The sequence below is a fragment of the Enterococcus sp. OL5 genome, assembly GCF_006491895.1.
GTDB lineage: Bacteria > Bacillota > Bacilli > Lactobacillales > Enterococcaceae > Enterococcus_D > Enterococcus_D innesii.
In genome coordinates, this window is record NZ_VHIL01000004.1 from 230,686 (window position 1) to 326,560 (window position 95,875).

Annotated in this window: 97 protein-coding genes, 1 riboswitch and 2 other annotated features (1 of these 100 cut by a window edge); of the genes, 64 read left to right on the forward strand and 33 right to left on the reverse strand. The window is 41.8% G+C overall.

Going from position 1 to position 95,875, the window contains the following annotated elements; all coding sequences use genetic code 11:
• A protein-coding gene (locus tag FJU10_RS06925) for a DEAD/DEAH box helicase (RefSeq protein ID WP_140965484.1) crosses the window boundary here: on the forward strand, positions 1 to 1,440 show its end. The gene continues 1,725 nt to the left of window position 1, outside the view; 1,440 of the gene's 3,165 nt are visible here — the last part of the coding sequence; its start codon lies beyond the left edge, outside the window; it ends in the stop codon at positions 1,438 to 1,440.
• A gap of 45 nt (positions 1,441 to 1,485) precedes the next feature.
• Here FJU10_RS06925 and FJU10_RS06930 read toward each other — a convergent pair whose 3' ends face one another.
• The gene (locus FJU10_RS06930; protein WP_096742514.1) at positions 1,486 to 2,220 is read right to left on the reverse strand and encodes an HAD family hydrolase; all 735 of its coding nucleotides are present in this window, start codon (positions 2,218 to 2,220) and stop codon (positions 1,486 to 1,488) included.
• Between the two features lie 244 nt (positions 2,221 to 2,464).
• Here FJU10_RS06930 and FJU10_RS06940 point away from each other — a divergent pair, with 244 nt between their 5' ends.
• From FJU10_RS06940 to FJU10_RS19675, 6 genes are all read left to right on the forward strand, one after another.
• Positions 2,465 to 4,201: an ABC transporter ATP-binding protein gene (locus FJU10_RS06940; protein ID WP_096742515.1), complete on the forward strand. Its 1,737-nt coding sequence runs from the start codon at positions 2,465 to 2,467 to the stop codon at positions 4,199 to 4,201.
• Between the two features lie 701 nt (positions 4,202 to 4,902).
• Positions 4,903 to 5,301: a transcriptional regulator SpxA gene (gene spxA / locus FJU10_RS06950; RefSeq protein WP_003127030.1), complete on the forward strand. Its 399-nt coding sequence runs from the start codon at positions 4,903 to 4,905 to the stop codon at positions 5,299 to 5,301.
• A 152-nt stretch (positions 5,302 to 5,453) separates the two neighbouring features.
• The gene (locus FJU10_RS06955) at positions 5,454 to 6,104 is read left to right on the forward strand and encodes an adaptor protein MecA (protein ID WP_077452520.1); all 651 of its coding nucleotides are present in this window, start codon (positions 5,454 to 5,456) and stop codon (positions 6,102 to 6,104) included.
• Positions 6,105 to 6,204: 100 nt separating this feature from the next.
• Positions 6,205 to 7,203 (forward strand): competence protein CoiA, encoded by a 999-nt coding sequence (locus tag FJU10_RS06960; RefSeq protein WP_223272985.1) that lies wholly within the window; start codon positions 6,205 to 6,207, stop codon positions 7,201 to 7,203.
• Between the two features lie 60 nt (positions 7,204 to 7,263).
• Complete coding sequence (pepF, locus tag FJU10_RS06965; RefSeq protein WP_140965488.1) at positions 7,264 to 9,081, forward strand: oligoendopeptidase F; 1,818 nt, start codon at positions 7,264 to 7,266, stop codon at positions 9,079 to 9,081.
• Positions 9,082 to 9,204 carry a hypothetical protein gene (locus FJU10_RS19675; protein WP_262984554.1) on the forward strand — a complete coding sequence of 41 codons (123 nt, stop codon included), beginning with the start codon at positions 9,082 to 9,084 and terminating at the stop codon, positions 9,202 to 9,204.
• 8 nt (positions 9,205 to 9,212) lie between these two features.
• On the opposite strand, the gene FJU10_RS06970 is transcribed toward FJU10_RS19675, so the two are convergent.
• Complete coding sequence (locus tag FJU10_RS06970) at positions 9,213 to 9,869, reverse strand: DsbA family protein (protein ID WP_096742518.1); 657 nt, start codon at positions 9,867 to 9,869, stop codon at positions 9,213 to 9,215.
• A 108-nt stretch (positions 9,870 to 9,977) separates the two neighbouring features.
• Entirely contained in the window at positions 9,978 to 10,553 is a 576-nt protein-coding gene (locus tag FJU10_RS06975; protein ID WP_081118447.1) for a CYTH domain-containing protein, read from the reverse strand.
• Positions 10,554 to 10,748: 195 nt separating this feature from the next.
• On the opposite strand from FJU10_RS06975, the gene FJU10_RS06980 reads away from it, so the two are divergent.
• From FJU10_RS06980 to mgtE, 4 genes are read left to right on the forward strand one after another with little or no spacing between them, the layout of a single operon-like run.
• Positions 10,749 to 11,417: a GTP pyrophosphokinase family protein gene (locus FJU10_RS06980; RefSeq protein WP_140965490.1), complete on the forward strand. Its 669-nt coding sequence runs from the start codon at positions 10,749 to 10,751 to the stop codon at positions 11,415 to 11,417.
• A gap of 5 nt (positions 11,418 to 11,422) precedes the next feature.
• Positions 11,423 to 12,220 (forward strand): NAD kinase, encoded by a 798-nt coding sequence (locus tag FJU10_RS06985; protein ID WP_189372256.1) that lies wholly within the window; start codon positions 11,423 to 11,425, stop codon positions 12,218 to 12,220.
• A gap of 4 nt (positions 12,221 to 12,224) precedes the next feature.
• A complete protein-coding gene (locus FJU10_RS06990; protein ID WP_074932946.1) occupies positions 12,225 to 13,124 on the forward strand; it encodes an RluA family pseudouridine synthase in 900 nt (299 codons plus the stop codon).
• Positions 13,125 to 13,141: 17 nt separating this feature from the next.
• Entirely contained in the window at positions 13,142 to 14,506 is a 1,365-nt protein-coding gene (gene mgtE / locus FJU10_RS06995) for a magnesium transporter (protein ID WP_010749430.1), read from the forward strand.
• A gap of 53 nt (positions 14,507 to 14,559) precedes the next feature.
• Here the strand turns inward: mgtE and FJU10_RS07000 are convergent, their stop codons facing one another.
• The gene (locus FJU10_RS07000) at positions 14,560 to 15,396 is read right to left on the reverse strand and encodes an AraC family transcriptional regulator (RefSeq protein WP_010749431.1); all 837 of its coding nucleotides are present in this window, start codon (positions 15,394 to 15,396) and stop codon (positions 14,560 to 14,562) included.
• Positions 15,397 to 15,540: 144 nt separating this feature from the next.
• On the opposite strand from FJU10_RS07000, the gene FJU10_RS07005 reads away from it, so the two are divergent.
• Positions 15,541 to 17,292, forward strand: a complete 1,752-nt coding sequence (locus FJU10_RS07005; RefSeq protein ID WP_140965493.1) for an ABC transporter ATP-binding protein — start codon at positions 15,541 to 15,543, stop codon at positions 17,290 to 17,292.
• Positions 17,279 to 19,060, forward strand: coding sequence for an ABC transporter ATP-binding protein (locus tag FJU10_RS07010; protein ID WP_077452509.1), 1,782 nt, complete (start codon positions 17,279 to 17,281; stop codon positions 19,058 to 19,060). The genes FJU10_RS07005 and FJU10_RS07010 overlap by 14 nt, the downstream gene beginning before the upstream one ends.
• A gap of 75 nt (positions 19,061 to 19,135) precedes the next feature.
• On the opposite strand, the gene FJU10_RS07015 is transcribed toward FJU10_RS07010, so the two are convergent.
• Positions 19,136 to 19,777 carry a copper homeostasis protein CutC gene (locus FJU10_RS07015; RefSeq protein WP_016621321.1) on the reverse strand — a complete coding sequence of 214 codons (642 nt, stop codon included), beginning with the start codon at positions 19,775 to 19,777 and terminating at the stop codon, positions 19,136 to 19,138.
• A 102-nt stretch (positions 19,778 to 19,879) separates the two neighbouring features.
• Here FJU10_RS07015 and FJU10_RS07020 point away from each other — a divergent pair, with 102 nt between their 5' ends.
• From FJU10_RS07020 to FJU10_RS07045, 5 genes are all read left to right on the forward strand, one after another.
• Entirely contained in the window at positions 19,880 to 20,722 is an 843-nt protein-coding gene (locus FJU10_RS07020) for a methyltransferase domain-containing protein (protein WP_077452507.1), read from the forward strand.
• A 353-nt stretch (positions 20,723 to 21,075) separates the two neighbouring features.
• Complete coding sequence (gene trmL, locus FJU10_RS07030) at positions 21,076 to 21,579, forward strand: tRNA (uridine(34)/cytosine(34)/5-carboxymethylaminomethyluridine(34)-2'-O)-methyltransferase TrmL (RefSeq protein WP_077452506.1); 504 nt, start codon at positions 21,076 to 21,078, stop codon at positions 21,577 to 21,579.
• Between the two features lie 17 nt (positions 21,580 to 21,596).
• Positions 21,597 to 22,250, forward strand: coding sequence for a histidine phosphatase family protein (locus tag FJU10_RS07035; protein ID WP_005229730.1), 654 nt, complete (start codon positions 21,597 to 21,599; stop codon positions 22,248 to 22,250).
• Between the two features lie 20 nt (positions 22,251 to 22,270).
• Entirely contained in the window at positions 22,271 to 24,925 is a 2,655-nt protein-coding gene (locus FJU10_RS07040) for an ATP-dependent RecD-like DNA helicase (protein ID WP_140965494.1), read from the forward strand.
• A gap of 101 nt (positions 24,926 to 25,026) precedes the next feature.
• Positions 25,027 to 25,254, forward strand: coding sequence for a cold-shock protein (locus FJU10_RS07045; protein WP_081118454.1), 228 nt, complete (start codon positions 25,027 to 25,029; stop codon positions 25,252 to 25,254).
• Positions 25,255 to 25,358: 104 nt separating this feature from the next.
• Here the strand turns inward: FJU10_RS07045 and FJU10_RS07050 are convergent, their stop codons facing one another.
• Together FJU10_RS07050 and FJU10_RS07055 are read right to left on the reverse strand one after the other, a co-directional pair.
• Positions 25,359 to 25,982 (reverse strand): response regulator transcription factor, encoded by a 624-nt coding sequence (locus tag FJU10_RS07050; protein ID WP_140965496.1) that lies wholly within the window; start codon positions 25,980 to 25,982, stop codon positions 25,359 to 25,361.
• Complete coding sequence (locus tag FJU10_RS07055; protein WP_411268835.1) at positions 25,979 to 27,088, reverse strand: sensor histidine kinase; 1,110 nt, start codon at positions 27,086 to 27,088, stop codon at positions 25,979 to 25,981. The genes FJU10_RS07050 and FJU10_RS07055 overlap by 4 nt, the downstream gene beginning before the upstream one ends.
• Positions 27,089 to 27,174: 86 nt before the next feature.
• Here FJU10_RS07055 and FJU10_RS07060 point away from each other — a divergent pair, with 86 nt between their 5' ends.
• From FJU10_RS07060 to FJU10_RS07070, 3 genes are read left to right on the forward strand one after another with little or no spacing between them, the layout of a single operon-like run.
• Entirely contained in the window at positions 27,175 to 28,107 is a 933-nt protein-coding gene (locus FJU10_RS07060) for an ABC transporter ATP-binding protein (protein WP_140965497.1), read from the forward strand.
• A 13-nt stretch (positions 28,108 to 28,120) separates the two neighbouring features.
• Positions 28,121 to 29,266 carry an ABC transporter permease gene (locus FJU10_RS07065; RefSeq protein WP_140965499.1) on the forward strand — a complete coding sequence of 382 codons (1,146 nt, stop codon included), beginning with the start codon at positions 28,121 to 28,123 and terminating at the stop codon, positions 29,264 to 29,266.
• Positions 29,253 to 30,425, forward strand: a complete 1,173-nt coding sequence (locus tag FJU10_RS07070) for an ABC transporter permease (RefSeq protein ID WP_140965501.1) — start codon at positions 29,253 to 29,255, stop codon at positions 30,423 to 30,425. Before FJU10_RS07065 ends, FJU10_RS07070 begins: the two co-directional genes overlap by 14 nt.
• Before the next feature lie 54 nt (positions 30,426 to 30,479).
• Here the strand turns inward: FJU10_RS07070 and FJU10_RS07075 are convergent, their stop codons facing one another.
• Positions 30,480 to 31,451 (reverse strand): diacylglycerol/lipid kinase family protein, encoded by a 972-nt coding sequence (locus tag FJU10_RS07075; protein WP_077452497.1) that lies wholly within the window; start codon positions 31,449 to 31,451, stop codon positions 30,480 to 30,482.
• 652 nt (positions 31,452 to 32,103) lie between these two features.
• Between FJU10_RS07075 and bsh the strand changes: the two genes are divergently transcribed.
• A complete protein-coding gene (bsh, locus tag FJU10_RS07080; RefSeq protein ID WP_140965503.1) occupies positions 32,104 to 33,078 on the forward strand; it encodes a choloylglycine hydrolase in 975 nt (324 codons plus the stop codon).
• A 59-nt stretch (positions 33,079 to 33,137) separates the two neighbouring features.
• Here bsh and FJU10_RS07085 read toward each other — a convergent pair whose 3' ends face one another.
• Positions 33,138 to 33,665, reverse strand: coding sequence for an FUSC family protein (locus FJU10_RS07085; RefSeq protein ID WP_140965504.1), 528 nt, complete (start codon positions 33,663 to 33,665; stop codon positions 33,138 to 33,140).
• 340 nt (positions 33,666 to 34,005) lie between these two features.
• Here FJU10_RS07085 and FJU10_RS19810 point away from each other — a divergent pair, with 340 nt between their 5' ends.
• The gene (locus FJU10_RS19810) at positions 34,006 to 34,704 is read left to right on the forward strand and encodes an Ig domain-containing protein (protein ID WP_140965505.1); all 699 of its coding nucleotides are present in this window, start codon (positions 34,006 to 34,008) and stop codon (positions 34,702 to 34,704) included.
• 674 nt (positions 34,705 to 35,378) lie between these two features.
• Here FJU10_RS19810 and FJU10_RS07095 read toward each other — a convergent pair.
• Positions 35,379 to 36,329 (reverse strand): tyrosine-type recombinase/integrase, encoded by a 951-nt coding sequence (locus tag FJU10_RS07095; RefSeq protein ID WP_140965506.1) that lies wholly within the window; start codon positions 36,327 to 36,329, stop codon positions 35,379 to 35,381.
• Here FJU10_RS07095 and FJU10_RS07100 point away from each other — a divergent pair.
• From FJU10_RS07100 to FJU10_RS19310, 5 genes are read left to right on the forward strand one after another with little or no spacing between them, the layout of a single operon-like run.
• Positions 36,328 to 36,597 carry a phage holin family protein gene (locus FJU10_RS07100; RefSeq protein WP_140965507.1) on the forward strand — a complete coding sequence of 90 codons (270 nt, stop codon included), beginning with the start codon at positions 36,328 to 36,330 and terminating at the stop codon, positions 36,595 to 36,597. The genes FJU10_RS07095 and FJU10_RS07100 overlap by 2 nt on opposite strands.
• Positions 36,598 to 36,633: 36 nt before the next feature.
• Complete coding sequence (locus tag FJU10_RS07105; protein ID WP_140965508.1) at positions 36,634 to 36,885, forward strand: hypothetical protein; 252 nt, start codon at positions 36,634 to 36,636, stop codon at positions 36,883 to 36,885.
• A gap of 2 nt (positions 36,886 to 36,887) precedes the next feature.
• A complete protein-coding gene (locus FJU10_RS19300; RefSeq protein ID WP_223272986.1) occupies positions 36,888 to 37,115 on the forward strand; it encodes a hypothetical protein in 228 nt (75 codons plus the stop codon).
• Positions 37,084 to 37,335, forward strand: a complete 252-nt coding sequence (locus FJU10_RS19305) for an N-acetylmuramoyl-L-alanine amidase (RefSeq protein WP_223272987.1) — start codon at positions 37,084 to 37,086, stop codon at positions 37,333 to 37,335. Before FJU10_RS19300 ends, FJU10_RS19305 begins: the two co-directional genes overlap by 32 nt.
• 6 nt (positions 37,336 to 37,341) lie before the next feature.
• On the forward strand, positions 37,342 to 37,668 hold the full coding sequence (locus FJU10_RS19310) for a DUF5776 domain-containing protein (protein WP_223272988.1): 327 nt from the start codon (positions 37,342 to 37,344) through the stop codon (positions 37,666 to 37,668).
• A gap of 381 nt (positions 37,669 to 38,049) precedes the next feature.
• Here the strand turns inward: FJU10_RS19310 and FJU10_RS07115 are convergent, their stop codons facing one another.
• The 4 genes from FJU10_RS07115 to FJU10_RS07130 all read right to left on the reverse strand — a co-directional run bounded on the left by FJU10_RS07115 (position 38,050) and on the right by FJU10_RS07130 (position 40,326).
• Positions 38,050 to 38,646 (reverse strand): hypothetical protein, encoded by a 597-nt coding sequence (locus FJU10_RS07115; protein WP_008377778.1) that lies wholly within the window; start codon positions 38,644 to 38,646, stop codon positions 38,050 to 38,052.
• A gap of 349 nt (positions 38,647 to 38,995) precedes the next feature.
• Positions 38,996 to 39,175, reverse strand: a complete 180-nt coding sequence (locus FJU10_RS19015) for a hypothetical protein (RefSeq protein ID WP_189372254.1) — start codon at positions 39,173 to 39,175, stop codon at positions 38,996 to 38,998.
• A 298-nt stretch (positions 39,176 to 39,473) separates the two neighbouring features.
• Complete coding sequence (locus tag FJU10_RS07125; RefSeq protein WP_140965512.1) at positions 39,474 to 39,764, reverse strand: DUF5960 family protein; 291 nt, start codon at positions 39,762 to 39,764, stop codon at positions 39,474 to 39,476.
• Between the two features lie 127 nt (positions 39,765 to 39,891).
• Positions 39,892 to 40,326 carry a DUF4352 domain-containing protein gene (locus FJU10_RS07130; RefSeq protein ID WP_223272989.1) on the reverse strand — a complete coding sequence of 145 codons (435 nt, stop codon included), beginning with the start codon at positions 40,324 to 40,326 and terminating at the stop codon, positions 39,892 to 39,894.
• Positions 40,327 to 40,820: 494 nt separating this feature from the next.
• Here FJU10_RS07130 and FJU10_RS07135 point away from each other — a divergent pair, with 494 nt between their 5' ends.
• Positions 40,821 to 41,330 (forward strand): QueT transporter family protein, encoded by a 510-nt coding sequence (locus FJU10_RS07135; protein ID WP_077452494.1) that lies wholly within the window; start codon positions 40,821 to 40,823, stop codon positions 41,328 to 41,330.
• Positions 41,331 to 41,412: 82 nt separating this feature from the next.
• Here the strand turns inward: FJU10_RS07135 and cbpA are convergent, their stop codons facing one another.
• Positions 41,413 to 42,051 carry a cyclic di-AMP binding protein CbpA gene (gene cbpA, locus FJU10_RS07140; RefSeq protein ID WP_077452493.1) on the reverse strand — a complete coding sequence of 213 codons (639 nt, stop codon included), beginning with the start codon at positions 42,049 to 42,051 and terminating at the stop codon, positions 41,413 to 41,415.
• Between the two features lie 155 nt (positions 42,052 to 42,206).
• Here cbpA and rpmG point away from each other — a divergent pair, with 155 nt between their 5' ends.
• The 4 genes from rpmG (at position 42,207) to FJU10_RS07160 (ending at position 44,822) form a co-directional block, all read left to right on the forward strand.
• Positions 42,207 to 42,359, forward strand: a complete 153-nt coding sequence (rpmG, locus tag FJU10_RS07145; RefSeq protein ID WP_005229764.1) for a 50S ribosomal protein L33 — start codon at positions 42,207 to 42,209, stop codon at positions 42,357 to 42,359.
• 12 nt (positions 42,360 to 42,371) lie between these two features.
• Positions 42,372 to 42,542, forward strand: coding sequence for a preprotein translocase subunit SecE (gene secE, locus FJU10_RS07150; protein WP_005229766.1), 171 nt, complete (start codon positions 42,372 to 42,374; stop codon positions 42,540 to 42,542).
• A gap of 118 nt (positions 42,543 to 42,660) precedes the next feature.
• Positions 42,661 to 43,203, forward strand: coding sequence for a transcription termination/antitermination protein NusG (nusG, locus tag FJU10_RS07155; protein WP_005229769.1), 543 nt, complete (start codon positions 42,661 to 42,663; stop codon positions 43,201 to 43,203).
• Between the two features lie 128 nt (positions 43,204 to 43,331).
• Positions 43,332 to 44,822 (forward strand): DUF1576 domain-containing protein, encoded by a 1,491-nt coding sequence (locus FJU10_RS07160; RefSeq protein ID WP_140965514.1) that lies wholly within the window; start codon positions 43,332 to 43,334, stop codon positions 44,820 to 44,822.
• A 148-nt stretch (positions 44,823 to 44,970) separates the two neighbouring features.
• Here the strand turns inward: FJU10_RS07160 and sdaAA are convergent, their stop codons facing one another.
• Together sdaAA and sdaAB are read right to left on the reverse strand one after the other, a co-directional pair.
• A complete protein-coding gene (sdaAA, locus tag FJU10_RS07165; protein ID WP_010749448.1) occupies positions 44,971 to 45,843 on the reverse strand; it encodes an L-serine ammonia-lyase, iron-sulfur-dependent, subunit alpha in 873 nt (290 codons plus the stop codon).
• A gap of 14 nt (positions 45,844 to 45,857) precedes the next feature.
• A complete protein-coding gene (sdaAB, locus tag FJU10_RS07170) occupies positions 45,858 to 46,523 on the reverse strand; it encodes an L-serine ammonia-lyase, iron-sulfur-dependent subunit beta (protein ID WP_005229781.1) in 666 nt (221 codons plus the stop codon).
• A 319-nt stretch (positions 46,524 to 46,842) separates the two neighbouring features.
• Between sdaAB and rplK the strand changes: the two genes are divergently transcribed.
• From rplK to rplL, 4 genes are all read left to right on the forward strand, one after another.
• A complete protein-coding gene (gene rplK / locus FJU10_RS07180) occupies positions 46,843 to 47,265 on the forward strand; it encodes a 50S ribosomal protein L11 (protein ID WP_005229787.1) in 423 nt (140 codons plus the stop codon).
• A 100-nt stretch (positions 47,266 to 47,365) separates the two neighbouring features.
• Positions 47,366 to 48,055 carry a 50S ribosomal protein L1 gene (rplA, locus tag FJU10_RS07185; protein ID WP_005229790.1) on the forward strand — a complete coding sequence of 230 codons (690 nt, stop codon included), beginning with the start codon at positions 47,366 to 47,368 and terminating at the stop codon, positions 48,053 to 48,055.
• A gap of 63 nt (positions 48,056 to 48,118) precedes the next feature.
• Positions 48,119 to 48,245 (forward strand) — a sequence feature (ribosomal protein L10 leader region).
• A gap of 65 nt (positions 48,246 to 48,310) precedes the next feature.
• The gene (gene rplJ / locus FJU10_RS07190) at positions 48,311 to 48,811 is read left to right on the forward strand and encodes a 50S ribosomal protein L10 (protein ID WP_016610861.1); all 501 of its coding nucleotides are present in this window, start codon (positions 48,311 to 48,313) and stop codon (positions 48,809 to 48,811) included.
• A gap of 61 nt (positions 48,812 to 48,872) precedes the next feature.
• Positions 48,873 to 49,244, forward strand: coding sequence for a 50S ribosomal protein L7/L12 (rplL, locus tag FJU10_RS07195; protein ID WP_003127081.1), 372 nt, complete (start codon positions 48,873 to 48,875; stop codon positions 49,242 to 49,244).
• A 116-nt stretch (positions 49,245 to 49,360) separates the two neighbouring features.
• On the opposite strand, the gene FJU10_RS19020 is transcribed toward rplL, so the two are convergent.
• Together FJU10_RS19020 and FJU10_RS07205 are read right to left on the reverse strand one after the other, a co-directional pair.
• On the reverse strand, positions 49,361 to 49,534 hold the full coding sequence (locus tag FJU10_RS19020) for a hypothetical protein (RefSeq protein ID WP_005231922.1): 174 nt from the start codon (positions 49,532 to 49,534) through the stop codon (positions 49,361 to 49,363).
• A 148-nt stretch (positions 49,535 to 49,682) separates the two neighbouring features.
• Positions 49,683 to 50,702, reverse strand: a complete 1,020-nt coding sequence (locus FJU10_RS07205) for a branched-chain amino acid aminotransferase (RefSeq protein ID WP_140965515.1) — start codon at positions 50,700 to 50,702, stop codon at positions 49,683 to 49,685.
• 210 nt (positions 50,703 to 50,912) lie between these two features.
• Here FJU10_RS07205 and FJU10_RS07210 point away from each other — a divergent pair, with 210 nt between their 5' ends.
• Complete coding sequence (locus tag FJU10_RS07210; RefSeq protein WP_086292668.1) at positions 50,913 to 51,881, forward strand: pyridoxal-phosphate dependent enzyme; 969 nt, start codon at positions 50,913 to 50,915, stop codon at positions 51,879 to 51,881.
• A 95-nt stretch (positions 51,882 to 51,976) separates the two neighbouring features.
• On the opposite strand, the gene FJU10_RS07215 is transcribed toward FJU10_RS07210, so the two are convergent.
• The 5 genes from FJU10_RS07215 to FJU10_RS07235 all read right to left on the reverse strand — a co-directional run bounded on the left by FJU10_RS07215 (position 51,977) and on the right by FJU10_RS07235 (position 57,251).
• A complete protein-coding gene (locus tag FJU10_RS07215) occupies positions 51,977 to 52,414 on the reverse strand; it encodes a helix-turn-helix domain-containing protein (RefSeq protein WP_140965516.1) in 438 nt (145 codons plus the stop codon).
• Positions 52,415 to 52,423: 9 nt separating this feature from the next.
• Positions 52,424 to 53,974, reverse strand: a complete 1,551-nt coding sequence (locus tag FJU10_RS07220) for an ABC transporter ATP-binding protein (protein ID WP_140965518.1) — start codon at positions 53,972 to 53,974, stop codon at positions 52,424 to 52,426.
• A 97-nt stretch (positions 53,975 to 54,071) separates the two neighbouring features.
• The gene (locus FJU10_RS07225) at positions 54,072 to 54,890 is read right to left on the reverse strand and encodes a TPM domain-containing protein (RefSeq protein ID WP_077452486.1); all 819 of its coding nucleotides are present in this window, start codon (positions 54,888 to 54,890) and stop codon (positions 54,072 to 54,074) included.
• On the reverse strand, positions 54,887 to 56,008 hold the full coding sequence (locus tag FJU10_RS07230) for an ATP-binding protein (RefSeq protein ID WP_077452485.1): 1,122 nt from the start codon (positions 56,006 to 56,008) through the stop codon (positions 54,887 to 54,889). The genes FJU10_RS07225 and FJU10_RS07230 overlap by 4 nt, the downstream gene beginning before the upstream one ends.
• A 16-nt stretch (positions 56,009 to 56,024) precedes the next feature.
• Positions 56,025 to 57,251 carry an SPFH domain-containing protein gene (locus FJU10_RS07235; RefSeq protein ID WP_077452484.1) on the reverse strand — a complete coding sequence of 409 codons (1,227 nt, stop codon included), beginning with the start codon at positions 57,249 to 57,251 and terminating at the stop codon, positions 56,025 to 56,027.
• Positions 57,252 to 57,534: 283 nt separating this feature from the next.
• On the opposite strand from FJU10_RS07235, the gene dnaX reads away from it, so the two are divergent.
• The 13 genes from dnaX to FJU10_RS07300 all read left to right on the forward strand — a co-directional run bounded on the left by dnaX (position 57,535) and on the right by FJU10_RS07300 (position 68,009).
• Entirely contained in the window at positions 57,535 to 59,256 is a 1,722-nt protein-coding gene (dnaX, locus tag FJU10_RS07240) for a DNA polymerase III subunit gamma/tau (protein ID WP_140965520.1), read from the forward strand.
• A gap of 20 nt (positions 59,257 to 59,276) precedes the next feature.
• Positions 59,277 to 59,591 (forward strand): YbaB/EbfC family nucleoid-associated protein, encoded by a 315-nt coding sequence (locus FJU10_RS07245; RefSeq protein WP_081118470.1) that lies wholly within the window; start codon positions 59,277 to 59,279, stop codon positions 59,589 to 59,591.
• Positions 59,592 to 59,605: 14 nt separating this feature from the next.
• A complete protein-coding gene (recR, locus tag FJU10_RS07250) occupies positions 59,606 to 60,202 on the forward strand; it encodes a recombination mediator RecR (RefSeq protein ID WP_005229813.1) in 597 nt (198 codons plus the stop codon).
• 21 nt (positions 60,203 to 60,223) lie between these two features.
• Positions 60,224 to 60,871 carry a dTMP kinase gene (gene tmk, locus FJU10_RS07255; RefSeq protein WP_005229815.1) on the forward strand — a complete coding sequence of 216 codons (648 nt, stop codon included), beginning with the start codon at positions 60,224 to 60,226 and terminating at the stop codon, positions 60,869 to 60,871.
• 32 nt (positions 60,872 to 60,903) lie between these two features.
• On the forward strand, positions 60,904 to 61,233 hold the full coding sequence (locus FJU10_RS07260; protein ID WP_005229817.1) for a cyclic-di-AMP receptor: 330 nt from the start codon (positions 60,904 to 60,906) through the stop codon (positions 61,231 to 61,233).
• Positions 61,234 to 61,247: 14 nt separating this feature from the next.
• The gene (holB, locus tag FJU10_RS07265) at positions 61,248 to 62,180 is read left to right on the forward strand and encodes a DNA polymerase III subunit delta' (RefSeq protein WP_140965521.1); all 933 of its coding nucleotides are present in this window, start codon (positions 61,248 to 61,250) and stop codon (positions 62,178 to 62,180) included.
• Positions 62,181 to 62,209: 29 nt separating this feature from the next.
• A complete protein-coding gene (locus FJU10_RS07270; RefSeq protein ID WP_086292659.1) occupies positions 62,210 to 63,010 on the forward strand; it encodes a stage 0 sporulation family protein in 801 nt (266 codons plus the stop codon).
• A gap of 19 nt (positions 63,011 to 63,029) precedes the next feature.
• Entirely contained in the window at positions 63,030 to 63,377 is a 348-nt protein-coding gene (locus tag FJU10_RS07275) for a DNA replication initiation control protein YabA (protein ID WP_077452675.1), read from the forward strand.
• A 72-nt stretch (positions 63,378 to 63,449) separates the two neighbouring features.
• Positions 63,450 to 64,310 carry a 16S rRNA (cytidine(1402)-2'-O)-methyltransferase gene (rsmI, locus tag FJU10_RS07280; protein WP_140965523.1) on the forward strand — a complete coding sequence of 287 codons (861 nt, stop codon included), beginning with the start codon at positions 63,450 to 63,452 and terminating at the stop codon, positions 64,308 to 64,310.
• A gap of 172 nt (positions 64,311 to 64,482) precedes the next feature.
• Positions 64,483 to 65,700 (forward strand): ammonium transporter, encoded by a 1,218-nt coding sequence (locus tag FJU10_RS07285; RefSeq protein ID WP_081118474.1) that lies wholly within the window; start codon positions 64,483 to 64,485, stop codon positions 65,698 to 65,700.
• 16 nt (positions 65,701 to 65,716) lie between these two features.
• Positions 65,717 to 66,058: a P-II family nitrogen regulator gene (locus FJU10_RS07290; RefSeq protein ID WP_086292653.1), complete on the forward strand. Its 342-nt coding sequence runs from the start codon at positions 65,717 to 65,719 to the stop codon at positions 66,056 to 66,058.
• Positions 66,059 to 66,208: 150 nt separating this feature from the next.
• Complete coding sequence (dinB, locus tag FJU10_RS07295) at positions 66,209 to 67,333, forward strand: DNA polymerase IV (protein ID WP_086292651.1); 1,125 nt, start codon at positions 66,209 to 66,211, stop codon at positions 67,331 to 67,333.
• Between the two features lie 19 nt (positions 67,334 to 67,352).
• Entirely contained in the window at positions 67,353 to 68,009 is a 657-nt protein-coding gene (locus FJU10_RS07300) for a DNA alkylation repair protein (protein WP_140965524.1), read from the forward strand.
• Between the two features lie 80 nt (positions 68,010 to 68,089).
• Here the strand turns inward: FJU10_RS07300 and nrdG are convergent, their stop codons facing one another.
• Both nrdG and nrdD read right to left on the reverse strand, forming a co-directional pair.
• Positions 68,090 to 68,686 carry an anaerobic ribonucleoside-triphosphate reductase activating protein gene (gene nrdG, locus FJU10_RS07305; protein WP_140965525.1) on the reverse strand — a complete coding sequence of 199 codons (597 nt, stop codon included), beginning with the start codon at positions 68,684 to 68,686 and terminating at the stop codon, positions 68,090 to 68,092.
• Between the two features lie 83 nt (positions 68,687 to 68,769).
• On the reverse strand, positions 68,770 to 70,965 hold the full coding sequence (nrdD, locus tag FJU10_RS07310) for an anaerobic ribonucleoside-triphosphate reductase (protein ID WP_140965527.1): 2,196 nt from the start codon (positions 70,963 to 70,965) through the stop codon (positions 68,770 to 68,772).
• 286 nt (positions 70,966 to 71,251) lie between these two features.
• On the opposite strand from nrdD, the gene FJU10_RS07320 reads away from it, so the two are divergent.
• From FJU10_RS07320 to FJU10_RS07345, 6 genes are all read left to right on the forward strand, one after another.
• Positions 71,252 to 72,016 (forward strand): ABC transporter ATP-binding protein, encoded by a 765-nt coding sequence (locus FJU10_RS07320; protein WP_005236606.1) that lies wholly within the window; start codon positions 71,252 to 71,254, stop codon positions 72,014 to 72,016.
• Complete coding sequence (locus FJU10_RS07325; protein ID WP_081118479.1) at positions 72,006 to 74,060, forward strand: FtsX-like permease family protein; 2,055 nt, start codon at positions 72,006 to 72,008, stop codon at positions 74,058 to 74,060. Before FJU10_RS07320 ends, FJU10_RS07325 begins: the two co-directional genes overlap by 11 nt.
• A gap of 134 nt (positions 74,061 to 74,194) precedes the next feature.
• Complete coding sequence (locus FJU10_RS07330) at positions 74,195 to 75,277, forward strand: M42 family metallopeptidase (protein WP_077452472.1); 1,083 nt, start codon at positions 74,195 to 74,197, stop codon at positions 75,275 to 75,277.
• Positions 75,278 to 75,286: 9 nt separating this feature from the next.
• Positions 75,287 to 76,072, forward strand: coding sequence for a DUF975 family protein (locus FJU10_RS07335; protein WP_223272990.1), 786 nt, complete (start codon positions 75,287 to 75,289; stop codon positions 76,070 to 76,072).
• A 206-nt stretch (positions 76,073 to 76,278) separates the two neighbouring features.
• Entirely contained in the window at positions 76,279 to 77,019 is a 741-nt protein-coding gene (locus FJU10_RS07340) for an MBL fold metallo-hydrolase (protein ID WP_140965528.1), read from the forward strand.
• Between the two features lie 18 nt (positions 77,020 to 77,037).
• Entirely contained in the window at positions 77,038 to 78,042 is a 1,005-nt protein-coding gene (locus FJU10_RS07345) for a lipoate--protein ligase (protein WP_077452469.1), read from the forward strand.
• A 47-nt stretch (positions 78,043 to 78,089) separates the two neighbouring features.
• Here FJU10_RS07345 and proS read toward each other — a convergent pair whose 3' ends face one another.
• Together proS and FJU10_RS07360 are read right to left on the reverse strand one after the other, a co-directional pair.
• Positions 78,090 to 79,523, reverse strand: a complete 1,434-nt coding sequence (gene proS / locus FJU10_RS07350; protein WP_086292643.1) for a proline--tRNA ligase — start codon at positions 79,521 to 79,523, stop codon at positions 78,090 to 78,092.
• 41 nt (positions 79,524 to 79,564) lie between these two features.
• Positions 79,565 to 79,769, reverse strand: a binding site (T-box leader).
• 96 nt (positions 79,770 to 79,865) lie between these two features.
• Complete coding sequence (locus tag FJU10_RS07360; protein ID WP_223272991.1) at positions 79,866 to 81,707, reverse strand: hypothetical protein; 1,842 nt, start codon at positions 81,705 to 81,707, stop codon at positions 79,866 to 79,868.
• A 177-nt stretch (positions 81,708 to 81,884) separates the two neighbouring features.
• On the opposite strand from FJU10_RS07360, the gene FJU10_RS07365 reads away from it, so the two are divergent.
• Entirely contained in the window at positions 81,885 to 82,403 is a 519-nt protein-coding gene (locus FJU10_RS07365; RefSeq protein ID WP_077453859.1) for a signal peptidase I, read from the forward strand.
• A gap of 58 nt (positions 82,404 to 82,461) precedes the next feature.
• Here FJU10_RS07365 and FJU10_RS07370 read toward each other — a convergent pair whose 3' ends face one another.
• Genes FJU10_RS07370 through FJU10_RS07385 form a run of 4 tightly spaced genes read right to left on the reverse strand, consistent with a single transcriptional unit; the run spans position 82,462 to position 85,696 of the window.
• Positions 82,462 to 83,142, reverse strand: a complete 681-nt coding sequence (locus tag FJU10_RS07370; protein WP_140965533.1) for an energy-coupling factor transporter transmembrane component T — start codon at positions 83,140 to 83,142, stop codon at positions 82,462 to 82,464.
• Positions 83,069 to 84,481 (reverse strand): ABC transporter ATP-binding protein, encoded by a 1,413-nt coding sequence (locus FJU10_RS07375; RefSeq protein WP_140965535.1) that lies wholly within the window; start codon positions 84,479 to 84,481, stop codon positions 83,069 to 83,071. Before FJU10_RS07375 ends, FJU10_RS07370 begins: the two co-directional genes overlap by 74 nt.
• Positions 84,478 to 85,080 (reverse strand): ECF transporter S component, encoded by a 603-nt coding sequence (locus FJU10_RS07380; protein ID WP_077453856.1) that lies wholly within the window; start codon positions 85,078 to 85,080, stop codon positions 84,478 to 84,480. Before FJU10_RS07380 ends, FJU10_RS07375 begins: the two co-directional genes overlap by 4 nt.
• Positions 85,073 to 85,696, reverse strand: coding sequence for a YkoF family thiamine/hydroxymethylpyrimidine-binding protein (locus FJU10_RS07385; protein WP_140965537.1), 624 nt, complete (start codon positions 85,694 to 85,696; stop codon positions 85,073 to 85,075). Before FJU10_RS07385 ends, FJU10_RS07380 begins: the two co-directional genes overlap by 8 nt.
• Positions 85,697 to 85,790: 94 nt before the next feature.
• Positions 85,791 to 85,890: riboswitch (TPP riboswitch) on the reverse strand.
• Between the two features lie 323 nt (positions 85,891 to 86,213).
• Between FJU10_RS07385 and FJU10_RS07390 the strand changes: the two genes are divergently transcribed.
• Together FJU10_RS07390 and FJU10_RS07395 are read left to right on the forward strand one after the other, a co-directional pair.
• A complete protein-coding gene (locus FJU10_RS07390; protein ID WP_140965539.1) occupies positions 86,214 to 87,758 on the forward strand; it encodes a metal ABC transporter solute-binding protein, Zn/Mn family in 1,545 nt (514 codons plus the stop codon).
• A 66-nt stretch (positions 87,759 to 87,824) separates the two neighbouring features.
• Positions 87,825 to 88,835, forward strand: a complete 1,011-nt coding sequence (locus FJU10_RS07395; protein ID WP_081118489.1) for a plasmid pRiA4b ORF-3 family protein — start codon at positions 87,825 to 87,827, stop codon at positions 88,833 to 88,835.
• Between the two features lie 92 nt (positions 88,836 to 88,927).
• Here the strand turns inward: FJU10_RS07395 and FJU10_RS07400 are convergent, their stop codons facing one another.
• Positions 88,928 to 90,043, reverse strand: a complete 1,116-nt coding sequence (locus FJU10_RS07400; RefSeq protein ID WP_140965540.1) for an NAD(P)/FAD-dependent oxidoreductase — start codon at positions 90,041 to 90,043, stop codon at positions 88,928 to 88,930.
• A gap of 118 nt (positions 90,044 to 90,161) precedes the next feature.
• Between FJU10_RS07400 and recQ the strand changes: the two genes are divergently transcribed.
• From recQ to FJU10_RS07420, 4 genes are all read left to right on the forward strand, one after another.
• Complete coding sequence (gene recQ, locus FJU10_RS07405) at positions 90,162 to 91,928, forward strand: DNA helicase RecQ (protein WP_140965542.1); 1,767 nt, start codon at positions 90,162 to 90,164, stop codon at positions 91,926 to 91,928.
• Between the two features lie 57 nt (positions 91,929 to 91,985).
• The gene (locus FJU10_RS07410; protein WP_140965544.1) at positions 91,986 to 92,405 is read left to right on the forward strand and encodes a GNAT family N-acetyltransferase; all 420 of its coding nucleotides are present in this window, start codon (positions 91,986 to 91,988) and stop codon (positions 92,403 to 92,405) included.
• A gap of 57 nt (positions 92,406 to 92,462) precedes the next feature.
• Positions 92,463 to 93,203, forward strand: a complete 741-nt coding sequence (locus FJU10_RS07415) for a MurR/RpiR family transcriptional regulator (RefSeq protein WP_140965546.1) — start codon at positions 92,463 to 92,465, stop codon at positions 93,201 to 93,203.
• A 360-nt stretch (positions 93,204 to 93,563) separates the two neighbouring features.
• On the forward strand, positions 93,564 to 95,708 hold the full coding sequence (locus FJU10_RS07420; RefSeq protein ID WP_140965548.1) for a glycoside hydrolase family 3 N-terminal domain-containing protein: 2,145 nt from the start codon (positions 93,564 to 93,566) through the stop codon (positions 95,706 to 95,708).
• Positions 95,709 to 95,875: the final 167 nt, after the last annotated feature.

Sequence of the window (95,875 nt, forward strand, 5' to 3'; positions counted from 1 at the left end):
GCGGGCTTTCAGCAAATGACGGAAGACTTAATTCACCCAGAAAACTTTGAGGCGCAGCTGCCAGAAAACTTGCAAGCTGAGTTGCGGCAGTACCAAGAAGTTGGCTTTCGTTGGCTAAAAATGTTGAGTCATTATCAATTTGGCGGCATTCTTGCTGATGAAATGGGGTTAGGGAAGACCGTTCAGACGATTAGCTACTTACTTTCAGAAAAACAAGAGAAACAAAAATTGAATGCATTGATCGTGGCACCTGCCAGTCTAACGTTCAACTGGCAACAAGAGATCAAACGTTTTGCGCCGACGATTTCAGCGACTGTCATCAGCGGAACGAAAGAAGAGCGCGAAGGGCAGATGGCGCAGCCAGCGGACGTCCGCATCACTTCTTATGCAAGTTTGCGGCAAGATATTGATGCCTATCAAGCACTAGATCTGACTTGTTTGATTTTAGATGAAGCGCAAATGGTCAAAAACAGTGCGACCAAAACGGCACAGGCCTTGCGATCCTTGGAAGTTCCACAGCGGTTCGCCCTCAGTGGCACACCAATCGAGAACAATCTAGAAGAATTGTGGTCCTTGTTCCAAATGATTATGCCAGGCTTTTTCCCGAACAAACAGAAATTTAAAGAACTGTCCACACAAGAAATTGCGAAAATGATCAAACCTTTTATTTTGCGAAGAGACAAAAAATCCGTGCTGCATGATTTGCCGCAAAAATTGGAGACAAATTATTACAGTGTCCTTACAGAAGAACAAAAGAAAATCTATTTGGCGTACTTGCGGCAAGTGCGGGAAGAAATCGCGCAAATGGATTCTACGTCTTTCCGTAAAAATCGAATCAGTATCTTAGCTGGTTTGACTCGACTGCGGCAAATCTGTTGCGACCCACGATTATTCGTGGAGGATTATGAAGGTTCTTCTGGGAAACTTGAACAGGTAAAAGATTTACTCTTAGCAGCCAAAGAAAATGGTCGTCGGGTACTGCTATTTTCTCAATTCACTAGCATGCTTTCGATCATTGAAGAAGAGCTAGCACAAGAAGGATTTGAATCCTTTTATTTGCGCGGCAGTACCCCGCCACAAGATCGTTTGACGATGGTCGATGCCTTCAATAGTGGTGAAAAAGATGTCTTCTTGATCTCATTAAAAGCAGGAGGAACAGGACTGAATCTGACCGGTGCAGACACCGTAATCTTATACGATTTGTGGTGGAACCCGGCGGTGGAGGAACAAGCCGCTGGACGAGCCCATCGGATCGGTCAAAAAAATGTTGTCGAAGTCTGGCGAATGATTGCTGAAGGAACCATTGAAGAACGAATGGATGCACTGCAACAAGAAAAACGAGAACTTTTTCAAAAAGTGATCCAAGGCAACGAAACACAGCTGCAACAAATGACCGAAGAAGATATTCGTCTGATTTTGAGTATCGGTGAAGAAAATTAAGCATTAAAAAAACATGGACCCGCTTGAAGCGAAGGTCCATGTTTTTTAGCTATAGGCGTATGCAGGAAGCTGCAAGAGCGTGTCAATACTTCCTTGGAGTTGCGAGAAAGCGGTGATAGACACATCTGGCAAATCTTCCAATCCATTAGGGGCCTGACGGAGACGATGATTGAACCACAAGGCTTGCCAACCGGCTTTTTTGCAGCCGACCACGTCATTATCAAAATTGTCACCAACGTACAGTGTCGTTTCTGGATCAAGAGCAAAGTCGGTTTCTGCCAATTGGAAAATTTCTAGTTGCGGCTTTTGATAGCCAGTTGCTTGGGAAATGATCATATGCTCTGGTTTGATCCATCGAGTCAATTGCAACTGATCCAATTTCTTTTGTTGATGGTCGGTGGGACCGTTAGTAATAATCCCTAACTTGATTGGTAATTTAGACAAATAGTTTAAGGTTGACTCAACTTCAGGATGTAGCGTAATGGCATCTAGTTCTTGTTCATAACACAGCTGGAATTTACAGCTTTCTTCCATTTTAATAGGTAAGTATCCTAAATCCGTTAATGAATGCGTCAGTCGGTGATAGCGAAAATGATCTAGTGTCCATTCATTGGCCAATACCCGTCCAAACTGCTCATCACTGTGCACCCGAAACCGTAAGTAAAGAGCGGTTAGATCTTTGGGGGCAATTTGTGGGAAGCATGAGGTTACGGCATTACGAAATGGTTGCTGCTGGTCATATAAGGTATCATCGACATCAAAAAGAATACTAGTGATCAAAAGAGACACGCCTTTCAGAGTTAGTGAAAATTTTCAGTTTGTTTTCGAATCAATCATAAGCTATTATGACTCTAAAAAAAAGAGGAAAAACCTTGTGAAATAAAGGTTTTATTTACTATTTTTAGAAATCCGCGTCTTGATAGGTTTTCAAAATTATAGTGAATTTTACCCATTTTCACATGTTTCTCATTTTGCATTTCTTCAAAGAGTTGCTTATAATGAAAGCTATTGAGGAGGGGGAAATGTGTTAAAAAGGTTTTTCCGTTATTATCGACCGTATCGGTCACTATTTATGTTGGATTTTACTTGTGCGGTATTTGCTGGTTTATTAGAACTGGCCTTTCCCGTAGCCGTCAACCAAGTAATCGATAAGATCATGCCCCAGAACAACTTTCGCCTGATACTATTGGCTTGCTTAGGCTTGTTCTTGTTTTATGTGATCAATACTGTGTTGCAATATATCGTAGTTTTTTATGGTCATAAACTTGGGGTCAATATTGAAACAGATATGCGTCAAGAACTGTTTCGACATCTGCAAACGCAATCTTTTGAATATTATGACAATCAAAAGACTGGCAAGCTGATCAGTCGTTTGACTACGGATCTCTTTGAAATTTCTGAAGTCGCTCACCATGGGCCAGAAGATGTTTTTATTACCATCATGACTTTAGTCGGTTCATTCCTATTGATGTTAAATATGCATGTTCAATTAGCGGTAGCGACATTTGCGTTGATTCCATTGATTACGATTGCCTTAGTTTTTTTCAACAAGAAAATGACCAAAGTCAACACACAGATCTATGACAACCTCGGTGAGTTCAACGCCGGAGTGGAAGCATCTGTCAGCGGCATTCGGGTGACTCAATCGTTTGCCAATGAAACGTTCGAACACAAACGCTTTGATGGATTGAGCGAAATCTATCGTCAATCAAAGATCCTTTTTTATAAGGTAATGGCGATCAGTTCAGCGTACAATTACTTCCTGATTCGCTTGATCAACTTGTTTGCTCTAATTTTTGGTGCTTACTACGTGATTCGCGGTGAACTGACGAATGGCCAGTTTGTAGGGTTTATTTTATTGTCGAATGTCTTTGTTAGACCAATTGAGAAGGTCAATACGATGATCGAGAGTTATCCCAAAGGAATCGCCGGCTTCAAACGATTGACGGAAGAATTGGATAAAGAACCGACGATCAAAGACAAACCAGGGGCACGGGCCGTTCAATCATTAAAAGGAGATATCGTCTACCATGATGTTTCTTTTTCTTATGCGGATGCGACAAAAGTCTTGAATCACATCAATTTGTCGATCAAAGCCGGCGAGACGATCGCCTTCGTAGGACAAAGTGGTTCAGGGAAAACCACGTTATGCAATCTCTTGCCACGTTTTTATGAAGTCACGGAAGGTGCTATTACGATCGATGGCATCAATATTCAGGAGATGACCTTGGCTTCTTTACGTCAGCAGATTGGGACTGTCCAGCAAGATGTCTTTCTTTTCCCAGGAACGATTCGAGAAAATATTGCATATGGCAAACTCGATGCAACAGAAGAAGAGATTCTAAAGGCAGTCAAGTTAGCACACTTGGAAAAAGTCATCGATCAAATGACAGATGGGTTGGATACAGTCATTGGTGAACGAGGAGTCAAATTATCCGGTGGCCAAAAGCAGCGGGTAGCGATTGCTCGGATGTTCTTGAAAAATCCGCCGATTTTGATATTAGATGAAGCAACATCAGCGTTAGATACGGAAACCGAGCAAGTGATTCAAGAATCCTTGAATTCATTGGCAGATGGTCGCACAACCTTGATCATTGCTCATCGTCTTGCGACGATCAAACATGCAACACGAATCATTGTCGTTAGTGAAAAAGGCATCTTGGAAGAAGGAACCCATGAAGAATTGATGGCGAAAAGGGGACATTATCGCGCATTGCATGATGCGCAATTCGCTCGTGATGGGGAACCGTCTCTCTCTTAGAAAAAAGGAACGATCCATTCAAGAAAGCCCTAGCCTTTTTATGTTTTGTCAGGAAAAAGCATAAAAAGACGGGCTTCTTGGGTTGATCGTTTTTCACTAAATTTTTGTGAGAAACCCTTTTCATTTATAAGCAGATATTCATTTCTCCTGCTGTTTTAATGTCGATTATGACAGAAATGCTTGTATGGTTTTCTGATTAAAAAGGAATGTGATACAATTGAATCAAGATTGAAGGGATGAGCTGAAAATCTTCTCTGAAAAAAATAACATATATTTTTATTGTAGCCCTATCGGTTTGAAGGCAACAATGGTTCGTGAAATTTTTCCTTTGAAAACGATTGAGCCATGGACTTGGTTTTTCTCCTTGTATTTTGATTACACATGTAATTACAGATAGGAAATTAAAAAACGCGCGATTCAACTAAAAGAGTATTTTAATATTCTGACATCTTTTTGATACACCTTTGACACACTGTTGTATAAAAGAAGTAATATTAAAAAAAAATTTGAGTTTTCTCATTTAAAAACAAAGTTTTTGTGTGAAACCTTTTGCCTAAGAGGTTTCGCTTTTAATATAACTTTCGAGTTTTATTAAAAAATATGAGATTTAGACTAGATTTTTTTTAGTTAAACCTGTATAATTGAAATCAAGCGAGGGCACAGGACTTGCTTGATTGAAAATTAAAAAGGAGAGATGCACGTTGTTGACACTATACACTTCCCCAAGTTGCACATCTTGTCGCAAAGCTCGTGCGTGGTTACAAGAGCACGAAATCCCTTTTGTTGAAAGAAATATTTTTTCAGAACCGTTAAATATTTCTGAGCTTAAGGCAATTCTACAGATGACAGAAGATGGCACAGAAGAAATTATTTCCACCAGATCCAAAGTATTCCAAAAGTTGAATATGGATCTAGATGACCTGCCCCTAAAAGATTTATTGACACTTGTTCAAGAAAATCCAGGATTATTGCGTCGGCCAATCATGATTGATGAAAAACGATTGCAAGTTGGGTTTAACGAAGATGAAATTCGTCGGTTTTTACCAAGGGATGTTCGCCAACTGGAACTAAGACAAGCGCAATTAATGGCAGGCTTATAAATTTGACTTCATCGACTCGCTTTCTCGTAGAAAGTGAGTCTTTTTTTGAGTTTTTACGTTTTTCTTAAGAGGATATTCGTTTTCTCTTTACTTTTTATCAGGTTTCGATACAATGAACCTATAGTGAGTAGCAAAAGTGAGGTGTAGCTAATATGGAAATGGAACATATCAATGAAAACACCATTCGTGTATTGATCAAAAGTGAAGACTTAGCTGCGAGAGGCATCACTTTTCTTGACCTTCTAGGAAATCACAATGAAATTGAAAACTTCTTTTATAGTATTCTTGAAGAAGTTGATATTGACGAAGAATTTAAAGGCAGTGAAGCTGTAACTTTCCAAGTCTTGCCTAAAGGCGATGGGTTAGAATTGTTTATTAGCAAAAATCTTCCACCAGAAGGAATGGAAAATTTTGATGAGATGAACGATGAAGCGAATGAAGACATTACCGATATGTTGAAAAAGCATGTGGCGGCTCAATTACAAGAGTCAGAGCAAGCAGAAGATATCGGCAATCGTTTTGTATTCGAGTTGTTGCGATTCGAAGATATGATTCAATTGGCATCCGAAGTATATTTGGATTCTGTTGCAACCAATCTTTACCAAATGGGCAACCATTATTATATTGAAATTCGATTCATGGATGCAGATGTTACTGATATTGAAGTAGAAAATGCACTTTCTTATTTGATGGAGTTTGCTCAACGGACGTCAGTGACGCCAGAGGTTTTATCTGAATACGGTGAGTTGATTATGGAAAACGATGCACTTGAATTGACTCGTTTCTACTTCAAGAATGATTAATGAATGAAAATCATTTCCAGCCAAGGACATTTTGACAATGTTCTTGGCTTTTTCAATTGTGATTAAAGAAAATGGCGTATCTTTTATTGAGGTGAGCCAGATGCTGAAAGCGTTGAACCAAAGAAAAGAAGTTATTGCAGCGAAAGGGAGAAAGAAATCATCGGGCCCTTTTTATTGCCCAGGATGTCAGAAAGAAGTGATTTTGAGGCAGGGACCAAAGCGACAGCCCCACTTTGCCCATCAAACCAGTACTGATTGTCAGACGTACAGTGAAAGGGAGACGAAGGAACATTTGGAAGCAAAACAACTTTTGTTTGAGTGGTTTCAAGATACAGGGATTGAAATCGAAGCCTTTTTGCCTAAACTCCAACAGTGTCCTGACCTTTGTTACAAGAATATCGCCATTGAAGTCCAGTGTTCTTCCCTCAAGTTTTCACGATTTCTGGAACGAACCACCACTTATTTAGCAAACGGCTATCAGCCTTGGTGGATCCTCGGGACCAAATTGTATCCGAAACGCCAGTGGTCGTTTTTGGTAAAAGCTTGCTGTACTTATCAGTCTACTGGCTTTTGCTTGTGGCTCATTGATACGCGAAATCAGGCATTAGTGAGGCTGCACCAAATCAAATGGCATTATCAAGAAGGGGTAAGCAGTCGACGAATTGCTACACAAAAAGGGGAGCCTTACAGGAAAGAGACACTTCGACCTTTGTGCGAAACAGAAGGATCGAAGACCCACAATTTTTCTGAATGGGTAGCGACCGATTATCGGTTGTGGGTGATTCGAAAACTACGAAATAAACTGCCCAAAATCAGAGAGATTCAAGAAATAGTATACCCGTTGAATGGGAATGTCTCACAGCTGCCTTTGTGGTGCTACTGTGAAAGTCGGTTTGGCATTTTATTTGAACACCGCATACTGATTTTTCGCTTTCTCTATTTAAGTGATTGTCCCATTAGTTTTGAGCAGTGGTTGATCCGGCTGAGGCAGTTGCATTGGCAATGGCACTTTCCTTTGCTTGATCAAAGAGAAATATTGCGAGAAATCTTTCAAGAATGCCAATATTTAGAAAATTCGGTTTCTTTTTCAAGCCAATGATTTGGTTTCGTTGAAAAGTGTGATAAGATATTTTTAACCAATGAACAAGGAGTGAAGGGAATGTCAGAAACAAAACAATTACCAGCACGTGAATCGATCCCAGTCGAAAAAACGTGGGACTTAACGAAAATCTATGCCGATGATGCGGCTTTTGACATAGAATTTCAAGAAATTCAAGCACAGGTCAAAGAAGCCAGCCGTTACCAAGGCACTTTAGCAGACGGTCCGCAAGCCTTTTTAGCCGCTTTAGAATTTGTCTTAGATCTTTCTCGCCGCTTGGAGAAACTGTATGTGTACAGCCATCTAAAAAACGACCAAGACACCGCTAATACGACTTATCAAGGCTTATATGCGAAAGCCAGCAGTTTAGTTGCGCAAGTAAGTGAAGCCGTTGCTTGGTTTGATCCCGAGTTATTGACGATGTCCGATGAAACGATTTGGGGCTATTTCGATCAAGAACCTAAGTTAGCAGTTTATCGTCATATGATCGAAAAAACCATCAACGAGCGGCCCCATGTTTTGCCTGCCGATCAAGAAGCGTTATTGGCCGGTGCTGGCGAAATTTTTGGTGCCCCTGGCAATATTTTCTCTGTTTTAAACAATGCTGACTTGGATTTTCCAGTCGTTGAAGACGAAAATGGGGAAAAAGTGCAGCTGTCACATGGTGTCTACGGTGAGTTGATGGAAAGTACAGATCGCTCTGTTCGAGAAGCGGCCTTTAAAGGTCTCTATGGCGTCTATGAGCAATTCCGTAATACCTTTGCCCAAACCTTAGGTACGAATATCAAAGCCCACAACTTTAAAGCCAAAGCCCGTAAATACGATTCCGCACGCCAAGCCGCTTTGAGTGCCAATCATATTCCTGAAAGTGTCTATGATACGTTAGTGGACGTCGTTAATCAACATTTGCCGTTACTACACCGTTATATGGCATTAAGAAAACGCCTGTTGGCTGTCGACACACTTCATATGTATGATGTGTACACGCCGATTTTAGGGGAAGCACCGATTCGCTACACCTATGAAGAAGCAGTCGAAAAAGCGAAAGAAGCGCTAAAACCATTAGGGGAAGAGTATCTCGCTGTAGTTGAAGAAGCCTTCAGCAATCGGTGGATCGATGTCGTTGAAAACAAAGGCAAACGCAGTGGTGCCTATTCGTCAGGTGCTTATGACACGCTGCCTTATATCTTAATGAACTGGAATGATCGATTGGATCAACTCTTCACCCTTGTTCATGAGATGGGGCACAGTGTGCATAGTTATTTCACAAGGAATAACCAGCCTTATGCCTATGGCGATTATTCGATTTTCTTAGCAGAAATCGCTTCGACGACGAACGAAAATATATTAACGGAATACATGCTTCAGACTGAGACTGATCCACGGGTCAAAGCCTATGTCTTGAATCATTTTCTTGATGGTTTCAAAGGCACGATTTTCCGTCAAACGCAATTTGCCGAGTTCGAGCATTTCATGCACGCAGAAGATGCGAAAGGAACACCGTTGACCAGTGAATTCTTAAGCGAGAATTATGCCGAGTTAAATGCGAAATACTACGGACCATCAGTTGAAAAAGATCCTGAGATTCGTCTCGAATGGTCACGAATCCCTCATTTCTATTACAATTACTATGTCTACCAATATTCAACTGGTTTTTCCGCAGCTTCTGCTTTGGCGAAGAAAATCTTAGCTGGCGAACCGGATGCCTTAACCAACTATTTGAACTATTTGAAAGCCGGACGTAGTGATTATCCAATCGAAGTCATGAAAAAAGCAGGCGTCGATATGACGAAAGCAGATTATATTGAAGATGCGATGAAAGTATTTGAGCAACGTTTGAATGAATTGGAAGCACTCGTTAAAGAAATCGAAGCATAAATGAAACAGTACAAACCAATCCACAATGGATTGGTTTGTTTTTTGTTCGCGCACAATGAAAACGCTGCGCAACGAGCCAAACGTAAAGTCATCGTTTGGCTCATTGCGCAGCATTGCTATTGAATAGGGTTTCATAAAAGAATCAACCCGCGATCAATTTCATGAATCGTGGAAAGTTTTGGTGCTTGTAAGGATTGTGCACTTTGTAAAAATGTATCAAGCTCTGTCGCTGTGCCAAAGATAAGTGGAAGACTTTTTAGCTCTTCTGATCCTTCCAAGAGGACACCATATTCTTCTTCACTTGAAAAATCATACACCACAGCAGAAGGTGTGATCGTGATGCCCATGTCTTTCGCTACCCTTTGGTCGGTGGCAAAGTTCTTTTTCACTAGCTCAGATGTACGGTCTTCTAAGAACATCTCTAAATCACCGTTCGTTTCTGAAAATAGCTCTTTTACTAAGGTGTCACAATATTCCTGTTTTTCGATCCCTATTCGTTGTTGCAGTTTCAATAAGAAATCCCGAGCAATTTTTTTTCCTTGCAACTGGGCTGCTTTATAGTCCAGTGACGCAGCGTAGATTTGGTTTGTCTGTTCATTACGCAAGACCAAATCCGCCTTGTTCATGGACAAATAGTCCATCGAGACGCCTACTGAAAATAAATTAACGAAAGGTAGGATCTGCAAATGGATTTTTTTGCGATTTGTATTTAATCTGTTGATAATCTCTTTTTCGATATCATAACAAATAGGCCCAATCGGATTAATAAATAAAAATAGTTCGATCATTTGAATCTCTCCCCAATTAAGATTCTTTCGTATCTTGAAAAACAAAATAAGTATGTTTTATTAAATATAGCAAAAAAACGCGGAAAAAGTAAGCAAAAGGGCAGCCTACTATGATTTTTCTTCTACAGCACGAATGATCTTGTTTTTTGCTGGTCGGTAAGGAATATCAAAGGTGTGCAACAACGATTGAAAGGCAAGCTTTCCTTGGAGCGGCTCGCTTACTTCTAGCTCCAATTCATAATCATGTTGCTGACCATACCAGCTTTCATCCAAAGCGAGTAATCCTTCTTTGATCGGGAATTCCGCCCGTCTCGTTTTTAATGCTGCAATCATGCGTAATGAATCAGGTTCGATATTCGCTGCTCTTAAGCGTTGAGCAACTACACCCGTAGATAGAATTTTTTCTGAATCAATTAATGACGCAGCGATTTCCTTCGGTAAAGGATCAGTCGTTTCTAGTAGACCATGTTCAATGGGGGTCTTTAGTGTTAACTCCGCATGGGTAGTCGTCGTGCGAATACGCAAACCAAATTGCTTTTCCCGCAATTTATGGTCTGCTGTATCAAAGTAATAATTGGTCTGTGTCTTGAAGGCTGTTTCTGATAAATTGTAATAAGTAAGCAACTGGTGGTATTCTTTTTCCGTCAGCATCGTTTTATATTCAATCTCTACTTGTTCGACCATCGATTTTCACTCTCTTTCTATTGCAACCATAGTGTACGCTGTTTCAACTATTCCGTCAAAGAAACTATACAAAGAAAAGCAGCAACGATTGGATCAGACAAAAAATCTTTTGTTTCTGCACTTCTGTCCATTCAGTTTTATTCCAAGAGTATGGTAGAATAAGGGGTATGTTATGAACAGAATCGAGGGAGAAGAATGATTCGAGATTGGGAAGAATTCTTAGCGCCTTATGAACAGGCGGTTTCAGAATTAAAAGTAAAATTAAGAGGCATAAGAAAACAATATCGGGAACAAAACAAACATGTTCCCATTGAATTTGTCACGGGTCGTGTCAAGCCAGTGGATAGTATTTTAACGAAAAGCAAATTACGAGGGATTGCAATGGATCGGCTTGAAGAAGAGATGTCTGATATCGCCGGTTTGCGAATCATGTGTCAATTTGTGGAAGACATTCACCAAGTCGTTGAATTGTTGCGAACACGCAAAGACATGAAAGTCATCATTGAACGGGACTATATCACCAATAAAAAAGCCAGCGGCTATCGTTCGTACCATCTAGTGATCGAGTATCCCGTTCAATTGATCGATGGAGAAAAAATTATTTTAGCGGAGATTCAAATTCGGACACTAGCGATGAATTTTTGGGCAACGATCGAACATTCACTAAACTACAAATACCAAGGGGAGTTTCCCGCTGAAATCAGTGAACGGCTGCGTCGGTCGGCAGAAGCCGCCTATCAGCTAGATGAAGAAATGTCCAATATCCGTGAAGAGATCCAAGAGGCACAACGGTTATTTTCACATGGGAAAGGCAAGCGAGGCGGACATGATCAGAACCCGTTGCCAAAGGGGGAAACGGAATGAAAGGTATCCGCGTGGCAATCGTCCATAATCAAGAAAGCAAGTCGGTAGAAGTGACAAAGCGTTTAACTACGCTTTTAGAACAGTCAGAAAATAAGATCGATCAAGACAATCCTGAATTAGTGATTTCTGTTGGGGGAGATGGCACGCTCCTTTCTGCTTTTCACTTGTACAATCATAAGTTGGACCAAGTGCAGTTTTTAGGGGTTCACACGGGTCACCTCGGCTTTTATACGGACTGGCGAGATTATGAATTGGAAGAATTAGTCGAGTCTTTGTGCAATGACCATCAAAAAAGCGTCAGCTATCCATTATTAGATGTTCGTATTACTTATGCGAATGGCAAACCAGATAAGCATTTCCTAGCATTGAATGAATCAACGATCAAGCGCGGCAATCGAACGATGGTTGCCGATATTTCTATTAAAGAAGACCTCTTTGAAAAGTTTCGCGGCGATGGCTTATCGATCTCAACGCCCACCGGCTCCACTGCTTATAACAAGAGTGTTGGTGGGGCAGTCTTGCACCCAAGTATCAATGCCTTTCAATTGGCAGAGATTGCTTCGTTGAACAATCGTGTCTTTCGGACCCTTGGTTCGCCGATCGTCGTGGGTCACCATGAATGGGTCAAAGTACAACTGCAGCAAAGCACCGACTATTTAGTGACGATCGATCAGTTTACCATCGAACAAGAAGAAATCGATGCTATCTATTACCGTATTGCCGATGAACGGATTCATTTTGCGTCTTATCGGCATATGCATTTTTGGAATCGGGTCAAAGATTCCTTTATTGGAGAAGAATAAACCCATGGAATTTACGTATCACTATACTGGACAAGGACAGCAAGTCAAATACTTTTTGAAGGAACAAGGGGTGTCCAAAGGACTATTAGCAAAAATCAAATTTCAAGGCGGAAAGATATTTGTCAACGATCACGAGCAAAACGTCTTGTTTTCTTTGGCGCAAAATGATAGGGTAACTATTGTAATTCCTCCCGAAGGGGAACATGAGACGATGCTGGCTGACCCGACACCGATTGAGATCGTGTATGAAGATGCCCATCTGTTAGTCGTGAATAAGCCAGCAGGAATCTCATCGATCCCTGCGCAATATCATCCGACTGGCACGATGGCCAATCGCGTCAAGGCCTACTATCAAGCGCAGCACTATGAAGATCAAGTGATTCATGTAGTCACGCGGTTAGACCGTGACACATCAGGATTGATGCTTTTTGCAAAACATGGGTTTGCCCATGCGAAGCTGGATAGCCAGTTGCGAAAGAAGCAGGTCGTAAAAAAATATCAAGCCCTCGTTGCTGGTGAACTGCCCGCACTTTCTGCCCATGGTGAGATTGAGCTGCCGATTGCTAGGGACCTGACGTCACTATTGAAACGCAAGGTCAGTGACGAAGGAAAAGAAGCACGGACGGAGTATTGGCTAAAACAACGCAATTCAGATTGCGCTTTAGTTGATATTCAGTTACACACAGGCAGGACACATCAAATAAGGGTCCATTTTTCTGCAATCGGTTGTCCCTTATTAGGAGACGAGATGTATGGCGGTACAATGGCTCTTGGGATCAAACGACAAGCATTACACTGCTGTCAGCTGCAATTTCAGCATCCCTTTACGAATGAACCGTTGGCTTTTAAGCTGCCCTTACCAGCAGACATGGCCGCTGTTTGCTCAGCCATGGATAGGCAATAACAAATGAGGTGAAGAGATTGGATGAAAATCAAGAATTAACTGAACGGTTTGATCAACTGAATCAAGCATTAAAAGACAATGATATCCAGGGATTTCGTGAGGCGTTCTTGGATCTGCATATCTACGAGCAGGGTCAGTTCTACCAATCTCTAGAAGCAGCCGATCGACAAATCGTCTATACGTATCTTTCCCCGAAAGAATTGGCAGACATGTTTGACGTCATTGAAGAAGATGATGAACACATGGTGGACTATCTTTCAGAGATGCGCCCTGCCTATGCGGCTGATATGTTGGCGCAAATGTATACCGATAATGCGGTTGACCTGCTGAATACTCTGGATAAAAAACAAACAGCGAAATATTTGAGTTTGATGACCGCTGAAGCTGCTAGCGAAATCAAAGAGCTGCTGCACTATGAAGATGAAACTGCTGGATCGTTGATGACTACCGAGTTTGTTTCCATTGTGGCCAACCAAACGGTTCGTTCAGCGATGTATGTCTTAAAAAATGCCGCAGATGTTGCCGAGACGATTTACTATATTTACGTCGTGGATACTGATAATAAGCTTGTGGGCGTTATTTCTTTAAGAGACTTGATCATCAATGATGAAGATACCATGATCGCTGATATTTTGAACGAGCGGGTCATGTCGGTTCATGTTGGAGATGACCAAGAGGATGTCGCTCAGACCTTCCGAGATTATGACTTTCTCGCATTGCCAGTCACCGATTATGACGATCACCTATTAGGGATCGTGACCGTCGATGATATCATCGACGTTATCGATGATGAAGCAGCCAGTGACTACTCTGGCTTGGCAGGGGTCAATGTGGAAGAAGTCAGTGAGAACCCGATCAAAGCGTCTTCGAGACGCTTGCCTTGGCTTATCACCTTACTCTTTCTCGGAATGGCCACCGCCAGTCTTATCAGTCATTATGAAGAGTTGGTCAGCGAAGCAAGTATTCTCGCTGTTTTTATCTCACTGATCACTGGGACCGCCGGTAATGCTGGTACCCAATCCTTAGCCGTAGCCGTTCGTCGTCTGGCGATCAATGACGACAAAGAAAACAGCTTTATGAAGACGGTGGTCGGTGAAGTGCTGACAGGACTGTTCACAGGTGCCATCACGGGGTTGACGATCTTTGCTATCGTAGCTGTCTGGAAACAAAATCCGATTCTAGGGTTTGTGATTGGGATGGCGATGATGTGTGCCATCACAGTAGCCAACTTAGCGGGAAGTTTGATCCCGATGCTGATGGACAAGCTGGGTTTTGATCCAGCAGTGGCAAGTGGTCCGTTTATCACGACCCTTAGCGATTTGACCAGTGTTTTGATCTACTTCAACATTGCCAGTCTTTTTATGAACTATTTTATTCAATGAACAAAGAGCAAGCCGATGATTCTTCATTCGAAGGAAGGTCATCGACTTGCTCTTTAATTTTTTGGTTTTGGCAATACCCCAGAAGGAGAGACACCATAAAGTTTTTTAAAAGACTTGCTAAAGTGATAAGCATCCTGATAGCCCACAGCAGAGGCGACTTCTTTGATCGTGAGGTTTTCATTTTTTAACATGTCTTTGGCACGCTTTAAGCGAATCTCAATCAAGTAGTTGATGGGACTGACACCCGTCGCCTCTTTAAAAATCTTTGAAAGGTATGTCGGGCTGAGAAATTGATCCTGTGCGAGCTTCTCTAATGTGATTTCTTCTTTGTAATGATTTTCCAAGTAATAGACCGTATAGTTGACGATCTGTTGTTGTCGTCGTTGGCTTTTGGAAAGGTAAGGCACGACATTGATATGGTCTTCATTTAGTCCACGTAAAATGTAGACGAGCATCTCCATCAAAACAGCCTTTTGCATCAATTGAAACTCATCCCGCTCTTCACTGCTTTCTCTCACCAACTGCCAGGCTTTTTCCAAAACTTGATGATGGTATTTGCCTAGCTCCAACAAGGGGTGTTTGTTCGGGAAAAAATTCCGTTTAAACCCTTCCAAAGAAATATTTTTTAAACCAATATGCAGCTGATGGGAGCGAGTGCCCTTAGGCTGCAATTCGCAGTGATCGACGCCAGGATTGAAAAGCATGACGCTGCCAGCACGGATTTTTTTCGCTGGTTCTTTTTCAAAATAATAGGTACTTTCTCCTTCTAATAAGACGCTGATTTCTAAAAAGTCATGATGGTGCATTTCTCCATGACTTTCTGATTGCGTCCATGGGTCAAAGAGATAGATGATTTCTGGATTAAACGTACGAGGGTTAACTAAATTCATGGCTGATTCACTCCAATTGGGTGCTTATTTCCTGTAAAAAAAGGGAATGGTACTTCTTACTAATATTTTACATCAAAATGAGTAAGAAAAACCATTCAAATCGCTTTTCAAAACGCTAAGCTTAACAACGAGAGGGGGAATTAGATGAGTAATACACAATGGATCTGGCGCTATGCCAAAAAGAACCGCGGAAAAATCATATTGGCGATCCTATTTTTAGTGATCAATGCAGCGCTGATCATTGTTAATCCGTACTTGGGAGGAATGGTGATCGACGATGTCATCAATCAGCAAAAAACGCACTTATTGATTCCATTACTGTTGATCATGATTGCGACGACCGTCATTCGCACCATTGTCCGCTATAGTTATCAGATTTTATTTGAACGGGTCGGACAAAATACGCTATACGATTTACGGGAAGATTTGTATCAGAAACTGCAAGAATTGGATTTCGACTTTTTCAATCACACTCGTGTGGGAGATATTATGGCACGAATGACAGGGGATACCGATGCCATTCGCCACTTTGTTTCTTGGGTGACCTATAATATCGCTGAATGTATCTTATGGTTCTTTTCAGCGGTGGTGGTGATGAGCTTTATTGACTGGAAATTGATGCTGGCACTGGTGGCTGTCACACCGATCATTTTTCTGTTGACCAACCGCATGTCTAAAAAGGCACACCCATTGTTTTTTGACATTCGTGAGAGCTTTTCTCGCTTGAACTCAATGGTAGAAGAAAATATTGGCGGCAATCGGGTCGTAAAAGCCTTCGCTCGTGAAAATTTTGAGATCGAAAAATTTCGCTCCTACAACGAAGATTTTAAGACCCGCAACATGGCATCTGCCAAAGTTTCCCGTAGCTATCTGCCCTGGCTTGATGGCTTAGCAGGAAGTTTGTCAGTCATTGCCTTAGTTTTAGGCGGAATTTTCGTAATCAATGAGGACATGACCTTAGGAGATCTTGTTGCGTTTAATGGTTATCTATGGATGTTGAACAACCCCATGCGTATGAGTGGCTGGTTGATCAACGATGTTCAGCGATTTTCTGCGGCCTGTATCAAAATTCGACAAATGCTGGCACAAGAATCGAAAATACCGGTTCACCAACAAGAAAAATTAGAACCGATCAAAGGATTTGTGGAATTTAAAGATGTCTCTTTCCATTTTTCAGATGATCCAGAGCAAAATGTACTGGAAAACATCAACTTCAAGATTGGGCCGGGACAAACGTTAGGGATCTTAGGCGAAACCGGCTCTGGAAAAACGACGTTAGTAAATTTAGTTGGACGTTTTTATGATCCGACTGAAGGGGAAGTATTGATTGATGGAAAAAATGCCAAAGAGTATCCTGTGCGTCAAATGCGGGAAAATATTTCGATGGTGATGCAAGATGTCTTCTTGTTTTCTAATACTATCTCTGACAATATTGCTTTTGGAAATCCTTTAGCAGATGAAGGCTTTATTCGCCAAATGGCCGTAGTCGCCGATGCAGATACCTTTATTTCTCGAATGCCTCAAGGCTACGAGACGATTGTCGGTGAACGAGGCGTCGGACTTTCTGGTGGACAAAAACAACGGATCTCCCTTGCGCGGGCCTTAGCCAAAGATCCATCGATCTTGATTTTGGATGACACGACGTCTGCCGTCGATATGGAGACAGAATCGAAGATCCAACAAGAGCTGACAAAATTAACCGGAGAGAAAACGACGTTTATCATTGCCCATCGGATCTCCTCTGTTCGAGAAGCCGATCAGATTTTGATGATGGAAAAAGGTCGGGTTGTTGAACAAGGCACCCACGAAGAACTCGTCAAACTGCGAGGGAAGTACTATGAAGTGTATCAAAAACAATTAGGCTTGTCAGGAGGTGAAGACGATGGCGAGAAATAAATTTGATGTGGATGAGGAATTAGACCAGGAATTTAGCTGGAAGGATTTCAAGCGTTTGTCCCAATACGTCGTACCGTATAAAAAAAGCATTGGGAAAGTACTATTTACGATCATCCTGGCAAACTTAGCAGGAATGCTGGCGCCTGTTTTCACGAAGATCGCCATCGACTCATCGATTCCTGAGAAAAATGTCAATCAATTGCTGCTTTTAGGAGCTGCCTTTCTAGTGACCTTGATCGTTATCGGTGTCTGCATGCGTTATCGTATCTACCATATCACGAATATTGGGCAAGACGTATTGAAGGATATGCGCTTTGATATTTTTGAACATCTGCAGCGGCTGCCGTTTTCTTATTTCGATACAAGGCCCCATGGCAAGATCTTGATCCGCATCGTAAATTACATCAATACACTGAGTGACCTGTTGAGTAATGGACTAATCAATTTGATTTCCGATGTTTTCAACGTCATCATCACCTTGATTTTTATGTTTGCGATCGACTTCAAATTGACCCTGTATTCCCTTGCGTTGCTGCCAATCTTGTTCATCATGGTGATGGTAATCAAAAATAACCAGCGCAAAGCTTATCAGGTGTTGAGTAATAAACAGTCCAATTTAAATGCCTACATTCATGAAAGTATTGCCGGCATCAAGATCACCCAATCCTTCGCACGGGAAGAAGAAAATGCAGAGATTTTCCAAGAAGTCAGCAATGATTATCGGACTTCCTGGATGAAAGCTGTCAAAATTCAGTTTCTCATGTGGCCTGGGGTGCAAAACATTTCAGTCATTACAACTTGTTTGATTTATTTTGTCGGCATTCGCCAAATCGGTGTCGATGTCAGCACAGGTACTCTGATCGCTTTTATCAGTTATATCAATAATTTCTGGAATCCAGTCATCAATATCGGGAATTTTTATAATTCTTTGATTACAGCAACAGCCTATCTTGAACGGATTTTTGAAACGATGGATGAAGTCCCAGATATCGAAGACAAACCAGATGCAAAAGTATTGCCGACAATGAAAGGGACCGTTGATTTTGAACACGTGACCTTCCGATACGAAGAAGGCAAAAACATTCTTTCTGATGTCAATTTCCACATCGAACCCGGGGAAAGCATTGCCTTGGTTGGCCCTACTGGTGCAGGGAAGACCACGATCATCAATTTGCTGAGCCGCTTTTATGATGTCAATGAAGGCAGTGTTAAAGTAGATGGGATGGACGTTCGTGACGTGACGCTGGAATCCCTGCGCTCACAGATGGGGGTCATGCTGCAAGATACCTTTATTTTCTCAGGAACGATCATAGAAAATATTCGCTATGGAAAATTAGACGCGACAGAAGAAGAGATCATTGAAGCAGCGAAGATCGTCCGTGCTCACGACTTTATCACGGAGTTGAAAGACGGCTATCAAACCGTCGTCGAAGAACGAGGAAGTACTTTATCTGCGGGGCAACGGCAACTGATTTCCTTTGCCCGAGCGTTGTTGGCTGATCCAAAAATCTTGATCTTAGATGAGGCTACTTCTAGTATTGATACGAAGACAGAAGAATTGCTGCAAGAAGGACTGTTGAAGCTGTTAGAAGGCAGAACTTCATTCATCATCGCTCACCGGCTGTCCACAATCAAAAATTCTGATCGAATCTTTTACGTGGCAGGGGGCACGATTGCTGAATCTGGTAACCATGATCAGCTAATGGCACAAAAAGGCTTGTACCATCATTTGTATCAATCACAATACGACTTATTGCAAGCAATATAAAAAGAATTCCCACAAACGATGCGTTCTCATCGTTTGTGGGGATTTCTTTGCGTGATTCTTTTGTGTCACGCAAGCTCAATCATTAAGGTCGACGATTCTGGTTCCATGAACTTCTTTTACACCTAATGTATCAGCAACATGTTGGGCATTTTCAAAGGAAATGCCACCGCCAGGTAAAATCGTTAAACGCTCACCAGCATAGGCGATCAATTCTTTCAGATGATCGAAGTTGTCTTCAATCGGAGTCCCTGCAGCACCACCATGGGTCAAAATCCGCTGTACGCCATGCTCAGCTAACCAATCGATCGCTTTAAATTGGCGCGCTGCAGGAATCGCGTCGAAGGCCATGTGAAAAGTAACCTGCAAGCCTTCTGCGGTTTCTAACAATAGCTCCAATGCTTCTTCGTCTAACCAGCCGCTAGGAGTTAAGCAACCTAGAACAACGCCGTCTGTTCCTAGCTTTTTTGCTTCGATCAAGTCGGTGTGCATGATTTTCAACTCAGTGTCATTGTAAACAAAATCACCGCCTCGAGGTCGGATGATCGTCATAACGGGAATTCCTTTTTCGCCAGCATATTGCAAAACTTCTTCTTGCACACCGGTACTTGGTGTTGTTCCGCCGACCGCTAAGTTATCACAGAGTTCAATCCGCTGTGCGCCTCGGGCGATTGCTAAGGGAATATTGGTATAATTTTCTGCACAAAATTCTTTTAACATGATTTACCTCCAATAGTTGGTTGTTCAGTTGATTTGTTATTCTATCCACTAGCATTCTACCACAAGAATATGCTAAAGTAGAGCAGAGATGAGGGAAGTTGAATGTTAAAAAAAATCGATCGCGGGCGCCTTTTTTTAAACGCCCATTATCACTTATTTGAATGTCCATTGTGCCGCCAAGCATTTTTCCCGACCGAAAATGGCTTGGTTTGTCCAAATCGTCATCGATTTGACTTATCAAAGAAAGGCACACTTTTCTTTTTGGATCATCAAGTCAAAGCAGATTATGATCAAGCACTGTTTCTGCCGCGTCAACGTATGATCGCTAGCGGCATGTATGCACCAGTCATTGAATGCATCAAAGCAGTTTTGGGGGATGCTAAGCATCTTTTAGATGTCGGCTGCGGCGAAGGCAGTTTTCTGGCTCAGTTGGTCAATGAAAAGACCCAGGCGGCTGTCGGCTTTGATATCGCCAAAGACGGAGTTTATCTAGCAACCAATCAAAACGTACCGGCTTTTTGGTGTGTGGCGGATCTGACCAACTTGCCGTTTGCTGAAGCGAGCTTTGATACGATTTTCAATCTATTTTCGCCGTCAAATTATGGGGAGTTCAATCGTATTTTGAAAAAGGGTGGACAGTTGATCAAAGTCGTCCCTGCGGCGGATTATTTAAAAGAATTGCGGGCTGCTTTTTATCCGAATGATGAAGCGAAACAGCAATACTCAAATGAACGGGTCGTCACTAAATTTCTTGAACATTACCCCGACGCCTCCCGTCAAAGAGTGACACATGTTTTTACGATCCCTGAAGAAAATCGCCAAGATTTACTTGCCATGTCCCCGTTAGAGTGGGGGGCTTCGGAGGAACGCAAAGAAAAGCTCCGGCAAGCTCCTTTGAGACAGATCACTGTTGATGTTGAGGTGTTGATTGCGAAAATTTCCTGAAAATATTTTGAACTTTTTTGTTATTTACTCTTGCAATCATGCCATGGGAGTGATATATTGTTCTCAAGTCATTTTTCATTGGTTTTTATCAGGTTCCTGTTCTGATAAAAGTTAGTGAAAAGAGCTTCACTAACGTAACGACTCGCAGTGATCGACACCGAGTTGGTACGTTTTTTTTTATGCCCAAAATTCTACACAAAAAATGTCGTTTCTAAAAAACAAGCGTGCCAAAATATGGTACTATAGAAGTTATTGAAGAAGCTATTGAGAATCAATTGTAAAACGCAAGATACAGAGATACAAAGGAAAGCGAGAACCGATCGGTAGTATCCGAGCGAAAGGAGTTTTTATCTATGAATCACATCGTTCTTTTTGAACCTCAGATCCCGGCCAATACGGGAAATATTGCACGGACGTGCGCAGCAACAAATACTCATTTACACTTAATCGAGCCTTTAGGCTTTTCAACGGATGACAAGCAATTAAAACGAGCTGGGCTTGATTATTGGCATGATGTCAATATTACCTATCATAAAGATTTAGCTGCTTTTATGGACTTTTTAGGGGAGCGTCCGTTGTATCTGATCTCGAAATTTGCCAATCGCGTGTATTCTGACGTCGATTACACCGCAGATGACGATCAGTTCTTCATTTTTGGGAAGGAAACGACGGGGCTTCCAGAAAGTTTTATGCGTGAGCATGCCGAAAAATGTTTGCGGATCCCAATGAATGATGAGCATGTTCGTTCCCTGAATCTATCAAATACGGCTGCTTTGATCATTTATGAAGTTTTGCGGCAGCAAGGCTTCCCAGAGTTGGAATTGACGCATCATTATGAGAACGACAAATTAGACTAAGAAGCGAGGCTTTTTCGATGCAATTATACTTTACCCGTCACGGAAAAACAGAGTGGAACCAAGCACGTCGCTTTCAAGGAATGCTGGGGGATTCGCCGTTATTGCCAGAAAGTTATGACGAAATCAAATTACTCGGTGATTATCTGGCAGCTATTCCTTTTGAGAAGATTTACTCAAGTACATCTTTGCGAGCAAAAGTGACTGCCCAAGAGATCCAAGCAAGACTCCAACACCCAGTTGAAATCATTTATAATGAGAATCTGCGAGAAATCGGACTCGGTGAATTGGAAGGTCGCTCCATCGATGAAATGCATGAGAAGTATCCCCAACAATTGACGGATCTGCGTAATCACTTGGATCGTTACGATCCAAGTGCCTTTAAAGGTGAGCCGATCCAAGAAACATTGAGTCGAATCGAGACCGTCGTCATGGATGCGGTGATGCAGCATGAAGGCCCATTATTGTTCGTCGGTCATGGGGCATCCTTTACGGCTGCTATCCAGTGGCTTGCAGGCAAACCATTAGCCGAATTAAGAGAGCAAGGTGGATTAGTCAATAACAGCGTTAGCTTATTAGAGACGAATGAACAAAAAGTATTGCCTTTTGAACTAAAACTTTGGAATGAAGCAAGCTTTTTAAGCAATCAAGCAGGATTAGACGCTTTGTTGTAAACCATGAAAGGAGCGGCACCATGATTCCAGAAAGAACGTTTTTTGTCGGCCATGTTGCCGCCATCTTTTTCCAGAATCCCAGCAATTTTTATAAAGTACTATTAGTTAAAGTCACTGAGAATAATGCCGACTACAAAGACTCGGAGATCGTCGTTACTGGTAGTTTCGGCGAAATCCAAGAAGAGGAAAAGTATCGGTTTTTTGGTGAGCTGGTCAATCATCCCAAGTATGGTGTCCAGTTGAAGGCCGAAAGCTACCAACAAGAACAACCGACCTCTGAACAAGGGTTGATCGCCTATCTTTCTGGAGAAAAATTTCCGGGGATCGGCAAGAAGACCGCTGAAAAAATCGTTGACCTTTTAGGAGAAGAAGCGATCGACCGGATGCTGGAAGAACCAACATTGTTGGAGCAGATTCCAGGATTGAATGAAAGTAAGCAAAAAATGATCTTAGATACTGTACGGCAAAATCATGGGATGGATCAAGTGATCGTTGGCTTGAGCCGCTATGGTTTTGGTAGTCAGCTTTCTTTTGCAATCTATCAAGCCTACAAAAATGAAGCATTATCAATTATCGAAGAAAATCCTTACCAGTTGGTGGAAGACATTGAAGGCATTGGCTTTAAACGCGCAGATGGCATCGCTGAGCAGCTAGGGATCGAAGCTTCGTCGCCGCAACGGTTTCGAGCAGCGGTCTTGCATCAGATCTTTGCGCAATCCTTACAGACAGGCAATACCTTTATCCATGCCCAAGACTTGTTAGAGCAGACACTGCGTTTATTAGAAACGAGTCGTCCTATTGAGATTGCGCCAGACGACCTGGCATCAACGATCATTCAATTAGTGGAAGAAGGAAAAATCCAGCAAGAAGAAACTCGTTTGTACGAAAACAGTCTGTACTTTTCTGAATGGGGAATCGCTAGTTCCATCGAACGCTTGCTTTCCCGCAAAAAAGAAATCGTCTATCCTGAGAAAACAATCAGCAAAACGCTGCGAAAAATTGAGAAGCATTTAGGTATCACCTATGGGTCTTCGCAAGAAGAAGCAATCAAAGAAGCCATTCGTTCGCCATTGTTTATTTTGACAGGTGGTCCGGGTACCGGGAAAACGACGGTGATCAATGGGATCGTACAATTGTTTGCTGAGTTGAACGATCTGGACTTAGAGACATCAAAATACAGTGAAGAAACCTTTCCGATTCTCTTGGCAGCACCGACTGGTCGAGCCGCCAAACGGATGAATGAAACGACAGGTTTGCCAAGCGGGACGATCCATCGTTTGTTAGGCTTGAACGGACGTGAAAAAGCGCCATCGATTAGTCCGAAAGAATTAGAAGGCGGCTTATTGATCGTCGATGAGATGTCTATGGTCGATACATGGTTGGCGAATACGCTCTTTAAGTCGATCCCTACAAACATGCAAGTGATTTTTGTGGGGGATAAAGATCAGCTTCCTTCTGTGGGACCAGGACAAGTCCTTCATGATTTGCTAGCGATCGATGCGATCCCGAAACAAGAATTGACAGAAATCTATCGCCAAGGAGATGGATCAAGCATCATTCCACTGGCTCATGCCATCAAAAACGGGCAGCTGCCTGCTGATTTTACACAAAACCAAAAAGATCGCTCCTTCTTTGCGTGTGATGCGTACAAAATCGAACCGTTGATCGCTCAGATAGTGAAACGGGCAAAAGACAAAGGCTACACGCCGCAAGATATTCAAGTGTTGGCACCGATGTATCGTGGGGCAGCCGGGATCGATGCTCTGAATAAAATGATGCAAGAGATTTTTAACCCCAATGATGGGACAAAAAAAGAGGTGACTTTCAATGATACGGTGTATCGTATCGGTGATAAGGTTTTGCAGTTGGTAAACTCACCAGAAGATAACGTGTTTAATGGCGATATGGGCCAAATCGTTGGGATTACTCTAGCCAAACAGTCGGAAGACAAGGTTGACGAACTGGTCATTCAGTTTGATGCCAATGAAGTGACCTATAAGCGGAATGAATGGAATAAGATCACATTATCCTACTGTTGTTCGATCCATAAATCTCAAGGTAGTGAATTTCAAATGGTTATTTTGCCGATGGTTCATCAATACCAACGTATGCTGCAACGCAATCTGCTATATACTGCTGTAACCCGCAGCAAAGAAATGCTGATTTTACTTGGTGAACCGCAAGCCTATCAAACTTGTGTCAGTCACGAATCTGCTACTCGCTTAACGACATTAAAAGAACGTATCAATGGTACGGAAAAAATGACGCCGCTGCAACGAGCAAAATTGGCCCAATTTGAAGAAGCGGATGATCCGTTTTATGATGATTCCTCTGAAAACACGAAGGCAAAAATGGTAGCTTCGAAGCCAAAGGAAAATCCCAGCACTGAAGCTGCTGCTAACCAGCAAGCGACAGAAAAGTCACCAGATAGTGGGTTGGACTTGTTTGCTTTTGCCGAGCCTGAGCCGTCGACATCAAATCAGACAGAAATTGCAAAGCCTCTGTCAGGGGGAAAAGACCTAAGTGAAGGGACTATGGGGGAAGAAGCACTCATCGAAGAAACGTCGAACGATGGTGTATTGACCTTAACGATGGTCAAAAAGCATTTAGTGGATCCAATGATTGGCATGAAGGACTGTTCTCCATACGACTTTATGCCCGCAAAAAACGGCTGATTGAAAGATGAGAAAATACTAAAAAAGGTACCTTAGTGAGCGCTTTCTTTTGGTTTTTTAGCTTCTTATGCTAAGCTAAAATCAAAAGGAGGCGTTACGTTATGGCGAAAGAAACCGAAGATAAATTAGCAAAATTAGCAAAAGAATCTGGCAACGACTTTAAGAAATTAGATGAGATGGAAAAAGAATTTAAACTAGATGAAAGTCCCGATGCAGAACGAGGCGAGCGGGATGAATCAGGGTTAGAAAAAACGTTAGAAAAGGCGCCGATTTTCCCGCCTAACACACCGAACAATCCAACGAATCCCGGCAGTCCCGGAAATCCATAGCTTGTCCACTAAAAACTACGACAGTCGGATAATCGAGTAGAAAACAAAAAACCTGAAGAATGCAGCTTCGCATTCTTCAGGCTTTTTTTTGCAATCGATGAGACTTACTGTAAATGCTGATAAAAATAGATTGCTAATTGCGTGCGATCCCGCAATTCCAGTTTTTCCAGTAATTGACTGATGTAATTACGGACAGTACCATCACTCAAGTACAAAGCATCGGCAATTTCTTTATTGTTTTTTCCAGCGGCTACTTCTTTGATGATCGCAAATTCACGTTCGCTAAAAGAAGATTGATTGTTAATTGATGGTTCGTTCTTCATTAGCTGCGTGAAGGTCTCAACGATTTCATTCCCGAAGACAACTTGGCCATTATAAGCGGCTTTGACAGAAGGGATGATCGCTTGTAAATTCTGCTTGATCAAATAACCTTTCACACCGATGGAAAAGGCTTCGCGAATGTATTCTTCATCTTTGAAGGTAGTCAATAGCAAAAGGATCGCTTGGGGAAATTTAGCCAATATTTCTTTGGCAGCATCGATCCCCGTTTGTTCCGGCATGCGGATGTCCGTCAGCAAAACGTCAGGATGATAGGTTTCATATAATTCCAGTGCGTCTTTGGCACAATGGCCGATGCCCAGCACCTGAATCTCTTCTGTGCTTTCAAGAATGGTTTGCAAAGATGTGGTCACAAACGGATCATCGTCAATAATAACTACAGTAATCATTGGTGTTCCTCCTTTGGTAAAATGATCGTCAACTGAAAGCGTTGGTTTTCTTGTAAAATATGAACTTGACCTTGTTGTTCTTGGACCCGTTGACGCATCGTTTTCAGACCGATTCCAGTGTCTGGATTTTGAGGTGTGCGGACGCCATCATTCGTGATTTGCAAGCGAAAAAATGCAGGCAGCGTTCGAAAATGCAACACGAGGGTTTTCGCATAACTATGTTTGATACTGTTGGTTAAGGCTTCTTTGATGACCATTAGGAAACAGTTTTGCTGTGCTTCATTCAACCCTTCAAATAGGTTTCCTTCAATCGTGACAGGTGATGGAAAATCAGCAATTAGAAACTCTAAGGATTGCTGGAAAGAAATCGATGTCTCGTGGAGATCGTGAACACTTTGTCGAATGCGATCCATCCCTGTATGAACGGTAGCACTTAAATTTGCTAGGGGGTCATTTAGTTTTGGCTCTTGATTGATCATTTCAAGCGCGCCAATCTGTAAAATGGCACTCGACAGTAGATGGCCGACATTGTCATGGATATCGCGAGCAATTCGATTTCGTTCTTCGGCAATTTGCAAGGCTAACTTTGTTTCTTGTGATAGGGCTAGCGCTTTGTTTTGCTGCGATAACTGTTGCTGCTTTTCCCAATGGGTATCTTTTGAAGCGATGTACTTTTTCTCAAGATCAGACATTCGCTGATCTTTTTTGCGTAAGTAAAAAGCAAAGAGCAACAAAAGGATGACAAAAGCGAGCTCCGTGAGAGAATGATGGACAACCGTTGCGATCAATAAAAATCCTAATAAAAATAGAACATCATCTTTACTATCTTCCGGAGCGATCACCCGCATCAATGCAGGCAGAAAGAGGGCAAGCTCTGGCCAAAACGTACATAGAAGCAACAGAATAACTTGAAAAAACCAGTTTGCTATTCTAGGCAGTAAATAACTGACGCCAGTAAATATAACGGCGATCAGTAGATAGATGACCTGCACAGCAACAAAACCTTGATTTACCAATAAAAGTAATGAGACGGCGAGTAGGAAGCCAGCTTCGCTGAGTAGTCGAGATTTAGACATGATAAACTCCTTCATTGTGACAAATGTCATGCTTAGTTTAGCCAATCGTCACTAGTTTCTTTCCTTGAAGTTTATTATAGTCAGATTAACAAGAAATTTGGAAGGAGTTTTTCATCGTGATTATCGAAATTGATAAATTAGTTAAACGCTATGGTGATTTTGTGGCATTGAATCATTTTGATCTGCAAGTACAAGAAGGAGAGGTTTTAGGATTATTGGGACCAAACGGCAGCGGGAAATCGACCGCCATCAACTGTATGCTCTCTTTGTTAAACTATGACAAAGGCACCATCAAACTTTTTGGATCAATCATGACGCCTGAAAATTATGCCGTTAAAGCAATGATCGGGGTCGTTCCTCAAGAGGTTGCCGTCTTTGAAGAACTTAGTGTGCAAGAAAATATCGATTATTTTTGCGGGTTATATGTTGCTGACAAAGAGAAACGACAAGGATTGATCGAAGAAGTGATTCAATTAGTGGGTTTGGAAAATTTCGTGACTTTTCATCCAGGAGAGCTGAGCGGTGGCTTGAAACGGCGGTTGAATATCGCCTGCGGGATCGCACATAAACCACGTTTGATTTTTTTAGATGAACCAACAGTAGCTGTCGATCCCCAAAGTCGTAATAAAATTTTGGAAAGCATCAAAGAGCTAAATCGCCAAGGAGCAACGATCGTTTACACGACCCATTACATGGAAGAAGTGGAAATTCTGTGTGACCAGATCGTGATTATGGATCAGGGACAGGTGATTGCCAAAGGGACTAAGGAATCTCTGAAAGACATGGTACGCACGGCAGATCGTTTGACCATCGACATCCCCTTATTGCCTGACCACGTGTTGGTAGCGATTCAGAACACCAATACTGCTAACGGAATCGTTTACAAAGACGGACAGCTCCAAGTAACAACAACGGAACTCAATACGGTCTTGTTACCTATTTTGACACTCTTACAAGCAGAGAAAATCAGTTACGGAAAAATTGCAACCAAAGAAGCGACCTTAAATGATGTCTTTTTAGAGATCACGGGCAAGGAATTGAGAGACTGAGGAGGGGGAAACCATGTTTTGGCATTTTTACAAATACCGCACAAAGGTGTTGTTGCGAAATAAATCGATGCTGTTTTGGACGTTGGCGTTTCCCATTCTCTTAGGCCTAATGTTTATGGCGGCCTTTGGGGAGATCGATCAAGCGGGAAATTTAGAGACAATCACGACGGGGATCGTAAAAACCGGGGACCAAATAGCGCTTACGGAAAATTTTTCCACCGTCCTTGAACAAGTGGAAATCAATGAAAAACCATTATTTGCACTCGAGGAATTACAAGAAACAGAGGCAGTTGAAAAGCTGACTGCCGGTGAATTAGCTGGATATTTCCTGATTGACGACAAAACCATTTCTCTGCATGTGGGCCAAGCGGGCATGAGTCAGACGTTGATGAAAAATGTAATGGATCAATTTTTACAACGTACAGCGATCATTTCTAGTAAAGCAGCAGAACTTGAAACGCTTGATCTTGCACCTATTATGGCCGCATTTGAACAGGAGGCGACTTTTCAAGAAGTGAATGCAGATCGTGACATGAGTGTCAAAAGTTTTTATTTCTTTACCTTGATCGGGATGGCGATCCTCTATGGGACGATGTGGGGTGTCCGTAATGTCCAGGATCAGCAAGCCAATCAATCCGCGAATGGTATTCGGCTTTCCTTGATACCAAGAAAACGGACATTGGTTTCAAGTGCGAATTTAGCGGCGAGTTTTACGATTGTGTTAGTAGAAGTCTACATTATTTTAGCGGTGTTTCGTTTTGTCTATCAAGTAGACTTTGGCGATCGTTGGCAATGGTTACTACTGGTTGCCGCATTAGGATCATTGTGTGCGATTTTGCTAGGGACATTGATTGGAAATCTGACGCCAAAAATGAATTTGGTGCAAAAAGATGGCATTTTGGTCTCCGTTACAATGGCAATGAGCTTTTTTGCTGGGATGATGGGCTCGGAACAAATCAAGTATTGGCTTGATCTACATGTGCCGATACTGGGGCAAGTAAATCCCGTCAATTTGATCAGTGAAAGTCTTTATCAATTGTATTACTATACAGATTTGAGTAGCTTTTATACCAATCTTTTCTGGTTGACTGGCTTTATCGTCCTTTTGTCAATTGGAAATGCTTGGATCGAAAGAGGGGTGCGCTATGACGCTTTATAAAACGATTTGGACTTTGCTGAAGGCAAATAAGTCGAACTTACTAATTGGAGTATTGATCACAGTTGGTGTCACGTTCTTTTATGCGCAAAGCATCGACGTCGAAAACACCTCTTTACAAGAAGCCAACATTGCTTTGATCAGTGAGGAGGAGTCGCCAGTCGTTGATGGTCTTCGGGAGTACTTGAAGGAAAAGCAAACCTTGGTTGCTTTAGAGGGGACCTCACAAAAAGAAATTGACGATGCCCTTTATTTTAATCGTGTAAACATTGTCTTGCATTTGCCAGCTGATTTCTCCAAACAAGTGGAGGCTGGCCAGATGCCAACGATCGAGATTCAAAGCCGGCCAGATGCTTTTTCTAAAACCATTGTCACCCAGCAAGTGAACACGTTCTTACAGACGCTTTTACTTTTTCAAGAAGAAGGCAAAACAGTCAGTGAGGCGATAGAAGAAACACAAACAGCGCTAGCCGTCACAGGGCAAGTTGAGCTCAGTACAGAATATAGTCAACGAATGAAAAAAATGTTAACAGGCATGACCTTTAACTTATTGTCATATGGCCTCTTTCTATCAATATTTAGCGGGTTTGGTGTGATCAATCTGGCCTTTAACCGCCAAGAAATCAGCAAGCGAAACCAGAGTGCGCCTCTTCCAAAGCGGATGCTACAGCGGAAAATCCTGTTAAGCTTAATCAGTTACTCGCTGCTTTTAACCTTCGGCTTTTTATTACTGATGGTGTTACTAGTGATTCGCACATCCTGGGATACAGCAGCTTGGTACCACATTTTGAACACGTTTTTGTTTTTACTACCTGTCATCAGCTTCTCGGCTTGTGTCACCTCTCTTGTGAAAAATTCAGAAGCGATCGGCGGTATCAGCAATATCTTTATAACCGGAAGCTGTTTTATCGGTGGGGTCTTTGTGTCCGCGAACTTTCTGCCGGATATCGTCAATAAAATCGCGGCATTCACGCCAACCTATTGGTTTGTTCAAAACAATACCTTGATCAGTGAGACCCTCACGTATAATCAAAGGTTCACTGAATCCTTCTGGTTCAATGGCTTTGTCTTGGTAACATTTGCAGCAGTATTTTCAATGATCCACTTTATTTTGGGAAGAGAAAAAAGCCGTCGTTGGCAGTACAACTCGGCGAAAAATTAATAATCTAACGTATAGAAAAACGATACAAATCAGCAGCGATTTGTATCGTTTTCTTTATGGGCACCAAAATAATTGACTAGCTGTTGTAAAAGTAATATCAAAGGGACGTTGGCCCATTTCCTCACCGTCTTCTTGTCCATGTTGGGGCACGGTAGAGATAATTCTCAGCTTCGACGTGGAAAGATGGTGAAAGTAACGTGAATTCATGTGTTTCTTTCGCATCAGTAAACCGATCAGCCAGAAAATCTTAAAAATCGATACACGCTCGACAAGAACAAAATCAAACTTTTTCTCTTTGACCGAAGCGGTTGGGGCGATCGCAACACCGCCGCCAAAGTAAGGATGGTTGGTCGTAGTGCATAGAAAAGCTTTCTTATAACTGAATTGTTGCCCATTACACTCAACTAAGATCGGGAAGCCTTTTTGGCGAAACAAAACCCGAATAATTGCAGCGATATAGGAAAAGGAGCCGAGGTTAAACTTATTCAGACTACTTTTTGCCACAGAGTGATTGGTGGTGTAGACGATTGCCGCATCAAGGCCAATACCGACATTGTTAAGCGCAATGCCGCTTTCCTCCTGGATCTGCTCATCATAGTGGATAATGGCCAATTCTTGGGGCTTAGTAGTACCCGCAATTTTCCAAAATGCTTTTTCCGGTTCCCGCGGCAACTCGATACTTCGCGCAAAATCGTTTCCTGAGCCAGCGGGGATGTAAGCAACGGGGATTTGTTGTTGTTCAAGTTGTAACTCTGATACTACTTGGTGCAGCGTTCCATCTCCCCCGATAACGACCAGCAATGGATATAGCATTTCGCCATTTTCTAAATAAACATCGTCCCAAGGCAAAAGGCGTTCTTTTAAGAGTTTTCGGGTGATGTTTCGTTCGTCGCCGGGCGATTTTGTTAAATAGAGTTGATGGGGGAAACGATGCTTGTTTACGATTTTTTGCACACGCTCCGCCGCTTTTTTCCCCCTTCCACTGCCTGAGGCAGGGTTTACGAGGAAGTGATAATAATAGTTCATTTTATGAATAGCTCCATATCGTTTTTTCGTTCAATGCGTTTAATTATAGCATGTTTCGAAAGAAGGCGGGGAGACGATGCCTGAAAAAAGAGCAAAAAAATAGATTCGACGATTGTGCTTTCTGGGTTTTCAAAGGTTCTTATGTCCACTTTGATCCTCAGGTAACGATGCCCATCGCCGAATCCTATTCAATTAGTAAGGAGTAACTCAAATTCCCACATCCTTTGTCTTTTATTCTAAGTTGACAACAATTCTTTTCTTGCAGAACCTGCTTCGTCTGCTTTACTGGGAATCCTTGCTCCTTACACTTATAGTATAGCACATTTTTTATATTGGGCAATCGCTTACATTGTTTTGTTGTTGCCTTTTAGAGAAATTTAAATAGTTTAATGAAAGGTAAAGGAAAAAGGGTGGAGATTATGATCATCGCCGCTTTTGAACGGCTCTTCTAAAGGATTTGTAATCAAAGTGAATTTGCGAGAAGGTAGGCTAACTAAAGAATACTAGATTGAAATTGCCTTATATACAGTACATTAAAATGATTTTAAATCATTTAATTGTATTTTCATTATTATTTATTGCTTTTTCCTTGTTAAAAAAAGCGATAGGAGTAAATTAGTAGTGTAAAAAACTTATTTTAGGAGGAAGTATTATGTGTACTGCGTTAACTTATGTAACGAAAGATCATTATTTGGGCAGAAATTTTGATTATGATGTTTCTTATAAAGAAGTAGTGACCATTACTCCGAGAAATTATTCATTCAAATTTCGCAAAGTAAGTGAAATAGATCACCATTACGCAATGATTGGGATTGCTGCTGGTGTCGCTGAGTATCCACTGTATTATGATGCGGTCAATGAAAAAGGTTTAGGTATCGCTGGATTGAATTTTCCAGAAAATGCTTTCTACAATGAATTTCAAGAAGGAAAAGAGAATGTTACGCCTTTTGAGTTCATTCCATGGCTTTTAGGACAATGCGCTACTGTTGAAGAGGTAAAAGGGTTATTAGCCAATGTCAATCTCGTTCGGATCAATTTTAGTGAAGATTTGCCTCTATCGCCTTTGCATTGGATGATTGCTGATAAAAAAAGTGCCATCGTTGTGGAAAGTATGAGTGATGGCCTTCATATTCATGAAAATCCGGTGGGAGTTTTGACAAATAATCCGCCATTTGACTATCAATTGTTCAATTTGAATAACTACCGTGTGTTATCATCGAAAACTCCGGAAACTCATTTTTCTGACAAGCTGGATTTTGATGAATATAGTCGTGGAATGGGAGGCTTAGGGCTGCCAGGAGATCTTTCTTCGATGTCTCGCTTTGTCAAAGTAGCTTTTACCCGATTGAATTCCGTTTCTGGAGAATCTGAATCCGAAAGCATTAGTCAGTTCTTCCATATTTTAGGTTCGGTTGAGCAACAAAAAGGACTTTGTGACATAGGCAATGAGCGCTATGAGTACACGATTTATACTTCTTGCTGCAATACAGATAAAGGAATCTATTACTATCGTACGTATGAAAATAGTCAAATCGTTGCAGTTGATATGAATAAAGAAGATTTGGAAGGTAATGCACCGATTTCTTATCCATTAATTGAAGACCAACAAGTTCTTTTCAGTAACTGATCCAATCTTAAAAAAACCATCTCAAAGCTGTTTTGAGATGGTTTTTTTCTTTTCCATTTTTAAAATAAATCACTCTCATTTGTTGTCGTCTTCGTCCCTGCGGTACTTTTATTCGGAAATGGAAAAAAGCGATTCACCAATATCGCAATCGTCATGCCGATAAAACTATCAACAATCCGATTAAAAGCATACAAGTAAGATTCAGTTTGAGGAATCATAAATAAAATCGTCAATAGTGTGGCACAAGCACCAACTGTTCCCTCGGAATAATCAAATTTGACCAGTAAAGCGATCATCAACATGATCACTAAAGGGATCGCAATCATTTGTATAAAGGACGAATGTCCGAAAAAGTTAAAAATTGCTATACAAAACACGGAGGCAATTGCGCCAAAGCTATTACCTGCAATCCGATGTTTCCCGTATTTGACGGTGTTTTCATGATCTTCTCTTAATGTGAAAACAGCTGTGATCGTCGATACGACGTAGGTTTCTCGATTCAAAAGAAAACTGATCAAAATACAGAGGAATACACTGATTCCCGTTTTTACATTTCTTAAGCCAAAGGTCAATCCAAATAAGTTCAATCATGTCATCCTTCCAAAATAAATTTCAACGAATTAGATTATACCACATTGCAGGCGGTCATTCGTTTCGATTCTCAGAAAAACGAACACTGACTTTTCTTCGTAAGTCAAGATGCACCTTCTATCAGTAGTTGAATAGCTAGTTTGATGCTAAGCATTTTTCAACTTCGAGTTTGAAGTAATACAATAATTGGAACGCCCTCTAGAAGTGTTGATTTTACGCTTTACCCAGCAGTTCATTTTCTAAGTGAGTTGAAATGATGAAAAATTATTTATTGCTTATAAATAGATTGTTTTTTAACAATATTATTGGCATAATCAAAAATAAGGAGGGGTTAAAATGAAAAAAGTTTCTATACTATTGGTGCTATTGCTTGGCTTCGTTGTTTTTCCGATGACAGTTTTTGCTGCATCTTCACCAAGTGTGAGCTATCAAACAAATGTCCAGTCTCAAGGGTGGCAATCATGGAAAACAAATGGTCAGACGTCAGGGACCATAGGGAAAGCAAAGCGACTTGAAGCAATCAAGATAAAAATTACTAATGAAAAATACAAAGGGAATATTGAATATAAAACCTCCATTCAGAAACAAGGATGGGAAAAATCGTATAGAAAAAATGGGACTCTGTCTGGTACAAGTGGAAAAGGGCAACGGTTGGAGGCGATCCAAATCAAACTCACCGGTGAGATCGCTAAGTATTACGATGTCTATTATCGAGTCAATGCACAACAATTTGGCTGGATGGGGTGGGCGAAAAACGGGCAGTCTTCAGGAACGTCCGGCTTTGGCTTTCAACTGGAAGCAATCCAGGTCAAACTGGTGAAAAAAGGTGGGAAAGCACCTGGAACGACGAATGATGCATTTCGAGATGGATTAAAAAAGTACGTAGACAAACAAGGCAAAGGGTTGATCAAAGGGTCCAAGCAAAAGATTTACCACATACCGGGTAGTCAATACTATAAAAAAACGACAAGTCCGATTCGTATGTTCAAGACGGAAGTGGAAGCGTACAAAGCGGGCTTTCGACCAGCTAAATAGAGGTGTGGCAGGCATTCGCTGAGTAAACATCTATGAGAAATTGCTTTACCAAAAAAGTTACGAGGCAACGAGAAGAAAGCTATTTTTGATCAAAAAGTAACTGAATCGTCTGATTCATTCTAAACATCCCTTTCCATTAATGAAAAGGGATGTTTTACGTATTCAAGATGATTACTGTGCGTAGATCAGGCGGATCTTATTAACCTTCCATCACGAGATCCGTCTTCATTTAGCGAGGTTCCAACATAAAGCCACCATCTTCATCGTTTATTTCTTCGGTAGGCGTAAAAATAATATTTTTGCCATCTCTTTCAAGGGTAAAGATTGAATCACAAGCCATTAGGAAATCTGACGATGGATGACTCATTGATCGTCGAATAGGGCTAGAAAATGAAAGCTGCGAAGTGTTTCTTTGAATCAACGAATGAAGGAATAGAGGGAGCAATTCCATCTGCATAAATTTTTGTCAGGTGAATTCGAGATGATTTGATGATTTAATGCCCAGTTTAACATTGATATATGGCTATTAATGTGTATAATAAGTACTTGTGCGAAGCGCACCGCGGTTCATCAACTAAAACGTTTAAATTCGATTAAAACCCTTCAAACCAACATAACAATCACCTTTTTATCATTTTCATCCACAAAACATCCACATGGAAATAAAATATATTTTAGAAATAACGTTCATACATAGATATAGCTTCAGTTTCCATTTTCTTAGAAATAGGAAGATACACGTTTGCGATCATATTTATCGAAGAGTGTCCTAAACGTTCCGATACATATTTAATGTTTGACCCACTTTCAAGTAAATGTACTGCATGAGAATGTCTTAGTGCATGAGGCGAGAGACGAGGTAGCTCGGCTAAATCGCACATTTTATAAAAGTAGGTTCTATAATTCGACTGCTTGATAAAGTTCCCGCGTTCATCTGCAAAAATATACTCTTGATTAGCTATGTTTCTGGATGAAGCGAGGGCTAGCTCGTTTTTCTTGATTTTGAAATTCTTCAATAATTCGATTAAGTATCTGTCAATTACAATTGTTCTATAGCTTGATTGAGTTTTTGGAGGGTTTATATAGTCAGTTTTTCCCTCGCGATACAAAGTTTTGTTTATTTCTATTTTATTTCTGTTCCAATCATCCCATTTTAATGCAGAAGCTTCTCCCAGTCTCAAACCAGTTCGCGATAATAGTATAGATAATACAAAATACAGGTAGTCCATGAAATCATTTTCTTCCGCGTGACTTTTGCTGATGTCTAAAAAATAGACTAAATCATCTTTTTCAAAGAATTTTATCTCTTTTTTATATTTGTGTAATTTAGGATACTTTATGCTTTTCATCGGATTGGATTCTAAGAGCTGATATTCTACAACAGCATCTTCGAGCGCGCTATTGAATGGGGCAACATAGGATTTGACAGAGTCTACATTTAAGTGATCACAAAGTTCGTTAATCCATGTTATACATTCAAGTCTTTTGATTTCAGTAAGTTTGTAAAACTCGAATCGTGGAAGAATGTATAAGCGAATAGATTTTTTTATTCTATATAAAGTTGACTGTTTGACAGTCCGTGCTTTTAGATCGATCCACATCTTTAAATAGTCGCCCACAAGCATGGATTTATCAGTAGTAACAGAAAACTTTGTACCAGTGATTGTGATTGCGTGTTTAGTAGTTGGTTATATTATCAAGACTACACCTGTTTTAACCAATAAGGTGAATGATTACATTCCATTGATTGTCGGCTTACTAGGAGCAATTCTAGGGCTTGTCATGAATGGTTTTGCGGTTGAATCAATCGTTTACGGCGCTGTTAGTGGATTAGCATCTACAGGCTTGCATCAATCATTTACCAGAATTATTAGTCAAGGAGCAGCTGAATAAGCTGTTTTTTTTTATAAAAAATTTGGAGGGATAACCATGAGAAACAAAGCAAAATTTATTGAAGACTTTGAATCAGTAGCCCAGCCAGAAATTATCGAAGCTGTACATCCGATACAAGACGCGGCACACACGATGAATCAGCTCGAGGAATCAGAATATCATTTGACTGTTAAGTTTACGAGAGATAGCCAAGATAAGACCTTTCAATTTGAAGTAAAGAAACGTGAAAAAACGGATGACTCTTCTGAAGAAATTGATGATTACTTTTACATCGGAAAGGGGGAGTAAACATGGTCAAATATAATAATTCAACCTCTCATAGAGGGCATAATGCGATTGTACCTGGCGCATCTGGTTGCGGTTTGAAAGAACACGAAGTTGCTCAAAAGATTCATGACAAATTTCGAGCAGCAACTAAAGCCGTAGATGCTACTGATGATGTGGGTACAACCGCTAACGATAATCTCTACAATATCGTTCGAAAAAATGAATTCAGTTGGAAAATCCTTCCATGTTAGCCATCACCTAAATGCTTTTAATGGGAGTGCGAATGATTTTGAAGTGTGGTACTTCGCTGGGAATGAAGAAGCTCGTAAACTGGCACAAGCTATTTGTGATGCAGTATATAAAGTTACTGGCTGGGTTAATCGTGGAGCGAAGGCTACTACATCCTTATATGTGATTCGAGCATCTGAAGGATCAGCAATCTTGATTGAATGGGGCTTTATGGACAGTTAAAAAGATATGGATATCATGGCCAAGAAAATGGACGATGCAGTTAATGCTGCATTGGATGTTATGGGATACAAATCATCTTCGAATGGAGGCGTAGCAAAAGTGACAAACAAAAAAACATATATTCAAAATGCAAGACGTGTAGAAGTGATTCGAGAAAGTGGAGATCAAGAGTACACGGATTTAGAATCTACTAATATGCGTGGTAACTACTATCCGAAGGGCAGCAAGCTTCTGGTGAAAGAGGTTGTGAAGCATGGCAACATTACACGTCTTCTTTTAGAATCTGGTGGGTATTTTACAGCTAATGAAGCTTACGTGAAGAAACTCAGATAAACACAAACCCCCCTTACTCGTTTGAGTAGGGGCTTTGTACATAAACTCAGATAAATTATATAGGGGAATCAACTTCTGCCTAAATTACGTTAAAAGTTTTTCTTTTTTTCATTATAAAAGAGAAAAATTCCAAAAAGTACAATGAACGATTTTGGACTTAATATATCGTTGAATAGAAAGTGCGAGAAAGTAAAATTACCAGAAATTAAAGAAACAATCAAAATTATTAGGACATAATACAAGAGCATTTTTGAGATAAACATTATAGTTTGCTTTTTAGTCATATTAAATTCCTCCCTCACACAAATTTACATGATAATATTTTTCTGATTAAAATACTATTTTATGAGAAAAATAAATTGTCTTGAACATTCAGATAATTTATTTTTTAGTAAATTTGTGAACAGAATCATAGCTCCCTATTAATTTCTTTCTTGCTGAATCTGAGTAAGCTTTAACATTCTCTTTTACATATAAGTTTTTCGAATCAGTATCTTTATAAGTAGTAATTGTTAAGTAGACAGTAGCTTTGGGTTTAAATTTTAGGTCTAATTTTGAAAGGAAATAAGCCCCCACAGCCCCTGCAAATTCCCCAGCCTTCATCACACCTTTAAGAACTATACCACCAAAGTAAATTGTTGCTATCCCAAATATGGTGTTGCCTAGATTAGCAACGAATGCATTGTCGAACTTGGTGTCAGTTTTTCTACTATCGATTTGTTTCCAATTCCAGCCGCCATCAGCTACGACAGCTCTAGTAGAAATAGTAGATGAGTTTGAGTCTTTAATATATAAAACACCATCTTCGTATTTGGCTGCTTCTTCTTTTGTCACAGACTCAGTAGTTTGCGGTATAGTTGAATTAGGTATTGAAATTTCATCGGATGACACAACTTTAGTAGGTAATACGATATTTATTAATAGACAAACTACAAAGCCAATAACCAAAAGATTAAATACTTTTTTACTTTTTAACATATTCTGATGCTCCGTTCTATTAAAATTAAGATACTTTACGTGTCAAAATTGTCAATGTTTTAACATAATCAGGCCTTCGTCACCCACCTGTAGAGATTGGATGACTTCTACTTAAATGATGTTAAAGCTAAGCAGTTGAAATCGGTTCAATAAATCTTGTATTGGAGATACATCTTTCACATTCAACTGTGTTTTCTTTCCAGCTTGATCACTATTCAAATAAGCAACTGCTTTAGGGCGGACGTTTCATCTGCTTTTACCTCCGACGTTCAAAAAAAAGCAAATACAGCAAGAGCAAATACCGATAACAACAACGCTAGTTTTCTTTTCATTCTACATTCTTCCTTGTTTATTTAAAGAACAAAACATACAAAATAAATAGGACAACAATAACTCCAAAATAAATTAAAGTATCAGTCCATTTTGTACCGATATTAGGATCTCCTGCAGGCATACCAGTATCTATTCTTCGATTTTTTTCGATGGTAGAGAAAACATCGTTTTCTTTTTTCTTTTCTTTACCCTTCATAAAAACTCTCCTCGTAATATGCCAAGTAGTATCAATAGGAATTATCAGAATTATACAACAACTCAACAGGGATGTAAAATGGTAACAGACTTTTTTTAGACTGTAATATGATTTAATTACAAAAAGACACGTCCTAGCACAACCGGTTTCTAATGTAGAATTTCTTATAGCGACATAAAACTCGACACATTCTGAGCCGCACAAAGCTTCCTGAGATTTAGAAATCGAGTTCGGGAATTCATTTATAAAATCAGAAAGAGATAGGTAGCCTTGTTCATATTGAGTAATAAGATTCATATCAATTGCCACCTGGTTTATACTTTGTGTTAGGGTCGTATTTTCTAAGAATCTTGTCTTGAGTCCTAACGTGATCGAACAGATAATTTTCACCGTCTATTTTAAATACAAAAGCCAACTCTTCAGAATAATGACTATAGCTGATGGGTACAGTGAAATAGGGTTTTCCAAAGTTCTCCATCGTCCGAACAAACTGATCGTAAAGCAAGTGGGCTGGCCCCATTCCTTCTATAAACTCGTAGTAATATCTTTCCAATGCGTAAGTTCTTTGATGCGCTAACGGTATTTGCATATCATTCACTCCTTGCAAGAATTACACGAACAGAAAATAAAAAAAGCTCCCAACCAAATAAGGTAGGAGCAATTTTACGATTTTATTCAATTCAAACAACCGTATTTTAAGGTCTGTCATTCATCGATTATTTAGTCAAATCGAATGTGACATCAAAATCTTTATAATTATCCTCGTCATAATTTTCGATGTCGTAGCTAGCAGACCATTTCAATCGAATATTAGACACATTGCTAACATCTTCTATTTTAGGTACTGAAAATGTCACAATTCCTTCTTTTGTTACACCGCTTAAGATTTCTCCACCAATACTATCACTTAAAAACATTTCAGCTTCGATTTGCTGACCTTCCACAACCATTGTTGCTTGGTCTGGATAAGTATCAAAATCCATGTCCGAATTGTTGGTAATTTCGAAATATACTTGAACAGCGTATTTATTTTCTAGACCTTGCATTTCAATCTCATCATCGGATAGTTCTACAATCACCACTTTATTGATGTTCGTGGTCAGTCCATTCCAATCTTCTGAAAAATTCGCTGAATATTCGGCACGGTCCACAGTAGCGCTATTGCTTTCTATGGTGCTGCTTTCTGTAGTATTTTCAGCAGAAGATTCAACAATTGATTCGGTTTGAGCAGTGGCAGAACCTTGAGCAACTGTTTTCTCACCTTCGGGACTTGAGCAAGCCGATAAAAATAATAAATTGATACCAATAAAAACACCAAAATAAACTTTTTTTATGTTTGCTATAAGCTCCTCTTCTTTTTTCTTAATTGTATCAGAGAAGGGTGTTACTTTGTAAACAAAAATGATAGTGCTTAACTAAGTAATAAAAGTAAAAAGATTAAATAACACAGCTTTCGAGGGTTTCATCCACAAAACATCCACACAGTTTCTCCAAATTAATATAATAAACGGAAAACAAAAAGAGAACAATGTGCATGGAAAGGTTGATAAAACAATATTCTTGTGTATAATAAGTACTTGTGCGAAGCGCACCGCGGTTCATCAACCATCCCGCGTAATCAAAACTCGGAGAAAGTAGGGATCATATGGAAAAATCAACAAATCTAACCAATCAACGTTTGCGTGTCGTCGCAGCCAATGGGATCATCATGGCACTTTATATCGCTGTAACGGTTCTAGTCGCACCCGTTGCCTCAGGAGCGATTCAATTCAGGATATCTGAAGGATTGAATCACTTAGTCGTTTTCAACAGGAAATTGATGTGGGGTGTCGTCGGCGGGGTTGTTGTGTATAACTTGTTCTTTGGAATGGGGATCTTGGATGTCGTATTCGGTGGGGTCGGAAGCTTTTTGGCTTTAGGAGCGACTGCGCTGGTACAGAAGAAGATTCCAAATGTTTTCTTAAGACTAGCATTTAACACCATTGTTTTTTCATTAAGCATGTTCCTGATTGCGATTATGCTAAATATCACCTTAGCATTGCCTTTCTGGCCAACATTTGCAACAACAGCATTAAGTGAATTTATCGTGATGACGATTACGGCACCTGTGATGTATATTATCAATCGTGCTGTTCGTTTTGATAAACGCGTTTAAAGAAAACTTGTTTTTTGCTTTGATGGTTCTCAAAAAACAAGAAAAAGATCATTCCTAAGAAATGAAGGAATGATCTTTTGTTTTATTCTGCTTTTAAGTCTTCGATTTCTACAACTTTGAAGTTTTTTGCTTCTAGTTGCGTAACGATCTTGTCGCATAATTCTTTTGATGTGTTTGCTGGTAAAGTAATCATCGTACGACGAATAAATTCGTCTTTGCCGATATCCAGTGTGATACAGCTGGCGATACTGCTGTATTTTGCGATTATTTTTGAGATAACCGCTAAGTCGCCTTGTTGACCTGTTGATGCGATCGTCAACACATAGCTTCCTTGCTCAACGCTCCATGATTGTGACAACATATTCAATAAGGAGCTGTGGGTCAAGATGCCGTAAAATTGATTGTTTTCATCTAATACCGCAATATAAGGCAATTCTTTGATCGTAAAGAAAACCTTAAAAAATGAAGAGTTGACATAAATGAACTTCGTCGCATTTTTTAGCAGATAGGTGACGGGTAAAGTCATGTCGCCGCCGTTTGCTTTATGGCGATAGATGTGCATTTTATAAATATTTCCTCTAAAAATCTTTCCTGATTCATCTAGGATAGGCACACAACGATAACCAGACTCTTCTAAAATTGCCAGCGCTTCTTCTAAGGTAGCTGTTTCCTTTACCGTTGTTAAATCGCGTTTTTTGTAAACCATTGTTTTTAATAACATAATTTTCCCTCCCAAATACCCATTTAACACCATTATCATACCACAAAATCAGCAGAAACTATATTTATACGACAGAAAATCAAAAATTGACACAATCTTAATTAAATGGTATTTTTAGTGTTGGAAAACTTTATAAAAAGGGGGAGGACACTAAGATGGCAACGAAAAAAGCTGCTTTGGCTTGTTCTGTCTGCGGATCCCGCAACTATTCAAAATCAGTCAGTGAAGGTAAAAAAGGCGAACGCCTTGAAATCAACAAATTTTGCAAGTATTGCAATCAATATACTTTGCATCGTGAAACGAAGTAAGGAGGGAATCGAATGAAATTTTTGAAAAATGTTGTTGAAGAAATGAAAAACGTTTCTTGGCCATCAAAAAAACAATTACGCAAAGATACCTTTGTGGTGATTCAAACAACCATTATTTTTGCATTGATGTTCTTTGTGATGGACACACTGATTCAAACAGTCTTCAATTGGATCTTAAAGTAAGACTTCTTACTGATAGCGCTAGTCATTTATCGCAAATCATGCTATAATCGCTTTGAGGAAAAACTTCGGTGCAGCTGAGGTTTTTTTATTTTACAAAAAGATGGGGAGTCCGAAAAAAATGGAATCTTTTGAAAAAAATTGGTATGTTCTACATACGTATTCAGGTTACGAGAACAAAGTAAAAGCAAACCTAGAGTCACGTGCACAAAGCATGGGGATGGGTGATTATATTTTCCGTGTCGTTGTTCCCGAAGAAGTGGAAACAGAAGAAAAAAATGGCAAAACCAAAGAAATCGTTCATAAAACCTTTCCTGGTTATGTGCTAGTTGAGATGGTCATGACGGATGAATCTTGGTACGTGGTTCGGAATACACCAGGTGTGACTGGTTTCGTTGGCTCTCATGGTGCAGGAAGCAAGCCGGCGCCTTTATTACAAGAAGAAATCAATTCGATTTTGCGTTCGATTGGTATGAGCACCCGAACAGTTGAGTTAGAAGTAGAAATCGGCGAAACCGTCAAGATCATCGAAGGTGCGTTCTCTGGTTTAGAAGGTCAAGTAGCAGAAATTGATGAAGAGAAACAAAAACTAAAAGTGAACATCGATATGTTCGGTCGTGAAACCAGTACAGAACTTGATTTTGAGCAAGTAGATAAAATTTAACTGCTGGATAGACTAGCATGAACGGCTCATTTACGGTAAAATAACAGTAATGAGAATAAAGTGGACCAATTCGTTGGCCCACTTTTTTTCTCAAAATGAGTAAGCGCTTTATAAGAGGAAGGGGTCCTATGTCAAAATTAGTTGATTTTTTTAGAGTAAAGTTTCACAATGATTTTCATCCCCATACTAAAGGGATGATCTCTGTACATAATGGGTATAGCTTGTTGTTTCTTTTTAATTTGCTACTGTTTTTCTTTGCCATGTTGTTTTTCGATCCAAGGGTGGCAGTCGAAGAGCTCAAGTTGATTTTATTTTCGGAAAGTCATCTTGTGACAGATTATATTGCTATGACTTCTGTAGGGACGGCTTTATTAAACAGCAGTTTGATGACGTTTGTAGCGATCTCGATTTGTTATCATTATCGGGTGCCGATCACAGGCGGTGCGGTGTCCGCTATCTTTATGGTGACTGGGTATGGTTTTTTTGGGAAAAATCTACTAAATTTTATCCCGATATTTTTAGGCGTCCGCCTGTATTCGTATTTTATGAACGAACCACTGAAAAAATTTCTGTTGATCGCCTTGTACGGATCGTCGGTTTCTCCGATCGTCAGCTATTTTGCTTTCAATGATTCCTTACCACCTTATTTTAGTTTAGTGATGGGGTATGGCATTGGAATTTTTACCGGTTTTTTGATGGTTCCCATGGCACTGTACTTTCAAACGCTATTTCAAAGTGTCAGTCTTTACAGTTCGGGGTTCACTTCAGGAATGCTATGTACACTAGTTGCCGCTATCTGTCGGATGTTTGGCCTAACGATCGAGCTGCGAACAATGGTGTCACAAGAACAGCAACCGCGTTTGATTTTCATGATGCTGGTTTTAGGAAGTATGCTCGTAGGCTATGGTTCGCTGATGGCGATCAAGAAAAAACGGTTGAATATGCGAGCGATTTGGTCTCATAGTGGCAAAATCGAACGCGATATCTTACGTGATACCGGCGTTTATAATACGATGATCAATATGGGGTTAATGACATTCTTGTTAGTGGCTTACGTTGTCAGTATTGGTGCGGTTTTAAATGGACCGGTTATCGGTGCGATCTTTTGTGTCATCGGCTTTTCTGCTTGTGGCTCTCATGTGTTTAACTCGCTGCCTTTATTGGCAGGGGTGACGATCGCCAATCTATTGAGTGTATACACCATCAACGAGACGGTTACAGTCACGTCAGCGATTTTTGCGATGATGCTCTGTGCAGTAACGAATGCCTATGGCTGGAAAGGCGGCTTGGTGGTCGGTTTTGTCCACGCCTCAATGGTACTGAATATTGATTTCTTACATGGAGGTTTGAATCTGTATAACAATGGTTTTTCTGGCGGGCTCGTCGCCATGATGATCATTCCCCTATTGGATCTCAGCAAACAGCTTTGGCAAAAATCAGCCGATCAGGTGCCAGCTACCCAGAAAGAAAAAACACAAACAGTCTCGAAAGTACAAGAAAGTGAACAGCCATTAGTCCCATTGGATCAAACAGAAGGAAAACCTAAATTTTCCGAGCCTGTGAAGGTATTAACACCTGTTGCCCAAAAGAAACGCTATGGAGTAAGCGAGTGGGAGTAGAGAAATCCTCAGTGCTGTTTGTTACTTATTTAACAAATAGGAGGGACTTACCTTCCTGAGAAATAGTGAGAAAATGAAAACCAACCAAGAACAAGCAACGATTGGTTGTTCTTGGTTGGTTTTTATTGGTGTTCATTTCTAAAAAAAATCAACGATTGGCTTCTAAGATTTCTGCCTGCAAGCGTTGGGCAGTCGGTGTCATGGCTAGGCCGCCTTCAGCCGTTTCCTTGAAAATGCTAGGCATTTGCCGACCGACTTGATACATCGCTAAGACCACTTCATCTGGTGGGATGACACTTTCGATTCCTGCCAGTGCCATGTCGGCAGAGATAAAGGCTTGGGAAGATCCCAGGGCATTGCGCTTCACACAGGGGACTTCGACTAAGCCCGCGACAGGGTCACAAATCAAGCCCATCATATTTTTTAAGGTGATCGCCACCGCTTGAGCCGCTTGGTGAGGGGTGCCACCTTTTGCACAAACCAAAGCCGCCGCTGCCATTGCACTAGCAGAACCGATCTCTGCTTGACAACCGCCTTCGGCACCGGAAATCGAGGCATTGTTGGCAATCACCAGACCAAAGGCGCCGGCTGTAAACAAAAAGTCGACTTGTTGCGCTCGAGTCAGTGCCAAACGCTCACGCACGGCCATCAATACACCAGAAACAACACCCGCACTACCGGCAGTCGGAGTGGCGCAAATCAAGCCCATTTTCGCATTGACTTCATTGACTGCAATGGCATTTTGGACCGCTTGTAGAATGGTTTCTCCGCTTAAAAAATCACCGGCAGCAAGGTAGTCGTTCATCCGTGTCGCATCGCCACCGGTCAATCCCGTCACCGATTTTACACCAGCGACACCTTCAGCGACTGATTGCTCCATAACAACTAAATTCTTTTCCATGATTGCAAGGATCTGTTCGCGACTACGGCCAGTATTTTCTGCTTCGATTGCAATCATCATCTCTGCAACGGAAGGATAATTTTTACTCTCTGTTACTAATTCTTCTATTGTATAGAACATGTGCCTTTTCTCCTTTAATCAAAATACGCAGCGCTGTAAACGTGTGGCAAAACTTTGATTTGTTGGGCCAGCTGATCATTGCGCTGATCGACTTCGATGATCATGATGGCTTTATCACCGACAGCTTCTCTTGTTACGGTCATCGTACCGATATTGATTTGAGCCTCTGATAGTAAATTGGTTACTTTCGCAATCATTCCTGGAACATCTTGATGGACGATCACATAAGTTGGCGTACCTAGCGTCAGAGAAATTTTGAAGCCGTTAAGCTCTGAGATTTGAATATTGCCACCACCAATCGAAATACCAGTGACGGATAGTTTGTGGCTACCTTTTGTCAAAATCATCTTGACCATATTTGGATGTTCCGCTTTTTCTTTTTTAGGGACGAATAAGACTTCGATCCCTTTCTCATAAGCGATTTTTAAAGAGTCTGCTAGGCGAGCGTCATCTGGCTCCATGCCTAAGAGACCGCCAACTAACGCAATATCGGTTCCATGACCGCGATAGGTTTTGGCAAACGATTCATACAACAGGATATCTACACTGTCTGGCTGTTCGCCAAAAATACTGCGAACGATTTTTCCAATCCGGGCAGCACCGGCTGTATGAGAACTGCTGGGACCCACCATGATGGGTCCGATTATATCAAATACACTGCGGTATTTTAATTGTTCCATTTTTTTCACCTCGAATAGTAGTAAACGAATAGGGAAGAATTCCAGTAGTAGTGTAGCATAAAAAAATGAGAGAATGAAAAAAGCAGACCAAAAGCAAGGGATTTTTATTTATTTTTTTAGCGAAGGAATAACGAAAAGCGCTGGTGAGTATTTTTTCGAAAAAAACAGCTGAAAAACCTTGAATTATTCCTTAAAGATGCTATAATATTCCAGTGTGCTTTCGTCACACGTTTTTTGTGTGTGCACATGAATCACCAAAGTGGGAGGAGAAATTTGGATCTCCAATTAACCACATCACGGACTCAAGGAGGTATGTCTCGTGGCAAAAAAAGTAGAAAAAATCGTTAAATTGCAAATTCCTGCAGGTAAAGCAACACCAGCTCCGCCGGTAGGTCCTGCGCTAGGTCAAGCGGGTATCAACATCATGGGATTCACTAAAGAATTCAATGCTCGTACAGCTGATCAAGCAGGTTTGATCATTCCAGTAGTGATCTCTGTATACGAAGACCGTTCATTTACTTTCGTTACAAAAACACCACCAGCAGCAGTATTGTTGAAAAAAGCAGCAAACGTTGAAAAAGGTTCAGGCGAACCAAACAAAACAAAAGTTGCAAAAGTTTCACGCGATCAAGTAAAAGAAATCGCTGAATTGAAAATGGAAGACCTAAACGCAGCTGACGTTGAAGCAGCAATGCGCATGGTTGAAGGAACTGCACGAAGCATGGGGATCACTGTAGAATAATTACAGCCCTAAGGAAGTAGCTTCTCAGTCGGCTTCATATTGAAAAATATGGGACACGTGGGAGGTTCTACCGTTATAACCACATCAAGGAGGAAACAAAATGGCTAAAAAAAGCAAAAAAATGCAAGAAGCATTGAAAAAAGTTGATGCTACAAAAGCTTATTCAGTTGAAGAAGCAGTAGCTTTGGCAAAAGAAACAAATATTGCAAAATTCGACGCAACGGTTGAAGTTGCTTACAAATTAAACGTAGACCCTAAAAAAGCGGATCAACAAATCCGTGGCGCGGTTGTATTACCAAACGGTACTGGTAAAACACAAACAGTTTTAGTTTTTGCTAAAGGCGATAAAGCCAAAGAAGCAGAAGCAGCTGGTGCTGATTTCGTTGGTGACGACGATATGGTTCAAAAAATCCAAGGTGGCTGGTTCGACTTTGACGTTGTTGTTGCAACGCCTGACATGATGGCTACTGTTGGTAAATTAGGTCGTGTATTAGGCCCTAAAGGTTTGATGCCTAACCCTAAAACTGGTACAGTAACAATGGACGTAACAAAAGCAGTTAACGAAGTAAAAGCTGGTAAAGTTACTTACCGTGTTGACAAAGCTGGAAACATCCACGTACCAATCGGAAAAGTTTCTTTTGAAGATGACAAATTGATCGAAAACTTCAAAACGATCCATGAAACATTGTTGAAAGCTAAACCTTCAGCAGCAAAAGGTCAATACATGAAAAATATCTCAGTTACAACAACATTTGGACCTGGGATCCATGTAGAACAAGCTTCTTTCTAATTTAATACAAAAATTTAAAACTTTTATTGACTTGCCTGCCTTATCTATGGTAAGGTAGTCAAGGTTAAAAGTTTAACTGTACCGAAGACAGTAGGTGGCATTTGCCTTAATTTCCTACCGAGGACGTTTATTGAGAACCTTCAATAGTCCCTCTATGTCTACGGTGGCATAGAGTTTTTTATTGTCTTTTTTTAAGACAAAGGAACCGTTCGTTTCGAAGAAACTCTTCCATCAAAATCAGGAGGTGAAATATAAATGAGTGAAGCAGCTATCGCTAAAAAATCCGCGATCGTTGATGAAGTGAGTGAAAAATTCTCTGCAGCCGCATCTGTAGTCGTTGTTGACTACCGTGGACTAACTGTTGATGAAGTAACTCGCTTACGTAAACAATTGCGTGATGCAAACGTTGAGATGAAAGTTATCAAAAACTCAATTCTTTCTCGTGCTGCTGAAAAAGCTGGTCTAGAAGGTTTAGGTGAAGTATTCACTGGTCCTACTGCCGTAGCATTCAGTAACGAAGACGTTGTTGCACCTGCAAAAATCATTAACGATTTCGCAAAAGACGCAAAAGCTTTAGAAATCAAAGGCGGTATCATCGAAGGCAAAGTTTCTTCATTGGAAGAAATTACTGCATTGGCGAAATTGCCAAACCGCGAAGGACTTCTTTCTATGTTGCTATCTGTGCTACAAGCACCTATCCGCAACGTGGCTTACGCTGTCAAAGCAGTGGCAGAAAAAGAAGAAGATGCAGCATAATTGCCGCATGATTTTTCAGTATTAAAAAACTAAACTACTTACTTAAATGGAGGAAAACAAAATGGCATTGAACATTGAAAACATTGTCGAAGAGCTAAAAGGCGCGACAATCTTAGAATTAAACGATTTAATTAAAGCTATCGAAGAAGAATTTGGCGTATCTGCTGCAGCTCCTGTAGCTGTAGCTGGTGGAGCTGGCGATGCTGGTGCTGCTGAAGAACAAACTGAATTCACTGTAGAATTGACTGCAGCTGGCGATCAAAAAGTTAAAGTTATCAAAGCAGTTCGTGAAGCAACTGGCTTAGGCTTGAAAGAAGCGAAAGCAGTCGTTGACGGAGCTCCTTCAGCAGTTAAAGAAGGCATCTCTAAAGACGAAGCTGAAGCATTGAAAGCAGCTTTAGAAGAAGTTGGCGCTTCAGTAACAGTTAAATAATTTTTCTTAGTGTCAAATCCTTTCGTATGAAGGGGTTTGGCGCTTTTTTTAATAAATGAAATCCCTGCAAAAGGAATAAGCAGCGATCCCCGTTTCTTACTAGCGAGGATCACTGCTTATTTTTTTCTAAATTGTTGGAATAAGAACACAAAAATAAAAAAGAAAAATGCTTCCCACAATGTTGTGGTCCAGCTAAAACTGCGGTTGATACCAAAAACGAGATTACCGATATTGGAAACCACCAAATACAATGCTGTTGCTAGCAAAGAATAGCCGAGTCGTTTGCCCATCATTACGCCTCCCTTTGCTATGATTGTAACAAGTCAAAAGAGTTGTGGCAATCAATTCTAATGCAGTGATGATAAATTGATCGATAGAAAGAGAAAAACCGAACGATCACAACGGATCGTTCAGCTGAAGAGGATATACACGGTTCGCTTAACCCAATGGGACGTCAAAGATCCAACCAGTTGGTGCGGCAATGTCTCCGAATTGAATGCCGGTCAATTGGTCATACAATGCTTTGGTTTGTGGACCAACTTCTGTTTCGCTATAGAACACATGGAAATCCTCACCGTTTTGGATCCCGCCAATCGGAGAAATAACAGCAGCTGTTCCGCAGGCACCCGCTTCGACAAAACGATCCAGCTCATTGAGATAAACATCACCTTCAACCGGGGTCAATCCTAATGAATGTTGCGCTAGATGCAGCAATGAATATTTTGTGATACTTGGCAAAATAGAAGGAGATTTTGGTGTCACAAATTCATTGTCAGCCGTGATCCCGAAAAAGTTGGCAGAACCGACTTCTTCGATTTTGGTATGTGTTTCTGGATCAAGATAGATGCAGTCGGAAAATTTCCGTTGATGGGCTTCGTATCCAGGCAATAAACTCGCCGCATAATTTCCGCCAACTTTGGCTGCACCAGTACCATTTGGTGCCGCGCGATCATAATCAGAAACAATGAAATTCGTCGGTGTCAATCCGCCCTTAAAGTAAGGACCGACAGGCATACAAAAAACCGTAAAAATGTACTCTGGTGCTGGACTAACACCGATGTTTTCTCCGACGCCAATCAATAGCGGACGAATATACAAGGTGGCGCCGCTGCCATAAGGCGGAACATATTCCTGATTTGCTTTCACTACTTGTTTTACCGCATCTAAGAAGAAGTCCTCAGGAACCTCTGGCATGCGCAGACGATAGGCACTGCGGTTCATCCGTTTGCTATTTTCGTCTGGACGGAACAAATTGATGCCGCCATCTTTTCTTCGGTAGGCTTTTAGTCCTTCAAAACATTGCTGTCCATAATGAAGAGCGGTTGATCCCTCGTGGATATGCAGATAATTATCCTCGGTAAGTTCGCCTTCATTCCAAGAACCGTCTTTCCATGTTGCCAAAAAACGCCATGGCGTTTTGATATAAGAAAACCCTAAATTTGACCAATCGATTGTCATTCGTTCACACCCTTTTTTAATTTTTCTAAGTATAGCACTTCAGAAAAGAAATGTCATTATTTTCTGAAAATTCTTCTGTAAGAATATTTGGTGACATTGACTTGTAAAGAAAGGGGAAGTGATCTTTGCTTGTACGAGTTCCCCAGATTGTTTTTCTACAAGTTCTGTGCTTCAATGAGAGTATAAAAAAACAAAAAAGGGGGAACGTTTGTGATTGAGGAAGTGTTGACGGACAGTCTAGGGATCGCTGCTGCGTATCGACGATTGAAACCAATCATGATCCATACACCACTTGCACCAAGTAATATTTTAGGTAAAGAAAAAGAGGGCACGATATTTTTGAAATTAGAAAATCTACAGCGCACCGGCTCCTTTAAAGCGCGTGGGGCGTATAACAAACTCGCTTCATTGACTGATGCAGAAAAACTTCGCGGTGTCATTGCCTGTTCTGCAGGAAATCATGCACAAGGTGTTGCCCTCGCCGGATCGTTACTGGGGATCAATGTCCGAATCTTTATGCCATTGACGGCTGCCAAAACAAAAATAGAGGCGACAAGAAGCTATGGCGCACAAGTCGTTTTAGCAGGAGAGACGTTTGATGAAACCAAACAACTGACACTAGAGGCCATGAAAGACAGTGGCGAAGTATTTGTCTCTCCTTTTGATGATCGTGCAGTAATGGAGGGGCAAGGAACGATTGCAATCGAACTGTTGGAGGATCTTCCGGATGTTGATAATGTCATTATTCCCATCGGCGGTGGTGGGTTGATCGCTGGGATCGCTTTAGCCTTAAAAGAACTTCGTCCAGAAGTCAAGATCATCGGCGTTCAATCCTATGGCGTTTATGGCATGATCGCCTCACTTTGGCAGCAAAAGCTAGTAGCCAATCGCCGTAGCCGAACGATCGCCGACGGCTGTGATGTCGCTTTGGCAGGGGAGCTGACCTATGATGTTTTAAAGACCCGTATCGATGAAACAGTCTTAGTTGAAGAATCCGACATCGAACAAGCGATCCATTACTTGGCTTTGAAGGAAAAAGTCATTGCAGAAGGTGCCGGTGCATTAAGTACGGCGGCGATTTTAAGTGGACAGATCGATCATTTGCTTCGAGGAAAGAAAACTGTGGCATTGGTCTCCGGCGGAAATATTGATTTCTCTGTGTTTAAGGAAATCATCTGAGTGCAACAAGCCTTCCAAAAAAGAAAGAAGAGACCTGATTAGACATTCTCCTAATTGGGTCTCTTCTTTTAAATTCAAAGCAGGTGCTCAGATGATTACTTTGGGGGAGAAAGGATTGCTTCGATCCACTGTCCAAAGGTTGTTACATATTTCAAGGGTCCGACCAATGTAAATCGTGCCATCGTTGGGTTGATTTTTTCAAAGTAAAAACGCCGACTTTCCCCTGAGTAAAGTGCATTGAATTCATCAATAACGATTTTTTTTTGCTGTTGTAGCAATTCCTCTGATTCAATAAAGAAATCAATGGCAAGTAAGCTTTCGGGTATCTGTTTTTCTGAACGTATTGAAGCAAAAGAAAGCAGGGGATCTTCAAATGGTTCGCCCATCAACGAAGCCACATCTTTGTAAGAAAAGCGCCACTGCCCGCCAATTTTTGTCCCTATAAGTTGGTTGGTCTTTTGATAATTTCGTATGGTTCGAGTCGTTACGCCCAGTTTTTCAGCGACTTCTTCAACGGTATAATAATCTTTCATCGGTTCCTCCTACAAAGCGATTGTACGATCACAAAAGCGTTGCTCCTCTTTCTTATGACTAGTATAGATGATAATGCGTTTTTCTGCATGTTTTTTTAAACACTTCATAATCTTTTCGGCAGCTTCATCATCAAGGCTGCTGGTAGCTTCGTCTAAAAGAATGATTTCGGCATCACTTAATAAGATGCGAGCTAGAGCGATTCTTTGCTTTTCTCCTCCAGACAAGTCGGCACCATTTTCCGTAAGCCTGCTAGTCCATGAGCGCTGTTGAAAAATAGGCGCTAAAATACCAGAGGTTTCGATAATTGTTTTTTCTTCTTCCGTCATTTTTCTTCCCCATACAAGATTTTCTTCAATTGTCCGAGAGAGAATCGTAGGGTCTTGAGCAAGGTAGATGGTTTTATCTGTTTCAGGGTTTCTTGGCTTGATGCGTGTACTCTTCGTTGAAAGCGAAATTCCTTCTGATGGATAAAGGCCAGCAATTGCCTTTAAAAACGTTGATTTTCCTTTTCCTGAAGCGCCAGCCAAGTAAATATGTTCACCAGGCTTCAAGGTTTCTTCAATGAGAAAGGAAAAGCTGTGGTTGCCAATTGATACGACAGGGTGGTCGAAAGTAAGACTCAGAGTAGCTTCACTCGTTTGGTTCCAGCAGTCATCGGGAGCAGCCAATTCTTCGTTAACAAAACGTTGATTGGTCCTCAGAGTAGCGGTATCAAGATTGATTTTCGTTAAACCACTTAACGCAGAAAAGTAAATGGGTAATAGTACGCCAATCAAAATCAACGCAGAGGTTGGCAGTTCATCTTGTAATATTCCTTGAATCATAAACAAATAGATGCCGATCTGGGCGATCTGATTGATCGCATTAAGGACTAAACTAGTCGTTTGGGCAAATGTATTGGTGTTTGCTAATGTTTGATACATCGATGACAATTGAGAGGAAAACAGCTGCTCATGAACAGCGTCACTCCATTGCTTCATTGTATCAATATGGGACAATGTTGTTAACATTTCCTTATTGCTGAGAGCAAATGCTTCTTGTATATTTTTCATCTTAATACTCAACTGTTGATTGATCCATCGAAACCCAAAAACATTGATGGGAAATAGCAATAGTAAAATGAAACCCAGTAAATAATGCAATTGGAAACACAAAAAAAGTGGGATCAGCAATAAGAAAAAGCAGCGAATAGCTTCGCTAAAACTACCGCAAATAAACAAGTATAAGGAATCAACAACGCCAAAGATGCGGTTTAATAGATAAGTGGGCTCCTTTTCAGAGAGCTCAACATAACTCTTCCTTTTCATTTTTTTTAACAATTCTAAGAGATGGCGCACATTCATCGAAGCTGCATAGCGCTCTTTCATCACAATCAATAAGAATTGCGCGCAATAAGTAATGCTTAATATGAACGCTAATAAGCCGACGAGATGATCAAAGCGCAGTGCGTGATCTTCTTGTAGAAGCAAAGGGAAAGCGAGGTTTGTCAGGACAGTCAAAAAAACTAGCAAACTACTCAAACTGATAAAAAGTTTATTGTTTCTAATAATTTCAAACATAAAATCAACTCATTTCCTATATTTTCCTAAATGGTAGATGTTTTTATGAAAAATGTCAACAAAAAAAGAGTTCCTGATTAAAGGAACTCTTGAAAAATCAAAAGCTGCGTCCGCCGCCACCGAATGTACCGCCACCGGAAGAGTGGGTCGTACTGCCGCCACCGCCGCCAGAAAAACCACCGCCGCCTCCACCATTATTCGAAGGACGGGGGATGCGTCTGGTTGTGACAAAGGAATTGACTAAGCGATCTTCTTTTTGGGTTAGATCAATACTTGATTTTTCTAGATAGTTAAATTTGTAGCCGCCCATTTTTAATTGATAACGGGATTTAACAATGATGAAAAAGGCGATACTGATCACTGCCGCGATCGCTAAGCAAATAGCAATTTCTAGTGGCGTTATCACTTTGTAATAAGTAATTTTTCCGGTATCACGATCGATACGATAGTGATCGGCAGGAACACCCGCTTCCACAAAACTTTCTGCTTTTTGCAGATAGACCAATGCCGCTTGATAATAATTTCCCTCTGCCATCTGGTCAAATACCGCATCAAGTAGCTTATCTAGACGTGAATCGGTAAGATAATCGATCATATTTCCGGAAGTAGAAACGTGAAATTCCCGTTGCGCCATATCGATCACCAATGCCGAACCGTTGTTGTCATTGCCGATCCGTCTTGAAAGATATCGATCAGTGTACAACTCGATATCTCCCGTATTGCTGTTCGTTGTTTGAATAAAAACTTCGCCTTTGATCTTCGCATTCAGCGCTTCTGCTTCCTCGTTCAACTTCTGGATCTCTTGTTCGGTAAAGAGTCCAGCGTGGTCTGCGACTGTCTCTTCGGCTGCGAAGGCGGGCAGGGTGGTTAAGAAAAAGCCAACCAGTAGAAGCAACAAATAAGATAGTTTTTTCATAAGAAATACGCTCCAATCAATGCGAGGATGGTCGTTGCCGCGAAAATGGCGCCACTGACGATTCCCAAGCGTTTGTAACTGATCGGTAAAACACCGCTGACTTTTCCTGTTTGCCCATTCATCGCATAATAAAAGGCACTCTTGTTTTCATCATCGGCTCGATAGGTCACTAGCCATACAGGAAGCAAAACGTAGTTGTTTTCTTCTTTTGTTAGATTGATGGATCGATTGTTGCGTTTAAAACTAGTATAGCCATTGACGGTGCCTGCTAGCAGGTTTTCAGCATAACCCGATAATTCGTTTTTGACTTCGTCGGAAAGATCGATGTACTCAATGTCTCTTTTTTCTGCTTGGAAGCCGGCTAAATACTGACTGCGAAACGCAACGGCTTTTTCAAGGGGGAACGGTTGAACGCCAGTTACCATTTTTTGTTGGACGTTTTTTGACAGTGCATGCTTGAGTAATTCGTTCACCTTGATTTTGCCTCGCCGCAAGACGTCGTATTGTTTATGCTCAGTATATTCAATGTCACCAACCCGCCAAATACGCAAGGAGGTACCCATTCCTGAAAGCGAACCATTCATCTCGGCATCGACGACCCAATAAGGGAAGTATACGCCAGTCAATTTCTCTACTTGTGCTTGGTCGAAGAAATCCCGTGGGACGAATTTTTTCTTTTGCGCCCATTCTAAAAACTTTTTCGTTGCTTCTTCTTTTTCGATCGCAAAGGGAAGGACTTTGTTTGGCAAAAATTCTCCCGAAAGCCGACCAGACAAAACGACCGGATTATGGCAAAAGTAGCAATAGGTTGCAGCTGTAGTCGCATCCGTCACGATTTCAGCACCGCAGCTGGGGCAGGTGAAAAGGTCCATCTGTCCTGCTTGTGCATCGGCTTGCTCTCTAACTTCTTCTTGAAGGGACGGTTCGGTCTCGGTCGCTGCAGAAGGATCTGAGACAGGAGTATCGGCCATCTGCGCTTCTTTTTGCTTTTCTTCAAAGGCAGTGACTTCGTCTTCAGTAAAAATACTCAGACAAAATGGACAATGAAATTTTTGATCGCCAGGATCAAAGGTTAAAGCGCCCCCACAATTGGGGCACTTATGTGTGATAACATCCATCAGCAATCCTCCTCAATTAGTCTACTGGGACACCTTTGAAAGGTTTGCCGCAATTCGGACAGAATTTTGGAATACCGTTGGCTAAATCGATCACTTCACCACAATCGCTGCATTTCATTTTTAGGCTTGGTCCATCGCTCGTTGGTTTTGGCGTCCCGCAATTGCTGCAGAATTTACCAGTATTAGAGGTGCCGCATTGTGGACAGTCCCAATGATCTGCGTTGGTTTGTGCGGAAGCCTGTTGCTGCATTTGCTGTTGGTTGTTTTGTGACGCTTGGTTCAAATAACCGCCACCAGCGTTCATCCCCATGCCCATGCCAACAAACCCAGTCGTAGCCCCAGCGGCATTGCTACCGGCAGATTCCATACCACGAGCAACCGAACCTTGAACATAGCCTTCACGAATCGAAGGGTCGCCTAACATTGCCCCTTGGTTCCGCATGTTGATCAGTTTTACGGAATCATCCGTATAAGAGATGCTTGCGACAGCAACCGAAACGATTTCCATTCCTCGGAGTTCTCGCCAGCTGTCATCAAGAACCGTTCCCATATATTTGCTTAATTCCATACTCTTAGATGGAACGTAAGAAATTCGTTCGCCATCTGCTGACATTTTGTTGATCGCTGTTTGTAGGGCGGTCAAGAATTCAGCTAAGTACTGCTCATTGATGTCGTTAATATCGACTTGACTTTTGTTTTTGGGGATCGCATTCGTATAGAACAAAATTGGATCGGTAATTCGTAAGGAGTAGTTTCCGTGCGCCCGCAAGAAAAGTTCTGCGTTATAAAAGTTGTCAAAATAATTCAAAGGCGATGAAGTACCGAAGCGAATTCCTTTGATTTCTTGTAGATTGATATAAAAAACTTGTTGTTTTTGCGGTGTAACGCCACCAAACTTAAAGCGGTCGAAGGTTTCAGAAATCGCATCTTTCAATGAACCATTCAACATCGAAGGCGCTAATTCGTTTTTCACTGTATAGTAGCCTTCTTCGGCGGTATAATCGATGATTCGCCCGCCATCAACCAATAACATCATCATATTCGGATAGACATGGATCACTGAGCCATCAGTGATGACATCTTCCGTGCCTTTTCTGTTGGCACCGCGTTTGTCATTACGCCGCACTTTGACACCTTTTGTCATTACTGTCGAATCACTCATATTGTCAGGCTCGATCACCTCTAGCCATTGATCTGCTAATCCGCCGCCAATTGTGCTTGTTGCCGCTTTGATAATACCCATTTTCAGTCCTCCTTTAAATTGTTTTCATCACAATAGATGAACATAGATTCATTATACCATAGGAGGAGAGATATACGTTATCAGTCTAAAGTTGGAGAAGAGGAATGGTCTTTTTTCTTGAAAATAGGGAGGAACAAAAGGATATAGTGAGTGAAAGCGCGCGGAATGGCTCTTCGAATTAAATTTCCATTTCTTTTGAGATTCCACCACGCAAACGGTGGTTTTTTTAGCTGATATTACGTATAATAGAAGGTAGCGAATTTTGAAATGAGTGTGGAAAACTATGGCCTATCAAGCATTATATCGTGTTTGGCGTTCTCAGCGTTTTGATGATGTTGTCGGACAAAAAGCAATTACCCAAACCTTAAAAAATGCAATCGATCAAAACCAGATCTCGCATGCCTATTTGTTTACGGGTCCTCGAGGAACCGGGAAAACAAGTGCAGCGAAAATTTTTGCCAAAGCCATCAATTGTCCAAACCGGGTCAACGGTGAGCCTTGCAATGAGTGCGACATGTGTCGCTCAATCACAGCAGGGACGCAAGAAGACGTGATCGAAATCGATGCGGCAAGCAACAACGGTGTAGAAGAAATTCGCTTTATTCGTGATCGTGCGAACTATGCACCGACCCAAGCTGAATACAAAGTTTATATCATCGATGAAGTGCACATGTTGTCGACAGGGGCCTTCAACGCGTTACTAAAAACATTGGAAGAACCAAGGAAAAATGTTGTCTTTATTTTGGCAACAACAGAGCCCCATAAGATTCCAGCAACGATCATTTCTCGTACCCAACGCTTTGATTTCAAACGGATCAATACGCAAGACATCGTGGGTCATTTGGAAACGGTCCTTACTACTAGTGAGATCAATTACGAAGCAGAAGCTTTACAGATCATTGCGCGAGCCGCAGAAGGCGGGATGCGGGATGCCTTGAGTATTACCGACCAGGCGATCGCTTTTAGTGATGGAACCTTAACGACCCAAGATGCTCTAGAAGTGACGGGCAGCTTGTCCTATGAAATGATGGACCGTCTGATGCAGGCTTGTGGGGAAAAAGAAGTTGCCGATGCGTTAGCGACCTTGCGGGAGTTATTAGCCTCTGGTAAAGAAGCCCGCCGCTTATTGGAAAACTTGTTGGTTTATTGTCGAGACTTGCTGATGTATCAACAAGCGCCGCAGCTGCTATCTGAAAAGTCGCTGCAGTTGACGGAAGCGTTTCAAACACTGGCAAAAAATACCCCGCCAGCAAAGATCTATCACTGGATCACGGTCTTAAACGATACGCAAAATGAAGTACGATTTACCAACAATTCTACGATTTATTTGGAAGTGGCTGTGGTCAAATTAGCCAATGATCCAGAAAGTGCTGCTGTTGCTAGCAATTCAGCTGACAATAGTCAAGAAGTGGCGCAGTTGCGGCAAGCACTGCAAAAGCTTCAAGCAGAGGTACAACGACTGCAAGAGAATCGACCAGCGGGTGTTGTTGCTGAGACCAACGCGCCAGTGAAGAAAACCAAGGCGACCACTACGTTCCGTTTACCAAAGGAACGCGTGTTCCAAGTACTGAAAAGTGCCACGAAGAAAGACTTGGCAAATGTTCGTAATGTCTGGGACGATCTTTTGATGTCTCTTTCCGTGACGCAAAGAGCGATGCTCCACTCCAGTGAAGCAAAAGCTGCCAGCGAATCGGGCGTCGTGATCGCTTTTGACTATGAGATCTTATGCCAACGAGCAAGTAACGACCAAGAGTTTCAATTGATGATCCATAATCAATTGTCCCGTATGATCAAAGACTACGCGCCGCAGGCTGTCTTTATTACAAAAGAAAGTTGGCCGGCGCTAAGACAAGAGTTTTTGGCTGGCGGTCAAGCAACGGAAGAGTCGGAAATTGAAGTAGAACAAGAGGATACCGAAGTGGTCTCTGTCGAACCTGAAAATGATGACTTAGTAACCAAAGCGCAAGAGTTATTTGGTGAATTAACCAGCATTGAAGAAAATTAATGAAAATGGAGTGATGGATAATGATGCGAGGCATGGGAAATATGCAAGGCATGATGAAACAAATGCAAAAAATGCAAAAAGAAATGATGAAAGAACAAGAAGCGCTGAACAGCAAACAATTTATCGGCGAATCGACAAATGGCTATGTCAAAGCGACCTTTACTGGCGATAAGACGTTACAAGACATTGCTATCAATGAAGCGATCGTTGATGCAGACGACGTGGAAATGCTGCAAGATATGATCATCCTAGCAGTAAACGATGGTTTAAAGAAAATTGAAAAAGAATCGGAACAAACAATGGGCAAATATACACGAAACATTCCGGGTCTATAAAAGGAGAAATGACGGTGCAATATCCTGAACCGATCGCCCGATTGATCGACAGTTACATGAAACTGCCGGGAATCGGCCAAAAAACCGCAACACGTTTGGCGTTTTATACGATTGATATGAAAGAAGAAGTCGTGAATGAGTTTGCCAAATCACTGCTTAGTGTCAAACGAGATTTGCACTTTTGTAGTATCTGTGGAAATATAACGGAAGAAGATCCTTGTGAGATCTGCAGTGATCCCACAAGAGACAAAGAAACGATTTTAGTGGTGGAAGAGCCTAAAGATGTGATGGCGTTAGAAAAAGTCCGCGAGTATCATGGACTTTATCATGTGCTTCACGGTGTGCTATCCCCAATGGAGGGAACCGGACCAGAAGATATCAACATTGCATCGCTAATACAGCGGCTGCACGATGATCAGGTCAAAGAAGTGATAATTGCGACCAATGCGACCACGGAAGGTGAAGCAACGGCGATGTATATGTCGCGTTTGATTAAGCCTGCTGGTATTAAAGTCACGCGTTTGGCTCATGGGTTATCTGTGGGCAGCGATATTGAGTACGCGGATGAAGTGACCTTGCTTAAAGCAGTAGAAGGTCGCCGAGAATTATAATAGATATTGGAGGCAATTAGGGTGAATGGATTATTTATAACCATCGAAGGACCTGATGGCGCTGGTAAGACCAGTGTGATCGAAGAGTTGTATCCTCGATTACAGCTCGAAGCAACAAGAAAAATCGTCAAGACAAGAGAACCTGGCGGAGTCAAGATTGCTGAAAAGATACGTAAAATTATATTAGATCCTCGAAATGAGGAAATGGATGAGCGGACAGAAGCCTTGCTTTACGCAGCAGCTCGTCGACAACACTTGATTGAGGTTGTCCTGCCGGCATTGAATGCCGGGCACATCGTGATCTGTGACCGTTTTGTCGACAGTTCGTTGGCTTATCAAGGAGCTGGCCGGCGGATCGGGATTCCTGAAATCGCCCGGATCAACGAGTTTGCGACGGAGGGAACGACCCCTGATTTTACGTTGTACCTAGATGTCGACTCAGATACTGGTTTGCGACGCATTCAGGAAAACCGTGCCCATCAATATGACCGTCTTGATTCGGAAGGATTGGAGTTTCATCAACGCGTCCGTCATGCGTATCTAAAGCTGGCGGAAGAAAATCCTGTACGCATTCATAAGATTGATGCTAGAATGGGGTTACAAGAAGTTGTTGAATCCAGCTATTCAGCAATCGTTGAATCGTATCCTGCTTACTTCAAATCAATCTAAGGTAGGCTGGATAACACAAAGGAGATGGTCCCATGAAATTAATTATGGCAATCGTACAAGACAAAGACAGTAATCGTTTGGCAAATGAGTTTATTGATGCCAATATCCGTGCAACAAAATTGTCATCAACAGGTGGGTTTTTAAAGGCTGGTAATAGTACCTTTATCATTGGTATTGAAGATGATCGTGTGCAAGATGCGTTAGAATTGATCAAAAAAACCTGTCAATCAAGAAAGCAGTATGTCTCGACACCGATGTCTCTAGATATATCCTTAGATGGTCAAGTTCCTTATCCAGTCGAAGTCGAAGTTGGTGGCGCCACCGTATTCGTACTACCAGTTGACGGATTCCATCAATATTAAAAAAGGAGCATTTCATGGAGAAGTTATTTCTACAAGAATATCAGCCTCTTGTTTTTGCCCAACTAAAAAAAAGTATCAAGCATGGGCGCATTGCTCATGCTTATCTTTTTGAAGGGGACAAGGGGACTGGCAAGCATGAGTTAAGTCTATGGCTCGCAAAACGCCTTTTTTGTACCGACGTGCAAGAAGAAGCACCTTGCGGGAAATGCAGTAACTGTGTGCGGATTGCTCAAGGAGAGCATCCGGACGTTATCCAAATAGAACCAGATGGACAGATGATCAAAGTTGATCAGATTCGGCAACTACAAGAAGAATTCTCAAAAAGCGGTTTTGAGAGCCGTTTAAAGATTTTTATTTTGTCTCAAGCAGATAAAATGAACAACAGCGCTGCCAACAGTTTATTAAAGTTTTTGGAAGAACCGGTGGGAAACTTTTTGGCAATCTTAGAAACGGAGAGCCTTGGTCGTATTTTGCCAACCATCCAGTCTCGCTGTCAGATCATTCATTTCTCTCCTTTGTCAAAAGAAAAACTGCAAGAAAAGTTACAAGAAGAGGGACTTTCTAAAGAGACAAGCCGACTTCTAAGCCACTTGACCAATAGTTATCATAAAGCAGTTGAAATCTCGCAAGATGAATGGTTTAATGAAACTAAGGATGCTGTTAAGCGTTGGGTGAATTACCTTTTGAAGAAAGATCCGCAAGCATTTATTTTTGTTCAGAAAAAATTATTGGGTCTAGCAAAAGAAAAAAATCAGCAATCAGAAATCTTTTTGCTCTTGTTATTTTACTTTCAAGAGGAGCGGGATCGATTGTTGGCGCAAGGTTTATGGGGAAAAGAGATCAATCGTGCCATTGAAGCCGCATTGCAAGCACAAAAAAAGCTGCAAGCCAATGTGTCTTTTCAAGGTGTGGCAGAACAATTTTCCGTGAAAATCATCTATGGATAATATGCAGCAGCCGGAAAAGGAGACCAGAGATGATCGAAGTTGTCGGAGTGCGTTACCATGACGTAGGCCAGATTTATTTTTACGCACCGAAAAAACAGACCTATACCATAAATGACCAAGTTATCGTGGAATCACAAGATGCCAAATGTCTTGCTACGGTGGTTACCAAAAGCAGAAAAATGGACGAAAGCGATCTGCCTCAGATAGTCAAACCGATTCTACGTCGGGCGACGAAGAAAGATTTGGAACAAGCGGCAGCCAATCAACAAGCGGCAGATGAAGCCTTAAAAATCGGAAAAGAAAAAATCCGGGCGCACCAGCTGCCGATGAAACTGATTCGAGTAGCTTATACCTTCGAGCGAACAAAGCTGATTTTCTCGTTTACCGCAGAAAGCCGTGTTGATTTTCGTGAATTAGTCAAAGACTTGGCAAGTGAATTTCATACTCGGATCGAACTGCGCCAAATCGGCGTCAGAGATGAAGCCAAAGCACTAGGGGGAGTGGGTCCTTGCGGGCGAAAACTGTGCTGTGCGACGTTTCTAGGAGATTTTATTCCCGTATCCATTAAGATGGCTAAAGATCAAGGACTTTCTTTGAATCCTACGAAAATCTCAGGATTATGCGGTCGCTTGATGTGTTGTCTTAAGTACGAGAGTGAAGAGTATGAGCGGGCAAAAAAAGAATTGCCGGATCGCGGCAAGGAAGTTGAAACGCCAGATGGCAAAGGACGTGTCGTTGGGCTGGATCTGTTAAGCCGGGTGATCAAAGTTCGTTTGCATGATCGGCAAACACCAATCGAATATGATTATGAAGAGCTAGTGACAAAATAAGTAGGTGACCATAATGAGCATGGACAAACGATCAATATATGACGGATTGAATCAGTTAGAATCGGAGTTGCAAAATTCCTTAAATAATCTAGCAGAAATGAAGCAGTCTTTGCAAGAAATCGTCGAAAAAAATACGACATTAGAATTGGAAAATCAACGCTTACGTGAACACATTCGTGAGTTGAACCAAGTGGCAGATGCACCTGCTGAATCGGTCAAGCAGGAACTTTCTAAATCACGGATGAATTTAGAAAAGATTTACGAAGAAGGATTTCATGTTTGTTATGACTTATACGGTTCTCGCAGAGAACATGACGAACCTTGTGCATTTTGTCTAGAAGTGATCTATCGTGAAAGCGGCAAATAACTGACTGACAGTCTAATAGGTTCGTTAGAAAAAGATCAGTTTCCACTGGTCTTTTTTCGAAAGGAGCAGTACATGCAAAAGCAACAAAGTTATAAACAAGATACTGGAAAACTGTATCTTGTTCCGACACCGATCGGGAACTTGGAAGATATGACGGTCCGGTGTGTCAAAATTTTAAAAGAAGCGGACCTGATCGCAAGTGAAGATACTCGTAATACTCAGAAATTGTTGAATCATTTTGAGATCACGACACCGCAAAAAAGCTTACATGAACACAATTATAAAGAGCGAGTTCCGCAGTTGGTAGAACAGCTGCAGATGGGCAAGACCATTGCCCAATGCAGCGATGCTGGTATGCCCTCCATCAGTGATCCGGGGCATGAATTAGTCAAGGCGTGCTTGGTCGAAGGAATTGCGGTGATTGCGCTTCCAGGACCTACGGCTGGTTTGACCGCTCTGATTGCTTCTGGCTTATCACCGCAACCAAACCTCTTTTATGGCTTTTTACCTCGTAAGAAAAAAGAACAAAAACAAGCCTTGAGTGAATTAGCGACCCAGAAAGCAACGATGATTTTCTATGAATCACCCTATCGAATCGCTGCGACGATTGAAACGATGCAAGAGGTATTTGGTGAACGGCAGGCAGTCATCTGCCGTGAATTGACGAAAATCCACGAAGAATACTTGCGCGGAACTTTTTCAGAACTGACTGACTATCTAGAACAGCAGTCAATCAAAGGAGAATGCTGTCTGTTGGTGGAAGGGTCTTCTGAAATACAAGAAATTGTTTATGAAGGAAGTTACGCAGAACAAGTGGCTGCCTTGATGCAAGAGACCGAATTGTCCTCAAAAGAAGCGATCAAAGAAGTGGCTAAGCGTAATCAAGTAAAGAAACAGCTTGTCTATCAAGCCTATCACCAAATAGAAGAGTAATCATACCGAGACTTCTCTCGGTATTTTTTTGTATCAAACGCCTACTTATGTGATATTATCTAACATATAAAGTCAGCTATTTTCAGAAAATTCATGTTTTTCTCAGAAAAATCTAGATTATTCGAAAATATGGTGTTAGGATAGCTAACATATAGAAAGGGAGGCGTATAAAATGGATACAGGGAATATTGCATTTATTTTAATTTGTAGCGGTATGGTTTTTCTAATGACTCCAGCATTGGCATTTTTTTATGGAGGATTGGAACGACGCAAAAACATCCTCAATACCATGATGATGGTGATTTGTACGATGGGCTTGGCGTCCGTCCTCTGGGTCGCTCTAGGGTATACATTATCCTTTAGCGGGACAGGATCATTTATTGGCAATTTAGACAAAGTCTTTTTCAATCATGTTTCGATGTCAGAAGGAGAGGGAATTCCTGAAGGGTTATTTGCTGCCTTTCAAATGATGTTTGCTTTGATCACAACGGCGATCATCACTGGATCAGTTGTTGGCAGAATGCGGTTCTCTGCTATTTTCCTATTTATTGGCTTCTGGCTGGTTTTCGTGTATTTTCCAATGGCGCATATGGTGTGGGGCGGCGGCTTCTTAGATGCGATCGGCTCGATCGACTTTGCAGGAGGCAATGTCGTTCATATCAGCTCAGGAATCAGTGGGTTAGTCTTAGCGATCGTTGTCGGCAAACGACGAGAATTTCATCAAACGGAATATCGACCTCATAATATTCCATTCGTTGTTCTAGGAGCGGGATTGCTATGGTTCGGTTGGTTTGGCTTTAATGCCGGCTCTGCTCTAGCAGCTGATGGCCTAGCGATCCACGCCTTGATGACCACGAATACGGCAGCAGCCAGTGCGATGCTGTCTTGGATGTTGATTGAAAAACTCGTCGTGGGCAAACCGACGATCGTCGGTGCTTGTACCGGAGCAGTGGTGGGCTTAGTTGCGATTACTCCAGGGGCGGGGTTTGTCTCCCTTTGGTCTTCCTTTATCATTGGCGCTTTAGTCAGTCCGTTTTGTTACTTCTTTATTTCCGTCATCAAACATCGATTAGGCTTAGATGATGCATTGGATGCCTTTGGTTGTCATGGGGTAGGCGGAATCTTTGGCGGTTTGATGACCGGGATTTTTGCTGATCCAGCTGTTGGTGGACATTCAGGATTGCTTTATGGCGGTATTGATCTTTTTATCGCACAGGCCGAAAGTATCGTATTTACGATTTTGTTCGCTGGTATCCTATCCTTTGTCATTATCACCTTGATCAAATGGGTGATGCCGATTCGGGTCTCTCAGCAAGAAGAAGCGGTGGGGATGGATCGGATCGAACATGATGAAACGGCCTATCCTACCTTTATGGGGTTAGATTCTTAAGAGTGGAGGAGCAGTCATGAAAAAAGTTGAAGCGATTATTCGCCAAGAAAAATTAGAGGAGCTAAAAGCCGCATTGGATCAATCGGATCTGATCAGCGGGATGACGGTCAGTCAAGTCCTCGGATGTGGCAATCAAAAAGGCCTAAAAGAGTTTATTCGTGGCCAAGAAGTGATCACGACTCTTTTACCAAAAGTAAATGTCCGTTTCGTTTTAGCAGATGAAAAAGTTAACGATGTGATTGAGTTGATTTTATCGATCTGTCGAACAGATGAAGTCGGTGATGGCAAAATATTCGTCTACCCGTTGGAAGAAGCGATTCGGATTCGCACCAATGAACGAGGGGAAGCCGCCTTATAACAGAAATTCTTAGACTATGAACCTTGCAGCAAAAGCAGTAAACGTAGAGGGAAGGACCAATGAAAATTGGTCCTTTTTGCGTGCTTCGCTTGATTCCTTGCTTGATAGGGAACCTCTGTTCGTTTATAATGAGAAGTGAGGTGAGCAACGATGTCGGAACTGCAATTTCCCTTAAAAAATGATACGAGCCGCAAAATTATTCATATTGATATGGATGCTTTTTTTGCTTCGGTGGAAGAACGGGATGATCCTGAGCTGGCCAAGCATCCCCTCGTGATTGCCCGTCACCCAAGTGATACTGGCGGACGAGGAGTGGTCACGACAGCGAATTATTTGGCGCGACAATATGGTATCCATTCGGCAATGAGTGCGCAAAAAGCCTACGAGCTTTGTCCGCAAGCGATTTTTAAACCGGGGAATCATCAGAAGTATCGTGAAGTGTCCCAGCAAGTCAGAGAAATTTTTCACCGATACACCGACATCATCGAACCAGTTTCTATCGATGAAGCGTATCTAGATGTGACAGTTAACAAAATCAACTGTCCTTCCGCGATCAAGATCGCTCGTTTGATTCAACGAGATATCTGGCAAGAGACTCATTTGACCTGTTCGGCGGGTGTCAGTTACAACAAATTCTTGGCAAAACTATCTTCCGATTATCATAAACCACGAGGATTAACGGTGGTGATGCCGGATGAGGCAGTAGCCTTTTTACACCAACTACCCATCGATAAATTTCATGGGATCGGGAAGAAAACTGTCCCCAGGATGCATGAGTTAGGCATTTTTACAGGAGCAGATCTATACGCTTGGAGTGAGATGGCGTTGATCCGCGAATTTGGCAAAATGGGGTATTCCTTGTATCGGAAAGTTAGAGGAATCCATGATTCACCAGTCAGTGTGACCAGAGAACGAAAATCAGTTGGAAAAGAGCATACATACGGCAATCCATTAACTAGTGAAGAACAAGTTTTGAGCCAATTACGGGCTATCGCAGAAGAAGTCGAAAGATCACTGAAGCGCACACAAAAACATGGCAAAACAGTCGTGTTAAAAGTCCGTTACAGTGATTACTCTACGATCACCAAGCGAGTGACCTTGCCAACCTATGTTCATAAAAAAGAACAGCTGTTTTCCGAAGCAAGTCTGATCTGGGAAGAAATTTTAGGTTTGGAAAAAGGCATCCGTCTTTTGGGGATCACCGTCACAAATCTTGATCCACTGACCTATGAAAATATCGTACTGCCCTTATGGCAACTATCTGACGAGCAGTAGGTAAAAGAGGAGGAGCAAAATGACACTCTATCAAGTATATGACACGATGGTGGGGTTGGCTGATTTGGAGCGAAGTGAAAAAATGGCCGCCTACATGCGGCATCAGTTTGATTTTCTGGGCATTCCTGCGCCGTTGCGCCGCCAGCAAGAAAAAACAGCTTTTAAAGCAGCAAAACAAACGAAAACGGTCGATTGGGATTTTATCGATCATTGTTGGCAAAGTAACTATCGAGAACACCAGTACTTTGGGATTGATTATTTAGTGGTGATGGAGCCCTTTTTAATAGCCGTTGATCTAGCAAAAATTGAACAGTTGGTCATAACGAAAGCTTGGTGGGACAGCGTGGACGCACTGAGTGAGGTCGTTAGAAAACTTGTTCGCCGATTGCCAGCGTTAAAGGTTGAGATGCTTCGTTGGAGTCTTGACGATAATCTTTGGCTACGGCGCGTGGCGATTCTCCACCAACTGTTGCAAAAAGAACAGATGGATCAATCATTGCTAGAAGAGATCCTTGTCAACAATTTGGGTAGTTCTGAATTTTTTATCAACAAAGCCATTGGCTGGACCTTGCGAGATTATGCCAAGACAAATCCTCAGTGGGTTCAAGATTTTCTCCTGCGTTATCAAACAAGTCTGGCGCCTTTGACGGTTCGTGAAGCGAGTAAGTACCTTTAAAAAGTAGCTTTACTGGCTGAATATAGCAATAAAAAACACCGTGCAGTATCTTTTTTGAAAGATGCACGGTGTTTTGATCGTTAAATTTGTTTTTTGATTTGTTCGTAGCTTGCTTCCGCATCTTTGCACTTTGCCCAGATAACCGCTTTTCCTTGTTCACGGGATGCAGCAAGATCAATGATTCGTTGATTGCTGCTGCCACGAAATTGCAAGTTTAGGTTTCGCTTACTGAGTTCAAAGCGGCCGTCCACCAAAATATCGATTTTGGATAAGAGTTCCAGTTTATCAGGTGTTTCCAAAAGCAATTCTTCATAGGTGTAGCCGGACCAGCTCCAAATATCTTTGCTGTGCCCGAACTCAGCACGAACGCGATCAACGACTTTCAGACAGACTGTCGTGTTTAAGAAAGGTTCGCCGCCTAGGAGCGTCAGTCCTTGAACATACTCATGTCGCAGATCTTCAATGATTCGATCCTCTAGTTCTTGCGTAAAAGGTGTCCCATAGCGAAAGTTTTGGACGGCTTTGTTGAAACAGCCTTCACAAGCAAACAGACAGCCGCTCACATACAAACTATTTCGAATGCCTTCACCATCCACAAAGTTGAAGGCTTTGTAATCAGCAATATAATTTTGACTGTACTCGTTTGCTTTCCATTCTTGAGGCTTAGGATTTCTCATAAGAAAACTTCTTTCTATCGTGAATTACAGGGGTTGGTCTTCGATAAAAGGAGTGTAGAGGAAATCTAACACTCCTTTTATGATTATTCTTGCAAATGTTTGACCCGAGCAGAGATTTCTTTGTGACGACCGTTGACCATTGGACGAGCTTGAGGATTTCCAAGATACCCACAGGTTCTTTTGACAACATCACAACTTTTTGGATCGTGATTGCCACATTGTGGACATTCAAAGCCTCGTTCGGTTGGATTAAAGTCTCCTTCATATCCGCACTCGTAACAGTGATCGATAGGGGTATTTGTTCCAAGATAAGCGACCCGATCATATGCGTAATCCCAAACCGCTTCTAACGCTTTTGGATTTTGCTGCAAGACTGGGTATTCGCAGTAATGAATAAAGCCACCAGAACAGTATTTTGGATAGTCCTTTTCAAAATCAAGTTTCTCAAATGGTGTCGGATTTTTCCGCACATCATAGTGGAAGCTGTTCGTATAATATTCTTTGTCGGTAATGTTTTCAACTTCACCGAATTTTTCGGTATCTAAGCGACAGAAACGATCAGTCAGGCTTTCACTTGGCGTAGAGTACACGCTGAAATGATAACCGTATTCATCGCCCCAGGCATCCGCATGAGCTTTCAATTCTTTCACGATCGCCATCGTAAAGGCTTTTGCTTCTGGGTCTTGTTCCCAAGTTCCGCCATAAAAAGCAGAAGCAGCTTCGTATAAACCAATGTAGCCAAGTGAAACAGTGGCCCGTTTATTTTTGAATAATTCGTTGACATTGTCTTTGCGATCCAAACGTTCACCGAAAGCCCCATACATATAAAGGATCGGCGCATTGGCGGGACTCGCTTCTTTACAGCGCTCTACGCGATAGACAAGGGCATCTTTAACGATTTGCAGACGGTCCTCCAGCAGCGACCAGAATTTTTCTTGATCGCCATTTGCTTCTAAGGCGATCCGTGGAATATTCAATGTCACGACACCTAGATTCATCCGACCGACATTGATTTCTTCACCACGTTCGTTTTTCCAGCCTTGCAAGAAAGAACGACAGCCCATCGGCACTTTAAAGCTACCGGTCAATTCAACCAATTTATCATAATTCAAAATATCCGGGTACATCCGTTTAGTGGCACATTCTAATGCCAGTTCTTTGATATCGTAATTTGGATCGGTAGGGGCCAAGTTGACCCCGCGGCGAATACTAAAAATCAATTTTGGGAAAATAGCGGTGCGCTTTTCACTGCCTAACCCGTTGATGCGAATTTGGAGAATCGCTCGTTGAATTTCCCGTTCGAACCAGTTGGTTCCTAAACCAAAGCCAAGGGAAGTAAACGGCGTTTGTCCGTTCGAGGTGAATAACGTATTGATTTCGTATTCTAGACTTTGCATTGCATCATAGATATCTTTGCGGGTTTTGCTCTTCGCGTACGCTTCCCGACGTTCGGGCGTCTCGATCCATTCTTCGGCATCTTTTAGATGCTTTTGATAATTCAACTCAGCAAAAGGAGCCAATAATTCATCCGTTCGATCAGCAGAACAGCCGCCATATTGACTCGATGCTACGTTTGCAATGATTTGTGAGATTTGAGCGGTGGCCGTTTGGATCGATTTTGGCGATTCCACTTCGGCGTTCCCAATTTTAAACCCATTATTTAGCATGCCTTTAAAATCGATCAGGCAGCAGTTGGTCATTGGTGTGTAAGGATGATAATCCAAGTCATGGTAATGAATGTCGCCTTTTTGATGGGCATTTGCCACGTGAGGAGGCAGCATTTTCAAACCGATCGATTTTCCTACGATCCCGGCGGTCAAATCACGTTGTGTGTTGAACACATTGCTATCTTTATTGGCATTTTCATTGACGACCGATTGATCTTTATTCATCAATTTGTTGATCGTAAAGTTGATGTCTGTTGCTTTGCTGCGCTTGAAATCACGATGGGTCCGATAGTTGATATATTCTTCAGCCAAGGCATACTCGTTTTTTGCTAATAAGATATGCTCGACGATATTTTGAATCTCATAGATTTTTACATTTGTACGAAAACGTTCCGCGATCTCGTGATCGACACTGTCAACGATCTCGGTGATTTTTTCGTGGTCGATGGGAGAAAGCTCGCCGTTGACTTTTCTTAGGGCTTTCACTAACGCATCGTAAATTTTTTGATCATCAAAATCGACAAGCCGTCCATCACGTTTTACGATTTTTAACTGACGCAAAGCGGACTGTCTTTCCAACCCTTGCTCAGGATTTCTCTTAATGTTCATCATTTCTACCACTCCTTATCTTCCTCAATATAATAAAACATATTATAGAAATGAGCAACTATATATAGTGGTGAATAAGGGATAGTAAATTGGATATACACAATATATGGTGTATATTCATTGGGGTGTTTTCTGAGAAAACTGATAAGATTAAGGATTTGGTTGTTCCATGTTTCACATAATGAATAAAAAACTTTTTTAAATTTATTTTTTCTCTGTTTTTAAGCAGAACGATTCAATGAAAAGTATGCTACCATAAGGAGAGAATTTTTTTTAAGGAGGGTTCTATGTGAAAAATATGATTGATGTGAAGCATCTTACCAAAAGTTACGGCACTCGATTCAATCAAACCAAAGTATTAGATAACCTTTCTTTTGCAGTGGATCAAGGAGAATTTGTTGGGGTTATGGGACCAAGCGGTGCTGGGAAAACGACCTTGATGAATCTGTTGTCTTCTATCATGCGACCTAGCTTAGGCTCGATCTATATCGATGGCAAAGACATTACCCGAATGTCGGAAAAAGCCCTCAGCGATTTTCGGCGTCAGCAGATTGGCTTCATCTTTCAAGATTTTAATCTTTTAGAGACATTGACAGCCAGAGACAATATCCTGCTTCCGTTAGCCATTGATCGCTTGCCCGTGAAGGAAACCCAAGTACGTATCGAGGAGACCGCCAATTTGTTAGGGATCGAACACTTATTGGATCGTTACCCAGAAGAATTGTCTGTAGGGCAAAAACAAAGGGTCGCTGCTGCTCGCGCAATCATCAGTCGTCCGGCGGTCCTTTTTGCTGATGAACCCACCGGAGCCCTTGATTCAAAAGCGGCGACAGAATTGTTACGGTATTTGGCACAAATCAATCAACAAGAGAAAACAACGATCTTGATGGTCACTCATGATCCTTTCACCGCCAGCTACTGCAATCGGATTTTATTCATCCGCGATGGCGTCTTCTTTGCAGAAGTTGTCAAAAAAGGCAGTCGTCAGGAATTTTTCGAAAAAATCATCGATATGCAGGCAACGATTGGAGGCGGTCCGCGCCATGTTGTTTAAAATCGGCTGGCGGAGTTTTTTGCGGCAGTTTCGCAATTATATGGTGTATTTTATCTGTATGATGACTGCCGTGATGATTTTCTATTCATTTAATGCTTTGATGAACGATCGTCTCTTGAATCAAAGAGTTCAGCAAGATATCCGGATCGAAGGGGTATTAGGATTCGGCAGCAGTGTGGTAGCATTTGTTGTCTTGTTTTTTATGCTGAGTGCCAATCATTTTTTTCTTAGCCAGCGACAAAAGGAAATCAGTGTCTATCAGCTTTTGGGGTTACGTCAAGGTCGTCTTGCTTGGTTGCTGCTGCGGGAAACGTTTCTACTGAATTTTTTCTCTTTAGTAACCGGTATTTTTATGGGAATTATTTTTTCGAAATTCTTTTCAATGATTTTGATTCGGGCAATGGGCCTGAATTTAACCAGTCATTTCTTTAATTCCCCACAATCGATTTTTTCGACGGTCTTTGTTTTTATCGCGGCGATGATCATTTTGAGTATTCAAGTGATCCTTTTTGTTTGGCGTACCCCAATGAGTGAATTGATCAAGACCGAATATCGCTTACCGATCAAAAAAATGAAAATGACTCCATTTCGTTCCTTAATGGGGGTTCTAGGTCTGATTCTACTTGGAGTAGGCTACTATCTGTCATTAACCCTGCGGGAAACATGGACCAACTATATCACGTATACGCAAGACTTTTCAGCGATTCTATGGATCCCATTACTGATTCTATTTTGCTGTGTAACGGCAACCTATCTCTTTTTTGATTGTACGTTGCCGGCACTGTTGTATTTTTTGAGCAAACCCAAAAAACACCTCATTAAAGGGGCAAAATTGATTGCTTACAATAACGTGCGTGCATACTTGCAAAGGACGTGGAAAAGCTATGCCCTTTTGACGATCATTACCGCGATCGCGATCTCACTGATTGGGGGAACAATGGGGGTCATCTCATTAAATTACCAAGCAACGAACCGTATCTACCCAACCTCTTTTCAAGTGTCAGGAGAGCAGGCGGGGACCTTGCGTACCCTTTTAGAAAAGTCGGGTATGCCAATTACAGCGGAGCAAACGATTCCTTACAAAATGACCAATATGACGGTGCAGACTCGCTACCTAGGAGAGTTGCAAGATGAAAGTGTAGAAAATATGATGGTGAATCTGGTGGCACTTTCTGATTATCAGCGTCTACGAAAACTGGTTCCAAATGCTCCTGAAATTCGACTGAGTACAGACAAGCAAGCGGTCCTTTTTGATAGTCAGTACGACGTGACTCGTTCATTTGTCACGTATCGGGATGAAGTCAAAGTTGGCAGTCAACATGAGTTTAAACTTATCCAAGCACAGCAGGACTACTTTGGGGATTATGCCTTGCGCTATTCTTTGCCAAATGTCCTTGTCATTCAAGATGATGCGTACCAACAAATCGAGGGATTCACCTATAGCATTGCTTATTTGCAAACCGAAAAGGTGCAAACAGAAGCGCTAACGCAGTTGTTAGATGAAGAATTGCCGATCGAGTGGGCGCATCCTTTGACCTATGAATTTAGCGACGACCAAAAAAACGTACGCTTTTATCCAGAGACCGCACGGGATTCAAGCAATGATAGTGGTCAGACGACCGCTTATCGGCTAACGTTAGCCAATCGCTTTACAACAATGCGGGGGGTGCGGCGACAAGCAGGAATCATTTTGTTCGTATCGCTGTTTGTTGGGGTGATCGTTTTGATCACCACGTCTAGTAGTTTGATCGTTCGACAATTTTCTAACACGGAGCGGGAAAAGCACAATTACCGACTATTGACAAAATTAGGCTACACCCGTAACGAAGTGCGCAAGTTGGTGTACTGGCAAAACATTTGGATTTTTATGCCCGGCACCTTATTAGCGATTTTGCATGCGGTATTTGCTATCAATACCTTCACACAGATCATCGACAGTCCCGGGTATTGGGTCGCTCATTTGTTTGCAGGAGTAGCAGCAGTTGTCTATCTATTTGCCTATTTGATTACCGTCAAGCTGTGTCTGCGGATTATTGAAACTTGATCTATTTATACGATAAAACGATTCTAGGAAACTAGGATCGTTTTTTTCATTTAACCAATCTTTTTGTATTTCCCTCTGGCACTAGATTAAGAGAATGGTATAATCATAATCAATGAGACAAAGGAGGAAGCAAGATGGAGAAAAAAGAAGAACAGCTTTTAATAGACCTAACGACTGCGCGTGGGGTTCCTGGGAATGAGGAGGAAGTGCGTGAAGTCTTTAAAGAATATGCCAAAGACTTTGCTGAAGATATCTTTTTTGATGGTTTAGGAAGTGTCATTGCGAAACATGTTGGTGATGGCGGCGGTCCGAAAATTTTTATTTCGGGACATATGGATGAAGTCGGCTTTATGGTAACGAAAATTACGGAAAAAGGCTTTATTGAATTTCAAACCCTTGGTGGCTGGTGGGGGCAAGTGATGCTGGCACAGCAAGTCGAGATCAAAACCAATGATGGCAAATTGATCCACGGTGTCGTCGGCTCAAAACCACCCCATGTCTTGAGTCCAGAGACTCGAAACAAACCTTACGATATCAAAGATATGTTCATCGATATCGGCGCTTCAAGTGAAGAAGAAGCCAAAGGCTGGGGGATCCGTCCTGGAGATATGATCACCCCCTATATCCAATACAAACGGATGAACGACAGCAAATTTTTGCTAGCCAAAGCATGGGACAATCGAATTGGTACGGCGGTATCACTACGGGTATTAGAAACCTTGGCAGCCGAAGGACATCCAAACTGCTTGTTTGCCGGCAGTGACGTGATGGAAGAGGTTGGCCTAAGAGGGGCACGAACAAGCACTCACTTAGTGAATCCCGATATCGCTATCGCCCTAGATACTGGTACCGCTGGGGACACACCTGGAATGACACCAAAAGAAGCGGATTCTGTGTTAGGCAAAGGCCCACAAGTCTTGATTTTCGATGCTTCCATGATTCCTCATAAGAAATTATTGAATTTTGTGATCGATGTCGCCGAAGAGATGGAAATTCCTTTCCAATATACCGTGATCACTGGTGGGGGAACCGATGCTGGTCAAATGCATTTGACTCGTGATGGGGTTCCTTCAATCGCTATTACTGTGCCAGTTCGTTACCTGCATTCTCATACTTCTGTCATTCATGAGGATGACTACTTCAATACAGTCAAGCTTGTAACGGAAGTGGTTCGCCGCTTAGACGATAAAACCGTTAAAGCATTGCGCAGTTATTAAGGTGAGTCTATGAGATCAAATACAATGATTCGAGAGACGGCTAAAAACTCCTTGCGCGGATTCTGGGGAACATTCGTCTTAAGTATTTTAGCAACGGTTGCCGTACAAGCGGTCGTCAATTCACTGTTCAGTAGTTTAGGCTCTTCCGTAGGGACAAACAACGCAGGAAATTGGCTTGATTTTATTTTGGACAATTTTGTCTTCTTTGCTTTTTCAGTAGCATTGAGTATTATGGCACTCTATCTGGTTCGTGGCAGAGGAATCAAGGTGGCGGATATTTTTCTAGTCTTTGATAAGCGTCTGTATGTACCGTTTTTGCTACTAAATTTAGTGAGCGCGCTTTTAAATTATCTTTTGAGTTTTGCGATTTTCTTGCCGCAATTTGTCTTATCAGGCCTTAATCAATATTTGGGCTTGGTATTTAATTTTAATCGGGGAATTTCTATTGATGTATCGATGTTTAACGGTTCGATCGCTTTTGTGGTTGGGACGATTCTCTCCATCATCTTGTTCTTCTTTTTGTCGCAAGTCGTTACTGGTGTGATCCAATTAGCAATCTATCTACGCTATGATCAGCCGGAATTAGGGGTTCTTCAGTCTATCAAAGTAGCCTTTGCTCTCTTGCGACCACATCTGGGCCAATACATTTGGCTGCAATTATCATTGATTGGCTGGTTTATTCTGGGTTTCTTGGCGCTTATAATTGGGATGTTGTGGGCAAACGCCTATGCGTATGCGGTGAACGCAGCATTCTATGAAGAATTGATCAATGAACAACGAGCGCTAATTAGGTAAGCAAAAAAAACGACGTACCATTGGAATGGTTCCTTAAGGATAGAGTAGAACACTCATTCAAGGGATTCATCAATAGACGTCGTTTTTTTCTCATTTTCTTGATACTTTTCGCAAAAAAAAATGTTCAGATTTTAGTCAAATCAGCAGAGATGTGATAGCATTAAAGAAGTAGAAAATCAGCTTGAGCCAAAGAGGAGGAAACACAAGTGAAAATAACTGTCTTAGGTTGTTTAGGTGCCTATCCGTATAACGGTGAAGGGACTACTGGCTATTTAGTTGAGTCAGAAGGCTTTCATTTGCTGCTTGATGCGGGAAGTACCACCTTGGTCCAACTAGAAAAAATCCTTGATCCCTTAGACTTAGATGCAGTGATTTTGACGCATTACCATCACGATCATATTGCGGATTTAGGGGTATTGCAATACTATTGGCAATTATATCCTGGAAGCGAAGAACGCCAGATTTTGCCGATCTACGGCCATGGGGAGGATACGGTTCATTTTGAAAGCTTGACGATGCCTGGAGTGACTCAAGGAATTGATTATCTCCAAACGGAGTCATTGGAATTAGGCCCGTTCATCATTACCTTTATGAAGACGATCCATCCAGTCACTTGCTATGCCATGCGATTTGTTGAGAAAAACACCGGCAAGGTCTTTGTTTTTACTGGAGACTCTGGCTATTTAGAATCTTTTGTTCCGTTTGCACAAGGAGCTGACCTGTTTTTGGCAGATACCTATCTTTTTGCAGGCAATGAGCGGCACAAGGCTCATTTTACTTCACAAGAAGCAGGGGAGATTGCCCATGCAGCGCAGGTGAAAAAAATAATGTTGACGCATTTGCCGCAACATGGTGACTTAGAACAGTTACGAGAAGAGGCTGCACTAGCTGCTAATGGGATCCCTGTTGAGTTGGCGGCTGTTCAAAAAATAGTAGAAATCATCTAATTAGGAGGAACGAATAGTATGCTTTTTGTACCAAATGAACTGAACGACCCACGCATCAATTTAGCCATCGAGATTTTTCTTCTTCAAGAAATGAAAGTGGATGAACCCATCTTACTTTTCTACATTAATGAACCATCGATTATCATTGGACGCAATCAAAATACGATCGAAGAGATCAATAAGGAATATGTGGATGAACATGGGATTCATGTCGTTCGTCGCTTCAGCGGCGGCGGTGCAGTCTATCATGATTTCGGAAACTTGAATTTTAGTTTTATTATGCCTGACGATGGCAATTCTTTCAGAGATTTTGAAAAGCTGACGAAACCAATCGTCCAAGCCTTGCATGAGATGGGGGTTGAAGGAGCGCAACTAAAAGGCCGCAACGACCTTGTGATCAATGACATGAAGTTTTCTGGGAATGCGATGTACGCAACGAATGGTCGGATGTTTGCTCATGGCACGATCATGTTTGACAGTGACATCAATGAAGTGGTCAACGCATTGAAAGTCCGCAAAGACAAAATCGAATCAAAAGGTATCAAATCGATCCGCTCAAGAGTAACCAACATCAAACCATTCTTGCCAAAAGAGAAGCAAGACATGACGACTGAAGAGTTCCGTCAAGAAATCTTATTGAAGATTTTTGGTGTCGATTCCGTTGAAGAAGTCAAAACTTATGAATTAACAGAAGAAGATTGGGTCAAGATCAATGAGATTTCCGATAAGTATTATCGCAACTGGGATTGGAATTACGGTAAATCTCCAGCCTTTGATATTGAACGCCGTCATCGCTTTCCAATCGGATCCATCGAAGTTCGTTTGAATGTGGCAGAAGGAAAAATTACGGATGCCAAAATCTTTGGTGACTTTTTCGGCTTAGGGGACATTGCGGATGTAGAAGAAGCCCTGATCGGTACTCGCTATGCGAAAGAAGATTTGGCACAAGTCATTGCCAACATTGATGTCAAAAAATATTTTGGCAACATCACGCCTGAAGATTTTCTTTCATTGATTTATTAATCAAAAAACGAAGCAGCCTTTTCAATTCTGGCTGCTTCGTTTTTCTATTAGTATGCGCGGGCGATCCAAACGGTATGCTTGGCAGGTTTTCCGCTGACGATATCGACTGTTTTTTCAATTGGTGCTTCAAACGGAATGTTCCGGGTAGTAAAGCCGGTTTCTTCTTTGATTTTCGCTTCCGTTTCTTCCGAGCCGTCCCAACCGATCAAGACAAAGCCAGTGACTTTTTCTTCTTGTTTGCACGTTTCGATATGTGCTTTTAGTTCATCTAATGTATCGATGTTGGTGTACTCATTTTCTTTGTTCCGTTCCTTCGCCGCTTGCAATAAGCGTGGGGTCATTGCTTGCAGTTCTTGATCAACGAAGGCTTCTAAGTCCTCAAGCGCCACCGTTTGCTTGTCAGCCAGGTCGCGGACTTTGACCATCACTTTGCCAGCTTCTAAATCTCTTGGGCCACATTCGATTCGCAAGCAAGCGCCTTTTAGTTCCCATTCGTTGAACTTATAGCCAGGTGAGTTATCAGAATCATCCAAACGAACACGAATGCCCTTGGCTTTAAAGTTGGCATACAGTTCTTCTAATTTTTCTAAGATGGCTGGATTCTTTTTCCAAGGACCGACTGGTAACAACACAACTTGGGTTGGTGCAATGGTTGGTGGGAAAACTAAACCATTTTCATCGCCATGGGTCATGATCAAGGCACCCAACAAGCGGGTAGAGACACCCCAAGAGGTTGTGTGGGCATGGGTATGCTTGTTTTCTTTCGTTAAATACGTAATATCAAATGCTTCAGCAAATTTTGTCCCCATGTAGTGGCTGGTTCCTGCTTGGACTGCTTTACCGTCTTTCATCATCGCTTCGATTGAATAAGTATCAACTGCTCCAGCAAAACGCTCAGAAGGGGTTTTTTGTCCGCGATAAACAGGGATCGCTAGGAATTCTTCGCAAAGGCGGGCATATTCATCTAAGACTTTCATGGTGCGTTGACGTGCATCTTCTTCATTTTCATGAGCGGTATGACCTTCTTGCCATAAAAACTCTGAGGTACGCAAGAAAGGCAATGTTTTCTTTTCCCAACGAAAGACGTTTGCCCATTGATTGATTTCATAAGGCAGGTCACGGTAGGAGTTGATCCAATCAGAAAAGGCAGAGCCAATCATGGTTTCTGAGGTTGGTCGCAAGGCCAAAGGTTCTTCCAATTTTTCATTGCCGACTTCTGTGACCCATGGCAATTCAGGCGCAAACCCTTCAATATGATCGGCTTCTTTCATAAAGAAATTTTGCGGAATCAGCATTGGGAAGTACGCATTGCGAATGCCCTCTTTTTTCAAGAATCGATTGAACTCTTCTTGGATGTGCTCCCAAAGTTCGAAGCCGTCAGGACGGAAAATAATGGAGCCTTTCACTGGGGAGTAAGCCATCAATTCGGCTTTTTGGATCGTTTGAATATACCATTCTGTAAAATCATTTTTTTGTGTCATTCTTTTTCCTCCTTAAAAAAATAAAAAAGCATCTCGTCCTAAAAAAGGACGAAATGCTTGGATTTCGCGGTACCACCTTTGTTGATTATCTATCGTGATAATCCAACTCGTAAAGGATAAGGCCTTTCCACCGACCGTTTTGCGGTCATTGCCATTGGGTAGGTTCATTTTATCAGTGGGTATCGATTTTTCAGCTGCCATCGACTCTCTAAGACCATTATAAAACTACTATTCCAATGCTTGTTGCTGTTCTTTATCATGCTAAAGCGAAAAAGCGAAAAAAGCAAGAGTTTTTTCGCTTTTTCTTAAAATCGCTCCTTTAAGACTAATGTAGCAAGACGGTCAGTCGAAAGACAGCGGATCTATCTTCGCCCTAAGTGTCAAATGCAAGAGGTGTAGCCCGTTAGTTTCTTCGATCCGGATACTTCCTTGATAGGCTAAACAAAGTTGTTCGAGCATTTGCATGTCAGCCTGCATCGCCTGTCGTTTGGTTTCATCGTTCTGTAGTTTTTCTGCTTCTTCATTTGAGAGAAGCGGCATTTGGCAGTCGATATGCAACTGGCCGTTCGTGTCATTCACCCTCAACGCGAGTCTTCGCTTTTGAGGATCAGTGATCGCACAAGTGTATCGGATGGCGTACTCTAGGCAATGAGCGATCAAGGATAGACGATCATTTTCCTCCAATTGTTCCAGTGGTTCTATGATGCCATCACAGGCAAAGGTGATTCTTTTTTGAGTAGCTGTGTGTTGATAATTAGTAATCAGCATCGTTGTGAGTGATTCTTTTTCAACGGATGGACGTGTTAGCTGTTGTTTGATCTGTTCTTCGATCTCACAAAGACCTTCGTACGCCGCTGCCAATTGTTGATCTTCCAACATGTCCTTGACTGTATGAGTTCTTTTTTTGATGGCTTGCAAAACTTGTTGCATTTTTAATGATTGTTCTGGGTTATTCGCTTGCTGTTTCTCATAAAGACGGAGTTTGATATCTGCCGTATCGATCCGCTTGTTTTTGCCTTCGCTGGAAAAAAAGAGTTCAAGAAAGCCGTAACAAGTAAAGATGATAATTAGTAAGAAAAAGATGATCGAACGCCAATTGACATCAGATTGTGGCAAAACTAAAATATCCTGAATATACAAGAAACAATGACCGATAGCCGCAACGACGATCCAAGGTGCACAAATGACAAAAAATGGATTTTTTTTCAATGCTTCATAAATCGCCGCAAAAGAAGTAACAAAGGTGCTGGTGATATTCAGTAAAAACATGTAATTCATGATAGTGGGTAAACTTTTTGTTTGAAAAAGAGCGAAAAGGATCGCAAAGAGACCGAAGGAGTAATGAAAATATAACCATTTCTGGTAATACTTACGAACAAAGTGCATGTTTGTACAGTAAAACCCAATCAGAAACATTGGCGTAATGATAGAAAGAATATTTAACATCGCAGAATTCACGATTGGAGGAAACAGTAGTCCACCAAGCATATCGCTAAAGCCTGCTTCCAAACCTGCAGTTAAAGCAAAACCACTGAATAGGATAGAAGACAATTTAAGCTTTCGTTGATTGATAAAAGAAACGATGACATAAAACAAGTTGATGATACAAATAAATCCTGTAAATAAGAGGATATAGATATTTAAAATTGACAGACTGAAGACATAGCCGATCAGTGCATTTGCAGGTCCAAAAAAGACTTCGGCGGGAAATCCGGAATAGGTGTCAAAAGGGCTAGTTACGTATATTTTTAATGTCTTACCAACGTAATCCTCAGGTAAGGTAATAAAGGCCAGTGTTTTACCTGGATGATTGAGAGTCAATGGATCATTTGGCTCCTCGTTGGTGTAAATTTCTTGATCATCGAGATAGACGGTCATGTGTTGGTGGTCGCCAATTAGCAACATCGTAGGGTATTTATAATCATTGGTCATTTTTCGCTTCATCACAAAACGATCATTGGCTTTCACACTAGGTAAATGTTTCACATAACGACTAATAAAAGTTGATTCGGGATTGTCCTCGGCATAGAAAATCCAATCTTCCTTTTTCTCCACTGCATGGATATCAGAAGTTGGGAATAAAAAAAGAACGAGAAAAGAGACGATACTTCCCAGTAAAAATAGAACCAGAAGGATGAAGGGGATCCAACGTTTTAAAAACAATTTGTTATTTAAAAAAGGCATATTTTTTCTCCTCTGTTTTTTAATCGCCTTTAGCATAATATATATGATTAAATAAAGTCAAATAATAATAGATAGAGTTGCGTATAAAAATTCAATGAATCGTTTTTAAATATTTGAAAAAAAAGAATTATGTTATAGAATCATAAAATAAACTGAGGTTTAGAAGGAGAGGAAAGAATGAAGCTTTTTCCAAAACAAAGTATCATGCTCTCACTTTTTGTTCTGATGTTCATGCTGCTATCTGTCCTAACTGTTGTAATACCGCATGCATTTGGTTTCACAATGGCTATTGTTACGAGTGATGCAATGGAACCGACATACTCTAAAGGAACGCTGCTTTTTGTTAAAAATGCTTCAGAAGATAATTTAGTGGTTGGCAACGAAGTAACGTATTATGTCGATCAAGGTAGACAAATGCGGACCCGGAGAATCGTTGCGGTTGCGGAAAACCAATCAGTACTGTACACCATTGGTGACAATCAAAACCAGATGGAGCCAAAAGAAATTCAAAAAAGCCAAGTGATTGGCCAGCCGATTTTTTATATCCCAAAAGTTGGGGCTTGGTTGAATCAAACGACGATCCAGCTGTTTAAAAACATGTATCTGCTTTTCGCCTTGTATATTTTAGCAACGACCTTGTTCGTCACGTTTTATCAAATAAAATCTGGTTCAGTAAAAAAGACGATCACTTCTTAATATATAGAAAAAGACAAAGAAACGTCAGGGTTTCTTTGTCTTTTTCTCTCTTAATTGATTATAGGATGAGTGTCCCCCCCAGTCCCATTACCAGGCATAAGGATAGAAATAGTGCATCCATGAAAGTGACGCGAAAGGTGTTTGCGTAAGTTCGCTTGGCTTCGCTGTCAAAACCTCTTGAAAGCATGGCAGTCGCCAATAATTCAGACCAACGAATCGATTTGACCAATAAAGGGATCAGCATTTTAAATGAAAACGGATTGACCGAGATTCCTCTGGAACGCATGCTATTACGGATATTCTGATACTCTGCTGGAATAATGGGAGCAATTTGAAACGCAGCCAGTAGACCGTAGGCAAAAACGGCAGGCAGACGCAGCTGTTGCTGCAGTGAATAAATCAATTCATTGATCGTGGTGGATACACTGAAGGAGCTTCCTAGAATGCCAAAGCAATAGATACGGCTTGCCATATCAAGACCATAGCGAATAGCTGCTGCAGAGGAAGGACCGCCTTGATTGCCTTGGTAATAAAGGAGTCCAGTGAAAAAGACCCCTGTAGCTGCCAGTGTCAATGCAGAAAAGAGCAAAAGACTTTTTTTCAAGGAGCGTTCGTTTACAGTAATACCAAAGAACAGGACCGAGAGTAGCAGGTTTAATCCGAAATTATTTTGAAAAGAAACCAGTAAGGCGAGCCCTAAAATGGCGAATAATTTGACTGTTGGATTTAGCGTGCGCATCTGCATCCTCCTTTTCATAAAGATTGAAATCAATGATTTGGGAGCAGAACTGTTGCAATAACAAGATATCATGGCTAACGATCAAAACTAACGTGCCAGTGGTTGCTTTTTCGGCTAATAGCTGCATGATCTGCCAAGCTTGTTTGATATCTTGACCATAGGTCGGTTCGTCCACGAGCAGCAGGTCGACCGGGCGTTGCAGTAAAGAGGCAACAGCCAAGCGCCGTTGCTGTCCTTGACTCAGTCGAAAAGGTGACTGAGTGCTCTTATTTTGCAGGCGTAATTTTGCTAGTAGCTTTTCGCTCTCGGTCGGGGCGCTACCTTGGCTAAGCTCTTGGGCAACGGTGGCAGCCAAAAATTGGTCTTGCGGATTTTGCATGATCCAACTGATGGAGCGAAAAGGTGACGGATACTTCTTGATTGGTTGACCTGCCAAGAGAATATCCCCTTTGTAGGCATGCTGCTGCAAAATAGCTTTTAAAAACGAAGATTTGCCACTGCCGCTGCGTCCAGTGATCCCAATCAGCGTGCCTCCATCAAATGCAAAATTGGGAAAAACAATCTCATGGTTGCGGATCGGTAATCGGAATTGCTGAAAAGATAGCCGTTTTTTGTTAGAAGACGACTTGATTTTTGCAAGCGGCAGTGTCTTTCGCATGTGTTGATCAAGGTCACGGATCGCTGCTTGATCGATCATTCTGAAATCTTCTTCAATCAATAGCCACTCATCGACCCAGTTAGCAGTCTCTTTGATTTGATGGTCGATCAATAAAATACCAATGGCTTTCTTTTGTTGAATGTGCTGCAGTTTTCGGATGACTTTTTTGCTGGTGTCCGCATCCAAATTCGCAAAGGGCTCATCCAAAAGCAAGTATTGGCTTTCTAGGATTAAACAGCAAGCCAATGCGGCTAACTGTTTTTCACCCCCAGACAAGGTCGTGAAAGGTTGATCTGCAAGATGAGTGATCTCGCAAAATGCCAAAGCGTCAGCCACTTTGTTTGGCATGTCTTTTTGGGGAATACATTGATTCTCTAAACAGAAAAGCAGCTCTTCTCGAGGTGTTGCCATACAAAACTGCATATCAGGATTTTGAAACAATAAGCTGACGGTCGTGCTTCTTTCCCGAATGGAAAGCTGGTTCATCGTTTGGCCGTCAATCGTATACGTCCCTCCATCAAACCCCTTCTCGTTGAGTCCCGCTAAGAGATGGAAAAGGGTGCTTTTCCCTGATCCTGAAGCACCATAAATTCCCTTTGTTTCACCAGGGGCCAAAGACAGAGTCAATTCAAGTCGCTTTTGATCCACCAAAAAACAGCCGTTTTTTACTAACAGACTCATACGATTTCCCGTTGGACAGTGATCGTTTGATCGTTAGCGATAGGGTAACTGTTGAGGACTCCCATTCGTGCCAGATGGTCACAGACGATCTTCACCAAAAAGGCTGAAAAGAACAAAGAAGAAAGCAAGCGAATAAGAAAGATCGCCAACAGCAACTGCCATTGCAAGTCAACGAAATTTGATCGAAGAATCCCCCAAAGAAAACTCGTGATCGTGGCGCCCACGGCTCCAGTAACTAAAGGAAACCAGCCATAGCGGCGGTAGCGGCCTAATGCAAAGCCGGCCTCGGTTCCAATCCCTTGTACAAAACCACTAATAAAAATAATAGGTCCATAAAAATTCCCCATAAACACTTCTAAAAGAGCCGCAATCATTTCAGTGATCGTAGCTGCCCCCGGCTTACGTAGCACATATCCGGCAAAAGCTGCCGCCATGAACCAAACACCAAAGATAAACTCATTGGCTAAGACAGATAAACCAAAGGGGGTTAGAAGTGTCCCTAATAGCAATCCGAAATGGACAGCCCCAAGATAGATCACGCCAAAAATCAGCGAAGCAATTCCTACCATGATGACATCTTTCAACGCCCACTTAGTCATGTGGCATCGCCTCCTTTTTTGAAGGGCTATTGACTGAAACCGTTGCTTCCAGAACATAGTGGGGGAGATGATCATGAGCATAAGCTAATGCGGCTTCAAAATAAGCAAAGAGTTGACTTGCTGATCCCGTCAGCATCGTCACATAGTGAGCGGAACGAGGGCTCAAGCCATGAGTTTCTGCCAGCTGGACGATCGTGGCGATTTCTTCCATATAATGATTTTCGCCAAATACATAAAACGAATATTTGCAATCAACCAAAAAGTCACCATTCGCAAGGTTCTTTCCTTTATTGGGTTGCGCCTGTTCGCCATTCAAAAACGTGTCCCCTGCAGTGTCCCCGGGGCAGCCCTTGGAAAAGGTAAACTCACCCACGAGGTGTGTCTTGGATTCGTAGGCGTTGATAAATAGCGCTGCTGCTGCGTCTAGGACACTGGGCGCTTCCCCACGAAAAAGGGTGCTAAACAGGTCGGTTTGCTGCCAAACAGCACTCGTATTCGTTTTTTCGATACTTGTTAAAATTTGTTGCGCGAAATGGTCTTTCATTGGGTACAAGCTCACACGGCACCCCGTGATATCGATTCCATCTTTTGCACAGGCGATTGGTTTATTTGCCATTTTTCTCTTCTCCTCTCGATGGTTTTTCTGTCTACAAAAAAAGCGTTCCTCCTTTTTCTATCCACACGTAGACAGAAAAAATGGGAACGCGAAAAATCATGCGCTGCCACTTCCCTACGTTGGTACTAACCAAATCAGGTTCTAAGGGACCAGACATACGTCTATCTCAGCATAAAGCGCCCCTAGTGGATAATCTTCTATTCAATTACCCCTCGAGTGTAGCATAGGAGGCGACAAAGGACAATAGATAGTGACTTTTGCAAATCGCTCGATTCCTACGAATCAAAGGAGTTACTTAGCGATCCTTCCGTGATATCAGCAGTGGTACATATGAAGGTTTTTACATATAAAAAAACATCTAAAAAAGAAGTTGACAGGATTCAAATAGTTGTGTAAAGTATAAAACCGATGGTAAAACGTAAACGTTACGTTTTGTTTTTGTAAATCGTAATTGATTTATCAGCGTTTTTCCAAAGGGAAGAAAAAGAGGAAAATAAAAAGGAGTGTATTTTCAAAAATGAAGAAGTTTTTTAAAATAACTATGTTATCTGCTGTGGCCCTGACTTTGGCTGCTTGTGGACAAGGAGGATCTGATGCGACCGAGCAATCAGGAAACGCCTCCTCTGAGAATGAACAAATTCAGGTCATGGCTACGTTTTATCCGATGTATGATTTTACTCGTCAAGTTGTAGGGGATGAAGGGGAGGTTGAATTATTGATGCCCGCAGGTACTGATTCCCACGATTATGAACCTTCCGCAAAGGACATGGCAAAGATCCAAGATGCGGATGTCTTTGTCTACAACAATGAAAATATGGAAATGTGGGTTCCTTCGATTGAAGCCACATTAAATGATGGAGACGTGACAGTGGTCAAAGCCACCGAAGGAATGGTCCTGTTACCCGGTGACGATGATCACGACCACGATCATGACCACGATCATGGCGATGATGGTCATTCTCATGAATTAGATCCCCATGTCTGGTTAGCTCCAAGCTTAGCCATGAAACAAGTAGAGGCGATCCGTGACCAGCTGAGTGAGGCTTATCCAGCGAAAGCGGCAGCCTTTGCTGAAAATGCGGCGAATTATTTGGCACAGTTACAAGACCTCCATGAATCATATGAAGAAGCGTTCAGCAATCCAGCGCAAAATCATTTCGTGACCCAACACGCTGCTTTTGGTTATTTAGCTTTGGAGTATGGGCTAACGCAAGTGCCAATCTCAGGTCTTTCACCAAGTGAAGAGCCTTCCGCTTCACGAATCGCAGAACTAAAAGAGTTCGTCCAAGAAACAGGCATTCAAACGATCTATTTTGAAGAAAACGCCAAAGACAGCATTGCCCGAACGTTAGCGTCAGAAGCAGGCGTCGAATTGGCTGTTTTGAATCCATTAGAAGGGTTGACCCAAGAACAGATGGACAACGGGGAAGACTACATTTCGATTATGGAACAAAACCGTGATGCTTTGAGAAAAACCACCGATGTTGCAAATGACAAAGAAATGGCTGAAGCTGAAAAAGAAAAAACAGTTTATAACGGCTATTTTGAGGATGCCGACGTAAAAGACCGTGCTTTATCTGACTGGGCAGGAGATTGGCAATCCGTTTATCCATTTTTACAAGACGGAACACTGGACCAAGTGTTTGATTATAAAGCAAAAATGGACAAGAAAATGACGGCTGACGAATACAAAGAATATTACACGACTGGTTATCAAACAGATGTTGCTCAGATCAAGATCACAGACAACACAATGACATTTATTTTCGATGATGGTACCGAGAAAGAAGCCAATTATGTGTATTCTGGCAAAGAGATCTTGAACTACTCAGCTGGCAATCGTGGTGTGCGCTTCTTATTTGAAAGCACCGATGAAGATGCGGCATTCAAATATATCCAATTTAGTGACCATATGATCGCTCCTGGCGCATCCCATCATTTCCATATCTACTTTGGTAACGAGAGTCATGAAGCGTTACTAGAGGAAATGGAACATTGGCCGACCTATTATCCAACGGGGATGAGCGGATTAGAAATTGCACAGGAAATGCTCTCCCATTAAAAAAAAGATTGACAATCCTCGCTCTTTTCGTCAAAGTAAACTTGATAGGAAGGAGCGAGAATTTTTTTGGAAAAAACATTGAAGAAATTAGCGAAAGTGATTGACCGCATGATGGATCACGTTGATTTGTATGGCGGACCTAGTGTGGTTAGTGACGACGATCTTGAACATTACTTAGATCCTGTTTTTTACTTGATCTTTTGTACGGAAAAAGAGGGCGGCATGCCCAAGTTAAAAGACAAAGCCTTCATTGAGTGGGTATATACAGATATGCTTCCCCATGAAGTACCGTACAGTTTAAATTTTCTTCCGTTTGCCAAAACAGCCATTGAAGACTTTTATTACTGCATGTACAAAGAAAAGCACATCACCAAATCGCAATACCAAGAAATCGCCTTTGTATTGGCTGAAAAACAACCTATCTTTTTCGCACGGATGTCCAAACCACAGTTTTGGTCAGCTGAAAAGAAAGAAGCGATGTTAGCGATGATTCAAGACACCGATCCCGAAGAACATGAACTATTGCCCATTGATGACCCGCGTATTGCTGCAATCTCGCCAAAAATCGTCCCATTTCCAACGAAACATACGGCTTTTGATGATACGGCGGATACGCCGGTCGCCTATCAAGTTCGTATTGATTTAGAAGGATACCGTCCGCCAATTTGGCGTCGTTTGATCATTCCTGCAGGAGTGACCTATGAGCAGTTGCATATGTTGATCCAGATTGCCTTTGAGTGGATGAATCAACATTTGTACTTGTTTATTGCCGGTTCGAAATCGATCGGCTTAGGCAATTCCGTTCCAACCGATGCTTCCGGTATTGACCAAGATTTTCAGTATTGCAAGTCCATGACCTACATTTATGATATGGGGGCAGATTGGACGCATAAGATCAAAATTGAAAAAGTGTTGACCGCAGAAGATCACCCAGATCCCGTCGTTCCAGTTTGTATCAAAGCTGTTGGCGATGTCCCGATCGAAGATGCCTTTGATGATGATATGCGAGAACCATTGGATCGTGAGATCATCAATGAAGTCTTACTCGATTATTGGGAAACTGGAGAATATGTTTAGCTAGTAGCTAGAAATTGTCCGTAATTTTATAAGAATCAAACAACAAAACCACCAGACCGTAACGATTCTGGTGGTTTTTTAGCAGTTTCCTGTCAAAGTCGTTTCTTGATATATTCTGTCATCGGCTTGGTGTAAATTGAGAAATCTGTTGGTTGAGTGTGCGTATCATTAATCCGATTGGCTAGCAGGTAACCAATATAAGGCCCGGTCGTTAACCCAGAAGAACCAAGTCCACTGGCGGCGAACAAATTTGCTTCATCAGGCACTTCCCCAAAGAAAGGTGCAAAATCAGAGGTGTAAGCACGTGTGCCGACTCGCATAGTCATTGGCGTTGCATAGAGTGCTTCGGGGTCTTCAAGAAAAGCACCGATTCCTGTCATCAATTGCTGTTTGGCAGCTTCCGTAGGCGTTAAATCCCAACCCGCATCATTTTCATGGGTGGCTCCTAGTAAAATTTGACCATTAGAGAAGGGAATCAAGTCACCTTCACCCTCTAGCATGGCGACCGGCCAACTGTTTGTCGGCAGGTTGGTGGCAAAGGAAAGCAACTGGCCTTTTTGTGGACGGATATCGACCTGATAACCTAAAGGTGATAATAAGTCTAGCAATCCCGGTCCAGCTGTCAGGCAAAGAATCTCGGTTTCAAGAAAGTGATCCTTGGTTTTGATTTGCCAATGGTTGTCGTTTCTGACGACCTCAGCTTTTTCTTCAATAAAAGTCACTTGCTGCTGCTGAGCGTTTGCTTTTAAGTGGGCAAGATAAGCCTGACCATCTAAGCGGCCACCGCCTGTGATTCGTAAAGAGGGCATTTCTTTTAGTAACGGCAATGCCTCTTTGGTTTGTGGGCCCGTCAGTAAGTCGATTTCGCCGATTTCTGGTGCCGCTTTACGTCGATTTTCAGCTAATTCTGCCAGTTCTTGAAGCGCTTTTTCTGGTCGCACCACCAAAGTGCCACAGGGGGCATAGATGGATTCATCTAAAGCAAAATCCCGTACCAATTTCGGGAAGAAAGCGGCGCCGTCTTGTGCTAACTGGTACCATTTTTTATTGCGGCGTTTGGATAGCCAAGGGGAAATGATGCCAGCGCTGGCAGATGTTGCTTGACCGATGAGGGAATCAATGACAGTCACGTCAAATTTGGTTTTATCAAGATAATTGGCGAGGGTCAAACCGATGATCCCACCGCCGATAATCACAACTTTTTTCATAGTAGAAGACTCCTTTGGTTGATTTCATTGAAAAGCGAATAAAAAGCGAAAGTTCTCTTAATGCCGTTTTCTTTGCGTACTTAATTGCGTATAATAAGGAAATGGAAAAGAGGGTATTATGCAAACTATTCAAACAGTCTTAAAAGAACATTTTGGCTATTCACAGTTTCGTGAAGGTCAAGAGACGATTATTCAATCTATTTTAACACAACAAAATGTTTTGGGGATCATGCCCACAGGTGGAGGGAAATCCATTTGTTATCAATTGCCAGCGCTTTTGTTGGATGGAGTGACCTTGGTCATCTCCCCTTTGATTTCATTAATGAAAGACCAAGTAGATAGCCTCGTTGATATGGGGATCCCAGCAGCTTATATCAATTCTTCCTTGACAGGGGCACAGATCAACCAGCGCTTGCAAGAAGTACGCCAAGGGCGGATCAAACTGCTGTATGTTTCGCCAGAACGCTTAGACTCAGAATCTTTCCGCTACTCATTGCGGCAGATGCCGATCGCTTTATTGGCCGTTGATGAAGCCCACTGTATTTCCCAATGGGGCCATGATTTTCGCCCGAGCTATCTGCGACTCGCCGAAACGATCGAAAACTGGGAGCAAAAGCCAACGATTGTTGCCCTTACGGCGACAGCTACACCTAAAGTTGCCGAAGACATTGAAAACTTACTTTCAATTCCTGCTGAAAATCAAGTCAAGACCGGGTTTGCTCGGGAAAATTTGGCTTTTCAAGTTGTCAAAGATCAAAAAGATACCTACATTACGACGTATTTGAAAATGAACCAAGGACAATCAGGTATCATTTATGCCAGCACCCGCAAAGAAGTGGAACGGATCTATCAGCTGTTGAAACATGAACATGTTTCTGTCGGGTATTACCATGGCGGACTTTCAGAAGAAGAGCGCTCCTTTTTCCAAGAAGAATTTCTTTATGACCGCCTGCAAGTGATGGTAGCGACCAATGCATTCGGGATGGGAATCAACAAAAGCAACGTCCGCTTTGTGATCCATGCCCAGATACCTGGAAATTTGGAGTCTTATTATCAAGAAGCCGGGCGTGCCGGACGAGACGGCGAACCCAGTGATGCGATCTTACTTTATGCTCCGCAAGACATGCAGATTCAGCAATTTTTTATCGATCAATCCGAATCAGATATTCTTTATCGCCAAAACGAATACTTGAAGTTGCGGGAGATGAGCCAATACGGACATACTCAGCTGTGTTTGCAACGCTATATTTTGCGTTATTTCGGAGAAGATGGACCCGATTGCGGTCGTTGCAGCAATTGTCTCGATGAAAGAGAACAAGTGGATATCACCGTGGATACACAAAAAGTGTTGTCATGTGTGAAACGAATGGGCGAACGCTTCGGGAAAGCCTTGGTGGGGAAAGTGCTGACTGGCTCAGGCGATCAAAAAGTCAAACAGTGGGGCTTTGAAAAATTACCGACTTATGGATTAATGAAAGATTGGTCCCAAAAGGAAGTCAATCAGCTGATCGATTACTTGACAGCCTCCGGGTACCTTTTGCCGTCCGAAGGGCAATACCCATTGCTAAGTGTGACAAATGCCGGTATCGATGTATTGCTTGGAAAAGCGAAAGTTTATCGAAAACAAACCAAAGTCAAACAGTTAGTGGTTGATGATGAACTGTTCGATCAACTGCGCACCTTACGATTGAATCTCGCACAAGAACAAAACTTGCCACCGTATGTCGTCTTTTCTGATAAGACCCTGCGAGAATTAGCAGAAGTGCAACCAAAAACACCAATCGAATTTTTACAGATCAAAGGTGTCGGGCAAAACAAATTGGATAAATATGGCGATGCCTTTCTTACCTTGCTTTCGGACTACCGAGGGAAGGTAAGCGACTAAAACAAACGGCTTCCTCAGAGATAAAATGCAGAATAACAAAGAAAAGGAGTAAAAATCATGATTGCGATTCGACTGGCGGTAGCAACAGATGAAGACTTCTGGCTTTCATTGGATACCCATTTGCCAAAGGAACGATTCTTCAAAAAGGTAGCTGAACAAACGGCTTATGTCTTGATCGATAATGGACAGCCAATTGGGTTGTTACGCTATAATTTTTTCTGGGATACGATTCCTTTTTGTACGATGCTAGTAATCGCCGAATCCCATCAAGGTAGGGGATTTGGGAAGTGTTTGGTCGATCACTGGGAACAACAGCAAAAAGAAGCAGGGCATGCTCTTTGTATGACGTCCACACAAGTCGATGAAAATGCCCAGCATTTCTATCGAAAATTAGGGTATCAAGATGCCGGCGGTTTGCTTTTGAATTCTCCCGGATTTGAACAACCGATGGAATTATTTCTTGTGAAACAGTTGTGATGTTTTTGCTAGCTTGTGGTACATTGATAGGAGAATGAGAAAATAGGAGCGTTTACTATGTCTTTTTTTGGAAAAATCGATTTCAATGAGTTATCAGAGACCGATCGTGCGATTTATCATTATATGTCGAGCCAAAGTGATAAGATTCCCTATATGCGGGTCCGTGAGATCGCGCTTGAATCCCACACCTCAGCTTCTTCTGTTATGCGCTTTATCCGTAAATTAGGGTATGAGAGCTTTACAGAATTTCGTACCCAGTTCAAAGCACCTGAGTTAGAGGCGGTCAGTTTTTTTAGCAGTATGACCGTTTTGGATCCGGAACGCTTCCCGCGAGACATCGAAGGAAAAATCCGGCGAATCGCTGAAAGAATGCTGGTATGTGAGAATATTATATTTTATGGCATCGGTGCGTCAGGTTCAATGTGTGAATATGCTGCTCGCCGTTTTGCTACGATCGGATTTAATAGTTATGCTTTGGTGGATAATACCTATCCAATCTTTGCGAAGCTGAAACATACTTCAGACAATATGATCGTTGTCCTTTCAATTACTGGAACGACCACTGAGATCATTGAAGTGGTCAATGGCTTTCGTAACAATCCTGACTTCACCACGGTAGCGATCACCAGTGATGCCAACAGCACCTTGGGACGGATGTCCGATTACGTCTTGGACTATTTGGTTGATGTAAAACGCATCAACAAATATGAAGATTTGACGACACAAATTCCTTGCCTTTTCTTAGTGGAAGCGTTATCGGAGACGGTTCGTCAGTTTTCTTTAACAGCAGAAGAATAGGAAACGGATTTTTTTGTATGTTTAATCATAAATCAACAAACAGCTTCATTCCATCAAAAGGAAGTTCCTTTGTTGGGAGGATCCGGCTGTTTGTTTTTTTATTAGAAACGTGGAAGAGACAATGACGAATGTATCAGGAGATTTGGTGCTATACATATTTGTGGTACACCTTGTACCATGATGATGATTTTTCCTTTCTACGAAGAGTTGCACCAAAGTATAAAAACAATCTATTTTTGAAAACGTTTTTAATTATACTAAATGAAAGGAATAGAAACCTTTTTGCTTCTGTCGAGAAGGCGCAAATCAGGCAATTTCGACAAGCAAAAGAAGAGAGCCCAATGATTGGAGAGAAGAATAGTGGAAACCGTAAAACTAAAAAAACTGATTGACCGAATGACCGTAGCTGAAAAAGTGGGCCAATTGGTTCAACTAACGCCAGATTTTTTTGCACAAGGAGGAGAAATCACCGGCCCGATGCAGCAATGGCAAATGAGCGAAGAACAATTAGGGACGATTGGTTCAGTGTTGGGAACCCATACTGCTGAACAAGTCTACACGATCCAAACGTCTTACCTAGAGAAAAGTCGGTTAAAAATTCCCCTTATTTTTATGGCAGACGTTATCCATGGATATGAAACGATTTTCCCAATTCCACTGGCCTTAGCATCCTCCTTTGATGCGCAATTAGTGGAAGAAGTCGCAAAAGCCTCGGCAAAGGAAGCGGCAGAAGCGGGTATCCATGTCACGTTTTCACCAATGGCGGATCATGTCAAAGATCCGCGCTGGGGAAGGGTTTTAGAGAGTAATGGAGAAGATCCGACCTTATCTGAGGTGCTGACGGCTGCTTATGTACGAGGGTATCAAGGAACTGCTTCCCTTGCAGAAAATAAACAGCGAATTGCTGCTTGTGTCAAACACTTTGTCGGCTATGGCGCTGCAGAAGGTGGGCGGGATTATCATACGGTCGATTTGTCTGATCTTGAGCTTTACCAAAATTATCTGCCCGCTTTTCAGGCAGCAATTGAAGCTGGTGCAGAATTGGTCATGACTTCTTTTAACACGATCCATGGTGTGCCAGCTACAGCCAATCAACCATTGCTGCAGGATGTATTACGAGAAAAGCTTGGGTTCGATGGCTTGATCATCTCAGATTGGTCAGCTGTGGCTGAATTGATGGCCCATCGTGTGGCTGCTGATCGAACGGAAGCAGCGAAAAAAGCCTTTACTGCAGGTGTCGAAATGGATATGATGAGTGATTGCTATTTAAATGCACTAGAACAAATCATTGATGCAGATCCTGCTATGAATGAGCAGTTGAATAAGGCGGTTTTTCATGTGTTACATTTAAAGAACAAGCTAGGCCTGTTTGAAGACCCTTATAGAGGGTTAACACCGGAAAACTTAGCACCTAGACTCCTAAAAGAAACCCGTCTGCTTTCACGAGAAGCAGCAAAGAAAACAACAGTCCTTTTGAAAAATCAAGCATTATTGCCTTTACAGAAAAAACAAAAAGTGGCGCTGATCGGTCCAAAAGCAGATTCAAAGGATCTTTTAGGGGCTTGGTCGTGGATCGGCAAACAGGAAGAGGCAGTTTCATTAGCCAAAGGTCTTTCTCAAAAAGAGATTGACCTCACTATCTTGCCTTATCCTGATGGGAAAGTTTTGACGGCAGCCTATATTGAGGAAGCGTGTAGATTAGCAGAACAATCTGAAGTCGTTTTGTTGGCTCTGGGGGAAACCAGTGAGGAAGCGGGGGAAGCGGCAAGTTTGACCAAACTTTCTCTATCAAGAAATCAAGAAGCATTAGTTGCAGCAGTTAGTCAGGTCAATCCCAAGATCGCAACGATTCTTTTCTGTGGCAGACCACTGGTTTTGTCCGCCATCGAGCCTCTTTGTCAAGCCATCATGATTGCTTGGTTCCCTGGATCAGAAGGCGGTAATGCATTGGCAGATTTGTTGATGGGCGAGTCTGAACCGCAAGGACGTTTAGCTATGAGTTTTCCTCGAGCAGAAGGACAGTTGCCGATGACCTATGCTCAACTCTCTACAGGTCGGCCATTGACAGAAGAGAATAGTGATCAAAAATATATTTCGCGCTATATGGATGAAAAAAACGATCCTCTCTTTTCTTTTGGCTCAGGAATGGGCTATGGTCGATGCACGATCACCCACACTCAAATCATTAATCCTCAGGAAAAGGATGCGCCATTTGAGATCAGATGCACGCTGAAAAATGAGGGAGATGTGCCGCATACGACGACCTTGCAACTCTATAGCAGAGACGATGTTACTGAAGTGGCACGACCGATGAGAGAATTAAAGCAATGGCAAAAAATCAATCTTGCTGCTGCTGAAGAAACGCAGCATTCCTTCTATGTTACACCAGAGGATTTTGCTTATGTTCATTCCGATTTCTCGACAAAAAGTGATCCTGGTACGATTTCTTTATACCTTGGCTTTGCTGCTGCCTCAGCGAAGTTGATTGGTACGCTCACGATTTAAAAGCCTTTCGAGGCTTTTTTTGTAGTACAACTTGTACCATGATGGCACAGGTTTCAAGGTGCTGGTACATGCGCCAACTAGTTCTAGAACCATTGTGGGTGAAACGTTTTTATATATAGTTGGTTTATCGGATGACCAATCTTAGAGTGGTCGTTGATTTTTTTTAG

Coding starts and splice junctions, on each gene's coding strand:
- FJU10_RS07375 (WP_140965535.1), bottom strand. CDS start 84,481: ATGAGTCTGTTAGTAAAAAACGGCTGTTTTTTGGTGGATCAAAAGCGA.
- FJU10_RS07035 (WP_005229730.1), top strand. CDS start 21,597: ATGCAATTATACTTTACCCGTCACGGAAAAACAGAGTGGAACCAAGCA.
- FJU10_RS07205 (WP_140965515.1), bottom strand. CDS start 50,702: ATGACAATCGATTGGTCAAATTTAGGGTTTTCTTATATCAAAACGCCA.
- FJU10_RS19675 (WP_262984554.1), top strand. CDS start 9,082: ATGAAACAGTACAAACCAATCCACAATGGATTGGTTTGTTTTTTGTTC.
- FJU10_RS07040 (WP_140965494.1), top strand. CDS start 22,271: ATGATTCCAGAAAGAACGTTTTTTGTCGGCCATGTTGCCGCCATCTTT.
- FJU10_RS19305 (WP_223272987.1), top strand. CDS start 37,084: ATGAATTCAGTTGGAAAATCCTTCCATGTTAGCCATCACCTAAATGCT.
- pepF (WP_140965488.1), top strand. CDS start 7,264: ATGTCAGAAACAAAACAATTACCAGCACGTGAATCGATCCCAGTCGAA.
- nrdG (WP_140965525.1), bottom strand. CDS start 68,686: ATGAGAAATCCTAAGCCTCAAGAATGGAAAGCAAACGAGTACAGTCAA.
- rplJ (WP_016610861.1), top strand. CDS start 48,311: ATGAGTGAAGCAGCTATCGCTAAAAAATCCGCGATCGTTGATGAAGTG.
- FJU10_RS07245 (WP_081118470.1), top strand. CDS start 59,277: ATGATGCGAGGCATGGGAAATATGCAAGGCATGATGAAACAAATGCAA.
- FJU10_RS07370 (WP_140965533.1), bottom strand. CDS start 83,142: ATGCGCACGCTAAATCCAACAGTCAAATTATTCGCCATTTTAGGGCTC.
- FJU10_RS07095 (WP_140965506.1), bottom strand. CDS start 36,329: ATGCTTGTGGGCGACTATTTAAAGATGTGGATCGATCTAAAAGCACGG.
- FJU10_RS07160 (WP_140965514.1), top strand. CDS start 43,332: ATGTCAAAATTAGTTGATTTTTTTAGAGTAAAGTTTCACAATGATTTT.
- secE (WP_005229766.1), top strand. CDS start 42,372: ATGAAATTTTTGAAAAATGTTGTTGAAGAAATGAAAAACGTTTCTTGG.
- FJU10_RS07410 (WP_140965544.1), top strand. CDS start 91,986: ATGATTGCGATTCGACTGGCGGTAGCAACAGATGAAGACTTCTGGCTT.
- dnaX (WP_140965520.1), top strand. CDS start 57,535: ATGGCCTATCAAGCATTATATCGTGTTTGGCGTTCTCAGCGTTTTGAT.
- FJU10_RS07065 (WP_140965499.1), top strand. CDS start 28,121: ATGTTTTGGCATTTTTACAAATACCGCACAAAGGTGTTGTTGCGAAAT.
- FJU10_RS07045 (WP_081118454.1), top strand. CDS start 25,027: ATGGCGAAAGAAACCGAAGATAAATTAGCAAAATTAGCAAAAGAATCT.
- FJU10_RS06975 (WP_081118447.1), bottom strand. CDS start 10,553: ATGGTCGAACAAGTAGAGATTGAATATAAAACGATGCTGACGGAAAAA.
- FJU10_RS07325 (WP_081118479.1), top strand. CDS start 72,006: ATGTTGTTTAAAATCGGCTGGCGGAGTTTTTTGCGGCAGTTTCGCAAT.
- FJU10_RS07270 (WP_086292659.1), top strand. CDS start 62,210: ATGATCGAAGTTGTCGGAGTGCGTTACCATGACGTAGGCCAGATTTAT.
- FJU10_RS07105 (WP_140965508.1), top strand. CDS start 36,634: ATGAGAAACAAAGCAAAATTTATTGAAGACTTTGAATCAGTAGCCCAG.
- FJU10_RS07220 (WP_140965518.1), bottom strand. CDS start 53,974: ATGTTTGAAATTATTAGAAACAATAAACTTTTTATCAGTTTGAGTAGT.
- dinB (WP_086292651.1), top strand. CDS start 66,209: ATGTCGGAACTGCAATTTCCCTTAAAAAATGATACGAGCCGCAAAATT.
- FJU10_RS07415 (WP_140965546.1), top strand. CDS start 92,463: ATGTCTTTTTTTGGAAAAATCGATTTCAATGAGTTATCAGAGACCGAT.
- FJU10_RS07125 (WP_140965512.1), bottom strand. CDS start 39,764: ATGCAAATACCGTTAGCGCATCAAAGAACTTACGCATTGGAAAGATAT.
- bsh (WP_140965503.1), top strand. CDS start 32,104: ATGTGTACTGCGTTAACTTATGTAACGAAAGATCATTATTTGGGCAGA.
- recQ (WP_140965542.1), top strand. CDS start 90,162: ATGCAAACTATTCAAACAGTCTTAAAAGAACATTTTGGCTATTCACAG.
- sdaAB (WP_005229781.1), bottom strand. CDS start 46,523: ATGGAACAATTAAAATACCGCAGTGTATTTGATATAATCGGACCCATC.
- FJU10_RS07015 (WP_016621321.1), bottom strand. CDS start 19,777: ATGTTAAAAGAATTTTGTGCAGAAAATTATACCAATATTCCCTTAGCA.
- FJU10_RS07335 (WP_223272990.1), top strand. CDS start 75,287: ATGAGATCAAATACAATGATTCGAGAGACGGCTAAAAACTCCTTGCGC.
- FJU10_RS07285 (WP_081118474.1), top strand. CDS start 64,483: ATGGATACAGGGAATATTGCATTTATTTTAATTTGTAGCGGTATGGTT.
- FJU10_RS07215 (WP_140965516.1), bottom strand. CDS start 52,414: ATGAAAGATTATTATACCGTTGAAGAAGTCGCTGAAAAACTGGGCGTA.
- FJU10_RS07055 (WP_411268835.1), bottom strand. CDS start 27,088: ATGACATTTGTCACAATGAAGGAGTTTATCATGTCTAAATCTCGACTA.
- nusG (WP_005229769.1), top strand. CDS start 42,661: ATGGAATCTTTTGAAAAAAATTGGTATGTTCTACATACGTATTCAGGT.
- rplL (WP_003127081.1), top strand. CDS start 48,873: ATGGCATTGAACATTGAAAACATTGTCGAAGAGCTAAAAGGCGCGACA.
- proS (WP_086292643.1), bottom strand. CDS start 79,523: ATGACACAAAAAAATGATTTTACAGAATGGTATATTCAAACGATCCAA.
- nrdD (WP_140965527.1), bottom strand. CDS start 70,965: ATGATGAACATTAAGAGAAATCCTGAGCAAGGGTTGGAAAGACAGTCC.
- FJU10_RS07390 (WP_140965539.1), top strand. CDS start 86,214: ATGAAGAAGTTTTTTAAAATAACTATGTTATCTGCTGTGGCCCTGACT.
- FJU10_RS07300 (WP_140965524.1), top strand. CDS start 67,353: ATGACACTCTATCAAGTATATGACACGATGGTGGGGTTGGCTGATTTG.
- FJU10_RS07225 (WP_077452486.1), bottom strand. CDS start 54,890: ATGAAAAAACTATCTTATTTGTTGCTTCTACTGGTTGGCTTTTTCTTA.
- FJU10_RS07365 (WP_077453859.1), top strand. CDS start 81,885: ATGAAGCTTTTTCCAAAACAAAGTATCATGCTCTCACTTTTTGTTCTG.
- FJU10_RS07290 (WP_086292653.1), top strand. CDS start 65,717: ATGAAAAAAGTTGAAGCGATTATTCGCCAAGAAAAATTAGAGGAGCTA.
- FJU10_RS07385 (WP_140965537.1), bottom strand. CDS start 85,696: ATGGCAAATAAACCAATCGCCTGTGCAAAAGATGGAATCGATATCACG.
- FJU10_RS07380 (WP_077453856.1), bottom strand. CDS start 85,080: ATGACTAAGTGGGCGTTGAAAGATGTCATCATGGTAGGAATTGCTTCG.
- FJU10_RS07050 (WP_140965496.1), bottom strand. CDS start 25,982: ATGATTACTGTAGTTATTATTGACGATGATCCGTTTGTGACCACATCT.
- FJU10_RS07230 (WP_077452485.1), bottom strand. CDS start 56,008: ATGGATGTTATCACACATAAGTGCCCCAATTGTGGGGGCGCTTTAACC.
- FJU10_RS19300 (WP_223272986.1), top strand. CDS start 36,888: ATGGTCAAATATAATAATTCAACCTCTCATAGAGGGCATAATGCGATT.
- FJU10_RS19310 (WP_223272988.1), top strand. CDS start 37,342: ATGGATATCATGGCCAAGAAAATGGACGATGCAGTTAATGCTGCATTG.
- FJU10_RS19020 (WP_005231922.1), bottom strand. CDS start 49,534: ATGGGCAAACGACTCGGCTATTCTTTGCTAGCAACAGCATTGTATTTG.
- FJU10_RS06970 (WP_096742518.1), bottom strand. CDS start 9,869: ATGATCGAACTATTTTTATTTATTAATCCGATTGGGCCTATTTGTTAT.
- FJU10_RS19015 (WP_189372254.1), bottom strand. CDS start 39,175: ATGAAGGGTAAAGAAAAGAAAAAAGAAAACGATGTTTTCTCTACCATC.
- FJU10_RS07235 (WP_077452484.1), bottom strand. CDS start 57,251: ATGGGTATTATCAAAGCGGCAACAAGCACAATTGGCGGCGGATTAGCA.
- FJU10_RS07360 (WP_223272991.1), bottom strand. CDS start 81,707: ATGCCTTTTTTAAATAACAAATTGTTTTTAAAACGTTGGATCCCCTTC.
- rplA (WP_005229790.1), top strand. CDS start 47,366: ATGGCTAAAAAAAGCAAAAAAATGCAAGAAGCATTGAAAAAAGTTGAT.
- rpmG (WP_005229764.1), top strand. CDS start 42,207: ATGGCAACGAAAAAAGCTGCTTTGGCTTGTTCTGTCTGCGGATCCCGC.
- FJU10_RS07100 (WP_140965507.1), top strand. CDS start 36,328: ATGGATTTATCAGTAGTAACAGAAAACTTTGTACCAGTGATTGTGATT.
- FJU10_RS07260 (WP_005229817.1), top strand. CDS start 60,904: ATGAAATTAATTATGGCAATCGTACAAGACAAAGACAGTAATCGTTTG.
- FJU10_RS07070 (WP_140965501.1), top strand. CDS start 29,253: ATGACGCTTTATAAAACGATTTGGACTTTGCTGAAGGCAAATAAGTCG.
- cbpA (WP_077452493.1), bottom strand. CDS start 42,051: ATGTTATTAAAAACAATGGTTTACAAAAAACGCGATTTAACAACGGTA.
- FJU10_RS07135 (WP_077452494.1), top strand. CDS start 40,821: ATGGAAAAATCAACAAATCTAACCAATCAACGTTTGCGTGTCGTCGCA.
- FJU10_RS07005 (WP_140965493.1), top strand. CDS start 15,541: ATGAGTAATACACAATGGATCTGGCGCTATGCCAAAAAGAACCGCGGA.
- FJU10_RS06960 (WP_223272985.1), top strand. CDS start 6,205: ATGCTGAAAGCGTTGAACCAAAGAAAAGAAGTTATTGCAGCGAAAGGG.
- FJU10_RS19810 (WP_140965505.1), top strand. CDS start 34,006: ATGAAAAAAGTTTCTATACTATTGGTGCTATTGCTTGGCTTCGTTGTT.
- trmL (WP_077452506.1), top strand. CDS start 21,076: ATGAATCACATCGTTCTTTTTGAACCTCAGATCCCGGCCAATACGGGA.
- sdaAA (WP_010749448.1), bottom strand. CDS start 45,843: ATGTTCTATACAATAGAAGAATTAGTAACAGAGAGTAAAAATTATCCT.
- rsmI (WP_140965523.1), top strand. CDS start 63,450: ATGCAAAAGCAACAAAGTTATAAACAAGATACTGGAAAACTGTATCTT.
- FJU10_RS06990 (WP_074932946.1), top strand. CDS start 12,225: ATGGAATTTACGTATCACTATACTGGACAAGGACAGCAAGTCAAATAC.
- FJU10_RS07330 (WP_077452472.1), top strand. CDS start 74,195: ATGGAGAAAAAAGAAGAACAGCTTTTAATAGACCTAACGACTGCGCGT.
- FJU10_RS07020 (WP_077452507.1), top strand. CDS start 19,880: ATGTTAAAAAAAATCGATCGCGGGCGCCTTTTTTTAAACGCCCATTAT.
- FJU10_RS06980 (WP_140965490.1), top strand. CDS start 10,749: ATGATTCGAGATTGGGAAGAATTCTTAGCGCCTTATGAACAGGCGGTT.
- FJU10_RS07275 (WP_077452675.1), top strand. CDS start 63,030: ATGGACAAACGATCAATATATGACGGATTGAATCAGTTAGAATCGGAG.
- FJU10_RS07345 (WP_077452469.1), top strand. CDS start 77,038: ATGCTTTTTGTACCAAATGAACTGAACGACCCACGCATCAATTTAGCC.
- FJU10_RS07115 (WP_008377778.1), bottom strand. CDS start 38,646: ATGTTAAAAAGTAAAAAAGTATTTAATCTTTTGGTTATTGGCTTTGTA.
- FJU10_RS07075 (WP_077452497.1), bottom strand. CDS start 31,451: ATGAACTATTATTATCACTTCCTCGTAAACCCTGCCTCAGGCAGTGGA.
- FJU10_RS07010 (WP_077452509.1), top strand. CDS start 17,279: ATGGCGAGAAATAAATTTGATGTGGATGAGGAATTAGACCAGGAATTT.
- holB (WP_140965521.1), top strand. CDS start 61,248: ATGGAGAAGTTATTTCTACAAGAATATCAGCCTCTTGTTTTTGCCCAA.
- FJU10_RS06955 (WP_077452520.1), top strand. CDS start 5,454: ATGGAAATGGAACATATCAATGAAAACACCATTCGTGTATTGATCAAA.
- FJU10_RS07400 (WP_140965540.1), bottom strand. CDS start 90,043: ATGAAAAAAGTTGTGATTATCGGCGGTGGGATCATCGGTTTGACCCTC.
- FJU10_RS07000 (WP_010749431.1), bottom strand. CDS start 15,396: ATGAATTTAGTTAACCCTCGTACGTTTAATCCAGAAATCATCTATCTC.